At 57.1% G+C, this 113,102-nt stretch carries 110 protein-coding genes, 1 tRNA gene and 1 pseudogene (2 of these 112 running past the window's edge); 56 read left to right on the forward strand and 56 right to left on the reverse strand.

Translation table 11 applies throughout. From position 1 onward, the window contains the following. Positions 1-830 carry the 3' portion of an adenosylhomocysteinase gene (ahcY, locus tag AC2TCY_RS01705; protein WP_480845051.1) on the forward strand. The gene continues 559 nt to the left of window position 1, outside the view, so only the last 830 of its 1,389 coding nucleotides appear in the window; the start codon falls outside the window, past its left edge; the stop codon is at positions 828-830. Between the two features lie 62 nt (positions 831-892). Here the strand turns inward: ahcY and AC2TCY_RS01710 are convergent, their stop codons facing one another. Continuing rightward, positions 893-1,540, reverse strand: a complete 648-nt coding sequence (locus tag AC2TCY_RS01710) for a DUF899 family protein (RefSeq protein ID WP_480845052.1) — start codon at positions 1,538-1,540, stop codon at positions 893-895. A 190-nt stretch (positions 1,541-1,730) separates the two neighbouring features. Here AC2TCY_RS01710 and AC2TCY_RS01715 point away from each other — a divergent pair, with 190 nt between their 5' ends. Next, positions 1,731-2,072 carry a DUF2853 family protein gene (locus AC2TCY_RS01715; protein WP_480845053.1) on the forward strand — a complete coding sequence of 114 codons (342 nt, stop codon included), beginning with the start codon at positions 1,731-1,733 and terminating at the stop codon, positions 2,070-2,072. 218 nt (positions 2,073-2,290) lie between these two features. On the opposite strand, the gene AC2TCY_RS01720 is transcribed toward AC2TCY_RS01715, so the two are convergent. The 5 genes from AC2TCY_RS01720 to tsaD form a co-directional block, all read right to left on the reverse strand. Continuing rightward, a complete protein-coding gene (locus tag AC2TCY_RS01720) occupies positions 2,291-3,481 on the reverse strand; it encodes a hypothetical protein (protein ID WP_480845055.1) in 1,191 nt (396 codons plus the stop codon). A 159-nt stretch (positions 3,482-3,640) separates the two neighbouring features. Continuing rightward, on the reverse strand, positions 3,641-4,063 hold the full coding sequence (locus tag AC2TCY_RS01725; RefSeq protein WP_480845056.1) for an EVE domain-containing protein: 423 nt from the start codon (positions 4,061-4,063) through the stop codon (positions 3,641-3,643). Beyond that, a complete protein-coding gene (locus tag AC2TCY_RS01730; RefSeq protein WP_480845057.1) occupies positions 4,063-4,332 on the reverse strand; it encodes a YciI family protein in 270 nt (89 codons plus the stop codon). The genes AC2TCY_RS01725 and AC2TCY_RS01730 overlap by 1 nt, the downstream gene beginning before the upstream one ends. Before the next feature lies 1 nt (position 4,333). Next, positions 4,334-5,296 carry an NAD(P)H-dependent glycerol-3-phosphate dehydrogenase gene (locus AC2TCY_RS01735; RefSeq protein WP_480845059.1) on the reverse strand — a complete coding sequence of 321 codons (963 nt, stop codon included), beginning with the start codon at positions 5,294-5,296 and terminating at the stop codon, positions 4,334-4,336. Then, positions 5,293-6,390, reverse strand: coding sequence for a tRNA (adenosine(37)-N6)-threonylcarbamoyltransferase complex transferase subunit TsaD (gene tsaD, locus AC2TCY_RS01740; protein ID WP_480845060.1), 1,098 nt, complete (start codon positions 6,388-6,390; stop codon positions 5,293-5,295). The genes AC2TCY_RS01735 and tsaD overlap by 4 nt, the downstream gene beginning before the upstream one ends. Before the next feature lie 97 nt (positions 6,391-6,487). Between tsaD and AC2TCY_RS01745 the strand changes: the two genes are divergently transcribed. From AC2TCY_RS01745 to AC2TCY_RS01755, 3 genes are read left to right on the forward strand one after another with little or no spacing between them, the layout of a single operon-like run. Then, on the forward strand, positions 6,488-7,201 hold the full coding sequence (locus AC2TCY_RS01745) for a uroporphyrinogen-III synthase (RefSeq protein ID WP_480845061.1): 714 nt from the start codon (positions 6,488-6,490) through the stop codon (positions 7,199-7,201). A 54-nt stretch (positions 7,202-7,255) separates the two neighbouring features. After that, positions 7,256-8,488, forward strand: coding sequence for a COG4223 family protein (locus AC2TCY_RS01750; protein WP_480845062.1), 1,233 nt, complete (start codon positions 7,256-7,258; stop codon positions 8,486-8,488). 10 nt (positions 8,489-8,498) lie between these two features. Next, on the forward strand, positions 8,499-9,968 hold the full coding sequence (locus AC2TCY_RS01755; protein ID WP_480845064.1) for a heme biosynthesis HemY N-terminal domain-containing protein: 1,470 nt from the start codon (positions 8,499-8,501) through the stop codon (positions 9,966-9,968). Here AC2TCY_RS01755 and AC2TCY_RS01760 read toward each other — a convergent pair. From AC2TCY_RS01760 to AC2TCY_RS01770, 3 genes are read right to left on the reverse strand one after another with little or no spacing between them, the layout of a single operon-like run. Then, the gene (locus tag AC2TCY_RS01760) at positions 9,965-11,008 is read right to left on the reverse strand and encodes an ABC transporter substrate-binding protein (protein ID WP_480845482.1); all 1,044 of its coding nucleotides are present in this window, start codon (positions 11,006-11,008) and stop codon (positions 9,965-9,967) included. The genes AC2TCY_RS01755 and AC2TCY_RS01760 overlap by 4 nt on opposite strands. Further along, entirely contained in the window at positions 11,008-12,399 is a 1,392-nt protein-coding gene (locus AC2TCY_RS01765; protein WP_480845065.1) for a sensor histidine kinase N-terminal domain-containing protein, read from the reverse strand. Before AC2TCY_RS01765 ends, AC2TCY_RS01760 begins: the two co-directional genes overlap by 1 nt. After that, the gene (locus tag AC2TCY_RS01770; protein WP_480845066.1) at positions 12,392-13,063 is read right to left on the reverse strand and encodes a response regulator transcription factor; all 672 of its coding nucleotides are present in this window, start codon (positions 13,061-13,063) and stop codon (positions 12,392-12,394) included. Before AC2TCY_RS01770 ends, AC2TCY_RS01765 begins: the two co-directional genes overlap by 8 nt. Positions 13,064-13,224: 161 nt before the next feature. On the opposite strand from AC2TCY_RS01770, the gene AC2TCY_RS01775 reads away from it, so the two are divergent. The 3 genes from AC2TCY_RS01775 (at position 13,225) to AC2TCY_RS01785 (ending at position 16,266) form a co-directional block, all read left to right on the forward strand. Further along, positions 13,225-14,202: a Bug family tripartite tricarboxylate transporter substrate binding protein gene (locus AC2TCY_RS01775; protein WP_480845067.1), complete on the forward strand. Its 978-nt coding sequence runs from the start codon at positions 13,225-13,227 to the stop codon at positions 14,200-14,202. 83 nt (positions 14,203-14,285) lie between these two features. Further along, positions 14,286-14,717 carry a tripartite tricarboxylate transporter TctB family protein gene (locus AC2TCY_RS01780; protein WP_480845068.1) on the forward strand — a complete coding sequence of 144 codons (432 nt, stop codon included), beginning with the start codon at positions 14,286-14,288 and terminating at the stop codon, positions 14,715-14,717. Positions 14,718-14,727: 10 nt separating this feature from the next. After that, positions 14,728-16,266 carry a tripartite tricarboxylate transporter permease gene (locus AC2TCY_RS01785; RefSeq protein ID WP_480845069.1) on the forward strand — a complete coding sequence of 513 codons (1,539 nt, stop codon included), beginning with the start codon at positions 14,728-14,730 and terminating at the stop codon, positions 16,264-16,266. A 64-nt stretch (positions 16,267-16,330) separates the two neighbouring features. Here the strand turns inward: AC2TCY_RS01785 and AC2TCY_RS01790 are convergent, their stop codons facing one another. Genes AC2TCY_RS01790 through AC2TCY_RS01805 form a run of 4 tightly spaced genes read right to left on the reverse strand, consistent with a single transcriptional unit; the run spans position 16,331 to position 18,682 of the window. Continuing rightward, positions 16,331-17,173 (reverse strand): fumarylacetoacetate hydrolase family protein, encoded by an 843-nt coding sequence (locus AC2TCY_RS01790; protein WP_480845070.1) that lies wholly within the window; start codon positions 17,171-17,173, stop codon positions 16,331-16,333. An 18-nt stretch (positions 17,174-17,191) separates the two neighbouring features. Next, entirely contained in the window at positions 17,192-17,947 is a 756-nt protein-coding gene (locus AC2TCY_RS01795; protein WP_480845072.1) for an SDR family oxidoreductase, read from the reverse strand. An 8-nt stretch (positions 17,948-17,955) separates the two neighbouring features. Next, entirely contained in the window at positions 17,956-18,459 is a 504-nt protein-coding gene (locus tag AC2TCY_RS01800; RefSeq protein WP_480845073.1) for an aldehyde dehydrogenase family protein, read from the reverse strand. Between the two features lie 13 nt (positions 18,460-18,472). Beyond that, complete coding sequence (locus AC2TCY_RS01805; RefSeq protein ID WP_480845074.1) at positions 18,473-18,682, reverse strand: hypothetical protein; 210 nt, start codon at positions 18,680-18,682, stop codon at positions 18,473-18,475. 21 nt (positions 18,683-18,703) lie between these two features. On the opposite strand from AC2TCY_RS01805, the gene AC2TCY_RS01810 reads away from it, so the two are divergent. From AC2TCY_RS01810 to AC2TCY_RS01820, 3 genes are all read left to right on the forward strand, one after another. Next, positions 18,704-18,928 carry a hypothetical protein gene (locus tag AC2TCY_RS01810; RefSeq protein WP_480845075.1) on the forward strand — a complete coding sequence of 75 codons (225 nt, stop codon included), beginning with the start codon at positions 18,704-18,706 and terminating at the stop codon, positions 18,926-18,928. 259 nt (positions 18,929-19,187) lie between these two features. Then, positions 19,188-20,282, forward strand: a complete 1,095-nt coding sequence (locus AC2TCY_RS01815) for an alcohol dehydrogenase family protein (RefSeq protein WP_480845076.1) — start codon at positions 19,188-19,190, stop codon at positions 20,280-20,282. Beyond that, on the forward strand, positions 20,279-21,400 hold the full coding sequence (locus tag AC2TCY_RS01820; RefSeq protein ID WP_480845077.1) for a mandelate racemase/muconate lactonizing enzyme family protein: 1,122 nt from the start codon (positions 20,279-20,281) through the stop codon (positions 21,398-21,400). Before AC2TCY_RS01815 ends, AC2TCY_RS01820 begins: the two co-directional genes overlap by 4 nt. 16 nt (positions 21,401-21,416) lie before the next feature. On the opposite strand, the gene AC2TCY_RS01825 is transcribed toward AC2TCY_RS01820, so the two are convergent. From AC2TCY_RS01825 to AC2TCY_RS01845, 5 genes are all read right to left on the reverse strand, one after another. Next, positions 21,417-22,415, reverse strand: coding sequence for an endonuclease/exonuclease/phosphatase family protein (locus AC2TCY_RS01825; RefSeq protein ID WP_480845078.1), 999 nt, complete (start codon positions 22,413-22,415; stop codon positions 21,417-21,419). Continuing rightward, entirely contained in the window at positions 22,412-23,452 is a 1,041-nt protein-coding gene (locus AC2TCY_RS01830; RefSeq protein ID WP_480845079.1) for an ABC transporter ATP-binding protein, read from the reverse strand. The genes AC2TCY_RS01825 and AC2TCY_RS01830 overlap by 4 nt, the downstream gene beginning before the upstream one ends. 12 nt (positions 23,453-23,464) lie before the next feature. Next, positions 23,465-24,370, reverse strand: a complete 906-nt coding sequence (locus AC2TCY_RS01835) for an ABC transporter permease subunit (protein ID WP_480845080.1) — start codon at positions 24,368-24,370, stop codon at positions 23,465-23,467. A 9-nt stretch (positions 24,371-24,379) separates the two neighbouring features. Then, complete coding sequence (locus tag AC2TCY_RS01840; protein ID WP_480845081.1) at positions 24,380-25,261, reverse strand: ABC transporter permease subunit; 882 nt, start codon at positions 25,259-25,261, stop codon at positions 24,380-24,382. Between the two features lie 75 nt (positions 25,262-25,336). Next, complete coding sequence (locus AC2TCY_RS01845; protein WP_480845082.1) at positions 25,337-26,638, reverse strand: extracellular solute-binding protein; 1,302 nt, start codon at positions 26,636-26,638, stop codon at positions 25,337-25,339. 255 nt (positions 26,639-26,893) lie between these two features. On the opposite strand from AC2TCY_RS01845, the gene AC2TCY_RS01850 reads away from it, so the two are divergent. From AC2TCY_RS01850 to amaB, 3 genes are all read left to right on the forward strand, one after another. Further along, positions 26,894-27,898 carry a LacI family DNA-binding transcriptional regulator gene (locus AC2TCY_RS01850; RefSeq protein ID WP_480845083.1) on the forward strand — a complete coding sequence of 335 codons (1,005 nt, stop codon included), beginning with the start codon at positions 26,894-26,896 and terminating at the stop codon, positions 27,896-27,898. Between the two features lie 132 nt (positions 27,899-28,030). Then, the gene (locus AC2TCY_RS01855) at positions 28,031-29,137 is read left to right on the forward strand and encodes a saccharopine dehydrogenase family protein (protein ID WP_480845084.1); all 1,107 of its coding nucleotides are present in this window, start codon (positions 28,031-28,033) and stop codon (positions 29,135-29,137) included. 18 nt (positions 29,138-29,155) lie between these two features. Then, complete coding sequence (gene amaB / locus AC2TCY_RS01860) at positions 29,156-30,652, forward strand: L-piperidine-6-carboxylate dehydrogenase (RefSeq protein ID WP_480845483.1); 1,497 nt, start codon at positions 29,156-29,158, stop codon at positions 30,650-30,652. 39 nt (positions 30,653-30,691) lie between these two features. Here amaB and AC2TCY_RS01865 read toward each other — a convergent pair whose 3' ends face one another. After that, positions 30,692-32,269 (reverse strand): DUF5928 domain-containing protein, encoded by a 1,578-nt coding sequence (locus AC2TCY_RS01865; protein WP_480845085.1) that lies wholly within the window; start codon positions 32,267-32,269, stop codon positions 30,692-30,694. Positions 32,270-32,411: 142 nt separating this feature from the next. Between AC2TCY_RS01865 and AC2TCY_RS01870 the strand changes: the two genes are divergently transcribed. After that, positions 32,412-33,230, forward strand: a complete 819-nt coding sequence (locus AC2TCY_RS01870) for a sulfotransferase family protein (protein ID WP_480845087.1) — start codon at positions 32,412-32,414, stop codon at positions 33,228-33,230. Between the two features lie 165 nt (positions 33,231-33,395). On the opposite strand, the gene ilvD is transcribed toward AC2TCY_RS01870, so the two are convergent. Further along, the gene (ilvD, locus tag AC2TCY_RS01875; protein ID WP_480845088.1) at positions 33,396-35,228 is read right to left on the reverse strand and encodes a dihydroxy-acid dehydratase; all 1,833 of its coding nucleotides are present in this window, start codon (positions 35,226-35,228) and stop codon (positions 33,396-33,398) included. A 106-nt stretch (positions 35,229-35,334) separates the two neighbouring features. On the opposite strand from ilvD, the gene AC2TCY_RS01880 reads away from it, so the two are divergent. The 5 genes from AC2TCY_RS01880 to AC2TCY_RS01900 all read left to right on the forward strand — a co-directional run bounded on the left by AC2TCY_RS01880 (position 35,335) and on the right by AC2TCY_RS01900 (position 38,759). Further along, positions 35,335-35,910 carry a helix-turn-helix domain-containing protein gene (locus AC2TCY_RS01880; protein WP_480845089.1) on the forward strand — a complete coding sequence of 192 codons (576 nt, stop codon included), beginning with the start codon at positions 35,335-35,337 and terminating at the stop codon, positions 35,908-35,910. Beyond that, complete coding sequence (locus AC2TCY_RS01885; protein ID WP_480845091.1) at positions 35,907-36,176, forward strand: CBU_0592 family membrane protein; 270 nt, start codon at positions 35,907-35,909, stop codon at positions 36,174-36,176. Before AC2TCY_RS01880 ends, AC2TCY_RS01885 begins: the two co-directional genes overlap by 4 nt. 93 nt (positions 36,177-36,269) lie before the next feature. Continuing rightward, entirely contained in the window at positions 36,270-37,124 is an 855-nt protein-coding gene (sseA, locus tag AC2TCY_RS01890) for a 3-mercaptopyruvate sulfurtransferase (protein WP_480845093.1), read from the forward strand. After that, positions 37,124-38,308: an amino acid aminotransferase gene (locus tag AC2TCY_RS01895; protein WP_480845094.1), complete on the forward strand. Its 1,185-nt coding sequence runs from the start codon at positions 37,124-37,126 to the stop codon at positions 38,306-38,308. Before sseA ends, AC2TCY_RS01895 begins: the two co-directional genes overlap by 1 nt. Positions 38,309-38,507: 199 nt before the next feature. After that, entirely contained in the window at positions 38,508-38,759 is a 252-nt protein-coding gene (locus AC2TCY_RS01900) for a hypothetical protein (protein WP_480845095.1), read from the forward strand. Positions 38,760-38,924: 165 nt separating this feature from the next. Here the strand turns inward: AC2TCY_RS01900 and AC2TCY_RS01905 are convergent, their stop codons facing one another. Both AC2TCY_RS01905 and AC2TCY_RS01910 read right to left on the reverse strand, forming a co-directional pair. Next, complete coding sequence (locus tag AC2TCY_RS01905; protein ID WP_480845097.1) at positions 38,925-40,250, reverse strand: ammonium transporter; 1,326 nt, start codon at positions 40,248-40,250, stop codon at positions 38,925-38,927. Between the two features lie 33 nt (positions 40,251-40,283). Continuing rightward, entirely contained in the window at positions 40,284-40,622 is a 339-nt protein-coding gene (locus AC2TCY_RS01910; protein ID WP_480845099.1) for a P-II family nitrogen regulator, read from the reverse strand. A 257-nt stretch (positions 40,623-40,879) separates the two neighbouring features. On the opposite strand from AC2TCY_RS01910, the gene AC2TCY_RS01915 reads away from it, so the two are divergent. Beyond that, the gene (locus AC2TCY_RS01915; RefSeq protein WP_480845100.1) at positions 40,880-43,063 is read left to right on the forward strand and encodes a transglycosylase domain-containing protein; all 2,184 of its coding nucleotides are present in this window, start codon (positions 40,880-40,882) and stop codon (positions 43,061-43,063) included. 65 nt (positions 43,064-43,128) lie between these two features. On the opposite strand, the gene leuB is transcribed toward AC2TCY_RS01915, so the two are convergent. Then, complete coding sequence (leuB, locus tag AC2TCY_RS01920; protein WP_480845101.1) at positions 43,129-44,232, reverse strand: 3-isopropylmalate dehydrogenase; 1,104 nt, start codon at positions 44,230-44,232, stop codon at positions 43,129-43,131. Between the two features lie 91 nt (positions 44,233-44,323). On the opposite strand from leuB, the gene AC2TCY_RS01925 reads away from it, so the two are divergent. Beyond that, positions 44,324-44,851, forward strand: coding sequence for a redoxin domain-containing protein (locus AC2TCY_RS01925; protein WP_480845102.1), 528 nt, complete (start codon positions 44,324-44,326; stop codon positions 44,849-44,851). Between the two features lie 56 nt (positions 44,852-44,907). On the opposite strand, the gene AC2TCY_RS01930 is transcribed toward AC2TCY_RS01925, so the two are convergent. The 5 genes from AC2TCY_RS01930 to leuC form a co-directional block, all read right to left on the reverse strand. Further along, on the reverse strand, positions 44,908-45,936 hold the full coding sequence (locus AC2TCY_RS01930; RefSeq protein WP_480845103.1) for an endonuclease/exonuclease/phosphatase family protein: 1,029 nt from the start codon (positions 45,934-45,936) through the stop codon (positions 44,908-44,910). Then, positions 45,933-46,712 (reverse strand): hypothetical protein, encoded by a 780-nt coding sequence (locus tag AC2TCY_RS01935; protein WP_480845105.1) that lies wholly within the window; start codon positions 46,710-46,712, stop codon positions 45,933-45,935. The genes AC2TCY_RS01930 and AC2TCY_RS01935 overlap by 4 nt, the downstream gene beginning before the upstream one ends. 382 nt (positions 46,713-47,094) lie before the next feature. Next, positions 47,095-47,700 carry a 3-isopropylmalate dehydratase small subunit gene (gene leuD, locus AC2TCY_RS01940; protein ID WP_480845106.1) on the reverse strand — a complete coding sequence of 202 codons (606 nt, stop codon included), beginning with the start codon at positions 47,698-47,700 and terminating at the stop codon, positions 47,095-47,097. A gap of 42 nt (positions 47,701-47,742) precedes the next feature. Beyond that, positions 47,743-48,297, reverse strand: coding sequence for an HdeD family acid-resistance protein (locus tag AC2TCY_RS01945; protein WP_480845107.1), 555 nt, complete (start codon positions 48,295-48,297; stop codon positions 47,743-47,745). Positions 48,298-48,334: 37 nt separating this feature from the next. Continuing rightward, positions 48,335-49,738 (reverse strand): 3-isopropylmalate dehydratase large subunit, encoded by a 1,404-nt coding sequence (leuC, locus tag AC2TCY_RS01950; protein ID WP_480845108.1) that lies wholly within the window; start codon positions 49,736-49,738, stop codon positions 48,335-48,337. 248 nt (positions 49,739-49,986) lie between these two features. Between leuC and AC2TCY_RS01955 the strand changes: the two genes are divergently transcribed. The 4 genes from AC2TCY_RS01955 (at position 49,987) to AC2TCY_RS01970 (ending at position 52,874) form a co-directional block, all read left to right on the forward strand. Then, a complete protein-coding gene (locus AC2TCY_RS01955) occupies positions 49,987-51,348 on the forward strand; it encodes a mechanosensitive ion channel family protein (RefSeq protein ID WP_480845485.1) in 1,362 nt (453 codons plus the stop codon). Between the two features lie 164 nt (positions 51,349-51,512). Continuing rightward, positions 51,513-51,872, forward strand: coding sequence for a ribosome silencing factor (gene rsfS / locus AC2TCY_RS01960; protein WP_058276550.1), 360 nt, complete (start codon positions 51,513-51,515; stop codon positions 51,870-51,872). A 44-nt stretch (positions 51,873-51,916) separates the two neighbouring features. Next, positions 51,917-52,387: a 23S rRNA (pseudouridine(1915)-N(3))-methyltransferase RlmH gene (rlmH, locus tag AC2TCY_RS01965; protein WP_480845109.1), complete on the forward strand. Its 471-nt coding sequence runs from the start codon at positions 51,917-51,919 to the stop codon at positions 52,385-52,387. A 1-nt stretch (position 52,388) separates the two neighbouring features. After that, positions 52,389-52,874, forward strand: a complete 486-nt coding sequence (locus AC2TCY_RS01970) for a flavodoxin family protein (protein ID WP_480845111.1) — start codon at positions 52,389-52,391, stop codon at positions 52,872-52,874. A 3-nt stretch (positions 52,875-52,877) separates the two neighbouring features. Here AC2TCY_RS01970 and AC2TCY_RS01975 read toward each other — a convergent pair whose 3' ends face one another. After that, positions 52,878-53,225, reverse strand: a complete 348-nt coding sequence (locus tag AC2TCY_RS01975; protein WP_480845486.1) for a hypothetical protein — start codon at positions 53,223-53,225, stop codon at positions 52,878-52,880. Between the two features lie 35 nt (positions 53,226-53,260). Beyond that, complete coding sequence (locus AC2TCY_RS01980) at positions 53,261-53,971, reverse strand: DUF599 domain-containing protein (protein WP_480845112.1); 711 nt, start codon at positions 53,969-53,971, stop codon at positions 53,261-53,263. Between the two features lie 81 nt (positions 53,972-54,052). On the opposite strand from AC2TCY_RS01980, the gene AC2TCY_RS01985 reads away from it, so the two are divergent. The 7 genes from AC2TCY_RS01985 (at position 54,053) to AC2TCY_RS02015 (ending at position 60,922) form a co-directional block, all read left to right on the forward strand. Continuing rightward, positions 54,053-55,492, forward strand: coding sequence for an FAD-linked oxidase C-terminal domain-containing protein (locus tag AC2TCY_RS01985; RefSeq protein ID WP_480845113.1), 1,440 nt, complete (start codon positions 54,053-54,055; stop codon positions 55,490-55,492). Between the two features lie 44 nt (positions 55,493-55,536). Next, positions 55,537-56,637: an FAD-binding protein gene (locus AC2TCY_RS01990; protein ID WP_480845115.1), complete on the forward strand. Its 1,101-nt coding sequence runs from the start codon at positions 55,537-55,539 to the stop codon at positions 56,635-56,637. A 4-nt stretch (positions 56,638-56,641) separates the two neighbouring features. Then, positions 56,642-57,964 carry a glycolate oxidase subunit GlcF gene (glcF, locus tag AC2TCY_RS01995; protein ID WP_480845117.1) on the forward strand — a complete coding sequence of 441 codons (1,323 nt, stop codon included), beginning with the start codon at positions 56,642-56,644 and terminating at the stop codon, positions 57,962-57,964. A gap of 119 nt (positions 57,965-58,083) precedes the next feature. Continuing rightward, the gene (locus AC2TCY_RS02000) at positions 58,084-58,875 is read left to right on the forward strand and encodes a trypsin-like serine peptidase (protein WP_480845118.1); all 792 of its coding nucleotides are present in this window, start codon (positions 58,084-58,086) and stop codon (positions 58,873-58,875) included. Beyond that, complete coding sequence (locus tag AC2TCY_RS02005) at positions 58,872-59,687, forward strand: trypsin-like serine peptidase (protein ID WP_480845119.1); 816 nt, start codon at positions 58,872-58,874, stop codon at positions 59,685-59,687. Before AC2TCY_RS02000 ends, AC2TCY_RS02005 begins: the two co-directional genes overlap by 4 nt. A gap of 124 nt (positions 59,688-59,811) precedes the next feature. Continuing rightward, positions 59,812-60,279, forward strand: coding sequence for an Hsp20 family protein (locus tag AC2TCY_RS02010; protein ID WP_480845120.1), 468 nt, complete (start codon positions 59,812-59,814; stop codon positions 60,277-60,279). Between the two features lie 211 nt (positions 60,280-60,490). Then, entirely contained in the window at positions 60,491-60,922 is a 432-nt protein-coding gene (locus AC2TCY_RS02015) for a hypothetical protein (protein WP_480845121.1), read from the forward strand. A 227-nt stretch (positions 60,923-61,149) separates the two neighbouring features. Here AC2TCY_RS02015 and trpS read toward each other — a convergent pair whose 3' ends face one another. The 5 genes from trpS to AC2TCY_RS02040 all read right to left on the reverse strand — a co-directional run bounded on the left by trpS (position 61,150) and on the right by AC2TCY_RS02040 (position 68,315). Then, positions 61,150-62,151 (reverse strand): tryptophan--tRNA ligase, encoded by a 1,002-nt coding sequence (gene trpS, locus AC2TCY_RS02020; protein WP_480845123.1) that lies wholly within the window; start codon positions 62,149-62,151, stop codon positions 61,150-61,152. Positions 62,152-62,371: 220 nt separating this feature from the next. Continuing rightward, complete coding sequence (locus AC2TCY_RS02025) at positions 62,372-63,268, reverse strand: MurR/RpiR family transcriptional regulator (protein WP_480845125.1); 897 nt, start codon at positions 63,266-63,268, stop codon at positions 62,372-62,374. Between the two features lie 81 nt (positions 63,269-63,349). Then, the gene (locus tag AC2TCY_RS02030; protein WP_480845127.1) at positions 63,350-64,711 is read right to left on the reverse strand and encodes an aminotransferase class III-fold pyridoxal phosphate-dependent enzyme; all 1,362 of its coding nucleotides are present in this window, start codon (positions 64,709-64,711) and stop codon (positions 63,350-63,352) included. Between the two features lie 21 nt (positions 64,712-64,732). After that, positions 64,733-65,836: a mandelate racemase/muconate lactonizing enzyme family protein gene (locus tag AC2TCY_RS02035; RefSeq protein WP_480845129.1), complete on the reverse strand. Its 1,104-nt coding sequence runs from the start codon at positions 65,834-65,836 to the stop codon at positions 64,733-64,735. 1 nt (position 65,837) lies between these two features. Then, on the reverse strand, positions 65,838-68,315 hold the full coding sequence (locus AC2TCY_RS02040; RefSeq protein WP_480845131.1) for an FAD-dependent oxidoreductase: 2,478 nt from the start codon (positions 68,313-68,315) through the stop codon (positions 65,838-65,840). Positions 68,316-68,473: 158 nt separating this feature from the next. Here AC2TCY_RS02040 and AC2TCY_RS02045 point away from each other — a divergent pair, with 158 nt between their 5' ends. Together AC2TCY_RS02045 and AC2TCY_RS02050 are read left to right on the forward strand one after the other, a co-directional pair. After that, positions 68,474-69,562: an aromatic ring-hydroxylating oxygenase subunit alpha gene (locus AC2TCY_RS02045; RefSeq protein WP_480845132.1), complete on the forward strand. Its 1,089-nt coding sequence runs from the start codon at positions 68,474-68,476 to the stop codon at positions 69,560-69,562. Positions 69,563-69,616: 54 nt separating this feature from the next. Continuing rightward, positions 69,617-70,000 (forward strand): carboxymuconolactone decarboxylase family protein, encoded by a 384-nt coding sequence (locus AC2TCY_RS02050; protein ID WP_480845133.1) that lies wholly within the window; start codon positions 69,617-69,619, stop codon positions 69,998-70,000. An 84-nt stretch (positions 70,001-70,084) separates the two neighbouring features. On the opposite strand, the gene AC2TCY_RS02055 is transcribed toward AC2TCY_RS02050, so the two are convergent. Both AC2TCY_RS02055 and AC2TCY_RS02060 read right to left on the reverse strand, forming a co-directional pair. After that, the gene (locus AC2TCY_RS02055) at positions 70,085-70,864 is read right to left on the reverse strand and encodes a sulfotransferase-like domain-containing protein (protein WP_480845135.1); all 780 of its coding nucleotides are present in this window, start codon (positions 70,862-70,864) and stop codon (positions 70,085-70,087) included. Further along, on the reverse strand, positions 70,857-71,540 hold the full coding sequence (locus tag AC2TCY_RS02060; protein WP_480845136.1) for a hypothetical protein: 684 nt from the start codon (positions 71,538-71,540) through the stop codon (positions 70,857-70,859). The genes AC2TCY_RS02055 and AC2TCY_RS02060 overlap by 8 nt, the downstream gene beginning before the upstream one ends. A 309-nt stretch (positions 71,541-71,849) precedes the next feature. On the opposite strand from AC2TCY_RS02060, the gene AC2TCY_RS02065 reads away from it, so the two are divergent. After that, entirely contained in the window at positions 71,850-72,932 is a 1,083-nt protein-coding gene (locus AC2TCY_RS02065; protein ID WP_480845138.1) for an alcohol dehydrogenase family protein, read from the forward strand. Next, entirely contained in the window at positions 72,929-74,035 is a 1,107-nt protein-coding gene (locus AC2TCY_RS02070) for a mandelate racemase/muconate lactonizing enzyme family protein (RefSeq protein WP_480845139.1), read from the forward strand. Before AC2TCY_RS02065 ends, AC2TCY_RS02070 begins: the two co-directional genes overlap by 4 nt. Before the next feature lie 278 nt (positions 74,036-74,313). On the opposite strand, the gene AC2TCY_RS02075 is transcribed toward AC2TCY_RS02070, so the two are convergent. From AC2TCY_RS02075 to AC2TCY_RS02085, 3 genes are read right to left on the reverse strand one after another with little or no spacing between them, the layout of a single operon-like run. Then, positions 74,314-74,991: a GntR family transcriptional regulator gene (locus AC2TCY_RS02075; protein WP_480845140.1), complete on the reverse strand. Its 678-nt coding sequence runs from the start codon at positions 74,989-74,991 to the stop codon at positions 74,314-74,316. 2 nt (positions 74,992-74,993) lie between these two features. Further along, complete coding sequence (locus tag AC2TCY_RS02080) at positions 74,994-76,019, reverse strand: Gfo/Idh/MocA family protein (protein ID WP_480845141.1); 1,026 nt, start codon at positions 76,017-76,019, stop codon at positions 74,994-74,996. Beyond that, entirely contained in the window at positions 76,016-77,104 is a 1,089-nt protein-coding gene (locus AC2TCY_RS02085; protein WP_480845142.1) for an isocitrate/isopropylmalate dehydrogenase family protein, read from the reverse strand. The genes AC2TCY_RS02080 and AC2TCY_RS02085 overlap by 4 nt, the downstream gene beginning before the upstream one ends. A 136-nt stretch (positions 77,105-77,240) precedes the next feature. Between AC2TCY_RS02085 and AC2TCY_RS02090 the strand changes: the two genes are divergently transcribed. Genes AC2TCY_RS02090 through otnC form a run of 7 tightly spaced genes read left to right on the forward strand, consistent with a single transcriptional unit; the run spans position 77,241 to position 83,507 of the window. Further along, on the forward strand, positions 77,241-78,248 hold the full coding sequence (locus tag AC2TCY_RS02090) for a Bug family tripartite tricarboxylate transporter substrate binding protein (RefSeq protein ID WP_480845143.1): 1,008 nt from the start codon (positions 77,241-77,243) through the stop codon (positions 78,246-78,248). A gap of 57 nt (positions 78,249-78,305) precedes the next feature. Further along, positions 78,306-79,055 (forward strand): hypothetical protein, encoded by a 750-nt coding sequence (locus tag AC2TCY_RS02095; RefSeq protein WP_480845144.1) that lies wholly within the window; start codon positions 78,306-78,308, stop codon positions 79,053-79,055. Between the two features lie 4 nt (positions 79,056-79,059). Continuing rightward, positions 79,060-80,571 carry a tripartite tricarboxylate transporter permease gene (locus AC2TCY_RS02100; RefSeq protein ID WP_480845146.1) on the forward strand — a complete coding sequence of 504 codons (1,512 nt, stop codon included), beginning with the start codon at positions 79,060-79,062 and terminating at the stop codon, positions 80,569-80,571. Continuing rightward, a complete protein-coding gene (locus AC2TCY_RS02105) occupies positions 80,571-80,858 on the forward strand; it encodes a putative quinol monooxygenase (protein ID WP_480845148.1) in 288 nt (95 codons plus the stop codon). The genes AC2TCY_RS02100 and AC2TCY_RS02105 overlap by 1 nt, the downstream gene beginning before the upstream one ends. Then, positions 80,855-81,652 carry an N-acyl homoserine lactonase family protein gene (locus tag AC2TCY_RS02110; RefSeq protein ID WP_480845149.1) on the forward strand — a complete coding sequence of 266 codons (798 nt, stop codon included), beginning with the start codon at positions 80,855-80,857 and terminating at the stop codon, positions 81,650-81,652. Before AC2TCY_RS02105 ends, AC2TCY_RS02110 begins: the two co-directional genes overlap by 4 nt. Continuing rightward, on the forward strand, positions 81,649-82,878 hold the full coding sequence (gene otnK, locus AC2TCY_RS02115; protein ID WP_480845150.1) for a 3-oxo-tetronate kinase: 1,230 nt from the start codon (positions 81,649-81,651) through the stop codon (positions 82,876-82,878). The genes AC2TCY_RS02110 and otnK overlap by 4 nt, the downstream gene beginning before the upstream one ends. Further along, positions 82,875-83,507 carry a 3-oxo-tetronate 4-phosphate decarboxylase gene (otnC, locus tag AC2TCY_RS02120; protein WP_480845152.1) on the forward strand — a complete coding sequence of 211 codons (633 nt, stop codon included), beginning with the start codon at positions 82,875-82,877 and terminating at the stop codon, positions 83,505-83,507. The genes otnK and otnC overlap by 4 nt, the downstream gene beginning before the upstream one ends. Positions 83,508-83,816: 309 nt before the next feature. Here the strand turns inward: otnC and AC2TCY_RS02125 are convergent, their stop codons facing one another. The 13 genes from AC2TCY_RS02125 to AC2TCY_RS02185 form a co-directional block, all read right to left on the reverse strand. Further along, positions 83,817-85,037, reverse strand: a complete 1,221-nt coding sequence (locus AC2TCY_RS02125; RefSeq protein ID WP_480845153.1) for an aminopeptidase P family protein — start codon at positions 85,035-85,037, stop codon at positions 83,817-83,819. Positions 85,038-85,199: 162 nt separating this feature from the next. Beyond that, positions 85,200-86,411, reverse strand: a complete 1,212-nt coding sequence (locus AC2TCY_RS02130) for an ABC transporter permease (protein WP_480845155.1) — start codon at positions 86,409-86,411, stop codon at positions 85,200-85,202. 5 nt (positions 86,412-86,416) lie between these two features. Next, entirely contained in the window at positions 86,417-87,694 is a 1,278-nt protein-coding gene (locus AC2TCY_RS02135) for an ABC transporter permease (protein WP_480845156.1), read from the reverse strand. A 70-nt stretch (positions 87,695-87,764) separates the two neighbouring features. Beyond that, on the reverse strand, positions 87,765-88,856 hold the full coding sequence (locus tag AC2TCY_RS02140) for an extracellular solute-binding protein (RefSeq protein ID WP_480845158.1): 1,092 nt from the start codon (positions 88,854-88,856) through the stop codon (positions 87,765-87,767). A 102-nt stretch (positions 88,857-88,958) separates the two neighbouring features. Beyond that, entirely contained in the window at positions 88,959-90,059 is a 1,101-nt protein-coding gene (locus AC2TCY_RS02145; RefSeq protein WP_480845159.1) for an ABC transporter ATP-binding protein, read from the reverse strand. Positions 90,060-90,195: 136 nt separating this feature from the next. After that, the gene (locus AC2TCY_RS02150) at positions 90,196-90,906 is read right to left on the reverse strand and encodes a maleate cis-trans isomerase family protein (RefSeq protein WP_480845160.1); all 711 of its coding nucleotides are present in this window, start codon (positions 90,904-90,906) and stop codon (positions 90,196-90,198) included. After that, complete coding sequence (locus tag AC2TCY_RS02155; protein WP_480845161.1) at positions 90,903-92,048, reverse strand: M24 family metallopeptidase; 1,146 nt, start codon at positions 92,046-92,048, stop codon at positions 90,903-90,905. The genes AC2TCY_RS02150 and AC2TCY_RS02155 overlap by 4 nt, the downstream gene beginning before the upstream one ends. Continuing rightward, positions 92,045-93,088, reverse strand: coding sequence for a pyridoxal-phosphate dependent enzyme (locus AC2TCY_RS02160; RefSeq protein ID WP_480845162.1), 1,044 nt, complete (start codon positions 93,086-93,088; stop codon positions 92,045-92,047). Before AC2TCY_RS02160 ends, AC2TCY_RS02155 begins: the two co-directional genes overlap by 4 nt. A 260-nt stretch (positions 93,089-93,348) precedes the next feature. Next, positions 93,349-94,815 (reverse strand): aldehyde dehydrogenase, encoded by a 1,467-nt coding sequence (locus AC2TCY_RS02165; RefSeq protein ID WP_480845164.1) that lies wholly within the window; start codon positions 94,813-94,815, stop codon positions 93,349-93,351. 13 nt (positions 94,816-94,828) lie between these two features. Then, positions 94,829-95,866, reverse strand: a complete 1,038-nt coding sequence (locus AC2TCY_RS02170) for an LLM class flavin-dependent oxidoreductase (RefSeq protein ID WP_480845166.1) — start codon at positions 95,864-95,866, stop codon at positions 94,829-94,831. Between the two features lie 2 nt (positions 95,867-95,868). Continuing rightward, positions 95,869-96,807 (reverse strand): flavin reductase, encoded by a 939-nt coding sequence (locus AC2TCY_RS02175; protein ID WP_480845168.1) that lies wholly within the window; start codon positions 96,805-96,807, stop codon positions 95,869-95,871. After that, the gene (locus tag AC2TCY_RS02180) at positions 96,804-97,631 is read right to left on the reverse strand and encodes an alpha/beta fold hydrolase (RefSeq protein WP_480845170.1); all 828 of its coding nucleotides are present in this window, start codon (positions 97,629-97,631) and stop codon (positions 96,804-96,806) included. Before AC2TCY_RS02180 ends, AC2TCY_RS02175 begins: the two co-directional genes overlap by 4 nt. Further along, positions 97,603-98,205, reverse strand: coding sequence for an amino acid synthesis family protein (locus AC2TCY_RS02185; RefSeq protein ID WP_480845171.1), 603 nt, complete (start codon positions 98,203-98,205; stop codon positions 97,603-97,605). Before AC2TCY_RS02185 ends, AC2TCY_RS02180 begins: the two co-directional genes overlap by 29 nt. Before the next feature lie 103 nt (positions 98,206-98,308). Between AC2TCY_RS02185 and AC2TCY_RS02190 the strand changes: the two genes are divergently transcribed. Further along, positions 98,309-99,001, forward strand: a complete 693-nt coding sequence (locus tag AC2TCY_RS02190; RefSeq protein ID WP_480845173.1) for a GntR family transcriptional regulator — start codon at positions 98,309-98,311, stop codon at positions 98,999-99,001. A gap of 124 nt (positions 99,002-99,125) precedes the next feature. Beyond that, a pseudogene (locus AC2TCY_RS02195) lies at positions 99,126-99,830 on the forward strand (IS5 family transposase). 140 nt (positions 99,831-99,970) lie between these two features. On the opposite strand, the gene AC2TCY_RS02200 reads toward AC2TCY_RS02195, so the two are convergent. Beyond that, positions 99,971-100,060 (reverse strand) — tRNA-Ser (locus tag AC2TCY_RS02200). A 345-nt stretch (positions 100,061-100,405) separates the two neighbouring features. Here AC2TCY_RS02200 and AC2TCY_RS02205 point away from each other — a divergent pair. Both AC2TCY_RS02205 and AC2TCY_RS02210 read left to right on the forward strand, forming a co-directional pair. Next, positions 100,406-101,416 carry a FecR family protein gene (locus tag AC2TCY_RS02205; RefSeq protein ID WP_480845174.1) on the forward strand — a complete coding sequence of 337 codons (1,011 nt, stop codon included), beginning with the start codon at positions 100,406-100,408 and terminating at the stop codon, positions 101,414-101,416. A gap of 187 nt (positions 101,417-101,603) precedes the next feature. Beyond that, on the forward strand, positions 101,604-103,829 hold the full coding sequence (locus tag AC2TCY_RS02210) for a CHASE2 domain-containing protein (protein ID WP_480845488.1): 2,226 nt from the start codon (positions 101,604-101,606) through the stop codon (positions 103,827-103,829). 237 nt (positions 103,830-104,066) lie between these two features. Here the strand turns inward: AC2TCY_RS02210 and hemC are convergent, their stop codons facing one another. Beyond that, a complete protein-coding gene (gene hemC / locus AC2TCY_RS02215) occupies positions 104,067-105,026 on the reverse strand; it encodes a hydroxymethylbilane synthase (RefSeq protein ID WP_480845175.1) in 960 nt (319 codons plus the stop codon). Positions 105,027-105,133: 107 nt separating this feature from the next. Between hemC and hemE the strand changes: the two genes are divergently transcribed. Continuing rightward, a complete protein-coding gene (hemE, locus tag AC2TCY_RS02220) occupies positions 105,134-106,168 on the forward strand; it encodes a uroporphyrinogen decarboxylase (RefSeq protein ID WP_480845176.1) in 1,035 nt (344 codons plus the stop codon). A 54-nt stretch (positions 106,169-106,222) separates the two neighbouring features. Here the strand turns inward: hemE and AC2TCY_RS02225 are convergent, their stop codons facing one another. Continuing rightward, positions 106,223-107,317: a CaiB/BaiF CoA transferase family protein gene (locus AC2TCY_RS02225; protein WP_480845177.1), complete on the reverse strand. Its 1,095-nt coding sequence runs from the start codon at positions 107,315-107,317 to the stop codon at positions 106,223-106,225. 150 nt (positions 107,318-107,467) lie between these two features. On the opposite strand from AC2TCY_RS02225, the gene AC2TCY_RS02230 reads away from it, so the two are divergent. The 7 genes from AC2TCY_RS02230 to uvrC form a co-directional block, all read left to right on the forward strand. Then, entirely contained in the window at positions 107,468-107,992 is a 525-nt protein-coding gene (locus AC2TCY_RS02230) for an SRPBCC family protein (protein WP_480845179.1), read from the forward strand. 91 nt (positions 107,993-108,083) lie between these two features. Then, positions 108,084-109,013: an ABC transporter ATP-binding protein gene (locus AC2TCY_RS02235; RefSeq protein ID WP_480845180.1), complete on the forward strand. Its 930-nt coding sequence runs from the start codon at positions 108,084-108,086 to the stop codon at positions 109,011-109,013. Next, positions 109,010-109,771 carry an ABC transporter permease gene (locus AC2TCY_RS02240; protein WP_480845181.1) on the forward strand — a complete coding sequence of 254 codons (762 nt, stop codon included), beginning with the start codon at positions 109,010-109,012 and terminating at the stop codon, positions 109,769-109,771. The genes AC2TCY_RS02235 and AC2TCY_RS02240 overlap by 4 nt, the downstream gene beginning before the upstream one ends. Positions 109,772-109,875: 104 nt before the next feature. After that, entirely contained in the window at positions 109,876-110,673 is a 798-nt protein-coding gene (locus AC2TCY_RS02245; protein ID WP_480845182.1) for a S49 family peptidase, read from the forward strand. 168 nt (positions 110,674-110,841) lie between these two features. Further along, positions 110,842-111,804, forward strand: a complete 963-nt coding sequence (locus AC2TCY_RS02250; RefSeq protein WP_480845183.1) for a calcium/sodium antiporter — start codon at positions 110,842-110,844, stop codon at positions 111,802-111,804. Between the two features lie 21 nt (positions 111,805-111,825). Further along, a complete protein-coding gene (locus tag AC2TCY_RS02255; protein WP_480845185.1) occupies positions 111,826-112,605 on the forward strand; it encodes an SDR family oxidoreductase in 780 nt (259 codons plus the stop codon). Positions 112,606-112,895: 290 nt separating this feature from the next. Beyond that, positions 112,896-113,102 carry the beginning of an excinuclease ABC subunit UvrC gene (gene uvrC / locus AC2TCY_RS02260; RefSeq protein ID WP_480845489.1) on the forward strand. Its footprint extends 1,668 nt past the window's final position, so only the first 207 of its 1,875 coding nucleotides appear in the window; it begins with the start codon at positions 112,896-112,898; its stop codon lies beyond the right edge, outside the window.

Raw genomic sequence — 113,102 nt, forward strand, 5'->3', positions numbered from 1 at the left:
AAGAAACCACCACCGGTGTGAACCGCCTGTACCAGTTGGTGAAGGACGGCCAGTTGCCGTTCCCGGCGATCAACGTGAACGACTCGGTTACCAAGTCGAAGTTCGACAACAAATACGGCTGCAAGGAATCGCTGGTCGACGGTATCCGCCGCGCGACCGATACCATGATGGCAGGAAAGGTTGCTGTGGTCTGCGGTTATGGTGATGTCGGTAAAGGTTCGGCTGCGTCCCTGCGCGGCGCCGGAGCTCGGGTGAAAGTGACCGAGGTTGACCCGATCTGTGCCCTACAGGCTGCTATGGACGGCTTTGAGGTCACTTTGCTGGAAGACGAAGTCGCAAGTGCCGACATCTTCATCACCACCACCGGCAACAAGGACGTAATCCGCATCGAGCATATGCGCGAGATGAAGGACATGGCCATCGTCGGCAATATCGGTCACTTCGACAACGAAATTCAGGTGGCTAACCTTAAGAACCACAAGTGGACCAACATCAAGGACCAGGTGGACATGATCGAGCTGCCCTCGGGCAACCGCATCATCCTGCTGTCCGAAGGACGTCTGCTGAACCTTGGCAATGCCACTGGTCACCCTTCGTTCGTAATGTCGGCCTCGTTCACCAACCAGGTTCTGGCGCAGATCGAACTGTTCACCAAGGGCGATGAGTACGAAAACAAGGTCTACATCCTGCCCAAACATCTGGATGAGAAAGTCGCGCGCCTTCATTTGGACCGAATTGGCGTGAAGCTGACCCAGATGGATGGCGAACAGGCGGCCTATATCGGCGTGAAGCCGGAAGGACCGTACAAGCCCGAGCATTATCGTTACTGATTTTCGCTTCTCGCTGAATAGAGACGGCGGTCCGTGCGGCCGCCGTTTTCATTACCAAGTCTTCAACGCAAGGTGGGGAAGAAATCCCCACGTCCTTGTGGCGTGAAATCCAGAACGTTCCAGAGTGGCCAGGCCGAATCCACGTGCCTTGGGTGCCAGTCACTCGGTTGAAAGAACATCTCGGAACTCCAGAAGTGATGGATTCCCTCCTGATCCCGCTGAAAGACGTTCAGGATCGGCAGTTGGCTGCCATCCTCTGATTCGGCCAGATAGTCGCGCTGATAATCCGTACCCAGTGCTGAATAGAGTGGAAGATCGTTCCAGCCCATTTTGATTTTCAGTTCAGCCAGTATTTCAGGGGTATTCTGAGCGACGACCGCAAAGGCGATTTTTTGCGAAAGATGTACGACCTGCCCGTTCAGCCCGTCGAGAAGGGCTGAACACATCGGGCAGGGGCCTTCGGCATTAGGGCCATACATCAATGAATAAATAGCCAAGGTGTCATGGGAACCAAATAAAGATGACAGGGGCGCAGCTGCGCCTTGAACGGTTCGAAATGCATAATCTTGCGGGATCGCCCCGCCTTTCGGCAAACCACGCCGCAATCTGGCCACGTCTTCAATCCGGGCCCTCAGCTCGACTTCGGCATTTAGCAACTCATTTCGGGCGGTGCGGTAATCAGGGCTTTCATTCGGTAGGGATACGCTCATTGCAACCTCCTGGTCTGAAAATTTAACAAAAATGTTAAATAAAGAAGGTCTGGAAATCAAGCCCGATCAGAATTCGGGATCAGTGAAGGGGGGAATGCGCGGAATTTTTCCCTTTGTGCAAATTCTTGCGCCCGTTACCGTGTCTGCGGCGCTGGAGTGGCCAGAAATGAACCCAAATCAGGAGACAACAATGGGAAAACGCGACGAACTGATCGCTAAATATGCCGAAGACCTGAAGGCGAAATGTGGCATGGATGCCGATATGGACTTGTTGACCAAGGTCACAATAGGTTGCGGCCCGGCCATCTACGACGCCGATGCGTCCACCGTTGCGGCAAGCCAGGAAGGCGAGCTGGAGACGGTTAAGAACAATTTCCTCATCAAAAAGCTGGGTCTGTCGGATGGTCCCGAGCTAGCGGAAGGCATCAACAAGGTTCTGGAAACATATGGCATGTCCGAGCGCAACAAGTATCGCGCCGTGGTCTACTACATGCTGACCAAACATTTCGGCAAGGAATCGGTTTACGGCTGATCATCTCGTTAATGTCTTGCGCCCGTCGGACTATCTGATGGGCGCTTTGACTTTTCTATATATTTTAAATACTTGGCGCTTTCTTGTTTGGACTGATATCGGCTAACGTCAAGCTGTGACCAGGACGGTCAGGACCAAAAATTTCCATACGCGTGTGGTGAGTAGGGAGCACGCGGGGGTTGGGAAGGTTCTGCATCGCCGGAACCTTCCCGATAATCTCACCTGAATTCGTTAAGAAGCCTGGCGACAAATTGCTCGATCTTTTGAGACGAGCCATTTGAGTTGCGTTTCGGGCTACCGCCCTGTCCAGCCAAATATACTTCAATTCGCCCCGGTCGCGTTTTAGTACCAGCGTTTGTAAAATCTCGTGAAACACCGCCAAGTGCCCTTGCCGCCAGCGCAGCCTTTTCTGCGTCATTCGGGTGATAAAAACGAACTTGGGTTTCTTTAACCGAGTAGTGTACCCGTGATGTCGCGACAACCTCAGCCCGGCTCTCGGTCAATGCCTCAAGCGCGTTGGTGCTGGTGTTATCAGACACTTTGGCTGGAACAAAAAGTGACACCTCCGCAATGCCGGTCTGGATTTGCGAGGGAAATGAATCCGGTATGCCCAGTGCCTGAAGAACGGCTACGTCCACGTTCGTTGGCACCGGCTCATCCGAATACGCAGGGCCAGTAGGTAATGCAGGTGCAGGCTCAGCTATTGAAGAGGACGCAGGCCCGTCGACAGCCTGGATCGAGGATAGTGGTAATCCTACAGAAGTGTTTTCTGGCAAATCCGGCGAATAGTCGAACGTAGGAAGCGGTTCGGCCAGTGTTGACGCAGACACGGAAAAATCCATAACGCCCCTGAAGCTCGGAAGTTCGGGCTGGAACATGCTACTGGCAGCATCCTCTGCCGATTGGGTTAATGACATAACTTTGGAGAATTCTGCCAATATGTCGGCCTGCAACGGTGGTGAAGCAATATTGGCCGCGGCCCTGATCTGCGATGGTGGGATTTCCGGAGAAAGAGCCTGACTTACCTCCGGCAATTCTTCAGTATGCCGCCAGTTGCCTAAGAGACTGGTGGCTGCCCATTGCAAGACGGCTCCGCATATCATTGCTGCCAGAACGATAGGAAGGATGCCAGACGGCAATTGGAACTGGTATTTCCGAGCTTGGGTAGTTGAGTGGGTAAACTTGTAAACAACCCGCTCGAGCTTCGAGACGCCCCGTGTGGGCGGCGAGCTTTCCTCTTGTTTCTGCGGCATAATCTCTGAAGAGGCTTTTGCAGCCGACTGTTTCACCCGCTCGAGCGCGATTGCACGCTGCTTGCGCGCAACTTCAAGACGCGCTTCCCAGCTTTTTGAGTTTTGCTCAGCAACAATATCTTCGGTTGTCCCACTGCTGCCTTCAACGTCAGACATGGGTTCAAGCTTTCGAAATGACCAATCAGTATTCGAGCAACACCACAAGAATCGTGATCGCGCAAAACGCGGTCGTCAAACCCCCACCAGGTGCAGCCTGAAAAATATAGCATTTTATAGCGCTTTTGAGAAGGTTTGCGCCCGTCAGAACCTATCCTGTCAATCCGCCGGGGTATTACCCAGTGCACATATCGCTACCCATTCGTCTTCACTCACGGGTTGAACGGACAAGCGTGAGTTCTTGACAAGCACCATGTCCGCCAATCGTTCATCAGCCTTAATTTGATCCAGCGTTACTGATAGCAAGAAAGGGCGAACCGCTTTGATATCAACACATTCCCAACGCTCATCATCGGTGGTGCTGTCCGGATGCGCCTCGGCGCAGACTTCGACAATGCCCACAATCGCTTTGTCCTTTTGGGAATGATAAAAGAACCCGCGGTCACCGACCTGCATCTGGCGCATGAAATTGCGCGCCTGGTAGTTGCGAACACCGTCCCATTCTTCGCCCACGTCGCCCTTGGCAACCTGTTGATCCCAGCTCCACGTCGAGGGTTCGGATTTGAACAGCCAATACGCCATTAGCCAATCACCTTTTTCCAGGGGATCAGCTCGACCGACTGGAACAGACCGGCCTTGGCGTAAGGGTCATTGTCGGCCCAGGTCTGCGCAGCGGCCTCGTCCTCGACTTCGAGAATGATCAGTGAGCCAATCATGGCGTCGCCGTTCAACAAAGGGCCAGCCTGAGAGACAACGCCGGTTTCCTCGATGTAAGCCAAATGGGCGGACCGATTGTCCAGCCGGGTTTGCAGGGCACCGTCCTTGTCGCGTGCGATCAGTGCGATCAGCATATTATTCCTCCTTAAGCGGGCGATTGAGCAGGTTTTGGATTGCTTCAGCCACACTGTAGGCACCGTGGCTAAGATCTGCCACCGTCATGCTGATCGGCATGTCCAACTTTTCGTTCTTGGCAATTTCGGCCATAGCGCGGGCGGTGGCCACACCTTCAACGGTTGTGGCACTGTCAAATGATTGATTTAGACCCAAAGAAAGGCCAAAACGGTAGTTTCTGGACAATTCAGACGAGCAGGTCAGGACCAGATCCCCCAGCCCTGACAGGCCCATCAAGGTTTCAGCCTGTGCGCCGCGCATGGCCGCAAAGCGATGCATTTCGGCAAACCCACGAGTCATCAATGCGGCGCGTGCGCTGTCGCCCAACCCTGCACCGATAGCCGCGCCGCAAGCAATTGCCATTATGTTTTTGAGTGCCCCGCCCAGCTCGGCACCGATTGTGTCTGATGTTCGATAGAGCCGCAGGTTTGCGGTCGTCAGATCAGCTTGCAATTGCTGGCACAATACAGTGTCCTCGCAGGCCAATGTCAAAGCCGTGGGCAGACCCCGTGCTATGTCATCGGCAAAGCTGGGACCGGTCAAAAGGGCAGGGCTTGCATCCGGGATAATCCGCCTGATGACGGAAACTGGGCCAAGACCCGAAGACAATTCGATCCCTTTGCAGCAGGCGACAAGGGTTTTTCCGGCCAGAGCAGTTTCATTTTGTACCAATGCAGCGCGCAATTGCTGCATTGGAACCGCCAGCAGCAAAACAGTACTCTGTGCAGCCTCGGGCAATCCGGCCGTTACGGTCAGGTTTTCGGGAAGTGAGACGCCGGGCAGGCGCGCTGCGTTCTCCCGGGCAGTCTGCATCACCTGCGCTTGTTTCTTGGATCGCGACCACAATGTCACCGGCCCGTTTCCGGCCAGTGAAATTGCCAGCGCTGTACCAAAAGCCCCCGATCCCAGTACAGAAACACTCATGCTTTTGCGCCTTTCTTACCGCTGCCCAACATCGAAGGGCTGGTCTGATCCAATGGCCATCGGGGTCTTGCAGTCAGGTCCAACCCGTCCCGTGCCCCGGTCAGAAATCGCTCGATCCCGGCATACGCGATCATCGCAGCATTATCGGTGCACAGGGCAAGTGGCGGTGCGGTGAACCGCGCGCCCATATCGGAACAAACAGTCTCTAACACTTGACGAATCGCAGTATTTGCCGCGACGCCGCCGGCGACAGCGATCACCGGATCAGTAGGGTTTTCGTCAAGGTAGAATGAAATGGCACGGCGGGTTTTCTCGGCCAACGTGTCAACAATGGCCTGTTGGAAACCAGCGCATAGATCAGCTCGGTCCTGACGCGTTAAACCGCCTTGTCCACTTACGATCTGGTCTCGGGTACGCATTAAAGCCGTTTTGAGACCGGAAAAGGACAGATTGCAATCGGGCCTGTCCAGAAGGGGCCGCGGAAATCGGAATCGTTTGGGATTACCCATTCGCGCCTCTGCCTCGACCGAGGGGCCACCGGGTTGTGGCAAGCCGAGCAGGCGGGCGGTTTTGTCGAATGCTTCACCCGGGGCATCGTCAATCGTACCTCCGAGGCGAGTAAATCGCTCGGGCCCGTGAGCGATCAGGTACTGGCAGTGACCGCCTGAGACCAGCAGCATGAGATAGGGAAAGGCAATTCCATCGGTCAGGCGCGGCGTCAATGCGTGCCCGGCCAGATGGTTGACGCCAATCAGGGGCAGGCCCGTAGCCGCACTCAGCCCTTTGGCACACATGACGCCCGACATCACGCCTCCGATCAGGCCCGGACCGGCGGTAACGGCGATGGCGTCCACGTCGCGCAGCTTCAAACCGGCGTCCTCGAGCGCCTGGATCACACAAATATCCAGCTTTTCAGCGTGTGCCCGCGCTGCGATCTCGGGCACTACACCGCCATAGGCGCTGTGCAACTCGGTCTGGCCATGAACGACAGAAGACATAATTTCAACCCGCGCGCCTTCGGATTGGCGCACGACTGCGGCGGCTGTATCGTCGCAGCTGCTCTCCAGTCCAAGGACGGTAAGTGTTTGCACCATTGGCCTGATCCGTTGCATCATGACTGCCAAGCGGGGTATCACCCTGCGCGGATGCAAACAATCCCAAGGCCGAAGGCGCCGCCCGTTGTATTTGTTGATGACCCGCCCTCGCGCCGCCTCGGAGAGGTTCGTTGCGCAGCTGCCGACCCGCACCAGGTCGCGGGTGAAGGTCATTCATTCTCCGCTGATCGAGATCAAACCGATGCAGGTTCAGGCTGACATGAGCGGCGTGAAAGGGCTGATCTTCACATCGGCAAACGCTGTGAATGCGGCGGCCTCGATGGGCGTGGATCGAAGTCTGCCGGCCTTTTGTGTCGGGCCTGTGACGACCGGAACCGCAGTAAATGCCGGGTGGAAGGCGCAGATGGGTGGCGGGACGGCGGAAGAACTGATTGCTGCCTTGCTGCAACTCAGACCGCAAAGCCCTTTGATGCATTTGAGGGGTGAACACAGTCGTGGGAATGTAGCCGAGCGGCTGACCGAGTCGGGTCTGACAGTGCTTGAGCAACCGGTTTACCGGCAGAACCTGCTGCCATTTTCCGACGAAGCCCTGGAAGCAACCACGGGCGACGCCGCGGTTCTTGCGCCATTGTTCTCACCTCGCACGGCGCGACAATTTGCCGATGTTTGGTCGGGAACAGCGCCATTGTGGCTGGCGGCAATCAGCGATGCGACCGCTGAACCCCTTGAAAATCTGGGTTACAGCCACCTGAAAGTCGCCAAGCAGCCGACGCCCGTAAAAATGCGGAAAGCCGTTAAAAAGCTTGTGAAACTTGCGATGCGGGTTGAGAGCGCGCCAAGCGCGGATTAACTTGGACTGGTTCGTAGTTCAGGTGTTTTTGGAATCGATAAGGGGAATGTGACGGTGGCTGGCAAGAAGAAGTCCGATCAGGAGCCGGTAGAGAACCCTAATCCCGACGCGGTGGTTCAGGATGAATCTGTCCAACCCGAGACGGAAGACGTCGATACGTCCCTTGACGCGGCGGGGCCCGTCGAAGAGGTGATTTCCGAAGCCGAAGCCGAAGCCGAAGCCGAAGCCGAAGCCGAAGCCGAAGCCGAAGCCGAAGCCGAAGCCGAAGCCGAAGCCGCGAATGTCGAAGAAAAAGTCATCGAACGCAAAGTGGAAAAACGTGGCGGATTCATACCAGCTCTGATTGGCGGTGCAGTTGCAGCAGCAATCGGATTTGCGGCGGGAAATGCCGGGCTTTTTACCAATGACTCCACGGCCACGGACGCGATTTCCGCGCTGGAGGCGAAACTGGCCGATCAATCCGATGAGATCGCTAAGCTGTCCAAGACCCTCTCAGAGAACCCGGACCTGTCCAGTTTGTCGGATCAAGTCACGACCCTGTCGAACAAATTGACGCCTTTGGAAAGTGAAATCGGGGGCGTGAAGTCCAGCTTGGATACTCTTTCAGGTAAAGTCGATCCTTTGGCCGACCGTTTGAGCGCGCTGGAAAAACGACCCATTTCCGAAGGCGCATCGCCAGAGGCAGTGGCGGCGTATGAAGCCGAACTGAAGAAGCTTCAGGATTCGCTGGCCACGCAACGTGCCGAAGTGGAAAAGATGGTCGCAGATGCACAGGCGTTGGAATCCAAGGCGGCTGCCGATGCTCAGGCCGCCGCCAACGGGGCCATCCTGTCCCAGTTGGTCGGAAAGCTGGATGCTGGCCAACCCTATTCTGATCTGCTGTCAGAGTTGCAAGCCGGTGGAGTGACCGTGCCCGACGCTTTGTCTGCTCCGGCAGACAAAGGGGTTGCGACGATCTCTGCCCTCAGCGCGTCGTTCTCACCAGCTGCCCGCTCTGCACTTGCTGACGCACGAGACGCGGACAAGGGGACCGGGCTGGTTGCGTTCCTTCAGCGCCAAACTGGTGCGCGGTCAGTAACACCTCAGGACGGTGACAATCCGGACGCAATTCTGTCACGGGCTCAGGCGGATCTAGCGGAAGGGAATGTTACAGCTGCGCTGAATGAACTCAAATCATTGCCTGAGGCCGCGCAGTCTGCGATGGCCGATTGGGTGCAGACGGCCCAGGCACGGGCCGCCGCTGTTGAAGCCGCGAATGCGCTTGTTTCAAGCGTGAACTCGAACTGAAGGACCTGCCATGCTGTGGTCATTGTTAAAGATCCTTGTTTTTGTTGCGATTATCGGCCTGCTGGCCATGGGTGCAGGGTTTCTCATGGAGTCCAGCGGCGGCGTTCAGATCACCGTAGCGGGCACGGAATATACGTTGGGGCCACTGCAATCAGTGATCGCTTTAGGCGTGCTGGTTGTTGCCGTTTGGCTGTTTTTCAAGTTGCTCAGCCTGCTGGTTGCGACGCTGAAATTCCTCAATGGCGACGAAACTGCCCTGTCGCGCTATTTTGACCGCAGCCGGGAGAAGCGCGGCTATCAGGCGCTGGCCGATGGGCTGATGGCTTTGGCCTCGGGCGAGGGGCGCGCGGCCATGACCAAGGCCAACAAAGCCGAAAAGCTGCTGAACAAGCCGGAGCTCACCAACCTTCTTGTGGCGCAGGCGGCTGAGATGACGGGCGACACGAAAAAGGCATCCGAGACTTACAAGAAGTTGGTCACGAACAACGCAACCCGTTTTGTCGGGGTGCGCGGCATCATGAAACAGAAGCTGGCAGAAGGCGATGATGAGACTGCGCGCAAGCTGGCCGAAAAGGCATTGTCGATCAAACCGCGCCATGAAGAAACTCAGGATGTGCTGCTGAATCTGCAAACCAAGGCGCAGGATTGGGCCGGCGCGCGTTCGACCCTGACATCCAAGCTAAAGTCAGGATACCTGCCGCGCGACGTGTTTAAACGTCGCGACGCCGTTCTGGCCCTGTCCGAGGCCAAGGAAATTCTGGACGAAAGCGCTACGGTCGAGCAACAGGAACATGCGATCGAGGCCAACCGGCTTTCTCCTGATCTGGTTCCTGCTGCGGCCATGGCCGCACGTGCTTATATTGCCAAGGGCAAGCTGCGCGCCGCGACCAAGATCCTGAAAAAAGCGTGGGAGGTTCAGCCGCATCCCGATTTGGCCCATGCCTTTGCCGAAATTGCGCCCGATGAATCCGCTGAGGACCGGATCAAACGGTTTACTGCACTGACGCGCGTTCACCCAGAAAACATGGAAACCCGCCTGATTCTGGCCGAACTGAATATTGTAGCCGAGGACTTTCCCGAGGCGCGCCGCGCCCTAGGTGACATTGTGGAAAAACAGGGCGATGCGCGGGCCTACACACTGATGGCGGCGATCGAACGGGGCGAAGGCGCTTCTGATGCTGTGGTGCAGGGGTGGCTGGCACGTGCTCTCAACGCGCCGCGTGGGCCGCAATGGGTCTGTGACAATTGCCATGACATTCAGGCTGAATGGGGTCCGGTTTGCCAGAACTGCCACAGCTTCGACACGCTCAGCTGGCAAACACCGCGAACACCGGAAATCGCAAGTGCAACGGGTGTTCATATGTTACCGCTGATCGTCGGTGCGCTGGAGGACAAGGCTGAACCGGAAGACGTGGAAGAGGTCGAAGACGTGATCGAAGCCGATGCCGCTCCGGTCGAAGAAGTGGAAAAGCAAGCTTAACGCGCGGTCTCGACGTTGAACGCGTCATTCCACAATTTGAACAGTTCGGCCCGCCGGTTTTGATCTCTGGCCACCAGCAGGGCCGGAGACAGCGGGATAAAACGGCGGGCGCTGGGTGCCAGACCCGTCTCGGTTGCGTCCAGCCGCGCGACCAGCCCCGCAGTTGCCAGCAGGTCCTGAGCGTGTGCCGACAGCAGAAAATCCAACAGTTGTGTTGCGGCCTGCGCGTTGCGGGCTTGCCGCGGGATCATGTAGGCGCGCGACAGGACAAGCGTGTAGTCTTCAGGCAGGATTACACCCAGACCGGGCGCGTTTGCGTTGGCGACGTAAGATCCTAAAACATTGTACGCAATCAGAAACCGCCCCTCGGCCACATCTCGGATGATTTCAGCGGAACAGCAGGTGGCAACGGCATCAATGCGGGCAAAACCTTCGATCAGCGACCCGAATGTCGTGGCTTCGAGGCTGTCGCCATAGGCGAAGAGATACCCTAACCCCGAGGCTGCGATGTCATACGTCGCCACACGCCCGCGTAGCAGCTCGGGCTGTGTGCGCATTGCATCCAGCAGCGCAAAGCGGTTGCGGGGCACGCTGTCGTCCGGCAGGCGATCCTTGTTGTAAACGATGACTGCAGGTTCAGTTGTGATCCCCCACAACTCATCCCGCCAACGTCGGGCATGTGGCAGAGCATTGGTCGCGTCCGAAGAATACCGGGTCGCGCAGGCTGAATTCACCAGCCACACCATTTGCTGAACAGCCGAGGAAAACACCGCATCCGCTGCGCCCTCACCAGTTTTACAGACGGTTTTGCTGTGCTGGAACAGGGCGTTCGATCCCCATTGCTCATAGCTGATGGTCAGGTCGGGGTTCAGGGCTGCGAATTGCTCCATCACCGGGCGGATAATGACGATGTCCGTGGTCGAACGGATTAGCATCTCCTCAGACCCCGTGCCGAATTGTGCGACGGCTTCCTGCGCGCGGGTTTGATGCGGCACCAGCGGAAGCAAAAACAAGCTGCAAAGGACCAAAAGCCGGATCATCATACCCTCGCGCCTGCTGCTGGAAAGCTCAGGGCGGCACGGAAGCCGCTTTCCCCGCGCGTCATTTCAACCTTGCCGTCAAAAGCCTCGGCCGTGGATTTGACAATGGACAGGCCAAGCCCTGAACTGTCCTCGCCAGAGGCGGAGGTACGGTTGAACCGGCCGCCCAACTGTTCGGATATCGACGTATCCGGTCCCGCTCCACGATCGTGCACCCACAAAACCGCACGCCCGTCCAAATGATCGGCGCCAATGCTGACTGGTGGTATGCCGTGCCGCAATGCGTTGCCCAGCAGGTTCTTGGCCGCCTCGCCAATGGAAAAGGCATCTGCATTCACCATCACGGGGTCTTCGCCAATCTCGAGCCTCACCTCGACACTCGGTGCGATCAGCTCGTGGTCGCGCTGTTCGAGTATGTCCAGCGCTACTTCGCGCAAATCCACCGGACGACGCGGAGCGCTGTCGATGCGGTGGATGACCATGGCGCGTGACAAGAGCTGGTCCAGCAAAGCGCCAAGTGATCGCGTGCGCCCCAACAGACGTTCCAACGCGCGCTTGCGAGCCGGAGCGTCGGGGTCGTCCTGCGCGATTTCGGCCTGCACCCGAATGGCAGCAACGGGTGTGCGCAACTGGTGCGCGGTGTCCGCGATCAGATTGCGCATCGTGTCCACCTGTCGGTCCAATCGACCCATAAACCGGTTCATCGCGCCCAGCATGACCTGCAATTCATGCGGCAGCCCGTCGCTGGCCATGGGGGTCAGGTCGTAGGGGTCGCGGCGGGTCAGATCGTCCGAAAGCGCCTCGAGCGGGCGTAGCGCGGAACGGGTGACGAACCACGACATGACCAGCAGCAATACCCCGGCGATCCCCATAGGCAACAGAGCGTCGCGCATCAGGCCGGCTGTCATCGACTGCCGCGCATGCAAGGTTTGGCCGACTACAATTTCAACCTCTCCGGAAAAATCGCGCTCGGCAAACAGGCGTGTCACCCGTACGAACCGTGCGGGTTCACCGTTAAGGTCCGCCGCGAAATACAGAGGCGCCGTGCCTGCCTGGTCCGGAGCTTCAATGATTGTGTCTCGATCCAGCCCTGTGATGAAACGCCCTCCGGGCGCAAGCACCGCGTAATAAATGCGGTCTTCAGGCGCCTGAGCGAGCAATTCAAAGGCAGACACGGGCAAGTCGACGACAGGCAGGCCATCTTGAATTCGAATAGATTCGGCGATGTCGCTGGCCGCGCCCAGCAACAGGCGGTCATAGGCTTGTCGCGCCGCCAGTCGCCCGTTGGCCCAGATTGACAAAGCAACCAGCAACCCGCCCAACACAAGGATGAGGATCACTGCGCTGAGCACGCGTGCTGTCAGGCTATGTGGCAGATGCAACCTAGCCATTCAGACCGATCCGATACCCCACCCCGCGTTGCGTGGTGATTGAAACCTGACTACCGGTAAACTTCTTGCGCAGTCGTGCGATATATAATTCGATCGCGTTCTCACCGACATCAGCATCTTCGAACCCATAGAGAGAGTCGTAAAGCCTTGATTTTGATAGGTATTGCCCCTCATGTCGCATCAGCGCATCCAGAACAGCGGCCTCGCGCGCCGTCAGGTTCAGACGCTTTCCTCCCAAAGTGGCGCTACGGTCCTTTGGGGCGTAGATTAGGGGGCCAAGTGTAATTTGCTCGCTTTTGCGGTCCGCGTCACGACGGACCAGCGCACGCAGCCGGGCCTCAAGTTCGCGCTGATCGAAAGGCTTGCCCAAATAGTCGTCAGCGCCTTTGTCCAATGCGGCGACCCGATCTTCGACCGCGGTCAGGGCAGTCAGCATCAGAACAGGTGTCCGGTCGCCCGAGTTTCGAATTTTCCCGAGGAAACTCAGACCTGACCCGTCAGGCAGATTGATATCCAATAGAATGGCGTCATAGCACTGGACCGCGCAGAAATCACGGGCCGACTCAACCGTTGTAGCCAGGTCGCAGACAACACCGGACCGGGCCAAGTGCGCCACCACACCCTCGGCCAGATCCTCGGCATCTTCGATCATCAAAACACGCATGGGTCCCCCGCAAACCAACGGTCACCGGTGTGACAGGTTCGTGACAGCATTATTCGTTAAAGAAAATCAACCTGCAAGGAAGGGTCTGCGTGCCCGATCTGTGCAGGGACCGGTTTCGGCTGCGCAAAAGTAGCCCAAAAAGACCTGAGGAGGAGGAACAAATGAAACTGTTTGGAACCAGTGGCGCGATTGCTGCTGCCGTTTTTGCCCTGTCCGGCTTTGCCGCAAATGCACAGGAAAACCCTGAATGTATCGCGCCAGCGAACCCGGGTGGCGGTTGGGACTTTACCTGCCGGCAGGTGGGCAAGTCGCTGCAGGACCTAGGTCTGATCGATCAGACCATGCAGGTCGTGAACCTGGCCGGCGGCGGCGGTGGTGTCGCTTTCGCTGAGGTGGTCAATAAGCGTGGCGAGGATGACAGCCTGATCGTTGCAGCCAGTGCCGCCACTGCGACGCGTCTGGCGCAGGGCGCGTATCCTGGCAATACCATGGATCAGGTCCGTTGGCTGGCAGCCATCGGTGCGGACTATGGCGTAATTGCCGTCGCCGCGGACAGCAGTGTTAACACGCTGCCCGAACTGTTGGACCAGATCAAAGCTGACCCGACATCTGTTTCGGTCGCTGGCGGCTCGGCCGTGGGCGGTTGGGACCACCTGAAAGTGCTGATTGCGGCAAATGCCTATGGCATCGATGATGTGCGTTCAGTGAAATACATCGCCTTTGATGGCGGTGGCGAGGCCGTTACCCAGCTGCTGGCTGGTTCGGTTCAGGCTTTCACCGGCGATATCTCGGAAGCCAAAGGCTTCGTTGATTCTGGTGACATCAAGGTGATCGCGGTGCTGGCACCCGACCGTCTGCCGGGTGAATTCGCAGATTTCCCGACAGCCAAAGAACAGGGTATCGATGCAATTGGTGCCAACTGGCGCGGATTCTACGCACCCGGTGGTATGACCGACGCGGCATACGGTGACTGGGTCGGCAAGATCGGTGACCTATACGCTTCGGACGAATGGAAAACGGTAATGGCTGCCAACGGCTTGGCGCCGCTGGACCTGCAGGGCGAAGACTTCCAGAACTTCGTGGCCGAATCCGTTGGTCAGATCCAGACCATCTCGAAAGAGATCGGGATCATCAAATAACCACAACAATCGTATGTGTCCGGGTGCCGTTCTGACCAATGGCTCCCGGATCACCATCTTTACCCGAATAATAGGAGACACCGATGAGTGACCGCATCTTCGGGGTCGTCGGAATACTTCTCGCCATCGGATTCGCTATTTCCGCGCTTGCGATCGAAGAGAGCTTTCTTTCCGATGCCGTTGGACCCAAAGCTTTCCCTCTGATCATCGCCGCAATTCTGGGTCTGTCCAGCGCAGTCATCGCTTTGCGCCCGGATGCCGAGCCGCAATGGCCTGCCCTTGGCCGCCTCGTCGAAGTTGGAGCGGCCGTGGTCGTGATGATCCTCTATGCCGAGTTTTTGCCGGTTGTTGGTTTTGTCATCGCGACCGCGTTTGCTGCGGCGTACCTTGCTTGGCGGCTGGGTTCCGGCCCGCTGGAAAGCATTTTCGTTGGCGTTGGAACGTCCTTGGGCATCTACGTAATCTTCCATCTGGTTCTGGGCCTGTCGCTGGCTCGCGGACCTTTGGGTTTCTAAGGAGGGGATCATGGAAACTCTGGCATCCCTCGGAGACGGTTTCGCCATCGCGCTGACGTGGCAGAACCTAATGCTGGCCCTGCTGGGCTGTTTTCTGGGCACGATCATGGGCGCGTTGCCCGGTCTGGGCCCGTCAAATGGCGTGGCCATACTGATCCCGCTGGCGTTTACGCTGGGGTTGGGGGCAACGCCCTCGCTGATCCTGTTAACCAGTGTCTATTACGGGGCAATGTACGGGGGGCGGATCTCGTCGATCCTGCTGAACATCCCCGGGGATGAGCCCGCCATGATGACCTGTCTCGATGGTCATCCCATGGCCAAGAAGGGTTTCGCGGGCGAAGCGTTGTCGCTTTCAGGTATCGCATCATTTGTAGGTGCGTTTCTGGCTACCTGGGGCTTGATTTTCCTCGCGCCGCAGCTGGTGAAGATCGCGCTGTTGTTCGGCCCCGCCGAATACTTCGCGCTGTTTGCTCTGGCTTTCATGACCTTGGGCGGTGTGTCCTCGACCAATCAGGCCAAGTCGGCTTTTGCTGCCGCACTGGGCCTGGGATTGGCAACCATCGGTGTCGATACACAGACAGGTGTTCCGCGTTTCACCTTTGGTGAAGTTCATTTGTATGACGGTCTGGATTTCCTTGTCGCCATCGTGGGTCTGTTTGCGTTGTCCGAAGTGTTCATCTTCCTTGAGCACCGCCACGGCGGATCGGATGCTGAAGGTCGTAAGTTGAACATTGGTCGTTTGTATCCGCCGATGTCGATGATCAAGCAGTGCACACCGACAATGCTGCGTACCTCTTTCCTTGGCTTCCTCGCCGGTGTTTTGCCTGGGGCGGGGGCCTCGCTGGGGTCGTTTATCTCGTATTCGATGGAAAAACGGCTGGTAGACAAAGAAAATACCTTTGGCACCGGTGATCCGCGCGGCGTGGCCGCACCCGAGGCCGGGAACAACGCCGCCGCAGGTGGCGCGTTGGTGCCTATGCTGGCGCTGGGCGTGCCAGGGTCGGGCACCACTGCCGTGTTGTTGGCGGTTTTGCTGGCTCTGAATATCACACCTGGACCGCTGCTGTTCACGCAGAACCCGGACGTGGTCTGGGGCTTGATTGCGGCTCTGTTTATAGCCAATTTCATGCTTCTGGCGATGAACATCCCAATGGTTGGCTTGTTCACTCGTGTCTTGATGGTCCCTTCACGCATCCTGATGCCGGTTGTGGCCATGGTCAGCTTTGTGGGCATCTACGGCATTTCGGGCTCCAGCTTTGATCTTCTGGTGATGATCGGGTTCGGCGTCATGGGCTGGGTTCTGCGCAAGCTGGACGTACCGCTGGTGCCGATCATTCTTGGTACGTTGCTGGGTAACTCGATGGAGAACAACCTCCGCCGTGCTGTCACCATCGACAATGGCAACTGGTGGACCCTAATCGACAGTCCACTGGCGATTGCCCTGTGGGCGATTGCCATCATCGGCTTCGTTCTACCCCTGATCGTGGGTGCACGGGTCAAGGCCAAGATGCATCAGCGCCGCGACGAGGAAGGCGCGATCAGCGACTAGATTACTCTAGCTTGCCACCGCCCGCCGGGTATTCTGCGGGCGGTGGCAATACAAAAACTATCATTCAGCCAGCAACGACTTCCTGACGCTGCACGCCCAATCCATCGATGCCCAATTCCATTCTGTCGCCCGGTCTCAGGTATACCGGTGGGTTCTGCCCCATGCCTACGCCCGGAGGCGTCCCGGTTGAGATCACATCGCCCGGTTGCAGTGACATGAATTGCGACAAGTGCGAGATCACTGTTGCCACCCCGAAATACATCGTTTTGGTCGAGCCGTCCTGATATCGCTGCCCGTTTACCTCAAGATACATCGGCAGGTTTTGCGGGTCCGCGACCTCATCTCGTGTGACCAGCCACGGGCCAATCGGACCGAACGTATCTGCCGATTTACCCTTTACCCACTGGCCCGAGCGGTGCAGCTGAAAGTCACGTTCGGACAGGTCATTAATCACGCAATACCCGGCCACATGGTCCATCGCCTGCGCTTCCGAGACATATTTGGTCGCTTTGCCGATAACGACGCCCAGTTCAACCTCCCAGTCCGTTTTGACCGAGCCCCGCGGGATTTCGACAGTGTCGTTGGGTCCGATGATAGCCGAGGTTGCCTTGAAAAAAATCACCGGCTCTTGCGGCAGTTCCATACCGCTTTCTGCCGCGTGGTCAGCGTAGTTCAGGCCGATGCAGATGAATTTACCGACCTGTCCAACGCAGGCGCCAATCCGGGGATCACCCTCGACCAATGGAAGGCTGTGTGGATCGATCTGACGCAGTTTGGCCAGACTTTCATCGCTCAGCGAATCGCCCGAGATGTCATTCATCACACCGGACAGGTCGCGGATCGCACCATCACTGTCTAGAAGACCGGGTTTCTCCGCACCCGCAGCACCATAGCGTAGAAGTTTCATTCAAGGGTCCTTTTCCACTCAGATCGTCCAGCCGCCGTCGATGGCAAAGGGCTGTCCTGTTGTGTATCGGCTGGCGTCGCTGGCCAGATAGAGAGCCAGTTCCGCAATCTCGTCCGCAGTACCGATCCGACCCATCGGCTGACGGGCAATGAAATCAGTCATGGCCTGATCATAATCCCCGGTGGCGCGCAGTCGATCATGCAGGCTGGGGCTGTCGACAGTCCCCGGGCAGATCGCATTGCAGCGGATGCCTTGTGTCACATAGTCGGATGCAATCGATTTGGTCAGGCCGATCACGGCCGCTTTTGAGGCGCAGTAAGCGAACCGGTTCGGCACACCCTTTATCGACGATGCGACCGAGGACATGTTGATGATCGATCCGCCACCATTCTCCAGCATTCCCGGCAGGGTCAGCCGGATCAGCCGGTACATCGCCTTAACGTTCAGATCGAAACTGAAATCCCAATCGGACTCTTCGCATTCAAGGATCGAACCCGAAGCCACATAACCGGCACAGTTGAACAGAGCGTCGAGTACCGGCAGATTATCCACCGCCGCTCGCACGGCATCGGCGTCTGTAACGTCAAGTTTTAAGGCGCTAACGCCATCGATTGCGTCCAGCTCGACCAGAGAAGCATCGTTGATGTCGCTGGCAATTACTTGGGCGCCTTCGGCGGCGAAAAGTTCGGCTGTGGCGCGGCCAATGCCCTGACCCGCAGCGGTGATCAGGGCAGTTTTGCCGGACAGCCGGTTGGAGGGGTTGGATAACGCCATAACTGTCCTCATACTTTCTCAGGCAAAAGATCTGCGGGAATGTCCTGATAGCAGACCGGGCGCAGGAAGCTGCGAATTGACAGGGTTCCGACCGATGTAGTGCCGAAGTTGGTCGATGCCGGTTGGTGACCGCGAAGAACCATGCTGTCGTAGACCTCGACCTCGGTGGGAAAGCCGCTGGCCAGCAGGCGATCGGCCTTGCGTTCCAGGACAGGCTGCAACGCACGGGCGGCGTCACGATCAGCGTCGCCCATGTGAAGGGTGCAGGTCAACTGACCCTCGACTGCGCGGGCGTCGATCTCATCTGCGATTGCGTGCAGCGGGGCGGCACGTTCAGCGCGCGAAGACCAGCCGAACGTGGCAAAGGCGTCTTCTGCCGCCGTAACGGCCGCGTCTACATCCGCCGGCGTGCCGATGGCAAAGTCATGGCTAGAGCCATGGGCAGGGTCCGAGGAAAAGGTGGTTTCCGAGCCAACCCAATTGCCTGCGATCTGGTGTATTCCGGTCAACATTTGCAGGTCTTTCTTAAATCAGGCCGCGATGGGCAATGTTTCGCATCAGGTGGGAAGCCCCGAACTGCCACTCGGGGCATTCGGTGGACAGTCGCACCGTGTTGGTCAGTGCGCCCAGCTGGTCATTTGCAATTGTCACGATATCTCCCAGTTTGTGGGTGAACTCGCCGTCCGGTGTATCGCGGTCTTGTGTGGGTGCAAAGAGGGTTCCCAGAAACGGCATCAGCCCGTCAGGGTATTGGTGATGCCGCCCAATCGTTTGTCACGCCAGATCATCGCGTTGGGCAGTGGCGGCTGGATGACGCGTGCTATTCCCCAGTGCCCCGTGGGCATCGGTTATGAAACCTCCACAGGAACCATCGATGCGGTCATGGGTGAAGAAGTACCGCCGCTGATCGACACCGGGTTCAATTATAATGATGTATCCTACGTCAGCGACCGCAAGATTTCCGCTGCTCTGTCCGTTTGAGACTACCAGTCACGGATGAATAGCCCGCCCTTTTGGCGGACCAGTTTTTGCTCTTGAAGGAGGTTAAAGCGCCATTGCTAATTATCCCAGTTTAGGTGTTCTCAACAGCCATCCGGTGATTGACAACGCTACGCAATTAGCAACTATCAGCCTGTTTCAACTGACATGCGGTGACAGGGCGATGCCTGTACCGGAGGTTGGAACACAAGTTCCTGTTCAAGTAATTTACGGCCAAAAAGCCGTAGCTAGAGGGCAATACATGGCGACTCAAGGCAAGATGGCAGCGGTTCTTCTGACCGGTCATGGCGGACTGGAAAAACTGGACTATCGCACTGATGTGACGATTCCCGAACCGGGCAAAGGCGAAGTGCAAATCCGTGTGACTGCAGCGGGGATCAATAACACCGATATCAACACACGGATCGGCTGGTATTCCAAAGTCGTGACCTCCGACACGGAATCGGGTGGTGCTGAAGGGTTCGACAAGGTGGATACCGACGATGCCAGCTGGTCCGGCATTCCACTGACCTTCCCGCGCATTCAGGGTGCAGATGTCTGCGGCTACATCACTGCGGTGGGAGAGGGCGTAGACCCGGAACGGATTGGACAGCGTGTTCTGGTGCAATCAATCCAACCGATCCGGGAGGCAGATCCGTTTACGTGCATCACCTATGGGTCGGAACTTGACGGCGGGTTTGCCCAGTTCGCCATCGCCAAGTCTGAATTCACACATGCCGTGCGCTGCAACTGGTCCGATGCCGAGCTCGCATCGATCCCCTGCGCCTATTCTACCGCCGAAAACATGCTGCATCGCGCATCTGTCGGGGCCGAGCGGGTCTTGATCTCGGGCGCGTCCGGCGGTGTCGGATCGGCAGCCGTTCAGTTGTGCAAGCGACGCGGTGCTTTTGTCATCGCGATGTCCTCGGCAGCCAAGGCGGATGAAGTGCACGCGCTGGGCGCGGATCAGGTGGTTGACCGGGATGCGGATCTGGTGGGTACACTGGGTGCCGGGTCTGTCGATGTGGTGATCGATTTGGTGGCTGGCCCGCAATGGCCTTCGTTTCTGGATGTTTTGCGCCGAGGCGGTCGCTATGCCACCGCCGGTGCGATCGCCGGACCGATCACACAGCTTGATGTCAGGTCGCTGTATCTGAAGGATTTGTCTCTATTCGGATCGACCTATCAGGCGGATGAGGTTTTTCCGAACCTTATCTCGTATATCGAAGGTGGTGAAATCCGCCCCGCTTTGTCTGCCACTTACCCCTTGGCCGAGATCGCCCAGGCGCAGGAAGATTTCCTGGCAAAGAAACACACAGGCAAACTGGTTTTGCTGCCGCCCGAGACCACACCATGAAGATCAGCCGCATCGAGCTTTATCAGGTGGAGCTGCCTTATTCAGGCGGGGTTTATCTTCTGTCCGGAGGGCGTGAGTATCACGGCTTTGACGCCACGATCGTTCGCATGGAAACGGATACCGGATTGGAAGGCTGGGGAGAAAGCACGCCTTTCGGGTCGACCTATATCGCCGCACATGCCCGCGGCGCTCGCGCCGGGGTCGAAGAAATCGCGCCCTGCCTTCTGGGCCGTGATCCCAGACAGCTGGACCGCATCAATGACGCAATGGACGAGGCTCTGGTCGGGCACAATCACGCCAAGACTGCGCTGGACATCGCGTGTTGGGATATTTTCGGAAAGTCGGTCGACCTGCCGGTTTGCGAGTTGTTGGGCGGATCAACCGGCCACCGCATGCCGGTCATATCCTCGATCTATGCCGGTGATCCCGAAGACATGCGTGCCCGCGTTGCGGATCACCGGGCCCGTGGATATCTGGGCCATTCCGTGAAGATCGGAGCGTTGGATTCCGAAGGCGGCCCGGCGCTGGATGCAGAACGGATTTCGGCCTCGCTGGCGGACCGGCGACCGGGCGAATACTTCATTGTGGACGCCAATGGCGGTATGATCCCTGAGACCGCCCTGCGGATGCTCAGGTTGCTGCCGGAGGGTCTGGATTTCGTTCTTGAAGCCCCGTGTGCGTCATGGCGCGAAACGATCTCTCTGAGGCAGCGGTGTAACGTGCCGATTATTGTTGACGAGTTGGCGCAGCAGGATCAGGACGTCACTCAGATCGTTGCGCAGGACATCGCGGATGGGATCGGGTTGAAAATCTCGAAAGCAGGCGGCCTGACGCGCGGGCGCAGGCATCGCGATATCTGCCGGTCCGCAGGGCTGACAATCAGCGTTCAGGACACGGTTGGTTCGGCCATCGCCTTCGCGGGCATCGTTCATTTGGGCGCAACCGTCCCGGAACGTTATCTGCGTTGCGTGCTTGATTGTCGCGACATGGTCAAACTGGAAACCGCTGCGTTTGATGCGCCGGTCGTCGACGGTGGCGTGTTGGCCCCGCAGGTGCCCGGTCTGGGATTGACTGTAAAGACCGAAGCCCTCGGGGCTCCGGTCGCAACGTGGTCATAGTAGCATCGGGCCTGTCTCAGGCCCGGGCAACCCGGCACCAAACGGCGTCGTGATCGGACAATGGTTTGCCCTCTTCAGTCAGAGAGGACACGCGTCTTTTGTCCGAACAGATAAATCCGCGTGTGCAGAACCAGTCCAGACGCATCTGTCGGGTTGGATGCGGGGTGATCAGGCTGGGCCGCGTGGTCATGCCCTCGGGGGAACAGGCCCAGTCATAACCCCTGTTTTCAGCGATTTGAAACAAGGTTTCGTCCCGCCAGTCAAAGTCTGGGGGAATGTGGTTTCCGGTGTTCAGGTCTCCGCCGATAATCACCGGCATATCCGGGGCAAATTGGTCCATCATATCCAGCAGCGCATCAAACTGCGCAGCGCGATGAGCCGCGCCCGAGTTGCTCTCCAGGTGGGTCGAGACGACACAGACCGGGCCACTCTGACCTGGCAGGATCGCAGCCAGAGCCATTCTGCCTCCGACCCGAGGTTGCTCGGGATCGCCCGCGCCTTCGGTCATGAACCAGTGCCCATCTTCGTCCAGCCGCAACATCGCCAGCCGTTCAAACGGGACCGCGCTGAGGATGGCGTTGCCGTGCCAACCGCGGGCGTTGAAATCGTCGGTGCAATAGGGTCGCTCGGTCGGACCGCCAAGACCCAGTTCATGAAACTCGACCCCGTAGGCGTAGGTCATGCCCAAGGCGTGGGCCATATCTTCGGTCGTGTGGCGCTGAGATGTTCTGGCCATCCCATGATCCATTTCTGACAACAGCACAACCTGCGGCGCGAAAGGGGCGATATGGTTGGCGCTTTCCTCAGGGAACAGACAGCGTTCGAGATTCCAGGCCACAACCGAAATCTCATGCGGCAGAGCGGTTTCCTGAGTTTCACCACCCGTCTGCAACAGGTTCATCGCGGGTAAATCAGCCAGCAATGCGCGGTGGGCCTGCGCGGTACGCGGCGCAGCCAGAATGCGCTGGCGCTCGGCTTCCGAGACCAGCGGCAAAGTCGAAACAGCGTGGGTCACAGGCGTTTTCCGGTCTCAGTTGCAAACAGCGACGCTGCGCCGGGTTTGACCGACAAGTTGGCCGGGCCGGGTGAGACTTCGGTATCCTTGCCTACGTGTACGGTCAGTTTTTCCTGCCCGATCGAGGCGTGCAACAGGCGGTGAGCGCCCAGCTCCTCGATAATGTCGATCGTGATGGACAGCGGTCCGGCCGGGTCCAGCAACAGGTCTTCGGGTCGGATGCCAAGGGTCACCGGGCCATCGGTCGGCGCACCTTCGGTGATGTGGGTGTCGGCAAAACGCACTGCGCCACCGCTGGCTTGCGCGTTCAGCAGGTTCATCGGCGGCGCACCCATGAAGGCCGCTACAAAGGTCGACGCCGGGGCGTGGTAGACCTCGGCCGGGGTCCCGATCTGTTCGATCTTGCCGCTGTTCATGACGATGATGCGGTCGGCCATGGTCATGGCTTCGACCTGATCGTGGGTGACGTAGATCGAGGTCACGCCCAGACGTCGTTGCAGCGCCTTGATCTCGATCCGCATCTGGTTGCGCAGCTTGGCGTCCAGATTCGACAGCGGCTCGTCAAACAGGAACAATGCAGGGTCACGCACGATGGCCCGGCCCATCGCCACCCGTTGCCGCTGACCACCCGACAGTTGTGAAGGCTTGCGGTCGAGATATTCATCAAGGTTCAGCAGCGCTGACGCCTCGGCCACCTTGCGGTCAATTTCACCTGCCGGAGTTTTGCGGTTCCTCAGGCCGTAAGCGATGTTCTTGCGAACTGTCATATGCGGGTAAAGCGCATAATTCTGGAACACCATCGCGATATCGCGGTCGGCAGGATCGACATTGTTTACCTCACGCTCGTCAATGCGCAGAGTACCTTCGGTGATGTCTTCGAGCCCCGCGATCATGCGCAGCAAGGTGGATTTGCCGCAGCCGGATGGACCAACCAACACCACGAACTCGCCATCGTCGATGTGGAAGCTCGACGGCGTGACGGCCTCGAACCCGTTGGGATAGAGTTTGCGGATAGAGTTCAGGGAAACCTGAGCCATAGGTAGTATTCCTTACTTGTCGGATTCCGTAAGGCCCTTGACGAACCAGCTTTGGAAGAAAATGACGACGAAGACCGGTGGGATGATGGCGATGAATGCCAGCATGTTTGCGCGGCCGTATTCGGGGATGTTGGTACCCTCAAGGTCCTGCGTGATCTGCTTGATCCCGCGGACAAGAGTGAACATGTCTTCTTCGGTGGTGATCATGGTCGGCCACAGATACTGGTTCCAGCCGAAGACGAACATGATGATGAACATCGCGGCGATCATCGTCCGGCTGAGCGGCACCAGTATGTCGATAAAGAATTTGACAGGTCCCGCACCGTCGATACGAGCGGCCTCGACCAGCTCCTCGGGGACCGAACGGTAGTATTGCCGGAAAAAGAACGTCGCCGTGGCCGAAGCGATCAACGGAATGATCAGACCCTGATAGGTGTTCAGCATACCGAGTTTCTGGATTACTTCGTATGATGGCAGGATACGCACCTCGAGCGGCAAAAGCAGCGTGGTGAAGATGATCCAGAACGCCAGCGTGGCGAACCGCAAGCGGAAATAGACGATGGCATAAGCTGCCATCATTCCGATCACGATTTTACCGACTGCAAAACCTATACCAAGGATGAACGAGTTGATCAGCATGCTGGTTCCGGTGTTCTTGCCGGAAAAGCCCGATGCTTCGAACATGGCCTTATCGAAGTTGGGACCCAACTGATCGCCGATCTGCAGGGTCGGGCCGGTCTTGATGACCTCGACATCCGGCATGGTGGTCATCTGCAGCAGCACGATCAACGGCAGCAGCATGAACAGAGAGCCAAGGATCAGCACCAGATGGTCGCCGATATCGCTCAACCGGACCCCGCGCTTGGATGCGGTCGGGGTCGAGGTCTCGACGCTTTGGGCGGTATGAACATGTGTCATGGCGAAACCTCAGGTATAGTGGATACGACGTTCGACCAGCCGGAACTGGAAGACGGTCAGGGCCAGGACCAGCACCATCAGGATAACCGATTGCGCCGACGAACCACCTAGGTCGTTGCCGCGGAACCCGTCCACATAGACCTTGTAGACCAATGTCATCGGGTTGTTGCCCGGCTCGCCCTTCACCAGCGTATCAATGACGCCGAACGTGTCGAACAGAGAATAGGTGATATTGATGATCAGCAGGAAGAACGCGGTCGGCGCCAACAGTGGGAAGGTTACATCCCAGAAGCGACCCATGGCCGAGCCATTGTCGATCAAGGCCGCTTCGCGCACGGAGCGCGGTATGGATTGCAAGCCAGAAAGGAAGAAGATGAAATTGACGGGCACCTGTTTCCAAACCGAGACGATGATCATGGCAGATGCCGTGTCGAAGTAGTTGACGCCCAGCTTGAAGTCCCAGCCGAATTTTTTGACAAATTCGGTCAGGGGCCCCCAGCTTTGGTCGAACATGATCAGGCCGATGAATCCAGCAACCGGAGGAGCGACCGCGTAGACCCACATCAGCAGTGTTCGATAGCTGCGCGCGCCGCGAATGACCTTGTCCGCCTTGACGGCCAGCAGCAATGCCAACGCAAGTGAAAAGAACGTGACCAGCAAGGTGAAGATCACCGTGAACCATGCAATGCGGCGGTATTCGGAATTTGCCGCCAGGTCGGTGTAGTTGTCAAAACCAACGAAGGTCGACCCAAATCCGAACGGGTCCTGCAAGAACATAGACGATTGGATCGCATGTGCTGCGGGCCAATAGAAGAAGACCGCAATGATTATCAGCTGAGGCAGCAGCAACAGAATTGGCAGCCATTTCGTGTCAAAGCCTGCGCGCTTCATGCGGGCCTTCCTTTCATTTAATAAGGGCGGCGACCACAGATGCCTGCGGCCGCCGCGCCCGTTCAGGATATCAGATTACCCTTGGGTTTTCGAGAAACGCTCGAGCAGCTGGTTGGCTTCGGTCTCGATGTTCTGGAATGCATCTTCAACCGAGGTTTCGCCGGTCAGGATGCGGCCATACTCACGGTTCATCACGTCGCGGATCTGAACATAAAAGCCCATGCGATAGCCTTTGGTGTTGTCACCGGCTGGCAGCGACAGCTGGTTGATGCCGATCTCGGCGGCGGGCATTTTTTCATAGTGACCGTCGGATTTGGCCAGCTCATACGCAGCTTCGGTGATCGGAACGTAACCGGTTTCCTTGTGCCAGAAATACTGGGTTTCAGGCGAGGTCAAGAATTCGAAGAATGCAGCTGTGGCTTCGTTTTCCTCGGCAGGCTTACCCGCCATCGCGAACAGAGCGGCGCCACCGATGAAGGTTTGCTTGGGCTCAGTCGTTACCGCTTCCCAATAAGGCAGGTAGGTGGCCGAGAATTCGAACGGCAGGTCTTTCTTGGACAGGCCGCCGAAGGAACCGGATGAGCCCAACCAGATTGCAACTTTGCCTTCTTCGAACGGTGTTTGGTTGTCACCCCAACCGGTGCCGAACCATTCGAAATAGCCGTTCTTCTGCCAGTCCTGAACAGCGTTGAAATGCGCCTTGATGGCATCGTTGTTCACCAGAATCTGCGTGTCGACGCTGTCATAACCGTTGTTGTTGGTGGCAAACGGCAAGTCGTGGCGCGACATGAAGTTTTCGGTGAAGATCCACGGCAGGTGCGACTGCGACAGGCCAGTATATCCGGCCTCTTTCAGTGCGGGCGCGGTGACGGTCTGGAACTCTTCCCAGGTTTTCGGCGGGGTCACACCGGCTTTTTCCAGCGCATCCACATTGTAATACATGATGGGCGAGGACGAATTGAACGGCATTCCGATCATTTTGCCGTCACTGTCCGCGAAGAAATAGCGCACGCCTGAGATATAGTCTTCGATGTCGAAGGTCACGCCATTGTCTGTCAGCAGGTCCTGAACCGGGATGGTTGCACCCTTGGCGCCAATCACAGTAGCGGCACCGGCGTCGAACACTTGCAGGATGTTGGGCTGTTCACCAGCGCGGAAGGCAGCAATACCGGCCGTCAGGGCTTCTTCGTAGGTACCTTTGAACACTGGGGTGACGACGTATTCGTCCTGGCTGGCGTTAAAATCCGCAGCAATCTGGTTAACGGTTTCACCAAGTGCACCACCCATCGCGTGCCACAAGGTGATTTCGGTTTCCGCATATGCTGCGCCGGACAGCAGCGTCGCGGCTGCGGCAGTGGCGAGAGTCAGACGAGTCATTCTGTATCTCCGATCAAAGAAGCCCTGAGGGCATTTTGGGTTGATTTGGCCCGCAGTGACCTGCGACTCCAAAAGGTAAGCACGTGATTCCACGCCGAACTACTGAGCTAAACCTTTGAAAAAATTAATGGTTTTCAGCTCTGTTTTTCTTGCATGAACTCTGCACACGTGTTCACATACAGATGCACTGTAACGCGGCTGTGACGAATGTGAAGTATTTTAACGACATCGTACAAAAGACTGTGAGCATTTGAGATGAAACCCAAGACCGGAACTCGGACGAAACGGGTTACTGCCGAGGACGTGGCGAAACTGGCCGGATCTTCCCGTTCGGCTGTGTCGCGTGCCTTCACCCCAGGCGCTTATCTGAATACCGAAAAACGTAAGGCGATCCTGAAGGCAGCCGAAGAGCTGGGCTATCGCCCGAATGCACTGGCCGCCAGTTTGCAGGCAGGTGGATCGAATCTGGTTGCCATCTTCGTCGGTGAAATGCCCAACGAATACGATCAGGAGGTTCTCAGACACCTGACGACAGGGCTGTGCGGTGCGGGCCGGTGGCCCATCGTGATCGGCGGTACCGAAGATACATCTCGCGAGGCGGTTTCGAATGTGCTGCGCTATCCGCTCGAGGCGATCATCCTGCGGTCGGGTAGCCTGAACGAAGATATTGTGGAATCCTGCGGTAAATTGAGCATTCCGGTCATTTCCAGCGGTCGGCTGCTGAATGCGCCCGGGGTCGACAATGTGAGCTGTCGCAACGCCGAGGGAATGCGGCGCGGAACGGATGTGTTGCTGGACAAAGGACGAACCAGATTTGCGTATATTGGCGGGCCTGCCTATTTTGGCTCGTCACAGTGGCGGCGAAAAGGGCTTTGCGCGGCCCTGTCGGCCCGAAGCCTGTCGCTGATTGCCGAAGAAACCGGCGATTTCACTGTCCAAAGTGGATATGACGCTGCCGGTCGGCTTTTACTGTCAGCCTCAATGGATGCGTTGGTTTGTGCAAATGATGCCATGGCAATCGGGGCGATGACAGCGCTGCGTGAAAGCGGACTTAGGGTTCCCGAAGATGTCTCGGTGCTGGGATTCGATGACATAGCTATGGCCGCTTGGCCCGCGTTTTCGCTGACCACGTTGCGCAACCCGATCCCGGAACTGGTTGAAGCGGTGATCGGTTTGTTGGACCGCCGCGCAGAAGATCCCGGCAAGCCCGAGGAAGAAGTACTGTTGGATCCCGAGCTAATCCTACGTAGCAGCCACTAATTGGAAAGCTTCGGCATAATGCCGAAAATACCGCCGTTATGACGCAAATGTCCGTGATTTCGTCAAGATACACGCTGCTTTTCGAACAGGTTTTCCTCCATATTCAAGAAAAACGGATAATGGAGGCACGTTTTGAACTGGAATGTTTGTGTCGTTGGCGCCGGTAAAATCGGACAGATGATTGCGACCCTGCTGAAGGGATCACCGAACTACCGAGTGACTGTAGCGGATCATGACCTGAAGGCGTTGGGCGAGATCGCCAAGATGGGCGTGGGCACTAAACAAATCGACGCCAAAAACGAAGAGGGGCTGACCGCAGGTCTGGCCGGTTTTGATGCAGTGATTTCAGCCGCGCCGTTTTTTCTGACGCCGGCCATTGCCAAGGCAGCCAAAGAGGCAGGCGCGCATTACTTCGATCTGACCGAAGACGTGGCCGCAACGAACGCCGTGCGCAAGCTGTCAGAAGACAGCGATACGGCCTTTATGCCGCAATGTGGACTGGCGCCGGGCTTTGTCGGCATCGCGGGGGCTGCCCTGGCAGCGGAATTTGACGAAATCGACAGCCTGCATATGCGGGTTGGTGCACTGCCGCTCTACCCGACCAACGCGTTGAAATACAATCTGACATGGTCGACCGACGGCCTGATCAACGAGTATTGCAATCCCTGTGATGCCATCGTGAACGGTGAACTGGTCAAGACCGCTCCGCTGGAGGATTACGAAGTTCTGGGCCACGATGGTGTGGAATACGAATGCTTCAATACCTCGGGCGGTCTGGGCACTTTGCCTGAAACGCTGGAGGGCAAAGCGCGCGCCGTATCCTACCGCTCGATCCGGTATCCGGGCCATTGCGACATCCTGAAACTGTTGCTTCGTGATCTGGGGCTGGAACGCCGTCGCGATCTGTTGAAAGAGATTTTCGAAGCCGCATTGCCGCGCACCGATCAGGACGTTGTGCTGGTCTACTGCACGGCCAAAGGTAAGATCGAAGGCGAATTGCGCGAGAAGTCCCTGATCAACAAATCCTTTGCGCGAGAATTCAACGGACAGGTCTGGAGCGCCATTCAGGTCACGACTGCAGCAGGTGTGCTGGGCGTGGTCGATCTGGTGCGCACCGGGGCGCTGCCATCCAAAGGGTTTGTCCGGCAGGAGCAGGTGAAACTTGCCGACTTCCTCAATACAGAATTTGGCCAGCTTTATCGTGCTGGTGATGTGACCCAACAGAACAAGGCGGCCTGAGATATGAAAGACGTAGTGATGACAGCTGAAGCAACCCTTGCGAAATTAGATCTCACTCAAGAGGAACTGACCGGCGGCACACTGCGGGTGACCTCACCCATCGATGGCAGTTTGCTGGCCGAAGTACATGAGACCCCTGTCACTGACATGGACGCCATCTTTGCCCGTGCCAAAGCGGCGTTCAAAGAATGGCGGGTTGTTCCCGCCCCACGGCGTGGTGAGCTGATCCGGCTGCTCGGTGAAGAACTGCGCGCCGCCAAGGATGACCTGGGTGCGCTGGTCAGTTGGGAGGCAGGCAAGATCACGTCCGAAGGACTGGGCGAAGTGCAGGAGATGATCGATATCTGTGACTTCGCTGTCGGCCTGTCACGCCAGCTTTATGGCCTGACCATCGCCTCCGAACGCCCCGGCCACCGGATGATGGAGACCTGGCATCCCGCGGGTCCGGTTGGCGTGATCTCGGCCTTCAACTTTCCTGTTGCGGTCTGGTCGTGGAACGCCGCTCTGGCGCTGGTCTGTGGTGATCCGGTGATCTGGAAACCGTCCGAGAAGACGCCGCTGACAGCGATGGCCTGTCAGAAAATCTTTGAGCGCGCGCTGGCGCGGTTTGGTGATGCGCCGGACGGCTTGCTGCAAACCCTGATTGGCGGGGCGGCGCTGGGCGAGGCGCTGGTGGCCAGCGAGGATGTCCCGGTGATCTCGGCCACCGGGTCGACCCGCATGGGCCGGGCGGTAGCACCGATCGTGGCGCAGCGGTTTGGCAAATGTATTCTGGAACTGGGCGGCAACAATGCGATGATCGTCGGTCCCTCGGCCGATCTGGAAATGGCGGTGCGCGCGATTGTGTTCTCGGCCGTGGGTACCGCAGGCCAACGCTGTACCACGCTGCGTCGCCTGATCGTGCATAAATCGATCAAAGGTGAACTGGTTGCGCGTTTGAAAAAGGCATATGCGGGGCTGCCGATCGGAGATCCGCTGGCCGAAGGCACACTAATTGGTCCGTTGGTGGATGAAGCATCCGGGGTTGCGATGACATCCGCACTGAAGGCCGCCGAGGCCGAGGGCGGCACTGTTTTCGGAGGCAATCGTGTGACCGAAGGTGTTCCTGCAGGCGTCTATATGGAACCGGCGATCGTCGAAATGCCCGGACAAACCGAGACGGTGAAAACCGAGACCTTTGCTCCGATCCTTTATGTGATGGGGTACGACGATTTTGATCAGGCGCTGGAAATCCAGAATGATGTACCGCAAGGCCTGTCCTCTTGCGTGTTCACCCTGAACATGCGTGAGGCGGAAAAGTTCCTGACAGCTGCCGGTTCGGATTGTGGGATCGCCAACGTCAATATCGGCCCGTCGGGTGCCGAGATCGGTGGAGCCTTCGGCGGTGAAAAGGAAACTGGCGGGGGGCGTGAAAGCGGCTCGGACGCGTGGAAAGCCTATATGCGTCGTCAGACCAATACTGTGAACTACTCGGCCGAACTGCCGCTTGCACAAGGCGTCAAGTTCGATATCTGACCCCTATGACCCGGCGGTGTCCGACAAAGTCGCCGGGTCTTAATCCGAGAACAGGTATTCCAACTGCATGATGGCCTGCGCCTTATCGGTGGCGACCCCGAGAAACTTGGCGACTGCGATTTCGTTGTCGGCCTTTGGTGCCGACTGACGCAAACGCAAGTACCCATCGAACCCTGCGCCCCGGATCTGCTCGGATTCATAGGTGATATCGTTACGGATGGTGGGCAGCAGGCGCTCGACCGTCCGGACGGGGCTGGCCTCTCCGGCCAGACCAACGCGCCGCGCGTGACCGATCAGATAGTCGTCGGAATAATCACACTCGATTTCAAGCACATGTGTCCGGGCCTGATCCGCGCAAAAGTCTTGAACAATGTCCAAATTCGACGGATCCAGGCAGATCACCAGCCGATCCGAATTGAAGTGGTCAAACAACATCTGCACAAGGGCCCGGCGATGACGAGAACGTTTGGTTAGGGTCGTTTCGATCCCCCCCAGATCAGGCAGGGGTGTTTCCAGTTCATTGAACAGATACTCGACGCAGGGAATATCGGTTTCAGACACGATCTGACCGACCAGCCGCTTGGCCACGTGCCATTTTTTGCAGACGATCAAATATAAGTCCCGCTCAGATCCGAGCGTGTTCGCGGCCTCCCAGAACCGTCTTGCATAGCGCCGCCCGACACGCCCCCGACCGCTGAGAAAACTGTAGAGGTTGCGCCCTTCGTCCGATACCTGAAACGTGATCCCTTCGCTGGCGTATAGCTTACCAAGCCGGTCTTTTAGCTCATGCGCCTCGGCGCTGATCTTCCGCGCAAAGATGTAGTCCTGACCCAGCAACATATCGTAGTGGTCGTTATAGAACGTGACCGGCATCCCGTAGTCAGAGAACATCAAGAACGTCAGCGTGCGGTTTTCGATTTCCGCTCTTGGGATCAGGTGTCGGACCAGCGTTTGAAAAAAAGTTTCATCTGGGATCCAAGTGGTCGAGAAAAACCGAACCACATCCCGTCTCTGGCGTAGAAAGGCGAGAATCATCTCGATCGTCTGGCGGCGCAGGCACCACCACTGGCTACCGATCATGACTTGTATGTCCGCAGGTATCTCTCGGGTCAGGCCCAAACGCTTTTGCATTTCATAGGCCGCGTAGAACCGGCGGCTCTGGGTGCGTTCGTTAAAATAGTGGCGATAGATCAGCCGGTCTTCTTTCATACCGGTCTTGATCCAGTTGCTTTCGAAGAAATCGTAGCTTTCTACGAAATCCTTGTCGTTCTCATCGAGAAATCGATGGGTGTATTCCGCTGTCTTGATTGCCATGCAATCGCCGGACAACATGTAGAAATGCGTGGCGCGGGGAAAGGCCTCGACCGCTGCCTGAATCGCGTAAAGTGTTGCCTGAACCAGAGACCATTCCCCCCAGCCGCATTTGGTCCGGTTGGAGGCGAGGGTAACATTTGGATTGTCATTCAGCGCGTCACGAATACGCGCATAGTCTACTGCCCCGGCGCGTGCATCGAAATGGATGGCCATGCAGTCGCCGGCAGCGGTCAGTTGCTCTGCCTGCGCGATGATTGCGTCAGGGTTTTTGTGGCACAACAAAATATAGGCAACCTTTGCCATAGAGGTCCGCAATTCCCGTTTCTGCTCGTTTCCAACCGTGATACTGAGGATGAACGATTGAATAAACAGAATTTTTTTGGTTCTTTTACATCGAATGCCGGAGTATCGGCCTGAGACCGAACCGGCGAAGGAGGCGCAGCGAATGGGTTTTCCCGGGACATGGATGACCGAAAGCCAAAGCATGGTTTATCGCGTGGTGCCCAAATGTGCCTGCTCGACCATCGGGCAGATCATGTACTACTCCGATCACGGACAGTTCTTTGATGGCGATATCCATGATGCGCAGGATGGTATGCACAAATGGGCCTTTGATGGCAGTCAGGATGTTATTGCCAGGAATGTGCGGTCGCATGAGTCCTTTACGTTCACCTGTGTCCGCAATCCCTATACTCGCATCCTCAGCTCCTTCTTTGACAAGATCTGCGGTATTCAGCGAAACGGAAAACGCTATCGCGGCAATCTGGTGCCGACGCTGATTTACAACTACGGCATCGAAGTTGGCGGGGAAGACGGGAAGGGCGAGTTTGACCAGATCGCCAGCTTTCGCCGGTTTCTGCTGTTTGCCCGAGATACGATCCGTTGGCGGCGTCCGATGGATCCTGATATTCACTGGTCGGCCATGTCAGGCCATGTTTCAACGCTGATCGTGAATGGGGGACGGTACGATCGCATCTTCTGGACCGAGAAGTTCAATGACGGGATGCGGGGCGTATTGGAAGATCTCGATACGGCACACCCTGTGACCTTGTCTGAGATTCCACGTTTCAACGAATCCGAAGGCCACGGTCCCAAGCGGGCGCATCCGGTTGAGGATTACTTTGACGACCTTTCGATGCATTTGGTTTATGAGATCTACAAGAAAGATTTCGAGCTGTTCAAATACGATTTCGAAAATCCTGCAAACAAGATGCCGGTCGGAGAGATCGATCTGGATGAAGTTCACGCCAAACTGGGTGACTAAGAATCGGGTGGGGGCTCCCGCCAATCGTCAAAGTCTCTGACGAGACATCTCCTCTTGTTGGGCCCGGCGCCGCGCTTTTGCGCGGCGCCGGGCCCAAGTCCGAAAGCGGTGTCGGCAAAGCCGATGGCGCATATCGGACGCGGGAGTGTTCCCGGTTGTTTATTCTCAGACCTGGCGCACGGCCCCTTTTGCCGCGCTGGTAGTGAGTTTGGCATAGGCTTTGAGCGCCGTTGAAACCTTGCGCTTACGCGGCTCAGCCGGGTGCCAACCCTTCTCGTCCTGCTCTTCGCGCCGCTCGAACAATTCCTCATCCGATACGGCCAGATGAATGGTGCGGTTGGGGATGTCGATCTCGATCGTGTCGCCAGTTTTCACCAGTCCGATCTCACCGCCTTCTGCGGCTTCGGGGGATACATGGCCGATAGACAGACCCGATGTGCCGCCCGAGAAGCGGCCATCGGTCAGTAGAGCGCAGGCTTTGCCCAGACCTTTGGATTTCAGATACGAGGTCGGATACAGCATCTCTTGCATTCCCGGTCCACCGCGTGGGCCTTCATAACGAATGACTACTACGTCGCCCTCTTTCACCTTGCCGGTCAGAATATCGTTCACCGCCTGGTCCTGGCTTTCGCAAACATAGGCCGAACCGGTGAATTTCAAGATGTTCTCATCCACCCCGGCCGTTTTCACGATGCAGCCTTCGCGCGCAATGTTTCCAAACAGAACTGCTAGGCCACCATCCTGACTGAATGCGTGTTCCTTGGATCGGATCACGCCGTTTTCGCGGTCGGTGTCCAGTTCCTTGAAGCGGTTCGATTGGCTGAACGCCTGCGTGGTGCGCACACCGCCCGGCGCTGCCTTGAACAAGTCCTGTGCTTTGGGATTGTTTGCAATCTTGATATCCCAATTGGCAATCGCTTCGCCCATCGTGGCGGAATGGACCGTGCTGCACTCTTCGTGAAGCAATCCCGCCCGGCTGAGCTCACCCAGAATCGAGAAGATACCACCGGCCCGATGAACGTCTTCCATATGTACGTTTTCGGTGTTCGGTGCGACTTTACACAAACACGGTACCTTGCGGCTGAGGTGGTCCATATCACTCATGTTGAAGTGAACCTCTCCCTCATGCGCAATAGCCAGAAGGTGCAGAACGGTATTGGTCGATCCGCCCATGGCGATGTCCAAGCTCATCGCGTTCTCGAATGCCTCAAATGTGGCGATTTCACGTGGCAGGAAGCCTTTTTCGTCCAGATCGTAGTGTCGCTTGGTGATCTCGACGATCCGGCGCCCGGCTTCAAGAAACAGCTCTTTGCGGTCTGCATGTGTCGCCAGTGTCGAGCCGTTGCCCGGCAGTGCGAGGCCCAGAGCCTCGGCCAGACAGTTCATCGAGTTGGCAGTGAACATGCCCGAACACGATCCGCACGTGGGGCAGGCGTTTTCCTCGATATGCTGGACTTGTTCGTCGGTAAACCTGTCATCAGCTGCGGCGACCATGGCGTCGACCAGGTCGATCTTTTTGGCGTCCAGATCGGCGATGTCGATCTTGCCGGCCTCCATCGGCCCGCCCGAAACAAAGATCGCCGGGATGTTCAGGCGCATCGCGGCCATCAGCATACCAGGAGTGATCTTGTCACAGTTCGAGATACAGACCATCGCGTCCGCGCAATGGGCGTTGACCATGTATTCGACGCTGTCCGCGATGACTTCGCGCGACGGCAGCGAATACAGCATTCCGTCGTGACCCATGGCGATTCCGTCATCGACGGCGATCGTGTTGAACTCTTTCGCGACACCGCCTGCGGCCTCTACCTCGCGCGCAACCATCTGGCCCAGATCCTTCAGATGGACGTGCCCCGGTACAAATTGGGTGAACGAGTTGACGATGGCGATGATCGGCTTGCCGAAATCGTCGTCGCCCATGCCTGTTGCGCGCCACAGACCGCGGGCACCGGCCATGTTGCGGCCATGGGTAGAAGTTCTGGATCGGTACATTGGCATGATGCTGTTTCCCTTTTGCCCCGGTTGCGATATGCGGGATGCGTACGTTATAGCGCACGTAGCACATGTGCGTTATAACGTACAATAGAATTTGCAGAGCGCAGGCATGGAAACGGAAGACATTACACTGAAACTAAGGGACGTGCGGGCCGCCTCGGGGCTGAGCCTGTCCAAGGTCGCCGAAATGACGGGTGTCAGCAAAGCCATGCTGGGCCAGATCGAACGCGGCGAATCCAGCCCGACGATTGCGACTCTTTGGAAAATCGCAAAGGGGTTTCAATTGCCGCTAAGCGCTTTGATTGGGTCGTCGGCTATGCGCGATCCTGCAGACGCGTCGGTGTTTCGCACCGTAACCTTTCCCGGCAGCATCGAAGTAAAGATCGTTTTCCCGTTCGATCCAGCCCTGGGGGCCGAGACGTTTCACGTTGAACTTGCCCCGAACCAAAGTCACGAGTCCGCCGCCCACGCCGCCGGTGTGACCGAAGAGGTCTTTGTGCTTAACGGCGCGCTGGACATATTACGGGATGGGGAATGGGTGCCGCTGCACGCAGGGCAGGGACTTCGCTTTTCCGCCGACCTGCCGCATGGCTACCGTGCTGGCGATCAGGGGGCGGCTTTCCTCAACATGCATCACTATTCGCAACAGGCAGAATTTTCAGAGCAGAATCGAAAGCTCTCATGACCGCATTTTGGGACAGCCTGACATTTGTGGACGCCATCGGCTCTTGCGGAGCGCTGATTGTCGTTGCCGCTTATTTTGCGACGCAAATGCGGTTGATGAACTCTGACGATCTGGCCTTTCCGGCGTTCAACCTGCTGGGTTCGGTTCTGATCGTTTTTTCGCTGCTGCAAAACTTCAATCTGGCTTCGATGCTGATCGAAGGGTTCTGGATTCTGATCAGCCTGATCGGGATCATTCAGTACTTCCGCCTGCGCGGTGCCAGATAAATCCCGTGTTGCAAGGGCGCTAGCGCTATCCAACCTTGAACCCCTATCCCACCGGGTATAGGAAATTTCCAAGCGCGATTAGGGGAGGCATTGATGCAGGACGATCCAAAAACCCTCGTTTCCACCGAATGGCTTGCGGCCCATCTAAAGGATCCGGATCTGCGGATTCTGGATGGGTCTTGGCATCTGCCGCAGCAAGGGAGGGACGCAAAGGCCGAATACGACGCCGGTCATATTCCCGGGGCGCGGTTCTTTGACATCGACGAGGTCTCCGATCACCGCTCGGACCTGCCACACATGGTGCCGCCGGTCGAGAAATTCATGTCGCGCCTGCGCGCGATGGGCGTGGGGGATGGCCATCAGGTTGTCGTCTATGACGGAGCCGGGCTGATGTCGGCTGCGCGCGTGTGGTGGTTGTTCCGGTTGATGGGGCAGGAAAACGTTGCTGTACTGGATGGCGGGCTGCCCAAGTGGCAGGCTGAAGGCCGAGAGATTGAGGACTTGCCACCCGTCATCCGTGATCGACACATGACTGTTCGGGTTCAGAACCATCTGGTGCGGGACGTGACGCAGGTCTCGGCCGCAGCCAAGCTGGCGGATCATGAGATTATCGACGCCCGTTCTTCTGGCCGGTTTGCCGGAGCAGAGGTAGAGCCCCGCGCGGGTCTGCGCTCTGGTCATATTCCGGGGTCGCGAAACGTGCCGTTCGGCACTTTGTTGAACAAGAATAACACGATGAAGTCGCCTGACGAATGCCGCGCCGTGTTTGAAAGTGCGGGAGTGGACCTGTCGAAACCGGCAATCACATCCTGTGGCTCGGGCGTGACCGCCGCGATCCTAAGCCTTGCGCTCGAGCGCATGGGCAAGAAAGACCACTCGCTTTATGACGGCTCCTGGGCTGAATGGGGTGCCTTCCCAACCCTGCCCGTCGCAACCGGAGAGAACTGATGTTCGAATTTCTCAAACCTCAGCCCGCTGACAAGATTCTGGCGCTGATGCAGATGTACCGTGAGGATCCACGTGATCAGAAGATCGATCTGGGTGTGGGTGTCTACAAGAACGCCGAGGGCATCACCCCGGTCATGCGTGCGGTCAAAGCGGCCGAGCAGCGTATTTTAGAAGAGCAGGAAACCAAGGCATATACCGGCCTTGCGGGTGATCCGGCTTATGCGGATGCGATGATTGGGCTGATCCTGGGCGCTTCGGTTCCGCGCGGCAACATTGCCGCCGTAGCGACACCCGGTGGTACCGGTGCCTGCCGTCAGGCGTTCGAGATGGTCCGCATGGCCAACCCCTCGGCCCGCGTCTTTGTGTCAAACCCAACCTGGCCGAACCACCTGTCGATCCTGAATTATCTGGGCATCGAGACGGTTGCTTACCGCTATTTTGACAGCGAAACCCGTGGTGTTGATTTCGACGGGATGATCGAGGACCTAAAGACCGCCAATGCAGGCGACGTCGTTCTGCTGCACGGTTGCTGCCACAACCCGACAGGCGCAAACCTGAATATGGTGCAGTGGCAAGAGGTCGTGAACCTGATCAATGCGTGTGGCCTGGTGGCCATGATCGACATTGCCTATCAGGGCTTTGGTGACGGCTTGGAAGAGGACGCGCTAGCTGTCCGTCTCGTCGCTTCGTCGGTTAAGGAATGCCTGATCGCGGCTTCTTGTTCAAAGAACTTTGGTGTCTATCGCGAACGCACCGGTCTGCTGATGGCTGTCAGCTCTGATGCGGGTCAAACCGCACTGAATCAAGAGACACTCGCGTTTCTGAACCGCCAGAATTATTCCTTCCCGCCGGATCACGGCGCGCGGGTGGTAACGACAATTCTGATGGACGACGCTCTGCGAGCAGACTGGGCTGCCGAATTGGAAGAGGTCCGATTGTCCATGCTGGGTCTGCGTCAGGATCTGGCGGATGAACTTCAGCGTCTGAGCGGCTCGGATCGCTTCGGGTTCATTGCCCAGCACCGAGGTATGTTTTCACGTCTGGGCGCGGCACCGGAACTGGTGGAAAAACTGCGGAATGATCACGGCATCTACATGGTCGGCGACAGCCGTCTGAACATTGCTGGCTTGAATGCGAATACCGTGCCGATCCTGGCCAAGGCGATTGTCGACGTCGGCGTCTGACGGCGCCACTAAAGGATTTATGGGCCGCCTTTGGGCGGCCTTTTTTGTTTCGTTCGATTTTCGTCGGCGAAAAAAGGGTTGATGACTTTTGATTTGGAATCGAGTTAACGGCAACTTCGAAACTCAACTCACGCGGGTATTGTGTGTTTGTATCTGCAGCTATATGTGCGTTTGGACGATTGAATAAATAGGAAAAAGAATGCCACACCTACCCTCTCATCATGAACTTATTGCTTGCGCAAATTTGATCGGATTTCCGAAAGCCGGGCGATATATTGCTGCTGTAAAAAATGGACGGATTGTCGGTGGTGAAAGAGAAGAAAGTGAAGGAACGCTCGAAATCCAAGCGTCCCAGATGCACCGTTCTTACACCGATGCAGATGAGTTCATTATCTTTGAGGTCGATGCTGACGGAAAAATAAACCCACTCCCACCGCTTTTCAGCAGTTAAGTCATCATCGGTTTGACCGCCGAACTGGCATTCAAGTCTTTGCTGAGTAATTAAAAGGCCTGAGTGAACCTTAGCGGTTTGCCAACCAGTACAGACTTGTCGTCATATGAAAAATGCCCGGGCGGAAAGCCCGGGCAGGTGTTTTATTGCGAGGGCTCGAAGAGTTCAGCCCTTCGAGAACTCAGGATATGCTTCCATACCCAGCTCGCCCATATCCAGGCCGTTGATCTCCTCTTCTTCGCCAACCCGCAGGCCAACAGTTGCCTTGAGGATCGAGAAGAGAACGAAGCTGACGACGAAGACGAAGATGCCGATCGCAGCAAAGCCGATGATCTGGGTCACGAAGGACGCGTCACCGTTGGTCCAGGCCACGATGAAGGTGCCCCAGAAGCCTGCGATCAGGTGAACCGGGATCGCACCGACCACGTCGTCGATTTTCATGCGATCCAGCATCGGAACAGTCAGAACCACGATCACGCCACCGATTGCACCGATGATCAGAGCCTGGAACAGCGACGGAGCCAGCGGTTCCGCGGTGATCGACACCAGACCGGCCAGCGCACCGTTCAGGACCATGGTCAGGTCGACCTTGCCGTACATCAGCTGCGTCAGGATCAGCGCGGCAACGGCGCCGGCAGCAGCGGCCATGTTGGTGTTGGCAAAGATGCGGCTGATGTCGGCCATGTCACCGATAGTGCCCATTGCCAGCTGAGAACCACCGTTGAAGCCGAACCAACCCAGCCACAGGATGAACGTACCCAGTGTTGCCAGCGCAAGGTTCGAACCCGGAATCGGCACAACCTTGCCGTCTTTGTTGTACTTACCGATACGCGGGCCCAGCACGATGGCACCGGCCAACGCTGCGAAACCACCAGCGGCGTGAACCAGAGTCGAGCCGGCAAAATCGCTAAAGCCCATCTCGGACAGCCAGCCGCCGCCCCACTGCCAGGACGCTTCGATCGGGTAGATAATGCCGGTCAGTACGATCACAAAGGCGAAGAAGGGCCACAGTTTCACGCGCTCGGCCATGGTGCCCGAAACGATCGATGCAGTGGTGGCACAGAACATCAGTTGGAAGAAGAAGTCAGATCCGACCGAAGCATAGGACAGGTCGGTTTCAACACCGCTCAGGCCAACAGGCTCCAGCGAGGTGGGTGAAAAGGCGCCAAGGAACCCCGTGATTGTCCAGCCATCGCCCGGATACATCAGGTTGAAGCCCACCAGCCAGTACATGATGGCGGCAAAGGAAAACAGGCCCATGTTCTTGACCAGCTGCATGGCAACGTTCTTGGAGCGCACGAGACCAGCCTCGAGCATGGCAAAACCAGCGGCCATCCAGAACACCAGAAAACCGCCGACCAGAAACAACAGCGATGTCAGGATATATTGCGTATGCTGCGCAGTTTCACCGGTGGCGGCCTCTTGCGCAAAGCCCATCTGCGGCAACGCGACAATCGCGGCGGCAGGGATGAGAGATTTCATCAGATTCATAGTCAGTCCTCGAATGTGTGTGAGTGGGGGCGCTCAGAGCGCCTCTTCGTTCGTTTCCCCAGTCCGCACGCGCAGGGCCTGCTCGACATCGAGGACGAAAATCTTGCCGTCGCCGATTTTGCCGGTCTTGGCGGTCTTGGTGATGGTTTCGACGATCTGGTCGGTCATCGTGGCGGGAACTACGATTTCCAGTTTGATCTTGGGCACGAAGTTCACGGCGTATTCCGCCCCACGATAGATTTCGGTGTGACCGGACTGCGAACCAAAGCCCTTGATTTCAGTCACCATCATTCCGCGCACACCAGCCTCGGTCAGTGCTTCACGCACCTCCTCAAGCTTGAACGGTTTGATTGTCGCAATGATTAGTTTCACGTCTTTCCCCTCTACGTCTCCGGCATGGCCGGTATTTTGCACCTGCAGAAAAAGAGCGTGTGCGAAGGCTTATAGGAATGGGTTTCCGGGGTAGACGTGTCCGAAATTCGCAAAAATTGCACATTTTTTGCACAAATTTGATGCGATGATAAAAAAATAGGCAGTTACGGGAGGGGAAATACCAGAAATTCACACCTCTACATGGCCGCGGCACCGAGGTATGGTGCCACAAAAGCATAATCGGGCAGAGTTTGAGCATGACTGAGTCCAAGCGCCGCAAACCGCCACTGGTCGCGGACAAAAGATACCCGTCGAAGCGGCGCAAACCTGCGACGGCAAAGCGGGCTGCGAAGCCTGCGGGCAAGAAGTCGACGGCCCGCAAAACCGCGACGCGCAAGACGGCAAGGAGAAAAACACGCCGCCGGTCCGGCGGAGGAGGAGGGCCATTTCGTCGCCTGTTACGATGGATCGGGCGTTTGATCTGGGGTGTAACTTGGCGTGTCGGCGCCGTTGCCGCGCTGATGTTGGCGCTGGCGATCGGCATCGTCTATAGCACCTTGCCCGATCTCGACGCGCTGCTGGACGGACGGGCGCGCGGGTCGGTAACGTTGCTGGATCGCGACGGCAAGGTCTTTGCCTGGCGCGGTGATCAGTTTGGCGGCGTGATCACGGCCGACACGGTCTCGCCGCATCTTAAAAACGCGGTGATCGCGACCGAGGATAAGCGGTTCTACCGCCATTTCGGCGTCAGCCCGCGAGGCGTCGCCAGTGCCGTTCGGATCAATCTGAGCGAAGGGCGTGGGCCATTGTCCGGCCATGGCGGTTCGACCATTACGCAGCAAACGGCCAAGCTGTTGTGTTTGGGCGTTCCATACGAGCCCAGCGATTGGGAGTCCGAGGCCGCATATGAGGCGGATTGCCGTCAGGGTTCTCTTTGGCGCAAGGGGAAAGAGGCCATCTTTGCGATGGCGATGGAGGTTAAATACTCCAAGGATGATATTCTGACGATCTATCTGAACCGAGCGTTTCTGGGGGCCGGTGCGCGTGGATTCGAAGCTGCGAGCCAGCGTTACTTCGGAAAATCGGCAGCAGAGGTTTCCCCGGCTGAGGCCGCGATGCTGGCAGGGTTGCTTGTTGCGCCCACGCGCTATGCGCCGACTAATAACCTGCAACGTTCGCAGGATCGCGCGCGGCTGGTCGTCGGGTTGATGGAGGATCAGGCCTATCTGACCTCGGCGCAAGCCAGCGAAGCCCGCAGTCGCCCGGCACAATTGTCCAAAGCCGCCGCCGCTAGGGCCGGTGGATATTTCGCGGATTGGGTCATGGCCAGCGGGCCCGAGTTCTTTACCCGCAACACCACCGAGGATGTGGTTATCCAGACAACGCTGGATCAGCGAATCCAGCAATCTGCTGAAGAGGCGCTGAAGTTCATCTTTCAGGAGAAAGTCCGTGAAGGGTCCAAAGCGCAAGCCGCGATTGTCGTGATGTCGGCGGACGGGGCGGTGCGCGCCATGGTCGGCGGTCGGGAAACGCGAGTGGCGGGTGTTTTCAACCGGGCGACTTTGGCGAAACGACAAACGGGTTCAGCCTTCAAACCCTTCGTATATGCCACTGCGCTGGAGCTGGGGTATTCTCCGCTGGATACAGTTAATGACGAACCCTATTGCGTCAATATTCCCGGTTCGGGCCAGTGGTGCCCCAAGAACTATACCAACAAGTTCTACGGTCGGGTGACGCTGGCCGATGCGCTAAAGAACTCGCTGAATATCCCGGCCGTCAAAGTAGCCGAGATTTCCGGGCTGGATAACGTCCGTACGGTCGCAAGTGGTTTTGGAATTGCCAGCGATCTGGCGCAGGGGCCGGCATTGGCGCTGGGCGCATCGGAAAGCACACTGATCGAGATGACGGGCGCATATGCTGGCATCCTGAACGGCGGTTCGGCGGTGGAACCCTACGGTCTGACTGAATTGAAACTGTTGGGTGACAACACCCCCGTTATGGTGACGACGACAGGCATCGGCGAGCGTGTCATCAACGACAAGGCTGCCAGGCAACTGACGTGGATGATGGAGCGTGTGGTCTCCGAAGGCACCGGTGCACGGGCCAAACTGCCGGGGTGGCAGGTAGCGGGTAAGACCGGCACGACCCAAGCGGCACGAGACGCATGGTTTATCGGGTTCACGGCGGACTATGTCGCGGGTGTCTGGATGGGATATGACGACAACACGCCGCTATCGGGTGTCACCGGTGGTGGATTGCCGGCCGAGATTTGGAAAGAGACCATGACGCGCGTCACCGACGGCATGACGCCAACGCCCCTGCCCATGTTGGCACCTGATCCTCCGGTTCAGACAGCGCAGCCGTCAAAACCGCGCCGCAAGCAAGGCGGCGGGTTCGCGCAGGAAATCAATAACCTGTTGAACAGCATTTTTGGAAACTGACAGGCAAACGAAAAAAGGCGGTGCACCGGGCACCGCCATTCTGTTTGAGTCCAGCGCAAATCGGGTTAGGTGCTTGCGTCCAACGCCGCGACGATCGCATCGCCCATCTCAGAGGTTGAAACCGGCACCACACCTTCTTCGGCCAGCAAGTCGGCAGTGCGGACGCCATCGGCCAGCACTTTCTCGATGGCTGTTTCAAGACGATCCGCTTCTTCGCCCTGATCAAAGCTGTAACGCAGGGCCATAGCAAAGCTGAGAATACAGGCAATCGGGTTGGCTTTGCCCTGACCGGTGATATCGGGCGCCGAGCCATGCACCGGCTCGTACATCGCTTTGGGACGGCCATTGGCCATCGGGGCACCCAGAGAGGCGGAGGGAAGCATTCCCAAGGAACCGGTCAGCATCGCCGCGCAGTCGGACAGTATGTCGCCGAACAGGTTGTCGGTCAGGATGACGTCGAACTGTTTCGGTGCGCGGACCAGCTGCATGGCGCCGTTGTCGGCATACATGTGGGACAGCTCGACCTCGGGATACTCCCTGGCGACACGGTCAACGACCTCGCGCCACAGGATGCCCGATTCCATCACGTTGGCCTTTTCCATCGAGCACAGTTTCTTGTTCCGGCGCATCGCCAGTTCAAAGGCCGAGCGCGCTGCGCGTTCGATTTCGGATTCCGTGTAACGCTGGGTGTTGATGCCGACGCGTTCGTTACCTTCTTCGAAGATGCCACGCGGTTCGCCGAAATACACACCCGAGGTCAGCTCGCGCACGATCATTATGTCCAGACCGGCCACGATGTCCTTTTTCAGCGACGAGAAATCCGCCAGTGCGTCAAAACACTGGGCCGGGCGCAGGTTGGAGTACAGGTCCATCTCCTTGCGCAGGCGCAGCAGGCCGCGCTCGGGTTTGACGCTGAAATCAAGATCGTCATATTTCGGGCCGCCGACAGCACCCAGCAGAACCGCGTCCACGTCTTGTGCTTTGGCCATGGTCTCGTCCGACAGCGGCTTGCCATGTGCATCGTAGGCCGCGCCTCCGACCAGATCCTCGCTCACGTCAAAGTGAAGACCGCGATTGGTGCCGAACCAATCGATGATTTTGCGCACTTCGGCCATAACTTCCGGGCCAATTCCGTCTCCGGGCAGGATGAGGAGCGAGGGGTTGGACATGAAGGGTCTCCTTGCGTTTCGTCGCAAAGGCCCTAGCGTCTGCGCCGCATCGGGTCAATGAGACGAACCCGACAATTCATGAGGAAAATACATGTTGATACCGGGAAACCCAGTGCCGGAGCTGAAAATTGAAACCGTGGGCCACGGCAGTTTTGATCTGGACGCCGACAAGGGTGAAAACGGAACGCTGGTTATTCAGTATCGCGGTCTGCATTGCCCAATCTGTATTCGCCAGATGGGTGAGGTCGAGGCTGCACTGGACGATTTCGCGGCACAGGGCGTCGAGGTTATCATGCTCAGCACGGATACTTCGGATCGTGCCACGGAAACGGTCGCCAAAGCCGGAACTTCGAAATTGCGTGTGGGCCACAGCCTGCCCCTGTCCCAAGCGCGGGACGGGTGGGGCCTGCATATCTCAACAGGCCGCGAGGGGACGGCTGAGGCGCCGTTCTTCGCTGAGCCGGGTCATTTCTACATCGCGCCCGACCGGTCCTTGTATTTCGCATGGCAGCAAACGACACCTTTCGGTCGGCCCTCGATTTCTGACATTTCGGGTGGGATCAAATATGCTTTGAATAACAAGTATCCGCCGCGCGGTACCTATACCGGAGCGATGTAAAGCAATTGGTCGGATTGGTGGCCCATCGCGCAAGGCTGCCCGGGCATGTCGGCGCCTCAATCCATCGCCAGATCGACCCAAACCACCCGATGGCGACTTGCAGTTTCGGCATGCTGCCGGTTTGGCGAACCCGCATCGGGCCAATAGACGCCTGCATCCAGAATCTTCCAACCCGCAGAAGGCAGCACATAGTCGACCCGCAACTTGCCGACGCCTTTCCACATCACAGTCGCAAGCGACCCCGAGGGGCTGCGAGGTTGCGGATCCTGAATACGAGGGTCAGCAAGCAGATCCCGGATCGCTTTCTTTCGCCCTTCACCCAGTTCGGGGTCGAGGTTTGCGTCACCCGCAATCACGAACCGGTCGGCCAGCAGCCCACCCAACGCGCCGTCCAGCACCAGAGACCACAAACGGATTTCGTCGCGATTGCGAAGCCCGTTGCGGTCCTCCGGTCCATCAAATACCGGCGGCGCAGAGTGGAACGTCATCAGGTCTACCCGACCGGTTGGGACCTCGATCGGCACAATCCAATGCGCGGTCGAAGACAGACGCTGCGCTTCGTGTGCCTGTGCGGACGGGAAGGGCGTGCCGTCGACTTCCGGTAGGGTTGCGCCCGGCAGCTCACGCCACAAAAGACCCGAGAATGACTGGATATCTTCCCGCAGGATTGGATAGCGGGACAGGACAGCCAGCCCTGCCTGACCCGTGAACCTTCCCCACCCTTGCGCATCGCCCGGACCGCCGGTTCTACCGTCGCCGTCCAGATCCAACGACGTTTGAAGTCCCGAGTTTGGCCGCTCTGCAAAGCTATAGGGATAGTCCAACCCGGCTTCGAATAATGACTGAGACAGGGCCGTTAAAGTCAGATCGTCCAGATCCCAGTCTATCCCCTGCAATGCCACGATATCAGGTTGGATTTCAGCCAACACCGCCACGACGGCCGAGACTTGTGGATCGTCGCGCCGGATATCCCGCAACAACAGCCCAGGACCATCGCGGCTGAGTTCCGTGTTGTATGTGGCGATGCGGAGTTGCTCTGCCTGCGCCGCAATCGGCAGCACCATCAGCAGAATGACGCGGATCATGCGGTTTGCGTGGTCTCGGCAGTTGAATAGGCGCGGCGTTTTTCAACGATCAGATTGGCGACTCGCATGGTCGCCATACCGCGCATGATCATGCTGGCCGGCAAAAAGGCCCATGCGCTGAGGGTCCAGATCAGAGTCTGCGGATTGCTCAGCGCGATTGGGCTGCCGAATTCGGAAATGAGTTTGATCAGGGCGGGAATCACAAATGGCAACAGCGCACCGATCATGATGTTCAACCGACCGTCGCGTTGCAGACGAGTGACAACGTCGCCGCCTTTTGTCGGGTCGAAAAGCGGTAGATTGGTCCAGACGTTGAAAGCGCCATTCCCGGTGGGCCAGCCGCGTATTTTGATTGCGTAGGCAAAGCTGGCAATTGTGACCAGCGCAGCGACATAGGCTATGCTTGCTGAAATGCGCACTAACTCGACCAAAGGCGACGCCGCGTCAGCGGGTAGCATCAGAACGACCAGGCGTACAGGCGAGTATGGAAAATCAGCCACGTTAGCGACCATCAGACCCATGGAATAGAACACGCTGGTCAATTCAGTCGGCGCGTAAACGTTTTTGCAGATCAGCGTCATGAACGTGATCATCGATGTCAGGCCGACAAAGCGTAGACGGTTCACCGGAGGTGCGTCACGGAATTCGATAAAGCTGGGAAAGGCAGAGTTGTATTCAGAGAACGTCAAAATGAATGCCAGAATCGCGAGAAACACGACAATCTCGGTCCCATTCGACGTCGATGTAGGCAGGTACAACGCGGGAGTGAGCACCATAAGCGCCACCAAAAGTCCACGTATCGCCGCCCCCGTTGTGCGTGCAATCACAATCCGAACCCTTTCCAAACCGGAGCAGTCGATTCTACGTCGACTTACAGTCCAACTTGTGCCCGCCGTTCTTTGTTTTGACGGATGCCTCGTTTTTGCCAACACTGGCGGTAACGGGCATTTAGCTCAAGCCAAGGGGCAGAAAACACGTACTTTCAGGCAAAATGATGGCGAAACTGGTGCGCCTTTGCATCATTTCCGACGCAAATTCGACGTGTAATTAAGAATACCCCCTACATGTTGTGGTTGCTGGATTTTGAACCCCAAAAATGAGAGCGGGGCCGCCAAGGCGACCCCGATAGGTTGAGTATCCACAGAATCATCCCCGGAATTACACCCAGGGACGAGCCTGACTTGCGTGATCCTCAAACTTGTCGATGTGATGATCTTTTTCCATTGTCAGCCCGATGTCGTCCAGACCGTTGAGCAGGCAGTGCTTGCGGTGCGGGTCGACGTTGAATTCGATCACGATGCCATCGGATGTGGTGATCTGCTGATCTTCCAGATGGACAGTCATTCGGGCGTTCTCGCCTTTATGCGCGTCTTCCATGAGGATCGCATGATGCTCTTCTTCGACCACGATGGGCAGGATGCCGTTCTTGAAGCAGTTGTTGAAGAAGATGTCAGCGAAGCTGGTCGAGATCACGACCTTGATGCCGAAATCCTTGATCGCCCATGGCGCGTGTTCGCGCGACGAGCCACAGCCGAAATTGTCGCCCGCAACCAGAATCTCTGTCTGGCGATAGGCGGGTTTGTTCAGGACAAACTCTTCGTTTTCCTGCCCGTCATCGTGATAGCGCATCTCGTCAAACAGCACGACGCCAAGACCGGACCGTTTGATCGTTTTCAGGTGCACTTTCGGGATGATCATATCGGTGTCGATATTGATCAATGGCATTGGGGCGGCCACCCCGTGGACTTTGTCAAACTTTTCCATGTTCACACTCCTGCGGGAGAGGGCCGACCCCATACCCCGCGTTTAAGCTTCTTTCGCTTCCGTTGTTTCTTCGTTGGGTGCGTTCTTTACGAAGAACGCCATGAAGACCAATCCAAACCCGTTGAACAGCATCTCGATGCCCAGCAAAATGCCCAGCAATTGCAGCAGTACCGCGGGATCAGCGCTGGCAAGGCGCCAGATCAGGATCGCCAGGACGATAGACATGATGCCAGAGATCAGCGTGGCCCAGAAAAACTGCGTCCCGCGCATCTGGAACGACAGGATGATCCGCGCGATGCCGCCTGCCAGGAACAGGATCAACACCACCGTGGCCAGCGTCAGCGTTCCCTGAAGTGGATGATCCAGGAAGGACCAACCCAGAAACAGCATCACGACACCCATGATGAATGACAGGATTTTGTTGCCGGTTCCCTCAACTGTGAAACCGCCTACAACTTGCAGCGCGCCCGAGATCAGCAGCAACACTCCGGTCACTACTGTCACGGCAATCGATGCCACCGCTGGTGCGCCCAGCACAAATATGCCGAACGCTATGGATAGAAGCCCCAGCAGGAGCCATTTGATCCAGTCACTCATGTCTTCAATCCCTCAAATATCTAGATATGAGGGTACCTTACATCAATTCACGAACGTCTGTCAGCCGTCCTGTAATTGCCGCTGCGGCAGCCATTGCCGGGCTCAGCAGATGGGTACGCCCACCGCGCCCCTGACGGCCTTCGAAGTTGCGGTTCGAGGTTGCGGCGCAGCGTTCACCCGGTTCCAACTGGTCAGGATTCATCGCCAGACACATCGAGCATCCTGCAAGGCGCCATTCGAAACCGGCCTCTTTGAAGATCTCGGCAAGGCCTTCCTCTTCAGCCTGAGCACGAACAAGACCCGAGCCGGGCACAATCATCGCGCGCATCCCGTCCTTGATCTTTTTGCCCTTCAGAATTTCGGCAGCGGCGCGCAGATCTTCGATCCGGCCGTTGGTGCACGAACCGATAAAGACCGTGTCAATTTCGACGTCGCTCAGCTTTTGCCCAGCTTCTAGCCCCATGTATTCGATTGAACGGCGGGCCGCTTCGACTTTGCCTCCTTCGAAATCTTCAGGGTGTGGAACCGTTGCGGTGATGGGCAGCACATCCTCGGGGCTGGTGCCCCAGGTGACTACCGGTGCGATGTCTTCGCCACGCAGGGTGATGACCTTGTCGAATTGTGCGTCTTCGTCGGTGTAGAGCGTTTTCCACCAGTTCAACGCGGCTTCCCATTGGGCTCCTTTGGGCGCGTGCGGGCGGCCTTTGACATATTCGAACGTGGTCTCGTCCGGTGCGATCAGACCCGCACGGGCGCCGCCTTCGATTGCCATGTTGCAGACGGTCATACGGCCTTCCATCGACAGATCGCGGATTGCTTCGCCGCAATATTCGATGACATAGCCGGTGCCACCAGCGGTGCCGGTTTCACCGATCACAGCCAGAGTGATGTCTTTGGCGGTCACGCCCGGCTGCAGTTTGCCGGTGACCTCCACCTTCATGTTCTTGGATTTCTTCTGGATCAGGGTCTGAGTGGCCAGAACATGCTCGACCTCGGACGTGCCGATTCCGTGCGCCAGAGCGCCAAACGCGCCATGGGTGGCGGTGTGGCTGTCGCCGCAGACAACGGTCATGCCGGGCAGGGTCCAGCCCTGTTCGGGGCCAACGATGTGCACGATGCCCTGACGGACGTCATTCACCGGGTAATAGTGAATGCCGAAATCCTTGGCGTTCTTGTCCAGCGCTTCGACCTGAATGCGCGATTCGGGGTTCTCGATCCCGTTTACGCGATCCGGCGTGGTCGGAACGTTGTGATCCGGCACCGCGATGGTCTTCTCCGGGGCGCGGACCTGACGGCCTGCCATGCGCAGCCCTTCAAAGGCCTGCGGGCTGGTGACTTCGTGCACCAGATGGCGGTCAATATAAAGCAGGCAGGTGCCATCATCGGCTTCGTGCGCGACATGGGCATCCCAGATCTTGTCATAGAGTGTTTTGGGGGACATCGGTCCTCTCCCGTATGTATTGAGATAGCTGGCGAGTGGCTGGGCGCCGCTTATAGGCGGGCCAGAACCGTGCGGGCGGCCCCAAAGAACCGTTCACGCAGGCGCATGCGGTCTTGCAAAGTCGGAGCTGGGGCCAGGTAGACTCTCATGCGCTTCAGATATATCGGGCTTTCGAGTCATTCAAGGTTCAATCCGGGTGTAGCAGGTTGGGCTTGCATCGGGCAGCGCCGGTGTCCAAGCTGACAGGCATGAACCAAGACCTGCTACCGGATACGCTCTCGGGCCTGTACGACAATATGGTTGCGGCCTTTTCCTCGCAGTTTGAAAACCTGATCGAGTTGATCGTCACACCGGGCTGGCGGCAATATCAGCTGATCATCATCTTGTTGCTCTGGGCGTTGGCTTTCGTACTGAAGCTGTTGACTCAGGGCCGGTGGGATGCGTGGGCCCGCGCAAGATCCGGTTGGCCGAAATGGCGTCTGCGCATTCTGATCCAGCTGATGCGCCGCCTGACGCTGGTCTATTTTGTAGTACTGACCTGGGGCCTGTATCTTTTGATGCAGCATATAACCTGGCCATCGCGCAGTTATATCATTGGTGTGATTGCGACCCTTGCTGCCGCGTGGCTGGCCATTGCACTGGTATCGCGGTTGGTGCGAAACCGAACGCTGCGACAAATCTTCAAGTGGTCTATGTGGGTCTATGCAACGCTGATTGCGTTGGGTCTGACGGATGACGTTGCCGATTTTCTCGACGGTGTAGCGATTTCCATCGGCGATCTTCACATCTCGGCGCTGGGCATTATCAAGGCAATTCTGCTGATCGGAGTTTTGCTAACGCTCGCTCGCGTGGGTACCCGTGCTGCTGAACGGGGCCTGAAAGGCAACGACGATATTACACCGTCAATGCAGGTTCTGTTGGCCAAGGGCATTCAGGTGCTGTTGTACGGCGCTGTTTTCATGGCGGCGATCCGCACCCTCGGCTTTGATCTGACCGGTATTGCGCTGCTGTCCGGTGCGATTGGCGTGGGTATCGGCTTTGGCCTGCAAAAGGTGGTGTCAAACCTGATTTCGGGAATCATTATCCTGATGGACCGATCGATCAAACCCGGCGATGTGATCTCGCTGGGTGATACGTTCGGCTGGATCAATGCGCTGGGCGCGCGATACGTCTCGGTGGTCACGCGGGATGGTCGGGAATACCTGATCCCGAACGAGGATTTGATCACCAATCAGGTAGTGAACTGGTCACATTCAGATCGCTTCGTCCGCCTGGACCTGGATTTCGGCACCAGCTATGACGATGACCCGCACAAGGTCCGTGCAACGGCGATCCGGGCCGTCAAATCAGTGACCCGGGTGCTCAGCGGCGGATCACATGAGCCTGTTTGCCACATCACCGGATTCGGTGACAGCAGCGTGGATTACGTGTTGCGGTTCTGGATCAGCGATCCGACCAAGGGGCTGACCAATATCCGGGGCAATGTCTATCTGGCGCTTTGGGATGCGTTCAAAGCCGAAGGCATTTCAATACCGTTTCCCCAGCGTGAGGTTCGGGTTCTGGGGCGCACGGAAGGCGACACCGAGGCGCAACAAATCGCCAAAGAGTGACCAGTTGTGCGGGTGTCGCGGCGCGCATTCATTGAAATGTTGCATTCCCCTTGTTACCTTATTAGTACCCCTGCGCCGGGGTTTGGCGGCGCGCAGCAAAGGAGGACTATGTCCTGTCTCTACATACCCAGGCGGGTTTGCCCGCCGATGACGGAGCCGGTGTAATGGCTCACTCTCAGTCAATCAGCGACAAGCTGCTTGAACGTATCCTTTCCTCACTTTCCGATGACAAGGCCGAAGACGTCGTGCAGATCAACCTGCAGGGCAAATCCTCGGTTGCGGATCACATGGTCATTGCGTCCGGGCGTTCGACACGTCAGGTCTCAGCCATGGCGGAAAAGCTGACGGATCGCATCAAGCAGGAATTCGGTTTCACCTCGAAGGTCGAAGGCAAGGATGCCGGAGACTGGGTGCTGATCGATACGGGCGACGTAATCGTCCATATCTTCCGCCCCGAAGTGCGTGAATTCTATCAGCTGGAAAAGATGTGGCTGCCTCAGGGCGGCAGCGCCTCGGCGAACTGAGGCGCCATCCCGGTCTGTATTAAAGGGCCGGAGGCGAGAGAAATATGCGTATCAGCATAGTTGCGGTCGGGCGATTGCGCGCCGGACCGGAGAAGTCCCTGCTTGATGACTACCTTACCCGATTTGACCGGACCGGCCGCGCGCTGGGCCTTGGGCCTGCGCGCGTGATCGAAGTTGAAGACAAGAAAAACGCCGGTCAGGGCGCCGAGGCTGCTTTGCTGCGTAAAGCGCTACCCAAGGGCGCCGTAATCTGCACGTTGGATGAACGCGGGCGCGTGATGTCCTCGCCCGATTTTGCCAAGAAGCTGGGCGGTTGGCGCGACGCCGGGCGGCAGGACTTGGCGCTGATCATCGGCGGGGCGGACGGAATAGACCCTAATTTGCGGGCCGAGGCCGATTTTTCCCTCTCATTCGGAGCGATGGTCTGGCCGCACATGCTGGTTCGTGTGATGTTGGCCGAGCAACTTTACCGGGCTGCGACCATTCTGTCAGGCGGCCCCTATCACCGGGTATGACATGGCGCAGCTTTTGATCGTCTACCATTCGCGAACGGGCGGTAGCCGCCAAATGGCCGAAGCTGCAGCAGAGGCCGCGCGCGACGAAGTAGAGACAATTTTGAAATCAGCCGAACAGACGGAACCCGAGGATTTGCTGCGCGCGGACGGATACATCTTCTGCGCGCCCGAGAACCTGGCTGCGATTTCCGGGGTGATGAAAGATTTCTTTGATCGCACGTACTATCCGGTTCTGGGGCGTATTGAGGGACGTACATATGCCCAGATGGTCTGTGCTGGATCTGACGGGCAGAACGCAGCGCGTCAGATGGCGCGCATCGCAACAGGCTGGCGACTGAAAGAGGCGCAGCCGCCTCTGATCATCTGCACCCATGCACAATCACCCGAGGCCATTCTGGCAGAGAAGAGCATTCCTCAGGATCGATTGGACCAGTGTCGCGAAGTAGGTGCAGCGATGGGTGCCGGCCTCAGCCTAGGCGTGTTCTGACAATCAGTTCAGGGTCACCACAGTAGTGTCGGGGCTCCATCCATCCACGCTGCAGCGGGCTTGTATCTGCACCTGCGTCACACCTTCTGGAACCTGTACTCCGCCAAGCGAACGGGTGAACGGCTGCTCGGTCTCATGCGGGTGGTGCAGGACGCGCATACCCAACTCGCTTCCGTTCATGTCCAAAACGCGCCAGCCGTCGGCATAATGGTCCCAGCCAGTATCCGGGTGCCGGATCGTTACATCGAATCGCCAGGTGCTATCATTGCTGCTGGCTGAAACTTTTTCGATCATTGAAGGATCGGCAAGGGCCGAGCTGGCAAGAAGACCGCTGAGAATCACATATCGCATGACCCGAATGTACGAGGTGAAACGCGACATCGACATCACGTCTGCGTGTTAGGCGGCAGGTTCACAAGGACAGACCGGGAATGAGATGCAAACTCGCGTCGGTACAGGACGCCGGCAGTGATCGCCGTGCCTAAGATCAGGGCGACCGGCCCCAGTATCCAGGCCAGCGAAGCCAGTGCGAAATAGGTGGCACGCAGCGCGCGGTTGAAGCTGCGCGCTGCGTTCACGCAGATTTCGGCAGACTGAGCCGCGCGCGGGTAGGCCTGCGGGTCTTCGGGGTCATTCGGGACGGCTGCCATCAAAACCGCGCAATACCCGAAAAGCCGGTGCGCCCAGACGAATTTCAGAAAGGCGTTTGCCAGAAACAGGATGACGATCAGTATCTTGATCTCCCAGACTACGGCGGGGGCGCTACCGAATGCCAGATCACCGGCGACACCGGCGAGACGTTCGGTGTTACCTAGCAGGGCCAGACCGCCACCGATCGCAATCATGGTAGTCGAGGCAAAGAAGGTACTGCCTTGCCGCATCGCGGCCACGACCTGTGCGTCAAACATCCGGGGTTGCCGCGTGACCATCTCGTGCATCCAGCTGCGGCGGAAATCGTCCATCATCATCGAAACTGACTGATGGCCCGAGGACGGGTGTTCGATCTTCCACCCTATCCAAAGCCACGCGCCCAGCAACAGCAGAACGGAGGCGTAGTCCAGAGGCGAAAATAGAACGGCACGGTCAATCCAGGTCATGGTTGCGACAGTACGGGCAGATTTGAGAACTTGCCATATGCAGGAATTGGTAATATTATTTTACCAAATGAAGGATCAGCCATGGACATGCCCCAGCCAAATCCTGACGTGCTGTCACGCAAAGACAGGATTATCGAGCGCCTTTCGCAGGTTCTGCCCGCGGACGCGATTATCCACGACCCGTCAGAAACACGCGTTTACGAATGTGACGCGCTGACCGCGTATAAATGCCCGCCGATGCTGGCGGTGCTGCCTGCCAACACGCAGGAGGTGTCGAACGTTCTGCGTATTTGCAAGGATGAGGGGGTTCCGGTCGTCCCCCGGGGCGCGGGAACATCTCTGGCTGGAGGCGCCCTGCCTACGGCGGATTGCGTGATACTGGGTGTGGCACGGATGAATGAAGTGCTGGAGGTCGACTATGACAACCGTTTCATCAGAGTTCAGACTGGCCGAACGAACCTGAGTGTTTCGGGCGCGGTGGAAGAAGAAGATTTCTTCTATGCCCCCGATCCGTCATCCCAGCTGGCTTGTGCAATTGCAGGCAATATCGCGATGAACTCTGGTGGTGCGCATTGTCTGAAATACGGTGTGACCACGAACAACCTGCTGGGCGTAACACTGGTGATGATGGATGGCAGCGTGGTCGAGATCGGAGGTGCGCACCTGGATGCATCGGGTTTGGACCTGCTGGGTGTCATTTGTGGCTCGGAAGGTCAGCTGGGTGTTGTGACCGAGGCAACCTTGCGCATCTTGCGTAAACCCGAGGGCGCGCGGCCTGTCTTAATGGGATTCGATGATAATGAAGTCGCGGGCCAATGTGTCTCTGACATTATTAAATCGGGCATACTACCAGTCGCAATCGAGTTCATGGATCGCTTGTGCATTCAGGCATGCGAAAACTTTGCGCATGCGGGCTACCCGGATTGCGAAGCTTTGTTGATTGTCGAGGTCGAAGGCTCGGAAGCTGAAATCGACAGCCAGTTGGACAAGATTGTTAAAATTGCCAGGCGCCACAATCCAGTCGAATTACGCGAAAGTCAGTCGGCCGATGAAAGTGCCCGCATCTGGCTGGGTCGAAAATCCGCGTTCGGAGCTATGGGGCAACTGAACGACTACATGTGCCTGGACGGGACAATTCCGGTATCCTCTCTGCCTGCCGTTTTGCGCCGTATTGGCGAGCTGAGCGAAAAATACGGACTGCCCGTGGGTAATGTGTTCCATGCTGGCGACGGAAATATGCATCCCTTGATCCTGTTCGATGCCAACAAAGCCGGTGACCTTGAAAAATGCGAGGCCTTCGGGGCCGAAATCCTGAAACTCTGCGTGGATGTTGGCGGTTGTCTGACCGGTGAACATGGCGTGGGTGTCGAAAAGCGGGATCTGATGCACCACCAATATGAACCGCAAGATCTCGAGGCGCAGATGACGGTTAAGGACGTGTTTGATCCAGACTGGCTGTTGAACCCAGCCAAGGTGTTTCCACTGGACGTCTCCGAACCGCGCAGAACAGCCGCTGAGTAAGGCCTCGACCGGGATGCCCGGAGTATTTAGGAAAGACGAATCTCATGAGACCTGAAACAGAAGTCGAGCTGGCGGATCTGGTGGCTGGACTGAATAACCCCGTGCGGATCGCCGGGGGCGCAACCCGCGGCGTGAGTGGGTCCGAGCCGCGCCTGAGCACCGCCGGGCTGACCGGCATCAACCTCTATGAACCCGGTGCGCTGACCCTTGTTGCACGGGCCGGAACACCAGTGGCCGAGATCGAAGCCGCTTTGGAGGCTGAAGGGCAGCAACTGGCCTTTGAGCCGATGGATCATCGCGGATTACTGGGTACTCAAGGTGAGCCGACCATTGGCGGAGTCGTGGCGGCCAATATCTCGGGCCCGCGCCGGATCCAGGCCGGGGCATGCCGCGACTTTCTTTTGGGCGTGCGCTATGTCGATGGGCACGGGCAGGTGATCAAGAACGGTGGCCGGGTGATGAAGAATGTCACTGGCTACGATCTGGTCAAACTGATGGGTGGTTCATGGGGCACTTTAGGAGTTTTGACCGAAGTGTCGTTAAAAGTGCTGCCCAAGCCCGAACGAACTGCAACTATATCGGTTGCGGTGCGTGACGCAGGGACTGCGGTGAAGGTCTTTTCGGCTGCGTTGAAATCTCCGTTCGAGGTGAACGGAGCGGCATATGATCCGAAGATTGAAAAAGCTCTTCTTAGGGTCGAAGGGTTCGTAGATTCAGTAACTTACCGGGCCGACAAACTGACCGCCGAACTGGCGGCCTATGGTGCGGTGTCCAGGGAAGGGAATCCTTCTGCGCTTTGGACTGCCATCCGCGACATTCACACGTTTAACGGCGAGGATGGGGACATCTGGCGCCTGTCAGTTAAACCCGGCGATGCGCCCGAGATTGCAGCGCGCGCCGAAGCTGATCAGGTGTTGTTCGATTGGGGCGGCGGTTTGGTTTGGTTGCGTGTTCCAAACGGCACAGATTTGCGCGCCCGGCTTGGCGTGTTTGCGGGCCACGCGACATTGGTGCGCGCAAGTGCCCAGACAATCAAGAAACTGGGACGGTTCCAGACGGAAAACACAGCAATTTCGGCTCTAACCAAAGGTATACGGGCGAAATTTGACCCTCGTGGGCTGTTTAACCCGGGGCTGATGGGGTAACGCGATGCAGACGACTTTCACCGAAAATCAGCTGCAAGATCCGGCAATACAGCGCTCAAACGACATCCTGCGGAGTTGTGTGCATTGCGGGTTCTGCACCGCCACTTGCCCAACTTATCAAGTGCTTGGGGATGAGTTGGACAGCCCACGTGGGCGCATCTACCTGATCAAGGACATGTTAGAAAACGAACGGGTGCCGGATGAAAGGACGGTCAGGCACATCGATCGTTGCCTGTCCTGTCTTGCGTGTATGACCACGTGCCCCTCGGGCGTGCATTACATGCATCTGGTTGATCATGCGCGGGAATACATCGAGGCAAAGTACAAGCGTCCCCTGACCGACCGTATGCTACGCTGGGTTTTGGCGAAGATTCTGCCTTATCCGATGCGATTCCGCTGGGCCTTGATCGGGGCGAAGCTGGGCCGCCCGTTCCGCTTTCTGATGCCGGATGCGCGGCTGCGGGCCATGCTGGACATGGCTCCGAAACACATCCCGCCGGTCAGCCGCAATGACGACCCGCAGAGCTTTGCCGCCAAGGGTCCAAAGATCAAACGCGTGGCTTTGATGACGGGATGTGCGCAAAAAGCGCTGAACACCGATATCAACGATGCCACGATCCGGTTGCTGACGCGGCTGGGATGCGAAGTCGTCGTCGCCGCAGGCGCAGGCTGTTGCGGAGCGCTGACGCATCACATGGGCAAGACCCGTGAAAGCCACGCGACTGCTGCCGCCAATATCCGCGCCTGGGCCCGGGAGATGGACGGCGAAGGTCTGGACGCAGTTGTCATTAACACCTCAGGCTGCGGAACAACCGTCAAGGACTACGGCCATATGTTTCGAAATGAACCTTTGGCTGACGACGCTGCTCGTGTTTCTGCCATTGCGATGGATATCAGCGAGCTTTTAGTTCAGCTGGACCTGCCGGAGGGCGCTGACAAAGAGATAAAGGTTGCATATCATGCGGCATGTTCCCTGCAGCATGGGCAAAAGATAAAATCGTACCCTAAGGACCTACTAAAACGTGCGGGATTCACCGTGTTAGAGCCTGCTGACAGCCACCTGTGCTGTGGCAGTGCAGGAACTTACAACCTGATGCAGCCTGAGATTTCGACAAAACTGAAACACCGAAAAGTGCGAACGCTTGAAGCCAAAGAACCGGATATCATCGCCGCCGGAAATATCGGATGCATGATTCAGATCGGTTCAGGAACCGATCTGCCAATAGTGCACACAGTTGAACTTTTGGATTGGGCTACAGGCGGGCCCGAACCGCGCGCCCTTAGGCCAGGCGTGCACACCCAGGCAGAGGTGCCGATCCTGCGTTGAACCTGATCGCGGCATACGCGCATCACTGTCCGGGGAAAACCCGACCGGGCGTTGTTGCCCTATTTTCGCCAAAGGGCTTGCGTAGGATCCTTGGTTGAACCCAAGGATCGGAGAGTCGCGTGCGCAATTGGATTACGGCTGCCGTCCTGGCAATGTTGCCTGTGTCGGCAACGGCGCAGGACAGCGGTTTGAAAAGCCTCGAAACTACGGATTCCGGCCGGCAATGGATGGCAGTCGGTCGTCTGGACGTTGAAGGGACCGGGTTTTGCACTGGAACACTGATTTCTCCAACGCTGGTGCTTACCGCTGCACATTGCCTGTTTGACAGGGCAACCCGGAAGCGGGTTGATCCCGCCAAGATCCAATTTTTGGCAGGGTGGCGTCTTGGACGGGCATCGGCATATCGTGCTGCGCGCCAAGCCGTCGTTCACCCCAACTATAGCTATGAACGGGAAACTTCGGCCGAACGTGTGCGCCATGATATCGCGTTAATCGAATTGTGGCAGCCAGTCAGGAACACCGCCGTCGTTCCGTTTGAAACCGGGCTCCGTCCAGCGCGTGGTGAAGAGGTCGGCGTCGTTTCTTACGCACAGGACCGGGCCGAGGCGCCGTCGCTGCAAGAGGTCTGCTCGATCATGAACCGCCACCTGGGCATTCTGGTAATGTCCTGCGACGTGGATCTGGGTTCGTCAGGGGCGCCTGTCTTTTCGTTTTCTGGTGATAGCCCTCGTATCGTCTCGGTCGTCGCCGCAAAAGCTGAGATCAGCGGAAAGAGTGTCGCGCTAGGGACTCCGATCGAAGATTCGTTGCAGTTGTTGCAGGCAGAACTGACCGCCGGGCGGGGATTTGGTTCGTCGTCGGGCAACGCAGGCGCAAGCAAGAACATCGGTGCGAGGTTTATCAGGCCGTGATCAGAATAATATTGAGCTTTGTTGTTTGTTTTTCAGCCTTTTTATCCCCAGCGCACGCCCAGAGTGACAAGCGAAAGCTGACGGATCGAAACGACCTGTACGGATGGGAGGCCATCGGACGGCTGGACATAGGAACCGATTCCTTTTGTACCGGCACTCTGATTGCGCAGGACATGGTACTAACAGCAGCCCATTGCGCCTTAGACAAGAAAACCGGCCGAGCTTACCAGCCCGGAGAAGTGACGTTCCGGGCCGGCCTCAGCAATGGAACGGCACTTGCGGAACGCAAGGTGGTTCAAATTGCTGCGCACCCCGATTACGGCGCCAACGATCCACTAACCGCAGCCAGCGTCCGGGTTGATGTGGCTCTAATGCGGCTGGATGAGCCTATTCCCTACTCGGTTGCCGATCCTTTTGCGTTGCACGACGGACGGGTTCCCGACAAAGAGATCAGCATCGCCTCGTACGGGCGCGGTCGAGCCGAAGCGATTACCCGCGAACGATCTTGCCGGATTCTCGACCGCCGACAAGGACTGATTACGTTTAACTGCGACATTACATTCGGGTCGTCGGGGTCCGCCATTTTGGCCAAGAACGGGTCGCGCTGGCAGATTCTGTCCGTGGTGTCCGCCGTTGGGATTGATCATCGTGGCAAAGTTGGGTTCGGGATGGAATTGTCGGGAATTGTCTCCGAGCTCAAGTCGATCCTGCGCCGGGATGCACCGCAGCCCAAAGCCACAATCCGCCGCCTGCAAGTCGGATCCGGCAAGTCCGGTTCAGGCGCGAAATTCATCAGTTCGAGCAGGCCTTGAACTGAGCTGAACTGCTCCCCATGTGAAATGTACCGGATCGCCAAAATCGGGGTCTGGTAATCATCACCGCCCGTCCAATCGGAGGGCATATTCGTAAATCGCTCAAAGGATGAGGATTATACACATGCGTAGTTTTGACTTTGCACCGCTGCACCGCGCCACCGTCGGTTTCGACCAGATCGCAGACATGATGGATCGTGTCCTGACCAATGATGTGGCTCAGCCCAGCTATCCCCCTTACAACATCGAAAAGACCGATGCCGACACCTACCGGATTTCGGTGGCTGTTGCCGGTTTTGCCGAATCTGATCTGACGGTCGAGGTGAAACAGAACTCCCTTGTCGTGGCAGGCAAGAAAGCCGCCGAAGACAAAGACCGCAGCTATCTGCACCGCGGTATCGCCACCCGCGCGTTCGAGCGCCGCTTTGCCCTGGCCGATCACGTACGTGTCACCGGCGCAAGCCACGAAAATGGCATGCTGCACATCGACCTGAAGCGGGAAGTGCCCGAGGCGCTGAAACCGCGCAAGATCGAGATCTCTTCGGCTAAGGCCATCGAGAAAGATGTGGTTGATGCCAAGGCCGTGAACTGAGGCTTTTGACGATCATGCGATAATCTCCTTCCTCCCATGATTATCGCAACATGCGCCCCGCGTTCCTCCAGACGCGGGGCGTTGTTGTTTCTATAGGGTTCGCGGCCGTTGCCAAAAATCTGGAAATGTTGGTTTCTCTTCGGCTAGTCTTTTCGTGGGATAAGTTATTGATCAGATTTCAAACAATTGACTGCAAAAGGAAACGGAACCGATGCGACCAAGATTTTTCTACTCCGGACCTGTCTGTGCGCTTGTCGTTTTGACCACGCTGGCCGCGCCTTCCGTTCAGGCTGGTGACGCGGGTAAAGTGATTGCGGGTGTGGCGCTGGGCGTGCTGGGGGCGTCTATTGCTGAACATCACCACAAGCATGGGTCGCATTATCAGAAACACCCTAATGTATCCCCTGAAGAGAACGCGGTCGGCCTGTGTATGCACCGCACTCATACCGCGATGTCCAATCAGGGGTATTATGCCGTCGATTTCGAACGCACGCTGTCCTACACCACGAACGCGGACGGTATTGATTTGATTGACCTGGAAGTTGCGCGTTCCAGCGACGCTACCGACGCACGCAGTTACATCAAAGCCCATTGCGCGATTCAAAACGACGCGGTTGTGAACTTCCGGTATTCAAATTACTGATATGGGGTCGGCGCGGGCCTCTACCTTTGGAGGCTAGAATACCCTGTGCGGACCACGCACGGGGCTTCATGAAAAAAGAATAGCAGATCAGCCCCGCCGTAGTCGATACAATCGGTTAAAACATCGGCTTGCTCGGTGCGGGTCGGTTAGCAGTTCGCGGACCGATTTTTGTGGCCACTGGCAACTTGCTGTGCCGCCGCGCCAACTGATCGACTTGGCAACTACAGTCACAAATTGAACATTCCAATCCCACCCATGACTTCGCGCTTGGTGCATTCAGTACGTTCATTTGCGCTTTCAGTCCCCGCTCGGATCACGTCGCGAACATAGGACAAATCCTGAGAAAGCTGAGCCCGCCGTTCTCGGATCGGCGCTATGAGGGCTTGCAGAACGTCTTCTAACCGGCGCTTGATTTTTGCATCTCCCAGCCCGCCTCTCTGATAGTGAGCCTTTAGGTTGGCGAGCGCTATTTTGTCGTCGTCGAAGGCATCCAGATAGGTGAAGACGGTATTGCCTTTAATTTGTCCAGGGTCCTCAACGCGCAAATGACTGGGGTCAGTGAACATTGCTTTGACAGCGGCCCTGATGTCATCGGGCGCGGCGGAAAGTGCAATTGCGTTGCCGCCCGATTTCGACATTTTCGACCCGCCAACTGTCCCGGGCAGCCGACCTGCGGCGGGAATGATGGCTCGAGCCTCGGGAAGGATGGGTGATCCCGCGGTTGCGTTGATCCTGCGCACAATTTCGTTTGTCTGCTCTATCAGGGGGGCCTGATCTTCACCAACTGGCACGACGGTCGCTTTGAATGCTGTGATATCCGCCGCCTGAGCCGCCGGGTAACACAGGAATCCTGCGGGAATGTCGCGCCCGAACCCTCGAGCCCGGATCTCATCTTTGATCGTCGGGTTGCGTTCCAGTCGGGAAACGCTCACAAAATTCAGATACAGCATGGAAAGCTCTGCCAAGGCAGGCAGTTGCGATTGCAAGCATATCGTCGTGCGCTCCGGGTTGATACCGACAGCAAGGTAATCCAGAGCAACCTCCAGCACGTTGCGACGTACTTTGGCGGGGTCGTGTGCATTGTCGGTCAGAGCCTGCGTATCGGCCAGAAGCAGAAACTGATCGTGATCGTCCTGAAAGCGCAGGCGATTTCGAAGCGAGCCGGCATAGTGCCCGATATGCAGCGGGCCAGTCGTTCGGTCTCCGGTAAGGATGACAGGTTTGTTCATGTGCGTGTCCTCTGAAAACTTGAGGTACCGCATGGGGAAGCAAGGAAAACAAAAAAGGCCGCCCAAACGGCGACCCCAATACGTGTGAAAGTTATCGGTCGCCTTGCTAGGAGACCAACCACCAACGCTTTGAAATGATGCGTGTGTTTTCCATTCCTGAGTAGGTAGTGAATGAACCGATGTGCGTCAAGCAATAGCAGGCGGGGTTGCGTTCAGGCCGTCAACGCGGTTCGTCGCGATAAATTCCAAGTCTTTGGCGGCGCGAGTGGAATGCTTCGACCCGTTCAACGATTTCACTTCCGGCCTGTGCGATTACGAAGGACAATAGCGTTTCCAAAAGCGCCACGGCGCTGACCGAGGATGGAAAGAACTGGGGCGTGTCGACAGCGACGACAAACCCGTGGTCGGCGGCCCGGTAGATCGGGCTAGCGAGGCTGTCGGTAATGCCAATGATCGAGACGCCCTGTTCCCGGGCAACGTCCGCCGCTTCGATAACTTCGCTTCGGTACGGTGCGCAGGTGATGGCGATCAGGACATCACGATTGTCGGACCAGGCAAGGTCGTCGGTCGCAACGGATCCTGCCCGTGGGATAGCGTGAAACTGCACCATCCCGGTCGATGCGAGGTAGGTGAAATTGCGCGCATTTGCGTTGTTCACTCCTACGCCCATCGTAAACACGTTGCGCGAATTCCAGATGACTTCTGCCGCGGCAGTCAGGGCTTCCGCCGTAATACCCGCAAACGTGTCTTCGATATTGTGCAGAGCGGCCTGTACCATGTCGGCATAAAGCTCACCCATCTGGCCGGATTTGCGGATCTCTTGCAGAAATCTGGCCCGGTCAGGGAAGTCAACCTTGCCTTGCCGGATCGCCTCGCGAAACGGTTCGCGGAAATCCTCGTAGCCTTCAAACCCAACCTGCCGCGCCATGCGGACAACCGTATTCGGCTTAACCTCGGCCGCCTTGGCTATCTCGCGCACAGTTGAAACACCCACGTCACGTGGGTTTTCCAACACGTATTTGGCGGCCTTTTGCGCCTCGGGCGTCAGGTCACCGAACTCTTCCGCCAAACGGGAAAGTACGGTTGTAGAGAGGTTCGTTTCGTTCGTATCTGCCAATGGCTCAGGTATCCTGTTCGAGTGTCCGGGGTTTAACCCACGCTTGGCCGAAAGTCATCGCCCCGTCTCGGCATTGCGGGATCAGGCACATTCGCGATCCGCGATTTCAAGGGTCCTGTCCAGAATCTCCAAGCCAGTCATCATGTCCTCTTCCGAAATGTTCAATGGTGGCGTCAGACGAATGACGTTCGAGAAGAAGGACAGATAAAGCCCCTGATCCATGGCGTAGGCCATCATCTCGGACATTGGCTTTGCCGCTTCTCCTTTTGCGGCAAACGGAACCAGTGGCTCTTTGGTGTCGCGGTTTTTCACCAGTTCGATCCCGTTGAACATGCCCAGGCCGCGCACATCACCGATCGACGGGTGTTTTTCGGCAAGGCGAGTAAGTTCCGTGCGCATTTTCTGCCCCATTTTGGTGGCATGGTTCAGTATGTCTTCTTGCTGCATCGCCCTGATCGCCGCCACGCCCGAAGCACAGGCCAGGGGATGACCGGCATAGGTCAACCCTCCGGGCAGAGGGGTTTCGCGCATCCAGTCGTGCAGTTCGGCCGACACCGACATGGTGCCCAGCGGCACATAGCCCGAGTTGATGCCCTTGGCGCTGGTGATGATGTCAGGTTCGACGCCCCAATGGTCGACGGCAAACCACTTTCCGGTGCGGCCAAAGCCTGCCATGACCTCATCGGCGATCAACAGGATGCCGTATTTAGTACAGGTTTCTCGGATGGATTGAAGATAGCCGTCGGGCGGCACGATGATCCCGTTGGTGCCAACTACCGTTTCCAGAATGACGGCGGCGACGGTGTTGGGGTTCTCGTACATCAGGATTTCTTCTAGATGCGGTCCGCCCTGCGCGACGGGACATTTGGCCGGGTCGGTATGACCCGTCGGCAAACGATAGGTGTACGGGTCCAGCATCCGAACCACGCCGGGCATGTCGGCGCGAGTCAGGTGATGGCGCGGGTCCCCGGTGAGGGATAGCGTGCCCCCGGTAGCCCCATGATACGAACGATAGCGCGCAATGATTTTGGTGCGCCCTGTATTGTGCCGCGCGATACGTATCGCGGTTTCGTTGGCCGCCGAGCCACCTGTGGTAAAAAATGTCGAGGTGATGTTTGGCGGTGTGATCTCAGTTATGATCGCCGCCAACTCGCTGCGCACGTCACAGCCCATGGCCGGTCCGATATAGCACAGCCGGTCCGCCTGATCCTTTATTGCCTGAACGATCTTTGGGTGTTGGTGACCCATATTGGCATTCACCAGCTGGCTTTGGAAATCCAGATAGCGCTTGCCGTCACTGTCCCAGAACCAGCTGCCTTGCCCGCCAGTGATCACTCGGGGGCGGGCACCCTGTTTTGACCAGCTTTGCAGGTAGTGGTCCGCGTGCATATCGCGCACCCATTCGGGATCATGTGTGGGGTAGGCGTTGCTCAGATCGTCCATGGCGACCTCCGTTTCGAATGGTCAGTCAAAGAGTGCGGCTGGGGTTCCAAGCGCTTGCGAGTCAGGAGAAACGCCCAGCCCGGCACCCTCTGGCGGTGCGATGCGCCCGTTTCTGCGGCTAGGTCCGGTTGGGTCCAGCCGTGGGCCGACATAGTGGCTCAGGTCGCAGGTATTCATGATCCCCCGCGCCGGGGTCGATGCTGCAAGATGTAGCAAGGCGGCGGTGGTTATGTCGCTGCCCCATGTGTCCTCGATGCACATCTGTGTCCCAAGGCCAAGGCACAGATCACGTACGTGACGTGAGGCCGACAGACCGCCCATCTTGGACAGCTTAATAGCCACAGCATCCATGCATCCCGCCTGATACCCGGCCAGAACCGAGTGTACGTCATGCGCGCATTCATCCAGTTTCATCGGCAGACCGGTGGCTGCTCGTACGTGGGCGCATTCCTCGATCGTGGCGCAGGGCTGTTCCAGCATGACGTCCAGATGCGCAACAGCACGCCCGACCCGGGTGGCGGTCAGACTATCCGACCCGCAATTCCAATCCCCGTAAACCAGAGGGCCGTTGCCAACCGCTTCGCGCACCAGAGTCAGGCGGGCGACATCAGCCTTCCAGTTATTGTCAGCGCCCAGTTTAACCTGAAACTGGCGTATTCCCTGATTGAATGCCTCCCGTGCGATGCGGGCCATCTCATCCGGAGCGACGCAGGTGATCGAGTGATAGAGCGGCATGTCCGCCACAGCGCGCCCGCCCAACAATACAAAAAGAGGCATACCGGCGGCCTGCGCCGTCAGATCCCACAGGGCCGTATCGATTGCCGATTTCGCGTAGTTGTGACCGGGCAGGTACTTGTTAAGCTTTTCCATCACGGCTTCGGGGCCTGCCGGATCGGCTCCGATCAAAACCGGGGTACATTCCTCCAGCGCCGGAACGACGCCCTTGGCATAAGCGGGAAGGTAGTGGGGAATGGGGCAGACCTCTCCCCAGCCCGACTGGCCCGTATCCGTATCCAACTGCACCACGACCGAGGTTGTGGTATCGCAGGTTTTGCCCTCGGCCATATAATAGGTGTCGTGACTTGTCAGAGGCACATGCCAGACAGAGATGCGTGTGATCTTCATGTCATTCGGCCGCCACCTGTTCCAGATCGGTGCGGGGCCTGGTCGATGCTGGATCATAAGCGGCTTGCCCGAGGAACCGGCCTTTTCGCGGTTTTCCGGCGATGATCACCTGGACCTCTTTGTCGAGAACAGCGGCGCTCGGTTTGACATAGGCGAAGGCCAGGATTTTGCCGACCGTGTGCCCATAGGCGATCGAGGCCGTGGCGCCGATCACCTCGCCATCTGCGATAATGGCCTCTCCGCCGTGGCCGTCTTCGATGCCGTCGGGTTCAATTTCCAGATAAGCGCAAATCCACGGCATCTCGCCTTCTGAGGCCTGGTCCGCACTGCGCCGTGTCGCCTCTGCGCCCAGAAATTCTTTTTCGAGGTGCAGGAAGCGCCCCTGGTTGGCTTCGGGCAAGGTGACTTCATTGGTCAGTTCTCCTGCACCCGGAAAGGCCTTTTCCATTCGCATCACGTTCATGGCGAAGGACCCGTAATTGACGATCCCATACGTCTCACCCGCGGCCCAAAGCGCTTTGTACACGTCCACGCAGGCTGCAAACGGCATGTGGAATTCCCAACCAAGCTCACCGGCATAGGACATGCGGAAAGCCCAGACCTTGTGTCCGGCGATGGTGATCTCTTGTGCGGAAAGCCAGCGGAAGCTGGCATTGGACAGATCAGCGTCGGTGCATTGCGTCAGCACGCCCCGTGATTTGGGTCCGTTTAACGACAAGGCAGCCCACTCGGTTGAAAGAGCAGTTATGATCACCTCTTCGGTGCCGCGGTTATGGTTCAGATGATCCAGAAGACGCTGTTCGAAGAACGCCGCACAGACCAGATAGTACCGGTCATCGGCCATCCGGACGAGGGTTGTTTCAACTTCGATCCGACCCCGCCGGTTCAGCATATGGGTCAAAGTGATCGAGCCGGTCTTTTGCGGCATCTTGTTGGCCGTCAGACGGTCCAACAGGGCATAGGCGTCGGGGCCGCTGACTTCGACCTTGGTGAAGGCCGTGACGTCCATGATGCCAACGCTGTTGCGCACCGCGTGAACCTCGGCACCGACCATGTCGTGCACCGCGTTGCGGCGGAAACTATAGTGATCGCGTTGTTCTACGCCGTCGCGGGCAAACCAGCGGGGGCGTTCAAACCCGTAGACCTCTTCGTAAACCGCGCCCTGATCCTTGAGGATACCGTAAAGGGGTGACGGTTTGATCGGTCGTCCTTTCGTCCGGTTGAAATGCGGAAACGGAATCTCGTGGCGCAATTTGTAATCCTCATGCGCCTTGATGACCTGCCAATCCTTTGTTGCATAGCTGCCAAACCTGCGGGGATCGTAGTCGCGCATCGAGATGTCGGCGGCACCGTGCACCATCCATTTGGCCAGCTCGCGGGTCAGACCCGGTCCCCAGCCGATACCGATTTGCGTACCACAGCAGCACCAGTAATTCCGCACACCCGGAGCCGGCCCGACCATCGGATTGCCGTCAGGTGGATGAGAAATCGCCCCGTGCACCTCGCGTGTGATACCCAGATCGGCAAAGATCGGCATCCGGTCCAGCGCGTTTTCCAGCCACGGCATGACCCGGTCATAATCGGCGTCAAAAAGCCAATTCTCATATTCCCATGGGCATTCGTCATGCCAGACCGAGTTGACGTTCTCTTTTTCGTAGATCCCTATCAGGCCCTTTTTCTGCTCCATCCGGATATAGCCCGACACCAGCTTGTCATCGCGGATGACGGGTAGCTCGGTATCCAGACCCCGGAATTCCGGCACATCTTCGGTGACGAAATAGTGGTGAGTCATCGACGTCATCGGCAGTTGCAGTCCGGACCATTCGCCCATCTGACGGGCATAAGTGCCGCCGGCATTTACCACATGTTCGCACACAACAGTGCCTTTTTCGGTCTCGACTACCCATTCCCCAGCGGCGTTCTGGGTAATATCGGTCGCCCGGCAATGGCGGAAAATTCTGACACCTTTCTGACGCGCGCCAGCGGCCAACGCCATGGTCACGTTGGACGGATCCACATGCCCGTCATCTGGCGTATAGAGCGCACCCAACACGCCATCGAGATTGTAGAACGGGTGCTTCTGAGCAATGAATGCAGGATCGACGAGTTCGATATTGAACCCAAGCGACCGCCCCACGGAAAGTGTGTGACGCAGCCAATCCATCTCATCTTCGGTATAGGCCAGCCGGAATGACCCGCAGCCATGCCAGGTAACGGCCTGCCCGGTTTCCGCCTCCAGTTTCCCTGAATAGAGACTGATATTGTAATCGACCATCTTGCCCAGCCCGTACGAGCTGGTGGAATGCGTGATCTGGCCCGCCGCGTGCCATGTCGATCCGCTGGTCAGCTCGGCCTTTTCCAGCAAAACTGTCTCGGTCCCCCAGCCTTCATGGCCAAGGTGGTAGGCCAGGCCACATCCCATGACCCCACCGCCGACAATCACAACTTTTGCCCGTGCGGGCAGCTCGTTTTGGGCCATGGCCGATTTTCCTGTGCCAGAGTTGCAGATTTCTGTGGATTACCTAGTGAAACAAATGTACCAAAGTCAAATAAAAATGGTACAACAAAATCAGGAGAAGGCCGGCGGCGCAAATTACGTGGTAGCGCCTACCGGGACAGAGGTCAGGAGAATTGCCGATGAATGCGCCGCTCACGCATACGCTTGAGGCCAGATATTATACGGACCCAGCTATATTTGAGGCCGAGATGAACGGCCTTTTGTCCCGCACCTGGCAATATGCAGGCCACACAGCTGATATCCCGAATGTCGGGGATTACTTCGCGTTCGAGATCGCCGGGCAGAACCTGTTTTCCATCCGCGGCCGCGACAGCGTGGTACGCACGTTTTATAACGTCTGTCAGCACCGCGCCCACGAAATGGTCAGTGGCACCGGCAATACACGCGTTGTCGTGTGTCCCTATCATCAATGGGCCTATGAATTGACCGGCGGTTTGCGGGCCGGTCCGAACATCAAGAATGTACCGGGCTTCGATCGCAACAAAATCTGCCTGACCGAGGTTCGGACGGAAGACTTCCTGGGTTTTCTGTTTGTCAATCTGGATCAGGACGCTGCACCGATGGACGAGTGGTTTCCCGGCGTTCGGCAGGAGCTGGCTGAATTTGTGCCGCAGATCAACGATCTGGCACCGCTGGAATGGGTTAAGGTCCCGGAGAATTGCAACTGGAAAGTCTCGGTCGAGAATTACTCGGAGTGTTATCACTGTCCGTCAAATCATCCGACTTTTGCCGAAGGTGTGGTTGATCCGGACACGTATGACATCCAGCCTGCGGAGGACGGTTATGTTCTGCGGCATACGACACAATGCCAGAGTCTGGACAAGATGACTTATGAGATTGACCCGGACAGTAACGAACACGCCTGCGATTACCAATCATGGTTTTTATGGCCGATGTTTTCCTTCCAGTGCTATCCGGGCAACGTACTGAACACATATCACTGGCGTGCCAATACGGTTGACAGCTGTACCGTCTGGCGCGGTTGGTTCACCCAGGGTGGTCACGACAGCGATGTGATCCGAACCTTGGCTGTTCAGGATCGTGAAACGACAGTGGCGGAAGACGTCCGGTTGGTGGAATCCGTTCACCGCGGTATGAAGTCCAAAGGCTATATTCCCGGCCCCCTGGTACTTGATCCGGCCTGCGGCGTGATGAGCGAGCATTCTATCGCTCGCTTGCAACACTGGATGCGCGAGGCTGTGGGATAGCGGCTCGCATCATATGAAACAACGGCGGACTGCCTAGGAACACTGGAGATAAACATGGATGACGATCTTTTCGAGCGCGGCCTCGGCCAGCGCAAAGCTACGCTTGGCGCAGAATACGTCGAGAAAAATCTGGCAGCGGCCGATGATTTTACCCGCCCCTTTCAGGAGGCGATGACAGCCTGGTGCTGGGGCTTCGGCTGGGGCGACGACACGATCGATCCCAAGACGCGGTCGATGATGAACCTGGCCATGATCGGTGCGTTGGGCAAGATGCATGAATGGGAGATTCACTGCAATGGCGCCCTGAACAACGGCGTTTCAAAGGACGAAATCCGCGCGATCATCCATGTGGTCGGTATTTATTGCGGTGTGCCTCAATCGCTTGAGTGCTTCCGGGTCGCAAGGAAGGTATTGCAGGAAAGAGGTTTGTTGGACTGATCAACTGGCCCCACGACTATATGCCAGCTGAACTCCACATGAATGTGGCGACATCTGCTTAGCACTTCCAGTGCCGTCCGTTGATCAATTCACGGACCCTAATTCCCTTGAAGTGACCCCATCTAATGGTGACGAGCAGTGTTGTCGTAAATGATCATAGTGGGGCTTCATACGGCGATGGACATGGCGAACACGTTCCGGCGCATTGTCCAGCTCAACGTAGCGGCGCTTTTGCGGTGTCAGGCCTGTTGACCTGGCCAGGTTCGAATGAAATGAGCCGCCATCCCACCAGCTATGGGCAGACGGATCGCCCCCTGGTGCCCAGGTCAAGGCTTCGGGAAGAAATGGTATGTCCACGGCGTTGCAGAACGTTTCTACAGTCTTTTCGGGATGTTCCAAAAGATCATCGCTATCGATGACGGGTGGCGGAGTGCCACGAAGCGCTGTCAAGAGGTCGAATAACGCTCGTTGTTCCGGGAACCCGACCTCCAGCTCGTCAAAATCAGGCCATTTGTCATACATCGACGTGATCGTTTTAGCAGGATCCCGGATCAGAAAAGCGTGGTTGAAACACCCGAGGAATTCAGGCGTCCACATGTGATTGATATAGTGCGGAAAGTCTTTGATGAAGACCGGCCCCTTTTCTGCACGCGCCTGAATCCCGTCCCACACGCTTTCAAGCGTCAATCCCGGCGTTGTCTTGTCACCTTCACGAAATCGCGGCCACAATGGGTCTTCACCCTGGTACCAGGCTTCGCCGAAGGGTTCATGCAGGCAATCCAGATCGCCGCGTTGGCGCATCATCCATTCAAACGCAGTGGATGTCGAACGGGGCACTGCCCACAGCGCGATAATCTTATGCATGAAGGCTCTCCAGCAGGGTTCCTTGTGGTGTCGTAGGGGCGATGCCAAGATCCTTCATGATCCGCCAATAAAGCGCGATGTCATGACCGACGATTGGGTTACCGATCGTCGCCTCCAATTGGCGGGTCAGGTGTAGCGGGCGTTGTGGCAGGCCGTCAGGCCCGCTGCGGAAATTGCACATGCCGTTGATCAGGTAGGCGTCCGCGTTTGGTGCCTGCTCCGCAACATAGGAAAAGCTCTTCTCCGCCAGGTCACCGTCAAATATCCAACGTTTTGAATTGACTTCCTCTTGGGTCTGGAACCAGCCTTGGTCGACAAAATTCCCTGCCCAGAGAACGTCGAAACCAGCCTCGCGCAAGAAGCCTACTGTGCCTTTCCACCACTCCGGCCAATGATAGGCTGCGTTCAACGCGACCTTTTCCACATTCATCGCACGCAGGGCTTCGACCATGGCATATCCAGCCATGTGAAACCGCGTGCCATACTTGTCAGACAGTTCCTTGCAGTGTTGCCGAATTCCTTCGACGCCAAGGCCGCAGGCATGCACCCAGTTGGAACCAACCTGCCCACAGACATCGACCCCATTCCGGCTCATGCAGTGAACGAAATCCTCCAGCATGCCAAAGTTCTGCTTCCGCTGCTCCAGCCCGTGTGCGTAGTCCGGTACATGAAGCATCCACCCGTGCACTCCGACGCTTTCGGGGCATATTCGTAAGAAGTCTGAAGGGGCCGCATCAAAATCAAAAGGCGGACAAGTAAACCCAACCTGGTATGGAAACAGTTTTTGTTCAGCGCTCCAGGTTCGTGGCATCGCAAGATCAGCCATGGGCAACCCGCTTTGATACATTTGTGTCATTCATGATTGACGATGGTACTTTTGTCCACTTAACGTGTCGAGCGAAAATTGCACGTTGAAAGGGCATGGAATGGACAGAGAGATTGTGAGCTTCCCCGATCATTCGTCAATGGCAGACGAGACTGCAAAATGACCACGCCAAAGACAATGCGCGCCATGGTCACCATGGGCCATGGCGATCTGGATCAGATGGTTTGGCACGAGGACTGGCCTTGTCCGGAACCTGCTGCGGGCGAAGTTCTGATCCGGGTGGGCGCCTGCGGTCTGAACAACACTGACGTCAACACCCGGTCCGGCTGGTATTCGAAGGCCGTGTCCGAGGCGACAACGGGCGGTGCATTCGGGACTGTAAACGAAGACGATCCCACCTGGGGTGGTGCTCCAATAACGTTCCCACGTATTCAGGGCGCCGATGTGTGTGGCGAAATCGTCGGGGTTGGCGTGGGCGTTGACCCCGCCCGGATCGGTCAACGTATAATCACCGATAACTGGTTGCGTGATCCGGATGACCCGGAAGACAAGAACAAGACCGGCTATTTTGGATCAGAGCGAGACGGCGGGTTCGCCGAATACACAACGATCCCTTCACAGAATGCAATCGCGCTCAATTCAGATCTGAGCGACGCAGAATTGGCAACTTTCTCGTGCTCTTATTCAACAGCCGAGGGGATGCTGACCCGTGCTGCTGTGACAAAACGGGACACAGTTCTCGTTTCGGGGGCATCAGGTGGTGTTGGTGGAGCGCTGGTGCAACTGGCCAAGCGTCGAGGTGCCCGCGTGATCGCAATGGCGTCGGAGGCGAAACATGCCGAAGTCGCAGGGCTTGGCCCGGACCGGATCCTGCCGCGAGCCCCCGAAGACCTGCGCGCTGCGCTTGGCGGAGAAAAAATCACTGTTGTCGCAGATGTTGTTGGTGGACCGAACTGGGGAAAGCTCATCAATGTTCTTGAGCGCGGCGGTCGTTATACCTGCTCCGGCGCCATTGCAGGACCAATGGTCGAGATGGATTTACGAACCTTCTACCTGCGTGACCTGACCTTCACGGGCTCTACGATCATCGTGCCAGAGGTCACGGAGAACCTTGTTCGATATATCGAAAATGGCGACATCAAACCCACTCTGGCTGCAACGTATCCGTTGAAGGACCTGCGTGCGGCACAAGCCGCATTCATCACGAAAAAGCACACTGGCAACATTGTGGTGGTTCCGTGAAAATAACCCGCATCCGGATTTATAAAACCGGTCTGCCCTACGTCGATGGCGCGTATGTCTGGGGCGCGGGGAACGCCATTAAGGTTGCCCAGGCCTGCGTTGTCGTGATTGACACAGACGCAGGATTGCAGGGTTGCGGAGAGTTCACGCCCTGCGGCGAGAATTACATGGTCGCCCATTCCGAAGGTGTCGAAGCTTTGGCGCGGTTGATCGGCCCACGGCTTCTCGGCGAAGACCCGCGTCAGGTTGGAGTAATCGAAACGATTTTAGACAACACCGTCCAGGGCCACGGTTACGCCAAGGCTCCGTTTGATGCGGCTTGTTGGGACATTCTCGGCAAGGCCTGCAATCAGCCGGTTTGGATGTTGTTGGGTGGGAAGTTGACCGACGGTGCACCGATGTATCGCGTAGCACCACAAAGGGCGACGGACGAAACGTTGGCTGAAATGCAGCGGTACCGGGTACAGGGATATCGCCAGTTTCAAATCAAAGTGGGTGGTGATTGGGCAAGGGACATCGACCGCATTCACGCTGGCATTGCCATGCTGGAGCCTGGCGAAATTGCTATGGCGGACGCCAACCAAGGCTGGCGGGTCGACAACGCCATCCGCGTGGCCCGCGCAACGCGCCACCTGGATTACATCCTGGAGCAGCCTTGCCGCACCTATGAGGAATGCCAGCAGGTCCGGCGCGTGGCCGAACAGCCAATGAAACTTGATGAGTGCATCACCGGAATGAGTGCAGCGCAGCGCACTGTCAGGGATCGCGGGGCAGAGATCTGTTGCCTGAAGATTTCCAACCTGGGGGGTCTAAGCAAAGCCCGGAGAGTGCGTGACTATCTGGTTGAAAACCGCCTTCCTGTGGTTTGTGAAGACACCTGGGGCGGCGAAATAACGTCTTCCGTCGTTGCGCATTTTGCGGCCTCGACCCCGGCAGAGTATCTGCAGAACACCACAGACCTGATGAATTACAACACACGTTCAACCGGCCTCGGTGGGCCAACGGTTGAATGCGGTAAGCTCTATGCTCCCGATACACCGGGCCTTGGCGTCACACCTGATTTCGAAAGCCTCGGCGAACCTGTCGTGACACTTGGTGTTTGAGCTCAACCAGACCAAGGCCCACGAATAGGTACAGGACGTTCCCGGCCACAGCGACTGGACATCTGATCAGTGATCTGACCGCCCCGTGCCAGCGGAAGGGCTGGAAGATGACGTCCGGATGGGATTGGATTACCCAAGTGAGAGCCGCCGCATCGTTTCCACCACCGCCGGTTGCCGCAAGGCGAGACTTTTCCATTGAAATCGTTGGAAAGTAGGGGCTTTGGGCCTTCACGAAGGTTAGTCCACGTGTCGAAAGGTCCGTCCGGTCGGCATGAGAGTTATAGGCTGTTAAGACGGTGTTTTTCGAGAATGCCACAAAGCATGGCTTTTGCCTGCAATCGGTGGTTTCGGTGACGCTCTCGCGCTTCATCAGGTTGACCGTCACGGATCGCTTTGAAGACTGCGCGGTGGTCCTCGTTCGACTGGGAAGGCAATGGGCGAATGAAAAGGGTAGTCGCCCGTGCGCGGCGGACTTGATCACTCATCATCGCGACAATCGCTTCAACGCGTTTGTTTCCGCCAAGGCGCACCAGTTCCTGGTGGAATAGCTCGTCTGCCTCAGCCCACGCTTCCAAGTCTTCTTTCTCGATGGCTTGATCCATTTCAGCAATCGACCGGGCGAGCAATTCAAGATCCTGTTCAGAGTATTTTGCTTCCGCTGCACGTTGGGCGGCGAGGCTCTCGAGCTCTGTCAGGATGTCGTAAATCTCGCGCATGTCTTCAGGTGATACGGGAAGAATGCGAACACCTTTTCGTGGGCGCATTTCCAGCAATCCGCGGCTTTCCAGCATCAAGGCCGCTTCGCGTATCGGTGTGCGCGACATACCCAGGGTTTCCGCCAGCTCCGATTCAAGATGGTCGGTTCCGGCAGCCAGTTCACCGGACAAGATCATGCTGCGCAGGTCGCGGACGGCGCGTTGCGTGTTGGAAAGAGTTTTGCTGTCCTGGCCCTTCACGGCTACTCCAAGCTTATCTTTTTACCTTCCGCGTCAGAGCGGTAGATGTTCTCTTCGATGCGGAGCACGTCCAGATAGTCCCGGGCAGTGTTTTCCAGCGTTGTGCCTTCTAAAAGGCCCGAAACGACGTGACTTTGCAAGGCATGGACGCAATCGCCACCGAACCCACCCCATGTTCGTGACGGAAGAATCTGCTGCCGGTCCCGTTTACCAAAGGCGCGGAATTCAACCGAGCCGTCGCCGTCTAGGAACAATGAACCGTCGGTGCCTTCAATCAGCGCTTCGCCCATGGTTTGACGCAAGTTTTCAGCGTTGTGGTCCAGGCATCGGTTGCCGTCAAACAAGGCCCTCAAACCGTTCGGGTGGTCGAACAAAATATATCCTGCGTCCTCTCCGGTGATAACTGGATTAACTTGGCGCAGGTCGGCGTAGATTGCGCTTGGCGCGCCGAACAGAAACCGGAACGTGTCCACCCAATGAACCGCAGTTTCGTGTACCAAAAATCGCGGCATTTCCTGAAAATATGGCTGTCGATCCAGGTATGCGCGTGGTCCGTTGCCGTCACCGGGCCGAAGCCGGAAAGTAGCCTGCAGCGGTTTGCCTATTCGCCCATCCGCTAGCACCTTCTTAATGGCGCGGTACCAAGGCTGGAAGCGAAAGTTCTCGTGCACAATGATGGTCGCGCCAGCTGTTTCGGCCTCTGAGGTTATTTCCTCTGCTTCTGCCAACGAGCGGCAAAATGGTTTTTGGCAAACCATCCATTTTACGCCGTTGCGCAGGGCTGTTCGGATCGTTTCGGCCTGGGCTACCGGGGGAAGAATTATGTCCAAAAGGTCCGGTTTCTCAGTGCCCAGCATTTTCGCGAGGTCTTGGTAAGCTGGCAGTCCGGTGGCGCGTGCTTTGTCGATATCGCGGTTACATGATGCGACTGGAACAGCCGCGGGCATTCGTGACCAGCTTTCGTAATGGAACTGGCTGAAATAGCCGGCCCCGACACAGGCAACTCTGATTTCCTTTTTGGTGTTCATGCCTGTAGCGCTTCCATTACAGAGGCGGCGGCCTCATTCGTCCCCGCAGTACCGCCAAGGTCCCGGGTCAGGTTAAAGCCGTTTGCCGTTACTATTTCAACGGCTTCGCGAAGGCGCACGCCATCGTCAAAAAGCGCCGGATTTTCGTCCGTCAAACCCAACCATTCAAGCATCATTGCGGCAGACAGGATCATCGCAAAAGGGTTGGCGATACCTTGTCCTGCAATGTCCGGAGCCGAGCCATGGCAGGGTTGGAACACAGCGTGGTCAAGCCCTATATCTGCTGACGGTGCAAGCCCCAGACCGCCCATAAGGCCCGCACCCAGGTCTGACAGGATGTCACCAAACATGTTTTCGGTCACCAGGACATCAAAATCCCAAGGTTTCTGCACCATCCAAAGTGCGGTTGCGTCGACATAGGCATGATCCGCCGTCAGATCAGGATGGTGCAAAGCTTCGGCGTCGAACAATGAACGAAAGAAGGCAAAAGCGCGAAACACATTGGCCTTGTCGACGCAAGTCACACGCCCGCGCCCGCGCCCTGAGGTCTTGCGCGTCTTGGCCAACTGGAAGGCAAATCGGAACAGCTTCTCGGATACATCTCGGGTAATCAGCAATGTCTCGCGCGCTTCGTCCTGGCATACTTCGCCCGCGCCTTGTGTAAAAAACAAGCCTTCGGTGCTTTCGCGGATTAGGACAAAGTCGATCTCTTTTCCCTCAGGCAAAGCCAGGGGCGTTGATTGTCCGGCGCGTACTTTTACCGGGCGGACCCCGGCAAAAAGACCCAACTTTTTGCGCAGGTCAATCTGCGGTGATATCTCGGTTCCGTCCGGGTATCGCACGTCAGGCAATCCCATCGCTGAAAGCAGAATGGCATCTGCCCCGCGCGCGATCTTCAAAGATAAATCTGGAAATGAGTCGCCAGTGCTTGCGTAATGTGCAGCTCCGGCGGGCGCATCGGTGAAAGTCAGGTTGTAGGCCGGATTCCGGTCTGCAAGCTGATTCAGGATTTCCAGCGTGGGCGCCATGATTTCCGGACCAATTCCATCGCCATGAAATACTGCAACTTCATAATTTCCGTTCATCTGAGCCCGTTTCCTTCCCGTTCTGCCTTAATGGCGTGATGGCAGCATTCATCACAGTCCGTTGACAATGCATTCTTTAACGTATACGCAAATAAATGCAATAACAAACGCACACGTGTTTTGGGAGGACTTGGAAATGAGATTGAGACTTGGGCGGTTTGCGGCCGCAGCCCTGATGGCCACCGGAATTGCAGGGGCTGCAGGTGCGCAGGATTACCCTTATCGCGACATAACGACGGCGGTTGTTTGGGGTGCCGGCGGCGGCACAGACACGATCAACCGGATGATCATGGCCGAGATGGAAAAGCACTTGCCGGTTTCGATCAACGTGATCAATCAAACCGGCGGTGTCGCAGGTTCCAACGGGATGGTTTACGTGATGAACCAGCCAGATGACGGGTACACGCTTGTCGGATTGTCAGAATCCAATGTCACCGCAGCAGTTCAGGGTGGTTGGGACAAGAAGTTCGACTATTGGTACCCATTCATTGTTGGTGGGTCACCAGATCTGATTTCAGTTCCTGCAGATAGCCCGTATAATTCGCTGGAGGAATTGGTCGACGCCGCAAAAGCCGCTCCGGGCACAATTCCTGCGGCCGCGTCAGGTGCAGGATCAATTCACCACCTGAACCTGTTGGCCATTCAGAATGGTGCTGGGGTCGAATTCAAGTTTGTCCCCTACAAGGGATCTGCGCCGGGACAGGAAGCCGCCATTGCGGGTGAAGTTGCCCTGGTTGTGACCTCGTTGGCTGAACAAGCCCCGCTGATTGAAGGTGGTCAGTTGAAACCGCTGGCTATGTTGACACCTGCAGACGCGCAGATTGCCGGCAATACAGTGCCTTCTGCGTTCGGTATGTATGACGGGCTGGACCAGTACTTGCCGCTCAAGCAAGCAATCGGATTTGCCGTGCACAACTCTGCCGGAGATGACGTCAAAACGGCCCTTGGTGAGGCATTTGAAAAAGCGATTGCCTCAGACACGGTGGCAGAATGGGCTACAGCGAACAACTATGATGTTGGCGGTCAACATGGCGCAGATGCGCAGGAGCTGTTTGCCAATCTTGAGGCCACCTTTGCCTATACGCTCCAGGATTTAGGTGCGACTACGGTCGATCCTGCCACACTCGGTATCGAGAAACCCTAAGGTGATTATCAAGAAAGGGCGCGCTTGACCGCGCCCTTTCCTTCTGGAGGCAGGGGAATGGACAAGACCGACGAAACACAAATCCTGCGGGCGCGTGATTTCTGGTCAGCGGTTGTGCTGTTGGCAGTATCGCTGTTTTTTCTCTGGAAGACCTCTGAGATTCCTCTTTGGGGTGAAAACCGGGCAGGCGTAAGCGGAACAGACTGGTATAACTCGGCCGCGATCGTGCCGCTGTTCATATTTGGCGGATTGCTGGTGCTGTCTCTGGTCTTACTGACTGTCTCGATCGGATCTGGTGGCGCACGCAACGCCTTGAACGCTGCGGGTATCGGATGGGACAAGGCTGAATTCTTCCGCAGCTCAACGATTGGGCTCACTCTCCTGGCTTATGTGGTGGGGTTAGTACCCAGAGTGGACTTCATTCTATGCTCTGCGCTGCTGATCACCGCTTTGACCTTCGGTTTCTACGGCGGTCATGCACGACGCGCTTTGGTGGCCTGCATCGCGGTTGTTGCCGCCGGGCTATTCGCATTTGCAAGTTTTCCGAACCAGGCGGATTGGAATGCTCATGGCGACGACTGGGTCACGCTGGTTATTTGGATCGCCCTGACCCTGATAGTGCTGAGCAAGGCCGCATCCGAACGCGCTTTGCGGATCGTGCCACTTGTTGCAATACTGGCGCCGTTCATCCTTGTTTGCGCGATGGCTTTCGTCTTCCGCCAGAATGTTCCCGCGCGCGGTGGGCTCATCTTCAATCAAATCGAATACCACTACTACGTGACGCTTCGTCCGTTATGGAAAGACTAACCGGATGGACTTTATCCTATCGCAACTGGCAGGTTTCGGGTCCGCTCTCGTGGGCTTGGCAGGTGATCCGCTGACCTACCTGTATCTGATCGTATCTGTTTTTCTGGGGATCACGTTCGGTGCTTTGCCTGGGCTGACGGCAACGTTGGCCGTAACGATCCTGACCGGTTTTTTCGGCAACAAGATACCCTTGGACTATTCGCTGATTGCCCTGCTTGGGGCTTATGTTGGCGCGATTTATGGGGGATCGTACCCCTCTATCTTGCTAAACATCCCCGGTACAGCAGCCAGCGCGGCCACTGCCATGGATGGCTACCCTTTGGCGAAGGCGGGTCGCGGAGGCGAAGCTCTGGGCCTCACGACAACTGCCAGCTTCATAGGCACAGTGATTGGGACCATCACGCTTCTGATTTTCGTCTGGGCGCTGCTCTTGGTGTCGAAAAACATCGCCAGCCCTGAGAAGGCACTGCTTGCGCTGTTCGGGATACTTCTTTCGGGCACCTTGATGAGCGAAGACTTGGTTATCAAAGGCTGGATTGCGGGCTTGATTGGACTTGCGATGTCCATGGTCGGGCTTGACCCACTTTTGTCGGAACCGCGTTACACCTTTGGCTGGTCTTATCTGCTGAGCGGGTTTCAGGTGGTTCCTGTACTAATGGGGGCCTTTGCCATTCCTCAAATCATCGACGGTTTGCGCCATGTCGAAGCCGGGAAGGTTCTGGCTCTGAAAGGTCGCATCTTGCCGAACCTCCGATCCATCCGGCGCTACTTGCCCACCATTGGCCGTTCAGGTGTGATCGGAACCGGGGTCGGTGCCCTTCCGGGCGTTGGCGAAGATGTCGCCGGCTGGGTCAGCTATGGGGTTGGCAAGACCGTTTCTTCCGAGGGTGAGAAGTTCGGTCGGGGCTCTTTGGAAGGTCTGTTGTGCTCTGAAACGGCCAACAACGCCTGCATTGGCGGCGCACTGATACCGCTTTTGGTGTTGGGCATCCCGGGTTCGCCCCCAGCCGCAGCATTGATGGGAGCGTTCAAGATCAACAACGTGATCCCGGGTCCGACGATAGATCCTGAGATCATCCTGCGCGTCGTTGCGATTCTGGTGATGGCGTCCTTGACCATGTTCCTGATGGGGCTGTTCACCGCCAGGGTCTTCATCAAGATACTGGCTATTCCTCAGACGATCTTTTTGCCGGTCGTGATGGTATTGACCACGATCGGCTCGTTCAGCGTCGGCGGAGGTATCAATGACCTGTACTTGATGCTGGGTGTCGGCGCTGTGGCCTATTTCATGAACCTGATGAAATACCCAATCGCCCCGTTGGTGATCGGGGTGATCCTGGGCGGATTGTTCGATGAGACCTTCCGCCGTTCGCTATTCCTGTCGGACGGGGATTTGTCGGTTTTCTTTTCGCGTCCCGGTGCGGCCATTCTGCTGGTGCTGAACATTGGCCTGATCCTAAGCCAACTGCCCATCGCCAAGCGCGCATTCTCACGCTTGAAAGGACTGTCTGCCTGATGTTTGCCGTAACTGTTACCTTCACTCTGAAGTCCGGGGTTCGAGAGGCCTTCTTGCCGCTGATGATTGAAAACGCCGCAACCTCACTGCGTGATGAACCCGGATGCCACCAATTCGATGTCTGCCTCGGAGAAGAGCCTGAGGCAGTGTTTCTGTATGAGGTCTATGATGATGGCGCAGCATTTGATGCGCACCTTCAAAGCGCGCACTTCAGGTCCTTCGATGCGGCTGTGGCTGATATGATCGCCGCAAAGACTGTTCACCAGTTTTCCGAGGTCATCCGATGAACGATTGGGAAATCCACGCCGTCAAATATGCTGACCGCAATGCCAGAACGCGGGCCGACAGCTTTATCATCGACGATAATCACGATGCACCCCATGCGATGGATTATTACATGTGGGTCCTGAAACGCGGGGATGAAATGTTGCTGGTCGATACAGGCTATGACTCGACCGAAGGCGCCGCCCGGGGTCGTCCCGTAGCGATGGATCCTCACGAAGCTTTACGTCCACTCGGAATTTCACCAGAAAAAGTTAGCCAGGTGATCGTGACGCATCTTCACTACGACCATGCCGGTGGGCTGCATCTGTTTCCGAATGCCAAGTTGCATATGCAAGCCGCGGAAATGGCATTCGCCACGGGACCTTGCATGTGCGACGACCACCTGCGTGCGCCGTTCACGGCTGACCATGTTTGCGAAGCTGTAAGGCGGCTTTATTCAGGCAAAGTCATCTTCCACGACGGAGATGCACAGATCGCCGACGGTGTGACGGTTCACTGCATTGGCGGGCACTCGCGCGGGCTGCAATGCGTTCGGGTGCGAACGGGTGTTGGTTGGATGGTTTTGGCCTCGGACGCTTCGCATTATTACGAGAACTTCATGGCCCGCAAGGCCTTTCCCATCGTTGTTGACCTGCAAGAAATGATGGATGGGTTTGAAACATTAGAAATGCTGGCGTCACATCCCAAGTTGATCGTGCCGGGCCATGACCCGCTTGTCCGCGACGTTTTTCCCGTCGGCGCAGCACCTCATATCCACCGGCTGGACCCGGGGCCTATCGCGGAGATCGAAATATGAAGATCGGTGTGATCGCTGATGACTTTACCGGAGCCTCAGACATCGCATTGACGTTGGCCGAAGCCGGAATGCGCGTTTGTCAGTTCATCGGCGTTCCCGAAAACCCCGTAATCAAGGATCTGGACGCCGGTGTCGTGGCCCTGAAATCCCGTACAACACCGGCCAGCGAGGCGAAACAAGACAGTCTCGAAGCATGTGATTGGTTGCTGGCCCAAGGTGCGGAACAGATCGTATTCAAAGTTTGCTCGACTTTCGACAGCACGTCTGCAGGAAATATCGGCCCTGTTCTGGATGTGCTGTCGGACCATTTGAAGGCAGAAGGTGTGATCGTCTGTCCAGCGTTCCCCGAGAACGGACGCAGTGTCTATCAAGGGCATTTGTTTGTTCAGGACAAGTTGCTGAACGAAAGTGGCATGCAGGATCACCCCCTGACCCCCATGCGTGATGGTGATTTGAGGCGCGTTCTGGGAGCTCAGTCTTCCAAACCTATTCATCACGTGAATGCTTTGACGGTGATGCGGGGGGCGGCTGCTATTCGCGCCGCGTTACCGGCTACTGGTCACACTATTGTGGACGCGATCCGCGATGCCGATTTGCTGGAAATTGGCAAGGCTGCCAAAGGTGCGCCATTGCTATGTGGTGGTTCCGGTATTGCACTGGGATTGCCTGCAAACTTCGATATCGCCACCACAGAACCATCATGGTCTGCCATACAAGGCCCGGGCGTTGTCCTTTCGGGCTCGTGCAGCAGGGCTACTCGTCACCAGGTGGAAGTTTACAAGGAACTGGCCCCACATCGCGAAATCAGCGCAGCAGATGCCGTGAAGGGGAATGTCGATACACAGAAGCTGGCTGATTGGGTGCTGGCGCAGCGTGTGCCGCCCCTGGTTTACTCTTCGGCGGATCCTGAATTGGTAAAGGCGGCACAAATAGAATTCGGCTCGGATCGTGCGGCCTCTGCAATCGAAGCGCTCTTTTCCGATCTTTCAGCTCAGTTGCTCGCCAAAGGTGTCACCCGATTTGTCGTGGCAGGAGGTGAGACTTCTGGCGCCGCGGTCAAAGGACTTCAGGCGCAAGCACTGGAAATCGGCCCGCGAATGGCCGCCGGGGTGCCAGTGTTGCGCCTTCACTGCGCACACCCAATCGCTTTGGCGCTGAAATCGGGCAATTTCGGAGATCAAAACTTCTTCGCAGATGCCCTTGCCAGAATGGAGCAATCGGGATGAGCGAAGAGTCCAAGTTGCGCGAAGAGATCTGTGTTCTGGGGAAGTCTATGTTTGACCGGGGGCTCACCTGTGGCGCGTCTGGGAATATTTCGGCGCGACTATCCGACGGAACTTTGCTGATGACGCCCACAGGCAGTTCCATGGGTTTTTTGGATCCCGCACGCGTCAGCCGTCTGGACAAAGACCTGCAACTTTTGAGTGGTGACCGTCCAACAAAGGAAACGCCACTACATACGGCGTTTTATGATACCCGCAGCGGGACCGGAGCAGTCGTTCATTTGCATTCAACGCATTCGGTCGCATTGTCGATGCTACCGGAAACGGACCCCGACGACGTGCTGCCTCCGCTTACGCCCTATTCGATAATGAAGCTGGGAAAGGTCAAGCTGCTTCCATTCTTTTTACCTGGTGACGCGGCGATGGGCGACGCTGTGAGAGGTTTGGCTGGGCAACGCACTGCAGTCCTGTTGGCCAACCACGGACCTGTTGTTGCTGGAAGAGACTTGCAAGCCGCGGTGTTTGCGATGGAAGAACTGGAGGAAACCGCAAAACTTGCTTTGCTTACTCATGGACTGAAGCCAAAGGCCCTTAGCATGGAGGAAATGCGTGCCGTTCAGAACATTGGCTAACCATCGCCCGTGTGACCGGTGATTTTGTAGAGAAGCAAACCTTTACCCAAGGTTCGATAATAGCCAGTTTCAACAGGGGCGGAAGGTGCTCGTATTCTAGCTCCAGGCAGCAATCAGGTAGTTTTATCGAATAACTAGCTAATTTTGTGCGGCTACGCGGCCGAGTTTGTACGGGGCGAATATTGCGAGGCACTGGCTTGCTCGGGCGAAACTGAGGCAAGCAATACTCCTGCTAAATATTCTTGGCCCAACTCTGCGTGCAGCCGAGGCGCTTGAAATAGGGTGGAGCACATGCTCCACCCGTTTAGATCAGGCACCGATGATGTTATGACCCGGACCATATGGGAATCCGGTGATATTCTCGGCCCCGTCCTCGCCGACAACGAGGATATCATGTTCACGGTAGCCGCCCGCACCAGGCTGTCCTTCGGGAATCCACAGCATCGGTTCAATGGACACGACCATGCCAGGCTCGAGTACCGTGTCGATATCCTCGCGCAACTCCAGCCCTGCCTCGCGCCCATAGTAGTGGCTGAGAATGCCAAAGGAATGGCCATAACCGAATGAGCGGAATTGCAGCAGCCCTTCGTCCGCAAAGAAGCGGTTGATCTCGGCAGTGATGCCGGAACAGGTAGCACCGGGTTTGATCAGGCTGAGACCCAGTTCATGTGCAGCAACGTTGGCCTTCCAAAGGCGCAGGCTGTCTGCGTCCGGTTCTCCCAGAAACAAAGTACGTTCCAAGGCCGTGTAATAGCCCGAGATCATTGGGAAGGTGTTCAGTGACAGGATATCACCCTTTTGCAAGGCGCGTTTGGTGACAGGATTGTGTGCGCCGTCTGTGTTCAGACCGGATTGGAACCAAACCCAGGTGTCGCGGTACTCGGCGTCCGGATAGGCCCGGGCGATTTCGGCTTCCATGGCGTCGCGTCCTGCCATGGCAATCTCTATCTCAGTTGCGCCCTCGCGGATCGCGGCGTGAATAGCCGCGCCGCCAACGTCGGCGGTTCGGGCACCACCTTTGATCAGTTCGATCTCTTCTGCGGACTTGACCATGCGGGCAGCCATTGTGTCGGGCGCAATGTCGAGCAGCTCGGGCCCACCCAGCATGTTCAGCGCCGTGTCGCGCACCGCGAGCGTCATGTGATCGCTTTCGATGCCGACCCGTCTGGCATTCCCAATCAGGCTGGCAACCGCGCGCCAATAATTGTCACGCTTCCAGTCGGTGTAGATCACGTTGTCTTCGACTGATCGACGCCAGGGTTGCCCGGCATCGATATTTGCCGAAACGGTGGTGCAAGTATCCTGCGTGACAACGCAGCCATAGGGTCGGCCGAAGGTGCAGTACAGAAAGCCCGAGTAATAGGCGATGTTCTGCATCGAGGTCAGCAGAACCACAGGGATATCCCGTTTTGCCATGATAGCGCGCAGTGCAGTCAGGCGGCGATCATACTCGGCCTTGCTGAACGGCAGCGGGGCTTTGTCGCCATTGTGGCAGGTGAAGAATTCGGGGCGGTTGGACGTATCTGTCATCTCAGGTCTCTCAACTTTGCCGGATGTGCAAAACCCGGCCACATGTCCCGGCGTTCAGGACAGGCGGTCTCGGGGTCCGAGAGCCGATCATCCCCGTGAGAGCCGCGACGCCATCGCGGCGGGGATGAACGGGTGAATCGTTAAATCAGACAGATTGCTCCGTCAAGCGGGAGAGAGACCCCGCAACCGTTCCGAGCGGCGCCGCAGCAGTTCAACGGTTGTCAGCAACGCAATCGAGAGGACCACAAGGATCGTCGCAACCGCCAGAATGGTTGGGCTGATCTGTTCGCGCAGACCCGTGAACATCTGCCAGGGCAGAGTCTTCTGACTGGCGGAACCCACAAACAGCACCACAACAACTTCATCGAATGAGGTGATGAATGCGAACAGACCGCCTGAGATCACGCCCGGCAAGATCAGCGGCATCTGGATCTTGAAGAAGGTGCGGACCGGACCGGCCCCCATATTTGCCGCGGCGCGTGTCAGCGAGCGATCAAAGCCGACCAGCGTCGCAGTCACGGTGATGATGACAAATGGAATACCCAGAACGGCGTGTGCCAGGATGACTTTCAGGTAGCCCACAAAGTTCTTGTTCATGCCCAGCGTACCTTCGAGGAACCGTCCGATGTCGCTGTAGAAAAAGAACATGCCCGTCGCCGAGATGATTAAAGGGACGATCATAGGAGAAATCAGGATGCCCATGATCGCCCGGCGCCCCGGGACGTGGGATTGGCTAAGCCCGATGGCGGCCAAAGTCCCCAGCGAGACCGAAATGATCGTCGCTATCGGCGCGATGATCAGCGAGTTCTTGAAGCTGCGCTGCCATTCGTTGTTGGTGAAGAAGTCCCGGTAGTGTTTAAGCGAATACCCTTCGGGATCCAGCCGCAGCATCTCGGGTGTGAAGGTAAAGAAGTCCTGTGCGTTGAAAGACAGCGGCAGAACCACAAGGATCGGCGTGATCAGGAAGACAAAAATTGCGCCGCAGATGACTCGGAACAGGTAGTGATAAAAGACCTGCTGAGCCGTCAGATAGGGCAGCAGTTTGCGACGATACCGCCCTTCGTAAAGCCAATAGATGAACCAACTGAAGAACCAGCCGCCCAAAAGGCCAAGAACGCCGCCCACCAGGCCGGAAGCAAAAAAGCCCACAATGCCGAAGCCCAGGATGGTGATCCAGCGGGCAAGGTTTTCGTTTTTCAGTATGTTTATGTAGACCCAGGCCAATGCGGATATCAGGACCGCTCCGCCCAGAATTCCCAGAAAGACTGAACCGTTGCCTGCGCCAACGAAGATGCCTGCGAAGGCACCTGCCAAGGCAACGCTGGGCAGAACCATGGACATCGGCTTGCGGGATATCGGTGTGAGTGCGGCCATATTGATTATCCCAACTTCACGTTATCGATGCCCACGATTTTGTCGTAGACCCAGTAGAGCAGCAGCACGACGCCCAGTAGGATCGTACCCAAGGCCGCGGCAAGCCCCCAGTTCAGCGAGGACGAGATGTGGTAGGCGATCCGGTTCGAGATGAATACGCCCTTGGTGCCGCCCACAATTTCGGGGGTGATGTAGTAGCCAATTGCCAGAATGAACACGAGGATTGAGCCCGCACCGATGCCTGGAATGGATTGCGGGAAGTAAATACGCCAGAACGTTGTCCAGTTGGTCGCCCCCATGGACTTTGCTGCGCGCGTGTATGACGGCGGGATGGTCTGCATCACCGAATACATCGGTAGAATCATGAACGGCAAAAGGATGTGCGTCATGGCAGTGATTGTGCCGATCTGGTTATTGATGATGATCAGCCGGGCATCATCGGCAACCAACCCCAGCCAGACCAGCGTGTCATTGATCACACCCTGCTGTTGCAGCATGACCTTCCAGGCCGAGGTTCGCACCAGAAGGGATGTCCAGAAAGGCAGAAGTACCAGGATCATCAGCAGGTTCGAGACCCGCATCGGCAGGGTCGCCAGCAGGTAGCTGACCGGATAGGCCAGCAGGATGCAGGCCCCGGTGATCACCAGTGACATGAACAGTGTACGACCAAAGAGTTTGATCAGAATCTGTTTGTCCTCGGGCTGTGATTGCGCGCCTTCGGGGGTGCGGCGCATGTCGACCGCGTTCAGGAAATAGCCGTTGGTGACGGCAGGTGAGTGGGTTTTGATCACCGACCATGTCTGCGGCTCACCCCAGCCATCGTGAATCTCGATCACCTGTTCCTTGAACGGCCCGTCTGTTTCGGGGTCCAGCTTGCCCATTTTCCGACCCGAGCGGCGGAACATCGAAGACATGCCGGTCTCTTCGTAGTTCAGACGCGAGCCCAGTCGGGTATGTGTCTTGTTGTCGACGGCCACAACCATATCGCGGACAAAGGCGTCATAGACTGCCTCCTCCGGCAATTCGCCGCTGGTCTCATCCCAGTTCTGCAGCGCCTCGACCGTCAGCGGCAGCGTTTCCTGGACGATGCTGTTTTCCACCGACCGGAACAGCATCGAGGCAATGGGCACAATGAACGAGAACATCACGAACAGCAGCAGAGGTGCCACCAGCATCAGAGCCCGAAGTTTCTGCCGTCGCAGCGACCGCGCCAGTGATTGCTTGAGCGGTGTTCCATCGGCGGCCAGCATCGGACCGGAGTTTTGTTGGGTGGCGTCAGTCATCGGTGCCCCTTGGGTACTTTTGGGGCCGGGGGCGACTGATCGCCCCCGACAATCTTAGGAAATCAGACGGTTATTGCGCCAGCCACGCCTGGAATTTGGCGTCGATATCGTCGCGGTAATCCGCCCAGAACTCGTAGTTATACAGGAACGTGTTCTTGGCGTTTTCCGGATCGGTCGGCATATGAGGTGCCATTTCGATGCCTAGATCGGCGTGCTGACCGACCAGCGGAGCCGACGAGGCACGGGCCGGGCCGTACGAGATGTACTTGGCCTGATCCGCCAGACGCTGGGTGTCGGTTGCGAACATGATGTAGTCCAGCGCACGCTGCTGACGCTCTTCGCTCAGGCCGGCGGGGATGATCCAGCCGTCAAGGTCAAACACCTGTGCGTCCCACAGCATAGCAACGGGCTGCTTCTGTTCTTCGATCACGCTGAACAAACGGCCGTTGTAGGTCGAACCCATGATGACTTCGCCATCCGCCAGCAATTGCGGCGTGTCTGCACCTGCAGACCACCAGACAACGCTGTCCTTGATGGTGCCCAGCTTGGCAAGTGCTTGGTCCTGCCCTTCAGGGGTAGCAAGAACGTCATAGACGTCATCTTTGGCTACACCGTCACAGAGCAGAGCCCATTCCATGTTGTTGATCGGGCGCTTCTCGAGCGAGCGCTTGCCCGGATAGGTTTCCAGATCGAACACGGCACAGATGTCGGTTGGCGGGGTGTCGCCCACCAGATCTGTACGATAGCCAAAGGTGGTCGAATATACGATCTGCGGGATAAAGCAGTCGCTGACCAGTAGGTCACCAAAATCCTCGGAGGCAGGCGTGCCATCCGGGGCTGCAGCCAGTTGGCTGTCGAAATCGATCTCAAGCGCCAAGCCTTCGTCGCACAAGCGGATCGCGTCTGCTGCGACCACGTCAACCACGTCCCAGGTGATGTTGCCCGCTTCGTTCATCGCGCGCAGCTTGGCAACGGCCTCGTTCGAGCTGTCGTCGTTCAGAATGGTGACACCGGTCTTTTCCGAATAGGGCTCGTGATACGCCTTAAGCTGCGACTTGGAATAGGCGCCACCCCAAGACACGATGGTCATTTCTTCGGCAGCAGATGCCCCCGCAACGGCCGCAAGGGCGACTGCCGTCAATAAAGTTGTTGTTGGTTTCATGTGTTACTCCCAGTACTTCCCGTTTGTTGTATGGTCGGCTGATGCACGGGTTTTCATCAGCCGGTCCCTCAGCTTGGCTCCGCTTGTCTCGCGCAGCTTGGTCTATGCGTCGAGCGCACGACAATCCTGGGCCAGCCAGCCAATCTCGATCTCCTGACCTGGGGTCAGGCGGACGGCGTCCGGCGCATTTCGGGTTTTGACGATGAATTCATCATTACCTGCCACCGACATGCGGAACCGAAACACGTCGCCCATATAAATGAACTCTTTGACGGTTGCTTTCAGGGTATGCGCATCCGCATGCAGGCGGTCTTTGTTGAATTCAACTCGTTCGGGCCGGATTGACACTTTGGTCCGCTCGCCGGGTTTGTGGACATTGATCGGAACTGCATCAATTTCCGAGCCATCATCCAGCTGGACAAGGCACGTGTCGCCGTCGATCGATTTCACGACACCTTCCATGGTGTTGTTCTCACCGATGAACTGCGCGACGAAGCTGTTTTCCGGCTCTTCATACAGTTGATCAGGCGGTGCAAGCTGCTGAATACGCCCGTCGTCAAACACCGCAACACGATCGGACATGGTCAGAGCTTCGGTCTGGTCGTGTGTCACGTAAACGGTGGTGATCCCCAACTCATGCGCAAGGCGCGTGATTTCGAATTGCATGTGTTCGCGAAGCTGCTTGTCCAGCGCGCCCAGCGGTTCATCCATCAAAACCAGCTCGGGCTCGAACACCAGGGCACGCGCCAATGCGATCCTCTGTTGCTGTCCACCCGACAATTGCGCAGGGCGGCGGCTTCCGAATTCGCCCATCTGAACCATGTCCAGCGCGCGTTTTACTTTTGCCTCGCGTTCGGATTTGCCCAGCTTGCGAACCTCAAGCGGAAACGAGAGGTTCTCGGCCACCGTCATGTGCGGGAACAAGGCATAGTTCTGGAACACCATCCCGATGCCGCGTTTGTGCGGCGGGATATTGTTGATGGGGCGTCCATCAAGAAGGATTTCACCATGGGTTGCGGTTTCAAACCCGGCAAGCATCATCAGACAGGTCGTCTTGCCCGATCCCGAAGGCCCGAGCATCGTCAGAAATTCGCCCTTCGGCAGTGCCAGATTGAGGTCTTTTACGACGAGAATTTCGCCATCATAAGACTTTTGAACGCGTTGAAATTCGACAAACGCGGCGTCGTTCGTTGTTTCGGTCACAAGACCCCCTGTTTCGTCAAATGATTATCCGAAAGCATCGGATTTCATTGATCAGTAGGCATCAGTAAAGACCGAGCGGCATACGTATTGCAACAGTGAATACGATATTTGCGGGCTTAGGTGTCGGATTGAGAATTCAATTGGTGCAATTCAGATGTCTCATATGCCATGCTAGACTTTGATTGCTGGAAAGCACAGGTTTACCAATTCTTGCGCGAATCTCTGGAATAGCGTCACGGGTTCTAAGGTTGGTGCAACTCAGGAAAATTGCATCCACCGTTGGATCTGATCCCAGCCGTGTTGCCGCCTCGACCACGGATTGATTGGAAATCCGAACGACCTTGGCTTCTTCGGCTTCTCCGAATGTGCCAAACACATCGGTCGTTATCCCGCTCTCTGCAAAGGCTCGGCGCAGAGGCACGTTGACCTCTTCAATATAGGGAGACAACAACGCGAATTTCGAAACACCAAGGCTTTCGGCACACGCCGCGGCTGCGCGCAACGGATTTGTAACCTCGGCCGTGTTGCAGGTTTGTTTGACAAGTTGCGCCACACGTTCGGATCCGATGACCGAACTTGCCGATGTGCAGCCGTACCCCACAACACGGTAAGGCCTTGCGCTGGGGAGCAATTCCGCAGCCGCAGGCAAGGCAGTTTCCATTTCAGCCAAGCTGTCCGTGGTCACTTCGGTGCCACTCGGAATTCGGGTCACGTGGATCGGGTATTTTCGATCCGAGAAATACGCGCTGAACTCCGGCTCGAGCGTTTCATCCGTCTGCAGCACAATCAGGCCAAGCGGTGAGGCTTGCGGATCGTCCTGGTCCAGGGTGTACGGAATGTGTGTCATAGTTCGATCATCTCCGACCCGATACGCGGGCTTAAAAAGCGCGGTTTCCCATCCGTAACAACGATGTTCTCTTCATGAACCAGTATCTTGCCACCGACCGCTATGCCCGGCTCCAGTGTCAGAACCATGCCCGCCTCAAGAACAGTGTCATCGGTCGGAATGAGAGAGGGCCATTCAGTCAGCGACATCCCCAACCCGTGCCCCAACCGTCCTGCATCCGTGCCTTCTGCATCTTTGGTAAGGATGTTGTTCATAGCGTGAAACAAGTCCGCGGCGGTTGCGCCCGGCTGGGCGATATCGAGCGCGGCGTCCGAGGCTTCGATGAGCCTGGCATGGGCGGAATTCACGTCAGAATTCGCTGGACCAACGGACCAGTTGCGGTCGAAATCAGAAAAATACCCATCCCAAACCAATCCTGTGTCCAGCATCAAGACATCTCCTGATACCAAAGGGGTTGGGCGGGCAGGTGAGATAACGTCGCTATATCCGCCTTGTTCTGCTCCACCGGCCAGGTAGGGGACCCAATCAGCTCCTTCTTCCAGACAGAGTATTTGAAACTTGCGGAACACCTCGTCCAGCGGAACACCGGCTTTGGCGATCTCGGGAACACGTGCAAAGGCCCGGCCAGCTATGCCACAAGCGGTCTCAATCTTGGCAATCTCGGCTGCGGATTTGACAATGCGCAGGGCGCGCAGAATACCGTTATCGCCCACTATCCCGCGCGTGCCGAGTTTTCCACGTAAACGCTCAATATCTGCCAAGGGCATACGCGCATGGGTCTCATGGCCATCAGGCATTCCGACGCGACCATCTAGTGGTGTCAGTTCCGTCAGAGCATCTGCCAAAAGCGAAACACCGTCGTCCCTCAAATCTGGTGAACTCCAGCTTCGGATGTCATCGATCCATGTCTGACCCATGAGCGCGGCCCCGATAGACGGGATCACGGCAACAGGTTTTCCCTTGGCGGGGACGATCAGATACCAGGGACGCGTCGGGCTTTCCCAGAAACGGGTCAGGTACCCAGTGAAGTAACGCACGTCCGTTTCGGTGGTCAGCAATAAGGCAGAGAGACCGGCTGCTTCCATCAGCTCTTGTGCGCGTTTTGTGCGCGTCTCGAATTCGGTCTGCTCGAACCCTCTCATTCCGCGATCTCCGATAGAACGCACAAAACGCGCGACCGGTCATCGATTGCCATCGCCTGTCTGGCCTCGTTATTCATTACGGCTGCTATCCCTGCGCCGCCGGACGCCGTTGTTTTCAACCCCGCATCCGCGATCACGTCCAATTGCCGGGCCACTTCCTCGTCGGTCAGCGTCAGGAAGAGATCGGCGTCTCTGGCCAACCCATTCAATGCGATCAGTGAAGGCTCTTTGCAATCCAGTCGCCCCATGATGCTGTCCGGCCCATTCGCAAAGACGCACTTTCCGGCCGTAATGCTTGCTTGCAAGGCAGGAGCGGCCTCGGGTTCGACCACGATGATCTTGGGCGCGTTGCCCCAAACTGTTCGCGCGTAAGCTGCGACTGCTCCGGCTAAACCGCCAACACCAGCCTGCAGGAGTATATGCGTGGGCGGCTCTGGACATTGTCCTGCCGCTTCTGCCCCCATTTGCAGGTACCCCTCCATCAAAATGTGCGGCAGATCAAAATAGCCATCCCACGAACTATCCGACAGGAGAATCCATCCGTTTTCCCTGGCTGCCGCGCTTGCTGCTTCCATGCTGGCGGCGTAGTCGGCGCCGCTGCGCACGACGTCCGCATTTTGGGCGCGCAGGCGTTGGGCAAAGCGCTCGGGAACGGTGTCGGCAATATGTACGACTGCCTTTGCACCGAACATTTTGGCGCCAGCGGCGACGCTCATTCCATGGTTTCCAGCGCTGGCAGTGCCGTAGGTAGTGCCAGCAAGCGTGTTTGCGCCTGGTTTGCTTGTTTTTTCTGCGGCGTGACGAGCAATCACATACGCCGCGCCAAGGGCTTTGAACGACCCAAGGTTCATTCGAGTGCGCTCGTCCTTGACCCAAAACTGAGAAACTGGTGCTAACTCACTGGCGTCGACAAGAGGAGTTTCCTTCGCCGCTGGGCACGCAGATAGCAAGTCCGCCACTCTGGCCGCATCCGTTGATGGGTAAGGTGCGGAGGGAACAATTTTTTGACCCGCCCGATGAGGATTGTTGATGATCTGCATGCCCGCTCCGAGAACTCGATCCAATGACGTGATCCGATTGACGGAATTGTGTCAACTCAGTTTGTTTTCGATGGGCGATGCCGGCGTCCCGGCTTCCATCGCGGGAAAACGACCACCGCTGACCGATACATGGGATGCCAAGGCCACAATAGGTCTGAGATGTCGCGCCGTCGACCACCCGTAAGACCAACCCAATCGCGCCAGCGCAGCGTTGGTCGATGGTTTGGACACCGGTCTGTTTCAGCAGTTGATAGTGTTCGCTAGCGCATAACAAAGGGATCGGGGATCGGGTCATCGCTTGTGCGCAGCCAGACCGCTTTAACTTTGGTATAGTCCAGTGCCGCCTGCAATCCGCCCTCTCTCCCGTGACCCGAAAGCCCATGTCCGCCAAAAGGCGCAACTGGGCTGACCGCGCGATATGTGTTCACCCACACTATCCCGGCGCGCAAGCCGCGCATCATTCGATGTGCCCGGGTCAGATCCTTTGTGAACAACCCCGATGCCAGCCCGAATTCAGTGTCATTGGCCAACCGCAAAGCTTCTGCTTCAGTGTTAAAGCCGACGACGGACAAGACTGGCCCGAAGAATTCATTCGTCAGGCATGGGGCGTCCGGGGCATCCGAGCAATCGATGATTGTCGGTGGGAAATAGTACCCCTCACGATCCGTTGCCTTGCCGCCTGTGATGACACTGGCGCCAGCCGCTTCCGACGCCGCGATCAGGTCTGTCGCCTTGCTGATCTGACCCGAAGTGCACAATGGCCCAACTTCCGTTGCCATGTCGTCTGGGTTTCCGATCACCACGCTTTCGGCGTTTTCTTTGAGGCGGGCCAGGAACACAGTTTTGATCTTATTGGAAACGATAAGCCGCGAACCAGCGACACAGCTTTGACCCGTGGCTGCAAAAATGCCCGAGACCTGAGCGTTTACGGCGCTTTCGATGTCGGCGTCTTCGAACACAATGAAGGGCGATTTGCCGCCGAGTTCCAGCGAAGTGGACGCAAGGTTCTCGGCAGAATTACGCACTACATGGCGTGCAGTTTCCGGCCCGCCGGTAAATGCAACGTGGTCGACTTTTGGGTGGCTGGTCAGGACAGCGCCGCAATCTGCGCCAAAACCGGTGATTATGTTGAGAACGCCCTTTGGGAAACCTGCCTGATCAAAGATGCGGGCAAATTCAAGCATCGGTGCCGGGCCGTCTTCTGAAGCTTTCAGAACGACCGTGCAACCAGCCGCCAAGGCAGGGCCGATCTTCACTGCGGACAGGAACAATTGTGAATTCCACGGGACGACCGCGGCAACCACGCCGACCGGTTCCCGGCGCAGCCAGACCTCCATGTCCGGCTTGTCGATCGGTAAATGCGCGCCTTCGATTTTGTCTGCAAGACCCGCGTAGTATCGATAGTATTCGGCAACATAAGCTACCTGCGCAGAGGTTTCGCGAATGATCTTACCCGTATCACGGGTTTCCAGCGCGGCCAGGGTCTGAGCGTTTTCTTCGACCAGATCAGCCAGCCGGTACAGCAGCTTACCCCGGGCCGCAGCAGTCATGTTTGCCCATTCCGGCGCGAAGAATGCAGCCTCGGCCGCATCTACGGCCGCGTTTACATCTGCGGCTTTGGCCTCGGGCATCATCGCCCAAACGGCGCCGCTTGCCGGATCTCGACTTTCAAACCGTGCAGAACCGTTTGAAAACTCACCGTCTATGTATTGCTGAAACTGCTGCATCTATCCCGAGCCCTCAATGAAATGCCGGCATGACATCTTTGATGAACCGCTCAAGCGAAGCCTTCTTGCGTTCAAAACTCATACTGCTGTCGATCCAAAATGAATACTCATCATAACCCAGCGCTTCCGATATGCGGATACGCTCGATCACGGTTTCAGCGGTGCCAACCACAAGATCCCGCTCCATGGCGTCAGGCGTATAAAACGGGTGCGCCGCGATGTCTTCTTCGGTGAGGGGGTCAATCAGGCCTTGAGCGATCTCGCGCTTGTTCATGAACCAAGCGCCGAAATAGCAGAAAAAGCGGTTCAACTCTTTGGCGGCAAGCTTCGCGTCGGCTTCGTCCTCTGCCACGTAGGTATGTCGCAGCAACATGATCTTGGGGCGTGGGACTTCGGGAAATTTCTGGCAGGCCGCGTTGAATTTCGACATCAGGTTCTCGACCTCGTCGTCCCCGTTCCACAATGGTGTGACCTGCACGTTGCAGCCATTCGAAACAGCGAACTCATGGCTGTTCGGGTCTCGCGCAGCGACCCAGATTGGCGGGCCGTTTGGTTGCAGCGGTTTGGGGGCTGACGTCGTTTTAGGGAATTGTGTGAATTGCCCGTCGTGTTCGTAATCGCCCTGCCACAGGGCCTTCACCGCCGGGACAAGTTCGCGCATACGTTGGCCTGCCTCCCAGGCGTCCATTCCCGGCATAAGCCGCTCATACTCAAAACTGTACGCACCACGAGCAACGCCCAAATCAAGACGCCCATCCGTAATGATGTCAGTCATGGCCGCTTCACCCGCCAGTCGGATTGGATGCCAGAAGGGCGCGACAACGGTGCCGGTCCCCAATCGGACGTGTTTTGTGTGACGTGCGACGTCAACCAAACTCAGAAACGGGTTGGGTGCGATGGTAAAATTCATGCCATGGTGTTCGCCAGTCCAAATCGCATGCATCCCACCGTCGTCCGCGATCTTGCATAGCTGAAGGAACTCTTCGTAAAGCTGCCGCTGATCCTGTTCCTCCGAAATGCGTTCCATGTGCGCGAATAACGAGAACTTCATGCTCACTTTCTCCCATCAATGATCGGCTTCACCTCTCCGACCACTTCGTTGCCAAAATACACCCCGAAATTTCCCATGCGGCTTTCCTGCGCGAAGCGCTCCAACATGGTGCACATTGCCGGATCAGCGATATCTGTCAGCGTCGACTCGCTCAGTTCGGTGAATACGCCTTTGATCGGCGCACCACCTGCAGCCTGACACAGAAAGACGATGTGTTGGTGTTTGCGCGCTTCATCTTCGTAAACTGAGTAAATGAAACCCGGCTCGGCATTGACCCCGGTGTCCGAAATCAGCTTCGCCAACGCGCTGTTCGCACCTTTCGACACGTCCTCTGTCAGGGGCAACGTGAGGTGGCCAAGTTCATTGTCTACCAGAAGAACTTTACCGTCTTGTTCGATCAAGGCAGACACCACCATATCGGTTCGCCTGCTCAGAGCTTCGACCTCTGCTGCCGGTGTGACATACGCGCCGCGCGCGTAACCCAATCCGGGCGCGATAGTGTGATCAAAGGCTTTGACTTCGCCGATCAGGATCAGGTGATCACCCGCATCCACGGTCTTGTTCATCGCGCAATCGAACCACGCTGAAACCCCATCCAGAATTGGCGAGCCATGGGGGCCATTCTGCCAATCGACTGCAGCAAAACGATCCTCTACCGGGCGTGCGAATGTATTGGACACGTCAATCTGCGCCTCAGACAGAATATTGATCGCAAATTTCTGTGTATTGGCGAAGGTGTCATAGTTTCTGGACGTATTTGCCAGACAAACCAGGACAAGCGGCGGCTCAAGAGACACAGAAGTAAAAGAGTTTGCGGTGAACCCTAAGGGTTCATCCCCGTCATCAACCATGGTGACAACGGTAACGCCGGTCATGAAGCTACCAAACGCAGTGCGCAGAGCGCGCGGATTACTCAGCATCCGGGTGTCAAACTGTATCATGCGACATCTATCTCCTCGGTTGAGGTGTGCAGCCATTCCTGCAACGCGGCATTGACGGATTCCGGGGCCGTCAGATTCACCATGTGACGGTGTTTCTCTATGATAACGGCCCAGCCGCGTGGGGCGGCATCTGCCATGGCCTGAGACATCGCTGGCGTAGAGTTGGGGTCCGCCTCTCCGGTCAGCGCCAGCAGCGGGCAGGGGATGTTGGCGAACCCTTCCGCATAAGTCGCGTCACCATGCGCAAAGGCCGAATAAGCCGTTGCATAGCCTTCCATGTTAACCGCCCCGAGCCATTCCGCCACCTGTGCTCTTGCCGACTGCTCGGTCGGGCTGTCCCCAAACCAGCGGTTGAGCGGCGTCTCCAAATCAAAGGCGCCCGTCTCGATCAAGTCGGCTCGTGCTTTGACCGAGGCGCTCGCGCTCGCGTCACGACAGAATACCCCATTGAGCAGAGCAACCCGTTCCAGCCTTTCTGGATGGCGCACCGCAATACCTCCAGCAATAAGGGCCCCCATGGAGTGACCCGCAAGGCTTATTCTACCCAAATCCAAAGCATTCAAAACCGCACGGAACCAGTCCAGGTAATCCTTTAGCGTCGATCCGGTGGGAATTGGATCGCTGCCGCCGTGCCCGGGTAGGTCCAGTGCGAAGATGTGGTGGGTTTTTGCGAATTCTCTGAGCTGCGGCGCCCATGCGGCCGACTGCATTCCGACCCCATGGACAAAAACCAAAGGGGCGGCTTTTCCGGCATTGGAAACCCCGGCTTGTCGAAATGCGACTTTACCGAAAGGCTCAGACAGCAGCAGGGTTGTCGACGTCATGCCCCAATTCCTTCAGGTCCTGATACCGGTCGCCGATCCGGTGATGCGGTCGGCCTCCAATTGACGCTCCAAGCGCAATCACGATCTCATCCGCAGCAGGGGCATCTGCAATCTGTGTCTGGATCGTGAGGTAGTGGCTGCGTCGACCACCATCGTTTTTGTCCATCAGCGGAATTTGCAGGGCGGCGTTGGCGGGGCCACGTGTGTTGGTGAAAGCGAGATACGACTTTGCGCCTACAGCCTCGCGGTAGAAGTTTCCGAACCTCAATGTGTGGATCAGCGCCGATCCATGTTCGACCTCGCCGTTGAGCCCGACCATTGCCGCTTTGCCATACCCCTCGATCATGTCTCCACCACCGGTGGAATCAAGCACCATATCCGTCAGCAGTCGCCCAAGGCCGGGAGCACAGTCGTGAATTGACGGCTTGAGATCTTCAACAAATCCCATGCCCGCCCAGGGGTTTTTGATCACAGCGATGGCAGCGATCATCTTCAGGGGCTGCTCTGCTACCCTGCCGCCTTCTATCAAAGTATTCTCGACGTGGAGCAGCGTTTTACGGATTTCCGCGGGCATGGGTAACTCCTGAATGATTCGCGCGTTGTCATATGGTATACCATAATACAATATGGCAATCATACCTTGAAAACATCTACCCAAAGCTGCTAGCTCTTTGCCCATGAGCTTGCCCACACTGACAAAGATCGAACACCCGCCCGCAACCCTGCGCGACATGGTGCAGGAGCGTATGCGAGACGCCATTATTGAAGGGGTTTTTCAGCCAGGCCAAAGGCTTGTGGAGCGTCCGCTTTGCGATCAGCTTGGTGTTAGCCGAACTGTTATTCGCGAAACCATACGATATCTCGAGGCCGAGGGGCTGGTTGAGATTCTGCCAGGCCGCGGTCCGATTGTGGCCACCATCAGCCTCGAGGACGCGCGTCAGATTTACGACATTCGCCGCATGCTCGAGACCGCCGCCGCCCAAAGCTGCGCAAAAAATATCACGCCCGAGCGTGCACGCGCCCTATATGCTGCACTCAATCGCTTGAAAGAAGGCTTTGCAGACCCCACGCCCGGTGTGTTATTTCGTGCAACAGCTGATTTTTACTCTGAGATATTCGATGGCGCCGGGCACCATATCGCTTGGGAAATTGTCCAGCGATTGAATGGCCGGATAAGTCGCCTTCGTATGATGACCTTGTCTTCAACTGATCGGAAACGACCGGGAATCGTGCATATGGAGACCATCTGTGACGCAGTCGTATCGGGTAATGCAGCTGCGGCGCGCAAAGCAGTGGCGGATCATCTGGACGACACAATGGCAATCTCGGAAAAGCTGTTGTCAGACGTGGAGGGCTCCAAGGATGGTTGATGCAATCAACGATGGCGGGAAAACCTAGGGCCGGGATGTATTGATTTTTGCCGCGCTGCGTGTTTCACGTCTTGGAAAACGGAGTGGTGACACGAGCGATCTTTGTTCGCTGACCGTCGAACAGATGGCCAAGCTTGCCCCTTTTTTCCCAAAGTCATTTGCAAGCCTCGGGTTGATGACAAACGTGTGTTGAGGGGAACGATCTTCATCAATCGAAATGGGTTGCGCTGGCGAAGCGCTGCGGAAACCCATGGGCCGCACAAGACGCTCGACAGCCGGTGAAAGCGATGGAGCGAGAAAGGTATCTTCGTCCGAATTATGGTCAGCCTAGCCGCCTGATCCACCGCCCGGCAGGCGCATCCGAAAGATGCGGACGAGAGGGGGGCGAACCAAGCGCGACATGAATACCAAGCTGCATGCCATCTGCGATAGATGTGCCATGGTGCGCTATTGGATTAAGCACAATGGCAAATGGCGTCGTGCTCAACCTGTTTATTACCGCCAGGCAAGCCAGCAATTACATCGGTACTCGGGCTTTGCTAAGCAGTCTCCCAGACGTGGACTGGCTACTCATTGGCCGCGGCTATGACGCCGACTGGTTCCGGGACGCGTTGAAAGACAAAGGGATACGCGCCGGCATCCCCGCGGCCGAAAACAGCGCAAGTCACTGATCAAACACGACAAGCGCAGATGCAAGCGGCGAAACCGCATCGAGATCATGTTTGGCTGGCTCAAGGAAGGGAGGCGCGTAGCGATCTGCGACGACCGATGTCCCAAGGTCTTCCTCTCAGCCATCGCTCTCGCAGCAACTGTCATCTACTGTCTATGAATCCTGAGCATATGCATTCAAATCATCCTGGGATTAATACTCAAATCACATTTTGCCCCACATTTCGCGCAGACAAACCAAGGATTTCAAGGGGTGATGAGGCCTAAAGGCCTGTATTATATAGGTATTTTGAGTGTAAATGGCGGAGACGAAGGGATTCGAACCCTCGAGACCCTTCCGGGCCTACTCCCTTAGCAGGGGAGCGCCTTCGACCACTCGGCCACGTCTCCGCTGGCCGGTATATCCTTGCCTGTTATCCAGTTACAAGACGATTTTCCCGGATCGTGGCAATTTTCTGCACTCCAATGTGCATAGGCAAACACTACATCCGGCGCGGAAGTCGTTGGATGCCTGAAAACCACTGCTTGAATACCTGTGCCAGATCCAGTTGCGCGTGACGACATTACTCGTCGAACTTTGCTTGCAGAACAGAGTGCTTGCAAAGCGAGCGCTCAATCATGCATATTTGTTCATATTTAATGAGTTAAATGACCATAGTTAAAGGTCTTGAGGGGCAATGAGTGTCGGGCAAAGGGCGGTTGACGCCCTTCTGGGATCCTTTGGGGGAAAGGAACTTGGTTTTGGCCTGGTTACGAGTTTTTTTGATTTTTTGGGCCGTTCTGGCCCTTCCTGAAACGGCTTTAGCGACAATTGGTAAAGTTCTCAGCGTTAAGCAGGGCGCCGAACTGACGCGTGCTGGTAAAACGACGCGGGTGCGGGAAGGGATGGAGATCGTGTCGGGTGACACAATCTCCACCAACAGTTCTGGTGTCGTGCAACTGGTATTCTTAGATGAAACCAAGATAGCCGTCGGACCGAATGCGCGCATGGTCCTGGATGTAACGATGCTTCGCGGAAAACGCAGGGCCAAGAGCTTTGCTGTGCAGGCCCTGGGGGGGAGTTTCCGGTTCATTTCCGGCAATAGCAGAAAACGTGCGTATTCCGTCAAAACACCAACTGCCACGATGGCAGTGCGTGGCACGATCTTTGATATGTGGATTGTCGCAGACAAGCAAAGTGCGTTGCTGGTGCTTGAAGGTACCGTACGCATGTGCGGCCAAGGTGGCTCGTGTCGTTCGGGCCGACGCCAATGCAGCATGTTTGCGACAAATGCCAGCGGAGGTGTCGGCCGTCCGGCTGACCAGCAGCAATATTCCAAGGCATTGGAGACTGGATTCCCATTTATTCAGTCAGAACAGCAGCTTCTGCCTCAGTTCCAGGTGAATGCCGGAGGATGTGCCCGCGGAGCAGTATTTGTTCCGACAATCGCTCCTGAACAACCAGAGAGGCGTCAAGTGCGGGCTGCGAGGCCACAAGTCGCCGAAGTCACTGCCCCTCAGCCCACGGGCGAATCAGTCGAGGGCCGGGAACCAGAAGAAGAGCGCGAGGAAGAGCCGGAAAGAGAGCCAGAGAGAGAGCCAGAGAGAGAGCCGGAGGAAGAGCGCGAAGAAGAGCCAGAAGAAGAGGGCGAAGATAGGCCGGAGAGAGAGCCGGAGGGAGACTCGAAAAACGACGAGGTCCGGGACCCTGAAGGTGACGAGGACGGAGATCGCGGTGCGGAAGAATCTGATACCGAGCGAGAATGACGCGTCATGGAATGGGCGCTCGGGCCTATGAATGAAGCAATAGGCCGTAGGGGTCTGATGGAACGGTTCGTGTTGCCGCGAGACACACCGGCGAGGATTGAACTGCTGAACGTCCAGGAATGCAGAGAGACCTCGCCATCTGAACATTCTCCATTCCCCGGACGCCAAGGAGGTTGATGTGGCGGGCATGACAAAAGACCGGTTTGCAAGACGGTTGGCATTCCGCCTGGTTGGAGTCGGTCTGATTTTGCTTGGTTGCTTCGTGCGCGTCAGCGATCCATATCCCGTGCAGACGACCCGGATGATCTACTTCGACGTGCTCCAAAGAATTGCACCACGCGAATTTAACCCGAACTTGCCGGTGCGCGTCGTCGACATTGACGAACAAAGTCTGACCGCCTGGGGTCAGTGGCCGTGGCCTCGCAGCCGGTTAGGGCAAATGGTCGACAAGCTTGGTGACTACGGCGCTGCAGCCATCGCCTTTGACCTACTGTTTGCAGAGCCGGATCGCTATTCCCCTGCACGATTGTTAGAGGATCCCTCACTGGCCGACATGCTGCGTGTGCATGAGGATGCCGCGAATTTGGACAACGATGTGCTTTTTGGGGAAAGAATTGCCCACTGGCCAGTTGTTCTGGGGGTGGCGGCGCGACAGACAGCTGGCGGGCCCGCAATAACACCAAAGGTTGGAGTCATTGAGATTGGCGAGCAGCCCGCCGCCGGGTTGGTTCGGGTTTCACATTGGACCACGCTGGCCCCTCCGTTGGGGGAAGATTCGGCGGGAATTGGTGGCGTCAACGTCTCACCGATCGGTGGGATGGGCGTGGTGCGGCGCGTGCCGGTGCTGTGGTCCGGCCCCGGAGGCGTGCTGCCGAGCCTGGGCGTTGAGGCCTTGCGTGTTGCCTTGGACGAGCCAGTCATCTTTGCCGAAGGTGCGCAGGACGAAGCTGGTATTATGTTGGGGGTGGCAATCGGTGATTTTCTGCTGCCTACGACCGAGAACGGTGAAATCTGGGTGCGCTACAGGCGGGACGATCCGGGCCTGTATCTGTCTGCCGACGACATTATGCGGCGCGGAGAAGATCCTGCTTTGCGGGCGGAAATAGAGGGACGGATCATACTCGTCGGAACAACGGCGGCGGGTCTGTTCGACATACGTGAAACCGCGCTGGGCGAGACTGTGCCCGGTGTTTCGATTCATGCACAGATCATCGAACAAATCATTCTTGGCGATATGCTCAGCCGATCTGACGTAACTGCCGCATTAGAGCTGCTGGCCTTCGTCATACTAGGGGTGGTGGTGACAGTGGTCATGTCCAGTTTCGGGGCTGTGGCTTCTTTCATTGCCGGTGGAGTTGCTGCTGCTGTCGTGATGGCTATCAGCTGGCTGGCGTTTCAAAACCAATCCGTTCTGTTCGACGCCACATTCCCGCTGATAGGGGGTATGGCGAATTTCGGGTTGCTGGCGGGATATCTGTTCATCTCAACCGAGCGGGAAAAGCGGGTGATCCGCCAGAAATTCTCGCATTATGTCGCGCCAGAAATACTGGACGAGATGGAGGCCTCGGGTCACAGCCTTCAGCTGGGCGGCGAATCGCAGGAGATCACGGTGATGTTCTCGGACATCCGGGGGTTCACACCGCTGTCGGAATCAGTATCGCCGACGGATCTGGTAGCCTTGCTGAACGAGCTGTTTTCCGAGATCGGAGATCAGATACTGCTGGAGCGCGGTACAATCGACAAATTTATCGGTGATGCGGTCATGGCGTTCTGGAATGCGCCGGTGCCAGTCGACGATCACCCCTGGCGCGCCGCCCGGGCGGCGCTGCTGATGCGGCAGGCATTGGCAAAATTTAATGCCTCAGACCAGATGCGGCAACGTCCGCCGATCGCTTTGGCAACGGGATGCGCCACCGGAACGGCCTGTGTCGGCAACATTGGTTCACGCAGCCGGTTCAACTATACGGTGATCGGAGATGTCGTGAATGTAGCAGCGCGAATCGAGCAGAATTGCCGTCATGTCGACTATGACATTCTGGTTTCGCGGTCAGTCCAACAGGTGGTTGGGTCGACACTGGCGTTGTTGGAGGCAGGGTTCGTCGACCTGAAAGGGCGGAGTGAACCAGAGCCCGTTTATGTTCTGGTAGGGGACCGGATGCTTGCTGAAAGTGCCGACTTCAGATCTCTACTGGCCGCGCATGGAAAGCTGATCGCAGCCATCCGAGACGGTGAACCGCGATCGGTCATTGAAGTGGCGTGTGCGGAATGTACCGCGCTGGCAGTGGGTCTGGAGCCGGGGCTTGAGAAATTCTATCTTGCGCTGCTTGGTCGGTCCGCTGATTTCCGGTCGGACAGTCGAACGGACCAAGTTATGTTCAGCCATAACAACGGTCGAAATACGGTGATCCGATGAATGTGGCGAGTTTGTTTTGATGCGAAAAAGGAAACGGATCGCTGCCAGACTATATGACAGCGACCCGCCTCGATTGGATATTTAGGATCAGTTTCGCCCCCTCGAGAACTATCTAAAACAAAACGGGCTAAAACATTCGATATTCGAGACTGACCGGATATCCTTCCGGAATAACCTCTTATTGCACAGCCTCATGGTGCCCGACAGTGAAGTAGTTCACATTACAGAAAAAAACTGTCATCCGCGCCAGTCGAAAAATCCTGGCCCAGCCTGTTTCAGCAATGTTTCGGCCATGGAACGCCCAAGTTTGGCACCGTCCTCAACCGCGCCTGTAGCCGTTTCGCTGATTGCTTCGGATCCGTCCGGTCGCAGAACCTCTCCGCGCAGATAGAGCTGGCCGTCCCGCAGCTCTGCCAGCCCGGCAATAGGGGTTTCGCAAGATCCATCCAGACCAGCCAGCAGGCTGCGTTCGGCCGCAAGGCGATGCGACGTTTCGGAATGGTGAATAGCTTCGAGCATTGCAGCGGCGCGGTTGTCGTCGCTGCGCCGCTCAATCCCGATTGTGCCCTGCGCGATGGCGGGCAACATGTCGTCCGGGGAAATTGCGGTCGCCGGAACGTCATCTCTTTGCAGGCGGCGCAGGCCGGCCATGGCCAGAAAAGTGCAATCTGCAACGCCATCGGCCAGCTTCTTCAATCGGGTCTGCACATTTCCCCGGAACTCGACCACGTTCAGGTCAGGGCGACGGTTCAGCAATTGCGCACGCCGACGCAAAGACGACGTGCCCACCACCGCGCCTTGCGGCAGGTCGTGGATCGAATTCAGACTGGGTGAAATGAACGCGTCCCGCACGTCTTCGCGTGGCAGGAAAGTGTCCAGCACCAACCCTTCTGGTTGTTCGACCGGCATGTCCTTAGTCGAATGTACGGCGATGTCGATCTCGCCGCCCAGCATGGCTTCTTCGATTTCTTTGGTGAACAGACCTTTGTTGCCGATCTCTTTCAGCGGACGGTCCGCGTCGATCATGGCACGATTGTCGCCGGTCGTCTTGATCACGACGATCTCGAATGCCTCTTCGGGCAGGTCGAAGGCGTCGCTCAGCCGTTGACGGGTTTCATAGGCCTGAGCCAGCGCCAGTGGGGATCCACGTGTGCCGATTCTGAGAGGCGATGCGGGAGAGGGCAGAGTCAAAGTCATGGCCCTAGCTTTAGTCGCGTCACATTGCCCTGACAATGGGGGCAGAGCTTGACAAATTGACGCCGAAGGAAGACCCGTTGCGCCACATCTAAAGATCGGGGGCAGGAATGGCCGAGACAAAGAAAATTCTGCGGGCGCTGGCGGGCGAGGTTCAGGACGTTCCGCCAATCTGGATGATGCGTCAGGCAGGACGGTATTTGCCGGAATACCGCGCGACCCGCGCACAGGCCGGGGACTTTCTGTCGCTCTGCTATAATTCCGAATTGGCGGCTGAGGTCACTTTGCAGCCGATCCGGCGCTATGGCTTCGACGCAGCGATTCTGTTTGCGGACATTTTGCTGGTGCCGCAGGCGCTGGGCGCGGATCTGTGGTTTGTCACTGGCGAGGGGCCTCGCCTGTCGACCATTACGCAGCAATCGGGTTTCGATGCCTTGAAGCCGGTTGAGGACATTCACGAGACCCTCTCGCCCGTCTATGAAACCGTGCGCATCCTGTCGCGCGAACTGCCATCCGAGACCACTCTGATCGGTTTTGCCGGTGCCCCGTGGACCGTGGCGACCTATATGATTGCAGGACGCGGCACGCCGGATCAGGGCCCGGCCCACGCGCTGCGCGAAGAAAACAATGCTTTGTTCGAGGCCTTGCTGGAGCGGATCACCGCAGCCACGATCGAATACCTTTCGGCGCAGATCGATGCCGGAGCCGAGGTCGTCAAGATTTTCGACAGCTGGGCCGGGTCGTTGAAAGGTGAAGCGTTCCGGAAATACGCTGTAGAACCCTGCCGAGTGATCACTCAGGCCATCAAGGCGCGGCATCCGGGTATCCCTGTGATCGGTTTCCCGCGCGAAGCGGGCGAGGGCTATATCGGTTTCGCCAAAGCCACCGGCGTCGACTGTGTTGCATTGGACAATTCGGTTTCGCCTGATTGGGCTGCTGCGCAGGTGCAGGTCGACGGCTGTGTCCAGGGCAATCTGGCCTCTTCGCATATGGTGACCGGTGGGCAGGCGTTGGTGGATGATACCCGGCACATTGTCGAGGCATTCTCGAAAGGCCCGCATATTTTCAATCTGGGTCACGGGATCACACCGGATGCCGATCCTGAAAATGTGCAGCTGATGATCGACACAGTGCGTGCGCGGTAACGGTTGCGGGAGGGGGCGACCCCTCTCGACCTCCGGTTAATTTGCCTTGGGGTTTTAGTCCGCAGAAGGAATCTGGGCGAGCTCGCTCAGAATTTCTTGTGTGTGTTCACCTCGTGTTGGGCTGGGCTTGGGGTGCCAGGACGCGGTGGAGAATCTGGGTGCGCCGGCAGCCTGAAGTGTGCCGTGGGCCTCTTGCCAGGTCCGACGTGAGTTCATCCTGTGGTCTATTGCCTGTGCGGGGCTGAGGACCGGGGCGACGCAGGCATCGGTACCTGAAAACAAAGCCGCCCAGTGATCGCGGGGTCTTTCGGCAAACAGATGCGTCAGGCGATTGGTTAACTCGGGCCAAAGCTGGCGGTCAAACTGGCGCTGAAACTGCGGGTCATCCGACAGTCCAAGCAGATCCAGGAATATAGCGTAAAACTTCGGCTCGAGGCACTGCACCGAGATATGCCCTCCATCAGCACAAGAATAGCAACGGCTCCAGTGTGGGCCGTCCAGCAAGCTTTGGCCGCGGGTTTCCGAGAGGTTGCCGGTTTGGCTCAGGCTCATGAGCAGGTTCATCATATGGGCCGAGCCGTCATAAATGGCCGCATCGACGACCGTACCTGTGCCGGTTGCCCGCGCATGGATCAGTGCGGCCAGAATGCCCGTCACCAGATACAAAGCACCACCGCCGATATCCCCGACGAGTGTTGCAGGGGTCTGTGGGATTTGACCAGGGGGTGAGGCGTACCACAATGCTCCGGACAGCGCGATGTAGTTCAGGTCGTGGCCGGCCGTGACGGAAAGTGGGCTGTCCTGCCCCCAACCCGTCATCCGGCCATAGACCAATTTTGGGTTCAATCCATGGCAGGTCTCTGGCCCAAGGCCGAGTTTTTCCATTACGCCAGGTCGGAATCCTTCGATGAGGGCGTCCGCAGTGGAAATCAGGGTTAGAGCCGTGTTCAAATCCTGAGGGTCTTTCAGATCCAGCGCAATTGATCGTTTGCCACGATCCAACAGGGATTGTTCCGGCATGCCCGGAGTCACAGCACCGCCTTTGCGGTGAATGGTGATCACGTCTGCACCCAGATCCGCCAATAGCATCGCCGCAAAAGGGCCGGGGCCCAAACCTTCGATTTCGATAATCCGCATTCCGTCTAGCATAGCTCGGCCTCCCGCAGGGCAGAGTTTCGTCAGAACGGCCGGATTGCAAGAGATTGCTCGAAGGTGCGCGCGCAAATTGGTTGCCTGCGCCTAGTGTTAGGGGCTACGTCTGTGGTGATCTGCCACCGGGCTGCAAGAGGGGTTATTGCGATGCACTTGAGCGACACGAGGACCATTCAGGCCGCGCCTGCCGCTGTTTACGCGGCTCTGCTGGACCCCGAAGTTCTGAAAGCTTGCATATCCGGGGCACAGGAAGTGTCCGGTACCCCGGCAGACGGGTATGTGGCGACCGTGGTGCAAAAGGTCGGGCCTGTGAAAGCAACCTTCAAAGGCACCGTGACGATGTCCGATATGGTCGAGGCTGAACAGCTGACAATCACCGGAGAAGGCAAGGGGGGCGCAGCCGGATTTGCCAAGGGCAGCGCCTCGGTGACTTTTGCGCCGGACGAAACGGGCGGTACGGCATTAACGTATGATGTTGATGCCAAGGTTGGTGGTAAGCTGGCACAGTTGGGCAGCCGTCTGATTGACGGGTTCGCCAAGAAGATGGCCGACCAGTTCTTTACCAATCTGCAAGAGCATCTGGAGGGGCCGCCTGAAGAGACGGACGAAGGCGAACCTGAAGATGAAGAGGCTAAAAAGGGATGGTTGGGGCGTCTGACAGGGCGCGACTAGGCCCTGCACAGACGCGCAGAGCGCTGTGCGAATTTGACCTGTTCTGCTGCGGTTCGGCGCGATAGGGTGCCCGCCAGAACCGAGGAGACGCATGACACCGATTTTGTCCATAAAGGATCTGCGCAAGTCCTACGCGGGCGGCTTTGAGGCGCTTAAAGGCGTGTCGTTGGATATCGAGCAGGGCGAGATACTGGCGCTGCTCGGCCCCAATGGCGCGGGCAAGACGACCCTGATCTCTACCGTTTGCGGGATCACTACGCCGACTGCGGGTTCGGTCACAGTGGGTGGCCATGATATTCAGACGGATTTTCGGGCTGCTCGCAAGATGATCGGCTTGGTGCCACAGGAAATTGCGCTGGAACCTTTCGAAAAGGTCTGGAACACGGTTCGGTTTTCGCGTGGTCTGTTCGGTCACGGCACGGACAACGCCCGGATCGAGGAAATCCTGCGTAAACTGTCCCTGTGGGACAAGCGCAAGAATGCCATCAGGGAATTGTCAGGGGGCATGAAGCGCCGCGTGCTGATCGCCAAGGCGCTGGCGCACGAGCCTCAGGTGCTGTTTCTGGACGAACCTACTGCAGGGGTGGATGTAGAGCTGCGCAAGGACATGTGGGACATGGTTGCCGAGTTGAAGGCCAGCGGCGTCACCATCATCCTGACCACGCATTACATCGAAGAGGCTGAGGCCATCGCCGACCGCGTCGGCGTAATCGACAAGGGCGAGTTGCTGCTGGTGCAGGACAAGGACACGCTGATGGCTCAGATGGGCAAGAAGCAGATCGAGGTGATGCTGACCGAACCGGTTTCAACCATCCCCGATTGCCTAAAGGCCCACAATCTGACCCTGAACGGTGACCGGGATGTGCTGGTCTATACTTACGACACCAATGCCGAGCGTACGGGGATTACGACGCTGCTGAACGATGTCGCCCAGGCAGGGCTGGTACTGCGCGATGTTCAGACACGGCAGTCGAGCCTTGAAGAAATATTCGTCAATCTGGTGTCGGGAGAACCCGCATGAACTGGTCCGCGATTGCCGCCATCTACCGTTTCGAGATGCAGCGGTTCTTCCGTACGCTGGGGCAGAGCTTTCTGTCGCCGGTTCTTTCGACCTCGCTCTATTTCGTGGTGTTTGGCACTGCCATTGGCAGCCGCATCCAGGAGATCGAAGGCGTATCCTATGGTGCGTTCATTGTACCAGGACTGATCATGTTGTCGGTGGTGATGTTGTCGATTTCGAACGCGTCCTTCGGCATCTATTTCCCCAAGTTTCTGGGTACCATCTATGAACTGTTGTCGGCGCCGATCAATTTCATAGAAATTGTGATCGGCTATGTCGGGGCCGCAGCGACCAAAGCTTTATTCGTTGGTCTTGTCATTTTGGCTACAGCTACCTTTTTTGTCGATTTGCGGATCGAACATCCCTTTGCCATGGCGGCATTTCTGATCCTGTCCTGCCTCAGTTTTTCCCTACTGGGATTTATCATCGGCATCTGGGCAAGCAATTTCGAGCAGATGTCGCTGGTACCGCAACTTGTTGTGACACCTCTGATTTTTCTGGGCGGCACGTTCTATTCCGTCTCGATGCTACCACCACTCTGGCAGACGATCACCTTGTTTAACCCGGTGGTTTATCTAATCTCGGGCTTCCGCTGGTCGTTTTACGGCATCGCAGATGTTCCGATTTTCTGGAGCCTTCTGGCGATCTTGGCATTCACCGGAATATGCCTTGCGGTCATCGGTTGGATCTTCAAAACCGGTTGGCGTATCCGCAGCTAAGGCGTTGCATTTTTGCCCATCGGGTGTGGGAAATTGGTTCACGTCGTGTTTATGGGCGCGCGTGTCCCTTGTTAACGGTCGTGGCGCCCTCTACATCGGCTTCCATGAAACTACGCCTGCCTTTCCTGAAAAAGCAGCCCGTTGTGGCCATTGTCCGTTTGTCCGGCGCCATCGGAATGGCCGGGCGCGCGTCGATGAACGACACGTCGCTGGCCCCGGTTCTGGAAAAAGCCTTTCGCAAAGGCAAACCCGTTGCCGTAGCGCTAGAAGTCAATTCGCCCGGCGGCTCACCTGTCCAAAGCTCTCTGATAGGGTCGCGCATTCGGCGCCTGGCGGAGGAACTGGAAATTCCCGTCTTTGCCTTTGTCGAAGACGTGGCCGCATCCGGCGGCTATTGGCTGGCAGCTGCAGCCGACGAGATTTGGGCTGATGAAAGCTCGGTTCTGGGCTCGATCGGGGTGATTTCGTCCGGATTTGGCGCGCATGTCTTTCTGGCACGGCAAGGCATAGAGCGACGCGTTCACACGGCCGGGCAGTCGAAGTCCATGCTCGATCCGTTTGCGCCGGAAAAGAAAGAGGACGTCGCGCGCCTCCAGGTTTTGCTAGGCGATATCCACGAGAATTTCATTGCGCATGTCAAAACCCGAAGGGACGGCAAGCTGGACGCAGATGCTGATTTGTTCAATGGCGAGGTCTGGCTGGCGCGACGCGCGAAAGAACTGGGGCTGATTGACGGCATCGCGCATCTGAAGCCCAAGATGCAGGAACGGTACGGCGACAAGGTCAAGTTCCGCCGCTATGGATTGCGCAAACCAATCTGGTCACGTTTTGGGGCAGCAATGGCGCAGGACGCAGTCGCTGGACTGGAGGAGCGCGCGGCTTTTGCGCGTTTCGGGTTGTAACGTGATCATAAAAGTCGTCACTCTTTTTCTGATTGCCATGGGTGTATTGGCAATGTTCGGCAAGCTGCGCTTTCCGGGACAAAAGCGACTTAGCTCTGCCAAATGTCCAAAATGTGGACGATTTCGGATCGGCAAAGGCCCCTGCCCATGTGAAAAGGGAGGCCGTGGATGACGGCATGGCTGCTTTCCGGTCTCGGGCTGCTGATCCTGTTGCTGGCCGGCGATGCGCTGGTGCGCGGTGCGGTGAATCTCAGCCTGCGACTGGGCGTCCCGGCCCTGATTGTCAGCCTTACCATCGTGGCATTTGGCACCTCGGCACCTGAATTGCTGATCGCAATCAGTGCGATCAAAGAAAACGCCCCCGGCATTGCGCTGGGTAATGTTGTGGGGTCGAATACGGCCAACATTTTGTTGGTTCTTGGTGTGCCTGCCCTGTTGGCAACGCTGCACACCAGCGAGTGCAACAGCCGTAAGAACTATATCTTCATGCTGTTGGCTTCGGTGCTGTTCATTGGGCTGGCCTTCTGTGGCGTGTTCAACCTGCTCAGTGGCGCGATCTTGCTGGCCGGACTGGCTCTCATCCTGATTAATGCCTTCCGCGAAGCGCATGCCCACCGCAAGGCATGCGGCGAGGCGTGCGCTGATGACGATGATTTGGAGGCGCTGGAAGAAGCAGATCCTGACATGCCGTATTGGAAGGTGTCGATCTACCTGATCCTAGGGCTGATCGGTCTGCCTATGGGCGCGCACCTTTTGGTGGATAACGCCACGGTCATTGCCCGCACTTACGGGGTGAGCGAAACGGTGATCGGGTTGACACTGATTGCCGTTGGTACCTCGCTGCCCGAGTTGGCGACGACGGTTATGGCGGCTTTGCGCCGGCAAGCCGACGTTGCGCTGGGCAACGTGATCGGGTCGAACATGTTCAACCTGCTAGCCATTGTCGGAATTGCCACTCTGTTCGGGCGTATCCCCGTCGATCCCGAATTCCTGAGGTTCGACCTGTGGGTCATGTTGGGCGCGTCGCTGTTGCTGATCCCGTTTGTCTTCTTCAAACAGGACATTACGCGTATCTGGGGCATGATTTTGACCCTGTTATACGTTGCCTACGTCATTATCCTTCTGGCATGAATTGACTGAGGGAGGTGCTTAATGACCCGAGCTTTGGTAACCGGCGCCGGCAGACGCCTGGGTCGCGCGATGGCCTTGTATCTGGCCCGGCGCGGATACGACGTGGCCGTCCATTACGCAGCTTCCGAAGCCTCGGCGCTTGAGACTGTAGCAGAGGTTCAGGCTTTGGGCAGAGCGTCGGTCGCGCTGCAGGCAGATCTTCTGGATGAAACGCAGGTCGCCTCGCTTTTGCCCCGCGCGGCCGAGGCTCTGGGCGGGCCGATCACCTGTCTTGTGAACAACGCCTCGATCTTCGAATACGACAATATTCATACCGCCACGCGCCAAAGCTGGGATCGGCACCTCGACAGCAACCTGCGGGCGCCATTCGTTCTGACGCAGGCTATGGCGGATCAGGGTCTTGCCGCAGAAATGGACGAGGCAGGTGAACCGGTCGCGACCGGTCTGATCGTCAATATGGTGGACATGCGGGTGCGCAAACTCACGCCCGAGTTTATGTCCTACACCATAGCAAAAATGGGGCTGTGGACGCTGACCCGCACTGCGGCTCAGGCGCTTACACCGGCCATCCGGGTCAATGCAATTGGGCCGGGTCCCACCTTGCAGGGGCATCGCCAAAGCGACAGCCACTTCAAAGCGCAGCGCAAGAACACCGTACTAGAGCGCGGGGCGAATCCGTCCGATATCACAGCTGCGCTGGGCTATTTTCTGGATGCACACGCTGTCACCGGTCAGCTCTTGTGCGTGGACGGTGGTCAACATTTGGGCTGGCAAACGCCGGATGTTCTGGGCGTAGAATAGACATAATCGTCACAAGTTTTGCACCGCTCTCATTCCTGTTACCGGCGCGTTACAAAATTGTCTTGTTTTTCATACACTTGTTTCATGATGAAAAAAATACAATGTAAAAACAATACCTTAGTGTGGCGCCTAATTTTTGTGCAAATCAAGGAATAGGCAATGATTCAAGGGAAAATCGTATTGCCCCAAAACTTATCTGCATAGTTATCCACAGAAACCGTGGATTTGTTTTCTCTTGATCTGAAGCCCACAAGATTGCAGCCATGGTCAGAGAATCATATCTCAGGCACATGACTGCTCACAGCGAATCGACTTCGGAAACCCAACCTACCGGTTATGCATGCATTCAGCGTTTCGTGAAAACGCTGGACAGCTCACCCGGTGTGTACCGGATGCTCGATCACGATAGCCGGGTTCTGTATGTGGGTAAGGCGCGAAACCTAAAGGCACGGGTGTCGAATTATGCGCGGCCGGGTCATTCCGGGCGGATCGAGAGG

This window comes from Ruegeria sp. HKCCD7181 (assembly GCF_057221055.1).

Bases quoted from the DNA above. Each gene is read 5' to 3' on its own strand.
- AC2TCY_RS01730 (WP_480845057.1), bottom strand. From the start codon at position 4,332: ATGCTGATCGCACTGATCGCACGCGACAAGGACGGTGCCCTGCAAACC.
- ilvD (WP_480845088.1), bottom strand. From the start codon at position 35,228: ATGCCAATGTACCGATCCAGAACTTCTACCCATGGCCGCAACATGGCC.
- hemE (WP_480845176.1), top strand. From the start codon at position 105,134: ATGGCCGAGACAAAGAAAATTCTGCGGGCGCTGGCGGGCGAGGTTCAG.
- AC2TCY_RS01975 (WP_480845486.1), bottom strand. From the start codon at position 53,225: ATGCGATATGTGATTCTCAGCGGTCTTCTTGCCAGCTCGGCCCTTGCC.
- AC2TCY_RS01865 (WP_480845085.1), bottom strand. From the start codon at position 32,269: ATGGCAAAGGTTGCCTATATTTTGTTGTGCCACAAAAACCCTGACGCA.
- AC2TCY_RS01980 (WP_480845112.1), bottom strand. From the start codon at position 53,971: ATGACCTGGATTGACCGTGCCGTTCTATTTTCGCCTCTGGACTACGCC.
- AC2TCY_RS01710 (WP_480845052.1), bottom strand. From the start codon at position 1,540: ATGAGCGTATCCCTACCGAATGAAAGCCCTGATTACCGCACCGCCCGA.
- tsaD (WP_480845060.1), bottom strand. From the start codon at position 6,390: ATGGTGCAAACACTTACCGTCCTTGGACTGGAGAGCAGCTGCGACGAT.
- AC2TCY_RS02105 (WP_480845148.1), top strand. From the start codon at position 80,571: ATGTTTGCCGTAACTGTTACCTTCACTCTGAAGTCCGGGGTTCGAGAG.
- trpS (WP_480845123.1), bottom strand. From the start codon at position 62,151: ATGAACAAACCTGTCATCCTTACCGGAGACCGAACGACTGGCCCGCTG.
- AC2TCY_RS02140 (WP_480845158.1), bottom strand. From the start codon at position 88,856: ATGAAACCAACAACAACTTTATTGACGGCAGTCGCCCTTGCGGCCGTT.
- AC2TCY_RS01715 (WP_480845053.1), top strand. From the start codon at position 1,731: ATGGGAAAACGCGACGAACTGATCGCTAAATATGCCGAAGACCTGAAG.
- AC2TCY_RS01815 (WP_480845076.1), top strand. From the start codon at position 19,188: ATGGCGACTCAAGGCAAGATGGCAGCGGTTCTTCTGACCGGTCATGGC.
- AC2TCY_RS01795 (WP_480845072.1), bottom strand. From the start codon at position 17,947: ATGGCGTTATCCAACCCCTCCAACCGGCTGTCCGGCAAAACTGCCCTG.
- AC2TCY_RS01805 (WP_480845074.1), bottom strand. From the start codon at position 18,682: ATGCCGTTTCTGGGAACCCTCTTTGCACCCACACAAGACCGCGATACA.
- AC2TCY_RS02065 (WP_480845138.1), top strand. From the start codon at position 71,850: ATGACCACGCCAAAGACAATGCGCGCCATGGTCACCATGGGCCATGGC.
- AC2TCY_RS02030 (WP_480845127.1), bottom strand. From the start codon at position 64,711: ATGGACGATCTGAGCAACGCCTACCCCACACATGATCCCGAATGGGTG.
- AC2TCY_RS01785 (WP_480845069.1), top strand. From the start codon at position 14,728: ATGGAAACTCTGGCATCCCTCGGAGACGGTTTCGCCATCGCGCTGACG.
- AC2TCY_RS02125 (WP_480845153.1), bottom strand. From the start codon at position 85,037: ATGACAGATACGTCCAACCGCCCCGAATTCTTCACCTGCCACAATGGC.
- AC2TCY_RS01835 (WP_480845080.1), bottom strand. From the start codon at position 24,370: ATGACACATGTTCATACCGCCCAAAGCGTCGAGACCTCGACCCCGACC.
- rsfS (WP_058276550.1), top strand. From the start codon at position 51,513: ATGGCTCACTCTCAGTCAATCAGCGACAAGCTGCTTGAACGTATCCTT.
- AC2TCY_RS01800 (WP_480845073.1), bottom strand. From the start codon at position 18,459: ATGTTGACCGGAATACACCAGATCGCAGGCAATTGGGTTGGCTCGGAA.
- AC2TCY_RS02150 (WP_480845160.1), bottom strand. From the start codon at position 90,906: ATGACACACATTCCGTACACCCTGGACCAGGACGATCCGCAAGCCTCA.
- AC2TCY_RS02050 (WP_480845133.1), top strand. From the start codon at position 69,617: ATGGATGACGATCTTTTCGAGCGCGGCCTCGGCCAGCGCAAAGCTACG.
- AC2TCY_RS01925 (WP_480845102.1), top strand. From the start codon at position 44,324: ATGTTGATACCGGGAAACCCAGTGCCGGAGCTGAAAATTGAAACCGTG.
- AC2TCY_RS02170 (WP_480845166.1), bottom strand. From the start codon at position 95,866: ATGAAGTTCTCGTTATTCGCGCACATGGAACGCATTTCGGAGGAACAG.
- AC2TCY_RS02130 (WP_480845155.1), bottom strand. From the start codon at position 86,411: ATGGCCGCACTCACACCGATATCCCGCAAGCCGATGTCCATGGTTCTG.
- AC2TCY_RS01900 (WP_480845095.1), top strand. From the start codon at position 38,508: ATGCCACACCTACCCTCTCATCATGAACTTATTGCTTGCGCAAATTTG.
- AC2TCY_RS01765 (WP_480845065.1), bottom strand. From the start codon at position 12,399: ATGGCTAGGTTGCATCTGCCACATAGCCTGACAGCACGCGTGCTCAGC.
- AC2TCY_RS02155 (WP_480845161.1), bottom strand. From the start codon at position 92,048: ATGAGAGGGTTCGAGCAGACCGAATTCGAGACGCGCACAAAACGCGCA.
- AC2TCY_RS01915 (WP_480845100.1), top strand. From the start codon at position 40,880: ATGACTGAGTCCAAGCGCCGCAAACCGCCACTGGTCGCGGACAAAAGA.
- AC2TCY_RS02185 (WP_480845171.1), bottom strand. From the start codon at position 98,205: ATGCCCGCGGAAATCCGTAAAACGCTGCTCCACGTCGAGAATACTTTG.
- AC2TCY_RS01945 (WP_480845107.1), bottom strand. From the start codon at position 48,297: ATGAGTGACTGGATCAAATGGCTCCTGCTGGGGCTTCTATCCATAGCG.
- AC2TCY_RS01725 (WP_480845056.1), bottom strand. From the start codon at position 4,063: ATGGCGTATTGGCTGTTCAAATCCGAACCCTCGACGTGGAGCTGGGAT.
- AC2TCY_RS02245 (WP_480845182.1), top strand. From the start codon at position 109,876: ATGAAACTACGCCTGCCTTTCCTGAAAAAGCAGCCCGTTGTGGCCATT.
- AC2TCY_RS01895 (WP_480845094.1), top strand. From the start codon at position 37,124: ATGTTCGAATTTCTCAAACCTCAGCCCGCTGACAAGATTCTGGCGCTG.
- otnK (WP_480845150.1), top strand. From the start codon at position 81,649: ATGAAGATCGGTGTGATCGCTGATGACTTTACCGGAGCCTCAGACATC.
- AC2TCY_RS02255 (WP_480845185.1), top strand. From the start codon at position 111,826: ATGACCCGAGCTTTGGTAACCGGCGCCGGCAGACGCCTGGGTCGCGCG.
- leuC (WP_480845108.1), bottom strand. From the start codon at position 49,738: ATGTCCCCCAAAACACTCTATGACAAGATCTGGGATGCCCATGTCGCG.
- AC2TCY_RS02160 (WP_480845162.1), bottom strand. From the start codon at position 93,088: ATGCAGATCATCAACAATCCTCATCGGGCGGGTCAAAAAATTGTTCCC.
- amaB (WP_480845483.1), top strand. From the start codon at position 29,156: ATGACAGCTGAAGCAACCCTTGCGAAATTAGATCTCACTCAAGAGGAA.
- AC2TCY_RS02015 (WP_480845121.1), top strand. From the start codon at position 60,491: ATGCGACCAAGATTTTTCTACTCCGGACCTGTCTGTGCGCTTGTCGTT.
- AC2TCY_RS01745 (WP_480845061.1), top strand. From the start codon at position 6,488: ATGACCCGCCCTCGCGCCGCCTCGGAGAGGTTCGTTGCGCAGCTGCCG.
- AC2TCY_RS02085 (WP_480845142.1), bottom strand. From the start codon at position 77,104: ATGAACGGAAATTATGAAGTTGCAGTATTTCATGGCGATGGAATTGGT.
- AC2TCY_RS02035 (WP_480845129.1), bottom strand. From the start codon at position 65,836: ATGAAGATCACACGCATCTCTGTCTGGCATGTGCCTCTGACAAGTCAC.
- sseA (WP_480845093.1), top strand. From the start codon at position 36,270: ATGCAGGACGATCCAAAAACCCTCGTTTCCACCGAATGGCTTGCGGCC.
- AC2TCY_RS02080 (WP_480845141.1), bottom strand. From the start codon at position 76,019: ATGAACACCAAAAAGGAAATCAGAGTTGCCTGTGTCGGGGCCGGCTAT.
- AC2TCY_RS02090 (WP_480845143.1), top strand. From the start codon at position 77,241: ATGAGATTGAGACTTGGGCGGTTTGCGGCCGCAGCCCTGATGGCCACC.
- AC2TCY_RS02225 (WP_480845177.1), bottom strand. From the start codon at position 107,317: ATGCTAGACGGAATGCGGATTATCGAAATCGAAGGTTTGGGCCCCGGC.
- AC2TCY_RS01720 (WP_480845055.1), bottom strand. From the start codon at position 3,481: ATGTCTGACGTTGAAGGCAGCAGTGGGACAACCGAAGATATTGTTGCT.
- AC2TCY_RS01845 (WP_480845082.1), bottom strand. From the start codon at position 26,638: ATGACTCGTCTGACTCTCGCCACTGCCGCAGCCGCGACGCTGCTGTCC.
- AC2TCY_RS02250 (WP_480845183.1), top strand. From the start codon at position 110,842: ATGACGGCATGGCTGCTTTCCGGTCTCGGGCTGCTGATCCTGTTGCTG.
- glcF (WP_480845117.1), top strand. From the start codon at position 56,642: ATGCAGACGACTTTCACCGAAAATCAGCTGCAAGATCCGGCAATACAG.
- AC2TCY_RS01760 (WP_480845482.1), bottom strand. From the start codon at position 11,008: ATGATCCGGCTTTTGGTCCTTTGCAGCTTGTTTTTGCTTCCGCTGGTG.
- AC2TCY_RS02095 (WP_480845144.1), top strand. From the start codon at position 78,306: ATGGACAAGACCGACGAAACACAAATCCTGCGGGCGCGTGATTTCTGG.
- AC2TCY_RS01850 (WP_480845083.1), top strand. From the start codon at position 26,894: ATGAAACCCAAGACCGGAACTCGGACGAAACGGGTTACTGCCGAGGAC.
- AC2TCY_RS02235 (WP_480845180.1), top strand. From the start codon at position 108,084: ATGACACCGATTTTGTCCATAAAGGATCTGCGCAAGTCCTACGCGGGC.
- AC2TCY_RS01810 (WP_480845075.1), top strand. From the start codon at position 18,704: ATGCCGCCCAATCGTTTGTCACGCCAGATCATCGCGTTGGGCAGTGGC.
- AC2TCY_RS02060 (WP_480845136.1), bottom strand. From the start codon at position 71,540: ATGCTTCATGTACCGGACTACGCACACGGGCTGGAGCAGCGGAAGCAG.
- AC2TCY_RS02110 (WP_480845149.1), top strand. From the start codon at position 80,855: ATGAACGATTGGGAAATCCACGCCGTCAAATATGCTGACCGCAATGCC.
- AC2TCY_RS02100 (WP_480845146.1), top strand. From the start codon at position 79,060: ATGGACTTTATCCTATCGCAACTGGCAGGTTTCGGGTCCGCTCTCGTG.
- AC2TCY_RS01905 (WP_480845097.1), bottom strand. From the start codon at position 40,250: ATGAATCTGATGAAATCTCTCATCCCTGCCGCCGCGATTGTCGCGTTG.
- AC2TCY_RS01755 (WP_480845064.1), top strand. From the start codon at position 8,499: ATGCTGTGGTCATTGTTAAAGATCCTTGTTTTTGTTGCGATTATCGGC.
- AC2TCY_RS02055 (WP_480845135.1), bottom strand. From the start codon at position 70,864: ATGCATAAGATTATCGCGCTGTGGGCAGTGCCCCGTTCGACATCCACT.
- leuD (WP_480845106.1), bottom strand. From the start codon at position 47,700: ATGGAAAAGTTTGACAAAGTCCACGGGGTGGCCGCCCCAATGCCATTG.
- AC2TCY_RS02190 (WP_480845173.1), top strand. From the start codon at position 98,309: ATGAGCTTGCCCACACTGACAAAGATCGAACACCCGCCCGCAACCCTG.
- hemC (WP_480845175.1), bottom strand. From the start codon at position 105,026: ATGACTTTGACTCTGCCCTCTCCCGCATCGCCTCTCAGAATCGGCACA.
- AC2TCY_RS02040 (WP_480845131.1), bottom strand. From the start codon at position 68,315: ATGGCCCAAAACGAGCTGCCCGCACGGGCAAAAGTTGTGATTGTCGGC.
- otnC (WP_480845152.1), top strand. From the start codon at position 82,875: ATGAGCGAAGAGTCCAAGTTGCGCGAAGAGATCTGTGTTCTGGGGAAG.
- AC2TCY_RS02045 (WP_480845132.1), top strand. From the start codon at position 68,474: ATGAATGCGCCGCTCACGCATACGCTTGAGGCCAGATATTATACGGAC.
- AC2TCY_RS02180 (WP_480845170.1), bottom strand. From the start codon at position 97,631: ATGACGTCGACAACCCTGCTGCTGTCTGAGCCTTTCGGTAAAGTCGCA.
- AC2TCY_RS01880 (WP_480845089.1), top strand. From the start codon at position 35,335: ATGGAAACGGAAGACATTACACTGAAACTAAGGGACGTGCGGGCCGCC.
- AC2TCY_RS02230 (WP_480845179.1), top strand. From the start codon at position 107,468: ATGCACTTGAGCGACACGAGGACCATTCAGGCCGCGCCTGCCGCTGTT.
- AC2TCY_RS01870 (WP_480845087.1), top strand. From the start codon at position 32,412: ATGGGTTTTCCCGGGACATGGATGACCGAAAGCCAAAGCATGGTTTAT.
- AC2TCY_RS01970 (WP_480845111.1), top strand. From the start codon at position 52,389: ATGGCGCAGCTTTTGATCGTCTACCATTCGCGAACGGGCGGTAGCCGC.
- AC2TCY_RS01790 (WP_480845070.1), bottom strand. From the start codon at position 17,173: ATGAAACTTCTACGCTATGGTGCTGCGGGTGCGGAGAAACCCGGTCTT.
- AC2TCY_RS02240 (WP_480845181.1), top strand. From the start codon at position 109,010: ATGAACTGGTCCGCGATTGCCGCCATCTACCGTTTCGAGATGCAGCGG.
- AC2TCY_RS02165 (WP_480845164.1), bottom strand. From the start codon at position 94,815: ATGCAGCAGTTTCAGCAATACATAGACGGTGAGTTTTCAAACGGTTCT.
- leuB (WP_480845101.1), bottom strand. From the start codon at position 44,232: ATGTCCAACCCCTCGCTCCTCATCCTGCCCGGAGACGGAATTGGCCCG.
- AC2TCY_RS01780 (WP_480845068.1), top strand. From the start codon at position 14,286: ATGAGTGACCGCATCTTCGGGGTCGTCGGAATACTTCTCGCCATCGGA.
- AC2TCY_RS02175 (WP_480845168.1), bottom strand. From the start codon at position 96,807: ATGATACAGTTTGACACCCGGATGCTGAGTAATCCGCGCGCTCTGCGC.
- AC2TCY_RS02010 (WP_480845120.1), top strand. From the start codon at position 59,812: ATGCGTAGTTTTGACTTTGCACCGCTGCACCGCGCCACCGTCGGTTTC.
- AC2TCY_RS01735 (WP_480845059.1), bottom strand. From the start codon at position 5,296: ATGAGTGTTTCTGTACTGGGATCGGGGGCTTTTGGTACAGCGCTGGCA.
- AC2TCY_RS01885 (WP_480845091.1), top strand. From the start codon at position 35,907: ATGACCGCATTTTGGGACAGCCTGACATTTGTGGACGCCATCGGCTCT.
- AC2TCY_RS02210 (WP_480845488.1), top strand. From the start codon at position 101,604: ATGACAAAAGACCGGTTTGCAAGACGGTTGGCATTCCGCCTGGTTGGA.
- AC2TCY_RS01930 (WP_480845103.1), bottom strand. From the start codon at position 45,936: ATGATCCGCGTCATTCTGCTGATGGTGCTGCCGATTGCGGCGCAGGCA.
- AC2TCY_RS01820 (WP_480845077.1), top strand. From the start codon at position 20,279: ATGAAGATCAGCCGCATCGAGCTTTATCAGGTGGAGCTGCCTTATTCA.
- AC2TCY_RS01985 (WP_480845113.1), top strand. From the start codon at position 54,053: ATGGACATGCCCCAGCCAAATCCTGACGTGCTGTCACGCAAAGACAGG.
- AC2TCY_RS01955 (WP_480845485.1), top strand. From the start codon at position 49,987: ATGAACCAAGACCTGCTACCGGATACGCTCTCGGGCCTGTACGACAAT.
- AC2TCY_RS01840 (WP_480845081.1), bottom strand. From the start codon at position 25,261: ATGAAGCGCGCAGGCTTTGACACGAAATGGCTGCCAATTCTGTTGCTG.
- AC2TCY_RS01990 (WP_480845115.1), top strand. From the start codon at position 55,537: ATGAGACCTGAAACAGAAGTCGAGCTGGCGGATCTGGTGGCTGGACTG.
- AC2TCY_RS01770 (WP_480845066.1), bottom strand. From the start codon at position 13,063: ATGCGTGTTTTGATGATCGAAGATGCCGAGGATCTGGCCGAGGGTGTG.
- AC2TCY_RS01830 (WP_480845079.1), bottom strand. From the start codon at position 23,452: ATGGCTCAGGTTTCCCTGAACTCTATCCGCAAACTCTATCCCAACGGG.
- AC2TCY_RS01935 (WP_480845105.1), bottom strand. From the start codon at position 46,712: ATGGTGCTCACTCCCGCGTTGTACCTGCCTACATCGACGTCGAATGGG.
- AC2TCY_RS02135 (WP_480845156.1), bottom strand. From the start codon at position 87,694: ATGACTGACGCCACCCAACAAAACTCCGGTCCGATGCTGGCCGCCGAT.
- AC2TCY_RS01775 (WP_480845067.1), top strand. From the start codon at position 13,225: ATGAAACTGTTTGGAACCAGTGGCGCGATTGCTGCTGCCGTTTTTGCC.
- rlmH (WP_480845109.1), top strand. From the start codon at position 51,917: ATGCGTATCAGCATAGTTGCGGTCGGGCGATTGCGCGCCGGACCGGAG.